Genomic DNA, 115,343 nt, shown 5'->3' on the forward strand with positions numbered 1-115,343 from the left:
ATCTCGATGCGGCGCGCTTGCCAGAACTTATTGCGCCAGTACTGATTGTCCAACCGGGAGCGTGTCACACCGGCTCGGGTCGAAGCGTGAATGAACTCACCGTTGCCCACATAGATGCCCACATGATTGAGACGGGAGCTGATCTTGAAGAATACCAGGTCACCTTCAACCAGTTCCTGCTTGGAGACCCTGGTGCCTTCGTGCACCTGGGAGCGGGTATCCCGGGGCAACTCTATGCCCACTGCGTTGCGATACACTTCACGGGCGAAAGCGGAGCAATCTATGCCGCGTTCACTGGTACCACCGAAACGGTAGGGGGTACCACGCCACTCTTTGAATACGGTCAGAATTTCGTTTACGTCAGGTGTTTGGTTGACTTCCGGTTCAACCACGGGCTCCATCATGGAGACCTCGATCTTACTAGCGACATCGGGTTGGGGTGCCGAGGCACAACCCACCATGCCGAGTGAGACCAGCAGTAGCATCAGGTAACGCAATCCTTTATCCCCGCAAATTTGTTAAAAGTTGTTAAAATACGGCCTTTGGCAGGCAAATTATGAAATGCAACAGCCCTCGACTATATCCAAGAATCCTATCGAGGCAAGTGAAAATCCCTATCAAGTTCACAGTTTTGCAAGAAAATGCGTTATTTTTCATCATTAATGTGAAGATTGACCCACAAGATACCCCATAGGCAAGCCGCTGCGGTGCCGCTGCAGAGTGCTATTTATCCCTGTTTTATCGATATTTTGAAGTGAATAATGATGATAACCACGGATCTATTTTTGTTAAATTCTGCCAAGGTGGCCGAAGACCCGCTGTCAGGCTTGGAGCACCTGCTCAATCCAGCCCAGCACCGGCAATGGCAGCAGATAACACAGCCCCATCGCCGCCAGGAGTTCCTGATCAGTCGAGCCACAATTAATCGGTTATTGGGGGCCCGTCTTGGTCAGGACCCGCAAAATCTGCAGTTTTGTAGTGGTCCCCATGGCAAACCGACCCTCGCCGGTCCTGAGTCAGATTCCTGTCATTTCAATCTGAGCCACAGCGGCGACTGGCTGGTCATTGCCATCGGTACCCGGGGGCCTCTGGGGGTCGATCTCGAACTCGGACGCAGACCCCGCGCCCCCCTCCCCCTCGCCCAACGCTTCTTTACCGCCGCCGAGTATCAACACCTGGCAGGATTGCCGAGCGCGCAGCAGAGATCCAGCTTCTATCGACTCTGGTCACGCAAAGAGGCCGTGCTCAAGGCCCATGGCGGTGGCATCGCCGCCGGATTGGAGAAGGTGGAGTTTGTGCCCGATGAAGACTGGCGCCTGCTCAATCATCTGGATGGGATCCCTTATCGAGTCTGTGACTGGCCCTGGCAGGGAGGCTGGCTCAGCCTGGCGGGAGGAGAGGGTGAGGTGCATCTGCATCAACTCGATGAATACCTTGAAATCATGACAGGAGAACCCCATCTTGATAAAAACCCCTAGCCAAGAGCCAGCCTCATGATCGTTGACATCCATCCCCAGAATTTCCAGCTCGAGTTGCTCGATGCCTCCATGCAAAAACCGGTCGTCATCTATTTCTATGCGCCGCAGATGCCGGAATGCCAAGGGATGACGCCCCTCATCGAACAGCTGGTGGGTGAGAACAACCCGCAGGTCACCCTGGCCAAGGTGGACATGAACGATCCCCAGCTGCAACCGCTGGCCGGTCAGCTTGGCCTGCGTGCCCTGCCCGCGCTGGTGCTCTTTCACCAGGGACAACCGGATGAGCAAGCCATGCTGGAGGGTCCGCAAGATGAACAGACCCTGCGCACCTATTTCGCCGCCTTCTCTCCCAAGGAAGAGGAAGAGCTGCTCAAGCGAGGACAGCAAGCCCTCGCCGAAGGGCAGGCCGATGAGGGCTATGCCGATCTCGCCAAAGCCCATCAGCTGGCAGGGGATCGCCACGATATCCATCTCTGGCTCATCCAGGCAGCCCTCGATCTCAATCGCCTCGACGAAGCGGCGCAGCGGCTCGCTCAAGTTCCCATGGCAGCCCAGGATGATCACTATCACACCCTCTGCTCGCGTCTGGCACTGGCGCAACAAGCCGCTGACAGCCCGGAGCTGCGTGCTCTGGAGGCCCGTTATCAGCAGGCCCCTGACGATTTCGCCCTGGCTCAGGAGCTGGCCGTGCTCTACCACCAGGCGGGACGTCAGGAGGAGGCCCTCACCCTATTGCTGACCGTGTTGCAGCGGGATCTCGGCTTCGGTGACGCGAGAAAGACCTATCTCGATATCCTGGCGACCATGGGGGCTCACCCGGCGGTGGCCGGTTTCAGACGCAAGCTCTACAGCCTGCTCTATTGAGTCTTACTGGTGCGATGAGAGGAGAGGGCTATGCCGAAGGGCATGGCTCTTTTTTATCAATGAGATCAGAGAAACAGACACTGTCGGGAAAACAAGAAAAGAGGGGATAACTGGCGGGACCTGGCAAGGAAAAGGCAAATTTTGGGCAAAAAAAATGGCGCAGAGACTGCGCCATTTTTTCGCATGAATTACTTCTTGTAGGAAGTAGCCATGTTGTCCAGACGCTGGTTAGCGCGCATGGCTTCTTGGTTGGCTTGAGCAACATCAGCGGCCATTTTGGATTGATCAGCACGAACAGCGCTAACATCTTGAGCCAGTTGGTCAACTTTGTTAGACAGGTTCTGTACGGAGGTTTCCAGTTCGCTGGTGTTAGCACAACCGCCCAGCAGGGCAGACAGACCAACAACACCTACCAACAACAATTTTTTCATTTTTAAAGCTCCCTTGAGCTCGCCAGACGTTTAGCAAGCGGCGTGATTATGGCACAAAAAATTCTTACTTTGGATAGGCCTCATCACAGATAAATGCATTAAAACCCTCATTTTTTTTTCCATTTGCACGACTTGCGCAAATTTCAAACAAAATGGGGCCTCAGTGATGAGGTTCGGACAAAGCGTAACCAAAAAATGCCCTTATTACAATTTCGTATGGAACTTAGGCCGAATGCTCTGTCAACATCTGACGATACAGCACCAGATCTTCTATGGTCAGCACCGGCAACTGATGCTGGCGACCAAAAGCCACCAGATCCGGCAGACGCGCCATGGTGCCATCCTCGTTGGTCACTTCGCACAGCACTCCGAACGGTTTGAGTCCTGCCAGCTGCATCAGATCCACGGTCGCCTCGGTATGACCCCGACGGCTCATGACACCACCATTGCGAGCCCGCAGCGGGAAGACGTGACCTGGGTGGTTGAGATCGGACGGCTTGGCACCATCGGCGATGGCGGCTCTGATAGTGGTGATGCGATCGGCGGCGGAGACCCCGGTGGTGACCCCCTGGGCCGCCTCTATGGTGACGGTGAAGGCGGTCTGGTATTGACTGGAGTTGGCCTCCACCATCATGGGCAGCTCGAGCTGGCGCACTCTATCCTCCGGCAGACAGAGGCAGACGATGCCGGAGCACTCGCGGATCATCATGGCCATTTGGGCGTTGGTCATGGACTGCGCCGCGAAGATGAGATCCCCTTCGTTTTCCCTGTCCTCATCGTCGGCAACCAGTACGCCGCGACCGGCGCGCAGGGATGCCAGAGCCGCTTCGACTCTTTCGATGGGATGACCAAATTCACTGAGTAAAGACTGATTCATGGTAAGACTCCGTTAACTTCACAAGTACCAGAATCAGGGCATGGAGCAGACAGAGAGAGGCATGCGGCGGCCACCCGAAAGGGCCACGCGTGGAACACGCTGTCTTATCCTCTTTCATCCGGACTATGACCGTCGGCTCCGGCATCTCACCGGATCTGCTGACCCCGACGACGAGTCGGGCGCTCGCGGGCTCCCCGAGTCAATCGGGATACCGCCGGTGGGGAATTTCGCCCCGCCCTGAGAATAAGCGCAGACAGACTAAAGAAATTTGTCCCGCGATGCCAGCATGCGGGCCTAAAAACCGCAAGCTGTCGAGATTTGACGCCCGGGCTGTGCTTGGGCTTTTCCTTTATGGCATAGTGCCTCAAAAACTGTGCCGCAAAGGCAGTGCCTAACCAGCAAGCCCGGCGGATACACTGCTCCGCCCGGATGGCCACCACACTACGGAAATGATGACAGACATGGAAAAGAAAATACTGCTCACGGATTGCCAGGACGCCAAGGGCCTCATCGCCAAGATCACCAACATCTGCTACAAGCACCAGCTCAACATCAACAAGAACGACGAGTTCGTCGATCACGAGAACGGCCGCTTCTTCATGCGCACCGAGCTGGAGGGGCGTTTCAATGACGAGACCCTGCTGGCGGATCTCGACGATGCTCTGCCCGCTGGCGCCCTGCGTCGCCTGGTCAAGGCGGGCAAGAAGCGGATCGTCATATTGGTGACCAAGGAGACCCACTGCCTCGGGGACATCCTGATGAAGAACTATGCGGGCGCCCTGGACATGGACATAGTGGCGGTGATCGGCAACTACGACACCCTGGCGGAATTGACGGGCAAATTCGATATCCCCTTCCATACCGTCAGCCATGAAGATCTGAGCCGCACCGAGCACGAAGAGCAGGTGCGCGCCATCATAGACGGCTATCAGCCGGACTACGTGATCCTGGCCAAGTACATGCGGGTGCTGACCCCCAGCTTCGTCGAGGCCTATCCGCGCAAGATCCTCAACATCCACCACTCCTTCCTGCCCGCCTTCATCGGGGCGCGCCCCTACCGCCAGGCCTTCGATCGCGGGGTGAAGCTCATCGGCGCCACCGCCCACTTCGTCACCGACGATCTGGATGAAGGCCCCATCGTCGAGCAGGACGTGATCCACGTGGGTCACACCTTCAGTGCCGAGGGCATGGCCAAGGCGGGCCGGGACGTGGAAAAATCCGTGCTGAGCCGCGCCCTGGAGCTGGTGCTCAACGAGCGGGTCTTCGTCTATGGCAACAAGACGGTGGTGTTCAAGTAACAGCGCCATGCAAAAAGGCCCCGCGGGGCCTTTTTTGTTATCGACAGGCGAGTGGAAACCCACTCAGCGCTCTGCTCTCCTGATGTCACGCCGCCATCACCTATGGTCAGCACGGATAACCCCTTCGCCCGACGGTGGGGCCAGTTCCGCTTCAGCCTCCAGGATGGTACGCCGCTGGGCCACATCGACCCAGTCACCATAATCGGCGAGCAGGGCCCGCAACTTGGGCTGGATGCTGATCTGGCAAAAGGGCTTGTCCGGCTGACGATAGTAGTAATCGCGGATCCCGGGGCGGGATGGCGAGAAGTCACGATAGCGCAGCGCCTCGGTCAGCAGGGGCTCGCTAAAGTGCGACTGCAGATCCGTGAGCATCTCGGCCACCCGGTGGCGTTGCACCTCATCGAAGCAGTAGAGGGCGGAGCGGTAGCGATGGCGCAGGGCATGTGAGTTGGTGGCACTGTGACTGTGGAGATGGATCTCGACCAGCAGCGCCAGCGGCAGGCGGGACTCATCGAAGTGGACTATCACCCCCTCGCTGAATCCGGCGGCAACCAGGGCGCCATTGACTGTGCTGCCAGTGGCGGGATCCGCCTCGATCCCTTGCACGGCGTCAGCATCCTGCGCGGCCAGCCAGCCCTGCTCCACATCCGCTACGCCGCGCAGCGAGCGAAATACCGCCTCGGTACACCAGTGACAACTGCCGCCCAACCCTATTTTGCTCACCCTTCCCCCATCACACCTTTCGTTTACCCGGCGCCATGATGGCCAACCATCGCAATGCTGCATATCTCTATGCTAAACCATCGATAAACTGCATAGCTGAATGGCCGTGGCGACGCCACCATGGGTCAAGTCGCCTCGGCGGGGTTACCCCTCTCAGAGCGGCAGCTCATTGACCGTGAGCTTGCCCTCTTGCAGCTTCAATTCTGCCTTGAGGTTGCTCTGCTGCACCTTGAGATAACCCAGTTGTTGGAGCTGCAACAGCATGGGTGCAAGCTGGGGCACAGCCTCCCCCATCCCTTCGCTCAGATTGAGCTGGAACAGGCCAGAGAGCGCCTTCATGCCATCTTCCTCACCTGCCAGGTTGGCCAGGGTGGTCGACGCCAGGATCAGCTCCCCCGTGAGCGAGGCGGGCTCGCCATTGAGCCGCGAGCTGAGATCGGTCAGGGTCAGGGTCAAACCACGGCCCAGCACCTGATCCAGGGCGGCCAACAGGGCTTGCTGATCCAGGCTGCCCTCGGCACTCAGCGCTTGCAGCGCCTGGTAGCCCGCCAGATCCAGCCCCTTGACCTCAAGATCGAGTTTGGCATCGGTCAGCGCCAGGCTGTCCGTGTCGTTGGCCATGTCCAGGGCGGCCAACTGGATCTGGTAACGATTGGAGAGAGTCTGTGCATCCTCCCCCTCCAGTCTGCTGTGACTGGTGAGCCGTTGCAACGAGACGCGGAGCCCGTCCTGTGGCTGCTGCAAGGAGAAGCTGGCCAGGGTCATGTCACTCTGGGGCGAGAGCCAACTGCCATCGACATCCCTCAGCTCGGCACTCCCCTTCAGGTCTGCCAGCACCATATCCGCCCCGCTTTGGGTTTCATGGAGACTCATACCAGCCCAGTTGAGGGTCATGTGGCCATTGCCGACCAGATCACCGCTGTAATCGGCCTGCAACGGCTGAAACGTCATCTTTCCCTGTTCATGCTTGAGGCTAAGAGCGGCGATGTTGAGCTTGCTCTGACTCCCCTGGGTCAGCAGGTTGGTCAGGCTGGAGAGCTCCAGTCGCCACTCCTTGAGCCCCTGGGACGCCAACAGGGGAGCCAGGGAGCCCTGCTCGGTATCGAGCAGCAAATGACTCTTCACATAGAGCGGCAGGATCAGCCCCTCAACCTTGAACGCCAGCATGATGGGCTCCCCATGGCTCAGCTCGTCATCCAGCTGGGCCAGCGCCTCGGGGCCGATGATCAGACGCATCTCACCGTCGCGGTGCAGCAGATTGCTGCGACTCGGCTGCCACTGCAGCTCGATCCCGCTCTGCTCGCGCAGCTTGATAATCTGCTGCGCCAACTGGCGATCGAATTCACTACCCGTATACCAGCAGGCCCCAAGGCCAGCCCCAATCAGAGCCGCACCTGCGACGCCCCAGATCCACTTTTTCATCAAACCATCCATTTTAATCATGCTTGCAGGCACTTTACGGGGCTGGCTGCACGGCGGCAAGGCCCTCTCACGCTCACAACAAGGGGCTGAACAGGTAGAAAATGTTCTCCATGGCCCGCTTGTACCAGGGTCGGGCACGCCAATCGGCCAGCACCATGGGGGTCGCCTCCTTCATGTAGCCCTCGACCAGCTTGCTCAGCTGGCCGACAAACTCGGCATTATCGACCAGCAGGGTGACCTCGAAGTTGAGCCAGAGGCTGCGTCTGTCGAGATTTACCGTGCCCACCAGGGCGAAGTCATCATCGACCAGCACGCTCTTGGTATGCAGCAGACCGGCATCGTAGCGATACACTTCCACCCCGGCCTCCAGCAGCTCCTCCATGAAGGCATTGCAGGCATGGTTCGCCATCAGGGAGTCGTTACGATCGGGCAGGATCAGCTGTACCTGCACGCCCCGTGCCGCTGCCGAGGAGAGCGCGGCCGCAAGGGGATCGTCGGGTACGAAATAGGGGGTGGTCAGCACCAGATGGCTGCGGGCCTGGTAGATGGCGAGCAGCAGGCTCTGCTGGATGCAGTCACCGCCGACGAAGGGGCCGGACGGGATCAGCTGGGCACGATAGTTGTTTTGCGGCCAGGATTCGGGTTCGTGCTGCAGGCTGTCGAGCAGCCGTTCCCCGGTCTCCACCTCCCAATCCCAGACGAAGATGGACCACATCAGCGGCACTATGGGCCCTTGCACCCGGATCATGATGTCGACCCACTGGCCTATGCCGGCATCCTGCTTGAAGAAACGCGGATCCACCAGGTTCATGGAGCCCGTGTAACCCACCCTGTCATCGATCACCACCAGCTTACGATGCATGCGCAAGTCCTGACGCTGGAAGGGGATGCGCCAGGCACCGACCGGCAGCACCTCGACCAGCTTGACCCCGGCCTGACGCAGCACCTTGGGCCAGTGGGAGCGGAAGAACGCCTTGCTTCCCACGGAATCGAGCAGCAGACGACAATCCACGCCGCGCTGCGCCACCTCGCACAGGGCCTCGCACACCTCGTCCGCCCAGCCGCCAGGGTGCCAGATGTAGAACTCCAGATAGCAAGATTGGCTGGACTGACGGATATCCTTGGTGATCTCGCGCAAGATCCAGTCCGGCTTGTGGAGCAGCACCATGCGGTTGCCGGAGAGCATGGGCATGGCGAGTCGCCCCTGGATAAGATCGTGCAGGGGCTGGGCCTTCTCGCTCACCTCGCAGTGGTGCTGCGGGAAGAGCCGGGCCAGTTGGCGGATCCACTTGGCGTAAGGGCGATACATGGCCTGAGCCCGCTCGGCACGCCGCTTGCCGAGGCGCACCTCGCCAAACAGCACATAGAAGCCGACGCCGGCGAAGGGGATGGCGTAGATGAGAGAGAGCCAGGCGAGGGAGACCCCGATTGGGCGGCGCTTCATCACCACACGCAGGGAGACACCGGCGACGATGACGGTGTGAAACAGCAGCAGCAGCAGGCCCAGGAAGCGGGAGAACAGCAGATGAATGTCATATTCCAGAGTGTTGAACACGGGAACTCCTTTGGACATGGGATGAGGGCGGCCAGGAGATCCCGCCGAGCTGGGATGATATGCTGTCGGGCCAATCCCATTCAATCAGGACACAAGCATGATCCTGCACACTATGTTGCTCAGCCTGGCCATGTTAGGGCAAGGCTCATATGACATCAATGAACAGCAGATCAATCAATATCTGCAATCCCAGGTTCAGGTCGACAAGCAGCTGGAATTGCCCGGTATCATCAAGGCGCATGTCCAGCTGGAACAGAGCGACGTCCAGATAGGGCGCCAGAGCCCGGACACCGCAAGGGTCTTTGGCAAGGGAAAGCTCAACATCACCCTGCCTGACAGCACCAACTACGATGCCCGTGTCTCCATGACCTATGAGGCCAGACCCCGTTATGACAAGACACAGGGCGCCCTGTTTCTGGATAACATGAAGCTGATCGAGTACAAGCTGGAGCCCCTTGAGGCGGAGCAGAAGTTCGGGTTCATGCTCAACATGCTGCTCAAGAGCATGGAGAAGCGGCTCGAGACCCAACCCGTCTATCGACTCGACGACAAGGATCCGCAGCAGCTCTGGCTCAAGGAGAATCTCATCGGCCTGGAGCTGACCCCGGGCACCATACATCTGCTGACCAAGGGTTCATAACGCCACGGCATACTCACCGGGATAGCGGATCAGCAGTTCTATCTGGTAGCCCTGCTGGTGCTGCTTGATGAAATGGCTATGGAGGGGTCCCTTGAGCTCCTCCAATGCCAGGTCGACGAAGCCCACCTTGTGATAGAAGGGCTGCTCGAATGGCAGGGCCTGGCAGATGATGGGCTTGCTGATCAGGTCCTGGCAAGCCAGCTGCAACAGCCGGGAACCCAGCCCCAGAGACTGATAATGGGGGAGCAGGCGAAACCCGCACAGATGGTAATACTCTTCGTCTTCACGCAGCCGCACGGCGCCGACCAGCCAGTGAGCATCGCGTACCACGAAGACCCGCTCGCTCAAGTCCGGCACGTAATAGGAGAATGTGGTTTCGTAATAGTCCCTGATCAGGGAAAGATCCGCATCACAATACTCTTCGAAAGTGAGCTCCATGGCTCGGCCATCCATCAAAACACGCTCCCCTATCCGCTTGTCGCCTTCGGCGCCCACTCGGCCGATCTGATTAGACCAGCCAGCCGGAGAAGATAACACGGGGCAAGACGACAAAACAGCGAGCACTGCGCGCTTTGTGAATAAGCACCGGCAAGGTCATTCAGACACTTTTTTGTTGTGGCCAATCCCTTTTACAAGGCGCCTCTTCCTGGATAGCCCTTGTCCTTCCGGGGGCTGAATGCTTTACTCAACGGGCATCGATGCAAGGAGTACCACAGTGAACACAAGGATGTTGCTCACGATTTTACTCGGCACCAGTCTGCCCGCCTGGGCTCAGTCCCCGCCCCCGGCCGAGGTGGTGATGTTGAGCGTCTCCCCTCAGAAACCCCCTGCCAGCAAACAGTTCCAGGTCTACAAATCCCAGCAGAGCAATGGCGTGATCCGTTACTCGGACATCAAGCCGGAACAGGGGCACTTTGAGGTGCTGCTGTTCAACGACTGTTTCGCCTGTGATCCCAAATCCAGGGTCAACTGGAATACCACCGGTCTCTTCCTCTACGACTATGCCAGCACCATACAGGCCGCGGCACACACCTATGAGGTCGATCCCGCCCTGATCCGGGCCCTGATCCACGCAGAGTCGGCCTTCAACCCAGTCGCCGTCTCGCGCAAGGGGGCCATGGGCCTCACCCAGCTGATGCCTGCCACCGCGCGGGAACTGGGGGTCGGAGATCCCCTGCTGGCGGAACAAAACATCTTTGGCGGGGTCAAGTATCTCTCGGGCCTGCTCAAGCAATACAAGGGGGATGTGGCCCTGGCCAGTGCCGCCTACAACGCCGGTGCCGGCGCCGTGCAGAAATATGGTGGCATCCCCCCTTATGCCGAGACCCGGGCCTATGTCAACCGGGTCCAACTCCTCCATCAGCGCTATCTCACCATGCTGAAGGCAAAGGGGCTCTGACACGCCAGCGAGCCTGTTCCTGAAACAAAAAACACGCCAGGCGGCGTGTTTTTTTCGATACACAGGAGCAGATTATTTCTGCTCAGTCGCCACCATGCGGTAGGCCAGAGCGCCCAGGATACCGCCCACTATGGGGGCAACCCAGAAGAGCCACAGCTGACTCACCGCCCAGTCACCCACAAACAGCGCCACACCGGTACTGCGTGCCGGGTTGACCGAGGTATTGGTCACCGGGATGCTGATCAGGTGGATGAGGGTCAGACAGAGGCCGATGGCGATGGGGGCAAAGCCCGCCGGCGCGCGGCTGTCGGTCGCCCCCATGATGACGAACAGGAAGAAAGCGGTCATCACCACTTCACATACCAGGGCCGCCAGCATGGAGTAACCACCGGGGGAGTGCTCGCCAAAACCGTTGGAAGCAAAACCGGCACTCACATCGAAACCGGCTTGACCGCTGGCGATGACGAACAGCACGGCACCCGCGGCTATCCCACCCAGCACCTGCGCCACTATGTAAGGCAACACACCGCTCGCCGGGAAGCGACCACCGGCCCACAGGCCCATGGTCACGGCCGGGTTGAGATGGCAACCCGAGATGTGGCCAATGGCAAAGGCCATGGTCAACACGGTCAGACCAAATGCCAGGGAAACCCCGAGCAGACCGATGCCTACCTCCGGAAAGGCCGCCGCCAACACGGCACTGCCACAACCGCCCAGCACCAGCCAAAAGGTGCCCAAAAACTCTGCTGCATAAGGTCTCACGATAATTCTCCTGATTGATCAATGTCTTCTATGACAGAAGCCTCACAAGAGCCTGCCATCACAGCAAGTGTATTATCGGGATATGAAGGCGGATGACGAGGGGCAACTTTTCCGGCAAAAACGTGACAGCCATCACAAGTTATTGTTCTTTCAGCAAGATATCCCTATATAGAAGAAGGGCTTAACAGATGGCGCCAAAGGGGTACGACAAATTTTGGCGTCATTGCGCAACAAAAATACATCCGAGACGGGATCAGGAAGGCTCCTGGCCGTGTCACCCTGCATCCGGCAATTTTTATCAGCGATAGCGGCCGCGGGCGGCGCCCGATACCCGGCCGGCCATCTTGATCAGGCTCTGGCGGGTATGGAAGTGGCAGAGGGCAACGCCCAGGGCATCGGCCGCATCGGCCTGTGGGGTAGCGGAGAGCTTGAGCAGATGAGTCACCATATGCTGCACCTGCTCCTTGGCGGCGCCCCCGGTACCCACCACGGCCTGCTTGATCTGGGTGGCCGAATACTCGCTCACCGGCAGATAGGCATTGACCGCTGCGACAATGGCGCTGCCACGAGCCTGGCCCAGCTTGAGGGCGGAGTCAGGGTTGCGCGCCATGAAGACTCGCTCTATGGCAAATTCGTCCGGCTTGAACTGGGTGATGATCTCGCAGACGCCGTCATAGACTTGTTTGAGACGCTCTGGCAACTCACCACAGTCGGTACGAATGCAGCCCGAGCCCAGGTATTCGGCCTTGCCGGCGACGATACGAAGCACACCGTAGCCCGTGATCCGCGAGCCGGGATCTATCCCCAAAATGATACTCATGACAGCTGTTATTCCGAAGGCAGATGATGGGCGCCAAGATAGCACAAAGTCGCTCCCCCTTGGCTCGCGCCTTGCGCGCAATACGGATCCCCATGGCAGGCAAGCCACCTCAAGAAGCGGTATCGGGGGCGTCCATCATCGCACGCTGTCTTGCAGGCTAACCCACCTCCACGCGGTTGCGCCCCCTCTCCTTGGCCCGATAGAGCGCATCATCGGCTCTCACCAGTGCCTGCTCCAAGGGGTCGCCCCGACGCTCAGCCACCCCGAAAGAGGCGGTGATGCTCAAGGATGCAGGCCAGTTATCATATGCTGCCAGGGCGAGGCGGATCCGCTCGGCCAACGTGCGCGCCCGCGCCTCTTCGTAGTGCAGGCAGATCAGGATGAACTCCTCCCCGCCCCAGCGGATCAACCGACACAGGCTATCGCAACAGACCAGTACCTCGCTGACCAGATGCTTGAGCACCTCATCGCCGATGGCGTGGCCATGGTTGTCGTTGACGCGTTTAAAGTGATCGAGATCCAGATAGATGACACTCAGCGGCATGTCGCCCAACTCACTGAGCAGGGTCTGACCACCGAGGCGGTTGAGGGCGCCGGTCAGGGGATCATAACGCGCCTCCATCTCGGAACGGCGGCTCTGTTCAGACAGGGTCTGGTTGCGCTGCTCGGCCTGCAGCCAGGCAGCACGGGCCCGCCGCAGCTTGTCGCGCAGCAACAGGTGCTGCATCAGGAAAACCAGCAAGCCGTAACCCAGCCAGAAAGCGAGCAGACCACGATAGAAGAGGCCCGCCGCCAGCCAGGGGCCATAGAAACTGAGTTTCTCGACCCTGAGTCTGTACTCCCCCATGGGCATCTCGGCGCCGCTGGCCAATTCGACAGCAAATATCCGGCTCAGATCGGGGCCCTGCTGCAGCAGAGGAATGCGATAATCCTGGATCCACCAGGTGGCGGGGCTGAATACCTTGAGCGGGATCTCCAGGTGCAACTCGGGCTTGTGGTTGCGAAACAGTACCTCATTGACCTTGTGGGAGACGGGATCGTCTGGCCTGGAGTAGCTGGGATCGTAGTTGCGCAGATAAATGCGCCACTCCTGAGGCGTGGGGCCATCGACGCTGATGGCCAGCGTCATGCGGCTGAAACCGGACAAGTCCAGCCCCTGCTCAGGCTCGCTCAGGGTAAAAATGATCTCGCAAAAGGGGTAACGGTAGCTGTCGCGCAGATCGCAATCTATCCCGGGCTGTTCGCCGGGCAGCAGCCTGGCTCTGGAGCTTCCCTTGTGGATACCATCGTCCAGGGCGCTGATGACCAGCCGATCCCTGGTCAGCATGTTCAGCTCCCGCTCTGGCCCATACTCGAACAGTGCGATCCCCAGCAGGGTCAACAGCAACAAGGGCCAAAACAGGCGATCAATCAGCAAGGGACCAAATGAGGGCATGACAACTCCGAGGCGACGAGATGCTTACTCTAAATCAACTTGGTGAGCGGCACCCTGATCCAGATTAACCCTCTCCACAAATAGGTTAATAGCCCCCGATTCTGCCCGAAGCCTACTTCTCCATATAGCCAGATAAGTTGAGCCAGCTCACAAAATCAATACGTTAATTAATCGCGACTGAGCTCGAGGCGCCGGTATAAGGTTGTGCGGCTGATACCAAGCCGCCGCGCCGCCTCAGTCACGTTGCCGTCACACTCGGCCAGGGTGCTGGCGATTTGCCTGTGCCCCGCCTCACGCAGACTGCGAGGCGGCGTCTCCTCCCCCCGCCCATCTGGCAGCTGCAAGTGCTCTGGCCGGATCCAGCCCAGCCCCTCGGCCAGCACGCAGGCTACCTCCAACGCCTGCTTGAGCTGACGGACATTGCCCGGCAACGGATGTGCCAGCAGCCGCTGTTCGGCCTCCTCCGTCAGCTGCAATGCGGGATCCATCTCGGCCAGCAAGCGGCTCAGCAATTGGCGCCGGTCCAGTGGCGGCCACTCCCGCCAGGGGGCGAGCCGCTGACGCCAGCCGCACAGCCGGTAGTAGAGATCCTCACGAAAGGTAGCGGCGTTGACCATGGCGCCAAGATCCCGGTGGCTGGCGCAGATCAACCAGAAATCCACCGGCTCGGGCCTGTGGCTGCCAAGGGGGGTCACGGCACGCTCCTGCAATACCCGCAGCAAGCGGGTCTGGGCCAGCAATGGCAGCTCGCCAATTTCATCCAGCATCAGAATGCCGCCATGGGCGGCGCGCAGATAGCCCTGACTCCCCTGGCTGCGGGCGCCGCTAAAGGCCCCGCCCACATAGCCGAACAGCTCGGCCTCCACCAGGTCGGCGGGCAGGGCGCCGCAATTGACGCACACCAAAGGGGCGTCGGCCCGACTCGAGGCTTGATGCAGGCTCCTGGCCATGTGCTCCTTGCCGCTGCCGGTTTCCCCCTCCAGCAGCAGCGTGATGCCGCGCTCCAGCATCTTGAGGGGCACATTTGGCTTGCCTTCCACGGGCGCCCGAGAGGGAAGGATCCGGCAGATCTGGCGCTCGTGCAGCAATTGACGACCATCGAAAGCATGCTGGCCCAGCCAGAGTCGACCGGCCCGGTTGGCACCGAGCAGCTCCCCCTCCTCACCCAGTAGCAGCCGCGGTGACCAGAGCGTCTGGGGATCGAGATCCACCAGCCGGCCGGGACGACGGGCCAACAGGGCATTCTCCAGGGTCATGGCGAGCAGTCGCACCGTGCCCAGCATGTCGCCACCGTGATGCCGGGCATCCGAGGAGATATCCAGTACGCCGAGCAGGCTGCCGTCCGGCGCCAGCAGCGGGCAGGCACTGCAACTGAGGAAGCTGTGCTGGGCGAAGAAGTGCTGACTGCCAAGCACCTGCACTTCACTCCCCTCGGCCAGGGCTGTGCCGATGGCATTGGTGCCCTTGCTGCCCTCTCCCCAGCGGGCACCGCTGCGCAAGAAGATGCGCTCCGCATGACGGGCAAAGCTGTCATCGCCGCTGGCGGCGAGTATGGCCCCCTCGCCATCGCAGAGCAGCAACCGGCAGGGTCTTCCTGCCAGCAGCTGGATAAACAGGGGCAGCACGAACTGCTCGAAGCAGAGCACCAGCTCCCGGCTCCCCTCCAACCGGGCCGACAACTCCCCCTGGGGCAACAAATCCAGCTCGGCGCTCTGTTGACGACTGAGCCCCTGATGCAGGCAACGCTGCCAGGAGCGGTGTATGGGGTCGGACACGGGTAGTTCGCGCATGATTCCTCCTGTTCAGAATCGTGACAGTCGCGACAACGTGTGTCCCGTTTTGGAACAGCAGGCGTCGGCTCGCCAGGATCACTGGTTAAACAAGATACGCCGCCAACCGAGATTTGATAACGTTTTTGTAACTTTTGATGCCGTGGCCTGACCCTTGGCACGGCCCTTGCGATGTCGTGAATGACCACTATGTAGGCAAGCACAGGCTATCCCCGGCGCTGACCGGGCAACAACAGGTCACACACACAAGCACAAGGAAGATGCAATGATCTATACCGCACCCGGCCAGGCAGGCGCCCTGGTCAGCTTCAAATCCCGCTATGACAACTTTATCGGGGGCGACTGGGTTGCCCCCCGCGGCGGCCGTTACTTTGAAAACATCTCGCCGGTCGATGGCCGTGTGTTCTGCGAGGTGGCCCGCTCCGATGCGGCCGACATCGAGCTGGCGCTGGATGCCGCCCACAAGGCCTTTGCCAGCTGGAGCAAGACCAGCGTCACCGAACGCAGCAATCTGCTGCTGCGCATCGCCGATCGCATCGAACAGAATATCGAGGTGCTGGCCATCGCCGAGACCTGGGAAAACGGCAAGGCGGTGCGTGAGACCCTGGCCGCCGACCTGCCGCTGGTGGTGGATCACTTCCGCTACTTCGCCGGCTGCATCCGTGCCCAGGAGGGCTCGGCCGCCGAACTGGATCAACACACCGCCAGTTATCACTTCAAGGAGCCCATCGGCGTGGTCGGCCAGATCATCCCCTGGAACTTCCCGCTGCTGATGGCAGCCTGGAAGCTGGCGCCTGTGCTCGCGGCGGGTTGTTGCAGCATACTCAAGCCCGCCGAGCAGACCCCGGTCACCATCATGCTGCTGATGGATCTCATCAAGGACATACTGCCTCCCGGCGTGGTCAACGTGGTCAACGGCTTCGGCGCCGAGGCGGGCCAGGCACTGGCCACCAGCTCGCGCATCCAGAAGCTCGCCTTCACCGGCTCCACCGAGATTGGTACCCACATACTGCGCTGTGCCGCCGACAAGCTGATCCCCTCCACCGTCGAACTGGGCGGCAAGTCCCCCAACATCTATTTTGCCGACGTGATGGACCATGAGAGTCAATACATCGACAAGGCGGTGGAAGGCATGTTGATGACCTTCTTCAACCAGGGCGAGGTGTGCACCTGCCCCTCCCGCGCCCTGGTGCACGAGAAGATCTATGACGACTTCATGGAGAGGGTGCTGGTGCGCGCCCGGGCCATAGTGCAGGGCAACCCCCTGGACACCAATACTCAGGTGGGCGCCCAAGTGTCCCGCGAGCAATACGACAAGATCCTGAGCTACATGGCCGTCGGCCGGGCCGAAGGCGCCAATATGCTGATCGGCGGCAATGCCGCCAGGGTGAGCGGGCTGGAGGGGGGGTTCTATATCGAACCCACCATCTTCCACGGTCAAAACAAGATGCGGGTCTTCCAGGAGGAGATCTTCGGCCCGGCCCTCGGCGTGACCACCTTCAAGAACGAAGCAGAGGCCCTGGCCATTGCCAACGACACTCAATATGGCCTGGGAGCGGGTCTATGGACCCGGGACAGCAACCTGGCCTGGCGCATGGGCCGCGGCATCCAGGCCGGTCGGGTCTGGGTCAACTGCTATCACGCCTACCCGGCTCACGCGGCCTTTGGCGGTTACAAGAAGTCCGGGATCGGCCGCGAGACCCACAAGATGATGCTGGATCACTACCAGAACACCAAGAACCTGCTGGTGAGCTACGACATCAATCCCCTCGGCTTCTTCTAACCCGAGCCGGAATGAATATCGACGCTGAGGGCGCCCGCGGGCGCCCTCTCTTTATATCCGGGGATCCCGCTGGCAGGCTTTGCCAGGCGGCTTGCTCAGCTCCCGGGCAGGACCAACTGCTGGCGATAACGCTGGGGCGAGCAACCCAGCTCGCGATTGAACATGGCGATAAAGGCCGAGGTCGAACCATAGCCGAGCCGCCAGCCGATCTCCTGAATGGGTAACTCCCCCTTGAGCCAGGCCAGCGCCTTGAGCAGCCGCAGCCGCGCCCGCCATTGACCAAAATTCATGCCCAGCTCGCGCACGCAGCGCCGTGCCAGGGTGCGTTCGGTGCTGTGCAACTGCCCGGCCCACTGCGCCAGAGTGCGGGGATCGGCAGGATCACTGTGCAGAGCAGCCAGCATGGGGGCCAGCAGCTTGTCCTGGCTCATGGGCAGGTAACTGTCCTGGCAACGGGTATGGGTCAGTTTCTCCACCAGCAGCTCGGCCTGACGCACATCCCAGTCATCTCCCATGTGGCCGATGCGGCGATCGCAAAAGTCCGCCAGCAGCGCCTTGAGCAGCGGGGTCAGCTCCAGCAATCTCGGCTCGTCGGGCAGGCGCCGGGCCAGGGTGTCGCTGACATAGATGGAGGTGTAGTCGAGGGCCTGCTGGTTGTAGGAGGCGTGCTCCAGCCCGGCAGGCACCCAGATGAGGTAATCCGCCGGGGCCAGCAGCCGCTGTTCGCCCACCACTATCTCCATCACCCCCAGGCTTATCAGGCTGAGCTGCCCCCAGGGGTGGCTGTGGGCGAGACAGGCATTGCCCGCCTGGATCTGGCTATAGCGAAAATAGAGCGGATTGGGCTCCGCCAGTTCGGCATCCTGGCGCTGGTGGGGACGCGGCTGCATGGGTTGTCCTTTCTGCGGGATAGATTGTCAGTTTTACGTTACTTTACAACAAAAAGACAAGGGTAGACTGGCGCCATTATCATGAGGAGTCTGTCATGCCCCTGTTTTCCCCCCTGCTGTTCCCAGTCATGGCTGTCTTGATCTGGGCCACCAATACCGTGGTCTCCAAGGCCGCAGCCACCCTGGTCGATCCCGCCGCCATCTCCTTCTATCGCTGGCTGATCGCCGCCCTGGTGCTGACCCCCTTCTGCCTTCCGCAACTGTGGCGCCGTCGCCATGAAATACGCCCCTGGCTCGGCAAGCTGCTGGTGCTGGCGGCCCTTGGCATGGTGCTCTACCAGTGCCTTGCCTATTACGCCGCCCACACCACCTCGGCCACCAATATGGGGGTCATTGGCTCCCTGATCCCCATGCTGACCCTGCTGCTAGGGACATTGCTGTTTCGCCAGCGCCCCGGGCGCCAGGCCGTCATCGGCATGAGCCTCTCCCTGCTGGGCGTACTCTGGCTGCTCGGTCAGGGGGATCCCCTGAGCCTGCTGCGCCAGGGGATCAATCCCGGGGATGCCATGATGTTGCTCGGTTCGGCCAGCTATGCCTTATACGGCCTGCTGATCCGTCGTTGGCAGTTGCCGTTCGGCCCCTGGCTCAACCTCTACCTGCAGGTGCTGCTGGCGGTGGTATTGCTTGTTCCGGTCGCCGTCAGCGCCGATACCCTGGCCGTCTCCGTCCAGGCCTGGCCGCTGGTGATCTTCGCCGGTATCGCCTCCTCCCTGCTGGCGGCCTACTGCTGGATGCGCGGCCTGGCAAGCATGGGCGCGGAGCGCACCTCGGTGTTCATGAACCTGATGCCCTTGTGCACGGCGCTGATCGCCGTGATCACCCTGGGAGAGCCCATTCACGGCTATCACCTGCTCGGTGGCGGCCTGATCCTGGGCGGCGTCATGCTCTCCCAGTTCAAGCCCAGGGTACGCCCCGCCCTTGTGGAAGAGGCATAAACCGGCGAGACAAGCCGCAGCAGCACAAAGCAATAAGGGAGCCGAGGCTCCCTTCTTGCATATCCACGCTAACACCCGCCAGCTCGGTTGCCCCGGCGCCAGTGGTAACGCCGCTCCGGCCGGCCACGCTGGTCGTACCTCGCCCCTGTAGTCGGATGCCAGATAACGGCGCGCCGTGGTGCAGCTCAAGGAGAGACGCAGCGCCACCGTATTGGTGCAGCAGGAGGTTGTACTCGAACAGCGGCCGACCATGCCGAGCGGCAGGGAGCCGTTCCAGCCGGCGTAGAGGACGCAGGTGGCGAGCCCGAGGAAGATCATCATCGGCATGCCGGCGATGGGTGGATTGCCCCAGGGGGCGGCTTTCGGGGTAGAGAAGCTGTTCATTGTTATGCTCCAGCTTGTGGTGTGGCGCCACGCTAGGTATCCCCTCCTGCGCTGTCGGTTAGCTGGCCTGCAAAGCCATATAAAAACATTGAAACCTTCAGCACCATTGCCCTCCCCGCCCCCCTGCCCCCGAAACTGAATGTGAACTGAATCACGCTTTACTTAGCCTGCGAAATAAATATAATGCTTAGCAGGCTAAGTATATGAGGTGTCTGCCATGAAAAAGGATCTGGAGATGTTGCGCGAGCTCTCCCTCGCCGAACAACTGGGGCGACTGCACCGGCTGTGGCGCACCGTGGCCGATATCGAGCTGGCCCCCTTGGGTTTGACCCATCCGCGCTGGACCGCGCTCTGGAAGCTGAGCCGCCTCGGCGGCCACCTCAGCCAGAAGACCCTGGCCGAGGCGCTGGAGATAGAGCTGCCCTCCCTGATGCGCACCCTGGGTCAGCTGGAAGAGCTGGCGCTGATCGAGCGCCACTGCTGCAGCCAGGACAAGCGCGCCCGCATCGTCAGCCTGACCCCGGCCGGCAAGGCGCTGCTCGACAAGATCGAGGATCGCATCATGGAGGTCCGCCGGGATCTGCTGGCGGGCATCAGCCAGCAGGAGCTGGCCCAGTTTGAAGAGATAGTGCACCGCATCTCCGCCAATGCCCTCGGCAAGATCGGTGCCCAGCATGAAGAGAGAGAATAAGATGACCCCGGATCAACAATTCAAACGCTGGATCAAGTGGGCCATGGCCTGCTTCATCCTGGTGTTCGGCTACTTCCTGCTGGCCGACATCAAGATGCCCCTCACCCCACAGGCCATGGCCACCCGGGTCGTCACCAAGATGGCGCCCCAGGTCAGCGGCAAGGTGGTCGAGGTTGCCGTGGTGAACAACCAGCACGTCAAACAGGGGGATCTGCTGTTCATGCTGGATCCGGCCCCCTTCGAGCTCGCGGTCGAACAGGCCAGACTCGCCCTGGATCAGGCCGAGCAACAGAATCGCCAGCTGGATGCGACCCTGAACGCCGCCGCCGCCGACTTCAGCTCGCTGCAGACCCAGACCGCCCAGAAACAGCGGGAGGCCGAGCGCATCGATACCCTCTATCGCCGCCACATGGTCTCTGAGCAGCAGAAAGATGACGCAGACAGCGCCGCCCGCACCGCCCGTGCCAACTTGCTGGCCAGCCAGGCCCGCATGGAGCAGGCTAGCGTCAACCGTGGCCTGGCCGGTGACGACAACCTGCTGCTGCGCCAGGCGCGCAACCGCCTCGCCCAGGCAGAGCTCAACCTCACCTACAGCCAGGTCCATGCGAGCCAGGATGGCATCATCACCAACCTGCAGCTCAAGCCCGGCAGCGTGGCCACGGCAGGCGCCCCCCTGCTGGCCCTGGTCTCGGAGCAGGTGGACGTGATCGCCGATTTTCGCGAGAAGAGCCTGCGTAACATCACCCCGCAGAGCCGGGCGCTGGTCGCCTTCGACGGCGAGCCCGGCCGCCTCTATCCGGCCCGGGTCGCCAGCCTGGACGCAGGGGTCAGCGCCGGCCAGTTCGACGCCAACGGCCTCTTGGCCAACCCCATCGAATCCGATCGCTGGGTGCGGGATGCCCAGCGACTGCGCCTGCACCTGACCCTGGATCAGTTGCCCGCCCACCTGCCGGCCGGGGCCCGCGCCACCGTCCAACTGCTGCCGGACAACGCCCTGAGCGCGCTCTTTGCCCGCGGCCAGATCCGCCTGCTCAGCCTGCTGCACTACATCTACTAATGGGGGCAAGCATGGCACTCTGGCACCGAGCCCTCACCGCCAACGAGCTGCGCCAATGCCTGCGCATCGCCTTCGGCAGCACTCTGGGCTTCCTGATCTGCAAGATTTGCGGCTGGAACTACGGGGTCTTCTACACCGTCACCCCCATGCTGCTGCTCGGCATGATCCCGGTGATGAACAGCCACGCCGCCCGCCAGCTTATCGCCGCCGGCGTGATGTGCGGGCTGGAGGTCGGCCTGCTGGGCGGTCTGTTCGGCGGCCATGCCGGCCTGATGACCCCCATCGTCTTCCTGCTGTTTCTCTACCGTTTCGCCGCCATGTCCCGGGGCAGCCTGTTCCTGTTCGGTGCCAACGGTGTGGTAAGCCTCAGCATCATGCTGCACTTTGCCAGCTACCCCCAGACCGACCTGAACAATCTTATCTTCAGCAACCTCTGGGCCAACATCATGTCGGTGCTCATCGCCTACCTGGTGACGATCCTTATCCCGGATGTGGAGGCTCACGCCCCCAAAGCCTCCTCCGTCAAGGCCCCGCACCGGCTGCGCCACGAGGCACTGCTCGGTGCCAGCATCGCCACCCTCTCATTTTTGGTGTTCCAACTGTTCGATCTGCGCGACTCCATGTCCGCCCAGGCGACCACACTGATGCTGCTTTTTCCCATGCACTGGGACGGGGCCCTGAGCTATGCCCGCAAGCGCGCCATGGGCACCCTGCTGGGGGTGAGTTTCGGCATCCTGAGCCAATTGGTGCTCTATGACTGGTCAGGGCAACTGCTGCTGGTCACCCCCCTGCTCTGGCTCGGGGCCATGCTGTTCAGCCATGCCCATGTGAAGGAGGCGAGCGGCTCCGGGGTCGGCTTCGGTGCCCTCACCACCCTCGGCATACTGTTTGGCCAGTACCTGACCCCGGGCAACGATCTGGTGTTCAGCGCCCTCTACCGGGTCAGCAGCATCCTGTTTGCCATCGTCGCCACCCTGCTGGCCTGCTACCTGATCCACCGCCTGCTCAACCGTTTCGAGGCGACCCGTTTCGGTTACTGATACGACTACTGTAATGAGCCCATGGATGAGCTTTGTTTGCCCCGACCTGGTGTCGGGGCTTTTTTTGGGAAATATGTTCACCAGAGGTGATGAATAGAGCCCGCTGATGGAACCGTATCGGCGCAAAATGTCGCAACCGGGTCCCATATCTCACGGCACGACCGACCCGGGCCCCTTAATCCTTGCCTGAATGCCCTGCTCTGTTAGGCTTTATGGTCAGGCTATGGGTTCAGTCGAACCTGTACCTCACTGATGGAGTCTTCATTGTGATATTTCTGCGCTTTTCTCTGCCGGGTGCCCTGCTGCTCGGTCTCGCTGGCTGTGCCCCGGCACCCCATACCCTCACAGTCACAGGAGGCGAGCCGATCGCCTATCAGTGTGCCAACGATCAGAAGGTCCAGGTGAGCTACTTCGGCCTCTCCGATGACAGCCTCAACTTCGTCAAGCTGGCCTTGCCAAACGGCAAGGATTACACCCTGCCCCAGGTCGTCTCGGCCTCGGGTGTCCGCTACACCGATGACCATGAAGTTGTCTGGTGGAACAAAGGCAAGGAAGGCTTCGTCGAACAGCGGGCCGAAGATGGCAAGTGGCAGAGCCTCTACGCCGAGTGCAAACAACAGTAACCAGTGGCATAGCCCCTACTGCTGCGAACAAAAAATGCTAACAAAAAGGCCAACCCGCAGGTTGGCCTTTTTGTTCACAAAATGCGGGTCAGGCACGCTTGTCGCTGACCACCAGCCAGAGAGCATGCACCATGCCTGGCAGACCGCCGAGCAGGGTCAACACTATGTTGATCAGAAAATGCAGGCTAAAGCCCACCTGGATAAAGGCACAGACCGGGGGTAAAAAGATGGCAAGCAAGATTTTGAGCACGTTGTTCATCACATTCTCCTGTGAGTTTGATGCCTAACAGTAAGCCCACAGCCAGCAATTGGCAAAGGCTAAGTCGGGGCCAAATGACAGCAGCCCCAGCCCCGCATCCCCATCAGAGCAGATTGCGCAGTGGCGCAGAGCGGATCAGCGCCGCGATCTGATGCACCTGCTGATTGCTGCTACCCCGCCACAGCAAACCAGGATCGGCCAGGGTCTGCTCGAAGCGACCATCCACCAGTACGTCCAGCAGGGCCGCCAGCTGCCACTGCACCTCATCAAGCTCCTCGAGCCGATAACCGGTCCAGCACCAGATGTCCTTGCCCGGACACTCGGCGCGTACTCGCCTCACCAGTGCCAGCACCTGGGGCACATTGGCGGGATGGAGCGGATCCCCCCCCGAGAGCGTCAGGCCACGCCGCTTGATCCGGCCATCATTGAGATCCGCGATGATGCGATCGCTCATGGCCGAATCGAACGCTTTGCCGCCATCGAGGCGCCAGGTGCTCTGGTTGTAGCAGCCAGGGCACTGGTGCTCGCAGCCGGAGACGAACAGGCTGGCCCGGGTACCGGGGCCATTGACCACATCGACAGGGTAATACTTGTGGTAATGCATCTCGCCCTCTTCTCGTTTCCAATACCGGCAGCTGCGGCCCTTGCATCATCGATGCTTACCGCAATCGACAAGGGTTCAAAAAAAGCCCTTTCATTTCCATCAGCAGCCAGCAGGCCCGTCAGTCTCGATCACAGGTGTTTGACCCGGCGTTTCACCTCTTCCTGCTTGCCCGCGTTGAAGGGACGCGCATCCGGGCTGCCGAGGTAGCCGCACACCCGCCGGGTCACCGACACCTTGGCCGGATCGTGGTTGCCGCAGCGCGGGCAGGTGAAGCCCTTGGAGGTGCACTCGAACTCGCCGGTGAAGTCGCACTCGTAGCACTCGTCGATGGGGGTGTTGGTGCCGTAGTAGGGCACCCTGTCATAGCTGTAATCCCAGACGTTTTCGAGCGCCTCCAGATTGTGCTGCAAGTTGGGATACTCGCCGTAGCAGATGAAGCCACCGTTGGCGATGGGCGGATAGGGTGCCTCGAAGTCCAGCTTGTCATAGGGGTTCACCTGCTTCTCCACATCCAGGTGGAAGCTGTTGGTGTAGTAACCCTTGTCGGTCACCCCGGGAACCAGGCCGAACTCCTTGGCATCCATGCGGCAAAAACGCGAACAGAGGTTCTCGCTCGGAGTGGAGTAAAGGCTGAAGCCATAACCGGTCTGCTCCTTCCACTGCTCGGTCGCGGCCTTGAGGCGGGCGATGATGGCGATGGCCTTCTGTTGCAACTGGGCACTGTCAAACAGGTGACGGTCGGTACCAAACAGAGCGTTGATGGTCTCGTGCACCCCGATGTAACCCAGCGAGATGGAGGCGCGGCCATGTTTGAAGATCTCGCTGACGTTGTCGTCCGCTTTCAGCCGCACCCCACAAGCTCCCTCCATGTAGAGGATGGGGGCGACCCGCGCCTTGACTCCCTCCAAGCGCTCGATGCGATACATCAGGGCTTCTCTTGCCACCTCGAGCGCCTCATCCAGCCGTGACCAGAAATCCCTCTCATCCCGGGACTTGAGCGCGATGCGCGGCAGATTGAGGCTCACCACCCCGATGTTGTTGCGCCCCTCGTGGATGAGCTCGCCATTCTCCTCATAAGCCCCGAGGAAGGAGCGACAGCCCATGGGGGTCTTGAAGGAGCCGGTCACCTTCACTACCTGGTCGTAATTGAGGATATCCGGGTACATCCGCTTGGTGGCGCACTCCAGGGCCAGCTGCTTGATGTCATAGTTGGGATCCCCGGGCTTGTGGTTGAGACCATCCTTGATGGCGAACACCAGTTTCGGGAACACCGCCGTCTTCCTGTTCTTGCCCAGACCCGCGATGCGGTTGCTGAGGATGGCGCGCTGGATCAGGCGCGACTGCCAACTCTCCCCCAGACCGAAGCCGAAGGTGACGAAGGGGGTCTGACCGTTGGCGGTGTGCAGGGTGTTGACCTCGTACTCCAGGGACTGGAAGGCATCGAAGCACTCCTTCTCGGTGCGCGCCATGGCATAGGCCTCGGCATCCGCGATGCCCCACTCCTCGGCCACTTCCCGGTGTTTCTGCCAGCTGATGGTCACATAGGGCGCCAGCACCTCGTCGATGCGGTTGATGGTGGTGCCGCCATAGATGTGGCTCGCCACCTGGGCGATGATCTGGGCCGTGACGGCGGTCGCCGTGCTGATGGATTTGGGGGTATCAATCTCGGCGTTGCCCATCTTGAAGCCGTGGGTCAGCATGCCCTTGAGATCGATCAGCATGCAGTTGAACATGGGGAAGAAGGGGGAGTAATCGAGGTCGTGGAAGTGCAGATCGCCACGCTCATGGGCCTGTACCACGGCCTTGGGCAACATGTGACTGATGGCGTAGTGCTTGGCGACGATACCGGCCAGCAGATCCCGCTGGGTCGGGATCACCTTGGCATCCTTGTTGGCATTCTCGTTGAGCAGCGCCGCATTGGTCTGCTCCACCAGGCCACGGATCTCCTGGGCCAGACGGCCACGAGCCTCGCGGGCCTGATCCCTGTCGTGACGGTATTCGATGTAGGCACGGGCGATGGTCTTGTCGTCGGAAGCCATCAGGTGGTTCTCGACCCGGTTCTGGATCTCGTGAATATCGACCTCGGCACGGCCCTCAAGCTCACTCGCCACGGCCATGGCGACGCTATTGGCCAACCCCAGATCCCCCTGACCGACCGCCTGGGCCGCTCGCCCGACGGCGGCCGCAATCAGTTCAACATCAAAAGGTGCATGGCATCCATCACGTTTGATCACAACCGGTTTCATTTCTCATCCCCGCAAAATGGCCGCACTTCGTCGACCCGATAAGCGCTCCCGGCCTGCCCCGGCTCGCCAGGGCGAGCCGAGACCAGCCGGGCCTTGAGCCCCTGGCTGGCATCTGGGAGTGCTGAGGTTATCCACAGCTTACAAACACAACATATGGGATTTTTATCTCTTTAATTCCCTATATGTGGTGGCTATTAGGCCCCAAAGCCGAAGGCGCTTTCTTGATCCAAGACAGGTTTTCCGCCAGCTGCTCAGTTAGGAAACAGCGTCAAAAGAGCACTTTTCACCCCTAGGCCAGAGCCACGCTGGCCTAGGGTCGGATCCCTGGTTTGCAAATATGTGTAGCCCTTGCAGCCGATCTGGGCCGCCTCTGTCCAGCGGTCAGCCGGGCAACCCAGCAGAGCCGGTCAGGGAGACCATGCACCGGCAGCGATGATCTGTTGCAAGAGATGAGAAGAGAGATGGGATCGTTCGAGCAGGCCGTGGGCAGCCGCTCATCTGAACGGGTCGGCAGAGGGAATAACCCATGAAAAAACAGACCCGGTCAGGGCCGGGTCTGTAGCGTCTCAGGTCAGGGATCCGGCTCAGGGCTGGATAGCGGCTTGCAACTGCTCTTCGGTCCAGATGGTGATGCCGAGCTCCTGGGCCTTGATGAGCTTGGAGCCTGCCGCCTCACCGGCCACCAGCACGTCCGTCTTGGCCGACACCGAACCGGCCACCTTGGCACCAAGAGCCTGCAGGGCCGCCTTGGCATCGGTGCGTGACAGGGTGGTGAGGGTGCCGGTCAGCACGAAGGTCTTGCCGGCGAAGGGTTGCTCGGCCGCCTCTTTTTGCTCAATCTCCGGCCAGTGGATACCGGCGGCCAGCAAGGCGTCGAGCACCTCGATGTTATGGGGCTGGCGCAGGAAGTAGTAGACATGTTTGGCCACCACCTCCCCCACATCCGGCACCGCGAGCAACTGCTCGACGCTGGCGGCGCGCAGGGCATCCAGAGTCAGGAAATGATTGGCCAGGTTCAGGGCCGTCGCCTCGCCCACTTCGCGAATGCCAAGGGCAAACAGGAAGCGCGGCAAGGTGGTGCTGCGCGCCGCATCGATGGCGGCCACCAGGTTGAGTGCGGATTTCGGCCCCATTCGTTCCAGCCCGGCGAGCTGGATGGCGGTGAGGCTGAACAGATCCGCCGGTGTCTTGACCAGCCCCTTGTCCACCAACTGATCCACTATCTTGTCCCCCAGACCATCCACATCCATGGCACGGCGAGCGGCGAAGTGCTTGATGGCGGCGGCGCGCTGCGCCTCGCAGAACAGACCACCGGCGCAGCGGGCCACCGCCTCGCCCTCGTGTCGTTCTACCGCCGAGCCGCACACGGGGCAGGCGCTCGGGAACAGGATCTCCCGGGCATCCGCGGGGCGCTGGGCGGCCACCACGGCCACCACCTGGGGGATCACATCCCCGGCCCGGCGCACTATCACGGTATCGCCGATCATGACGCCGAGGCGCTCGATTTCGTCGGCATTGTGCAAGGTGGCGTTGGAGACGGTGACGCCGCCGACGAACACGGGTTTGAGCTTGGCCACCGGGGTGATGGCGCCGGTACGACCGACCTGGAACTCGACGTTTTCCAGCAGGGTCATCTCCTCCTGGGCCGGGAACTTGTGAGCCGTGGCCCAGCGCGGGGCGCGGGCCACGAAGCCGAGTTCTTGCTGAAGCGGAATGCTGTCGACCTTGTAGACGACCCCGTCAATTTCATATTTCAGGGCGTCACGGCGAGTCAGAATGTCGTCGTGGAATGCCTGACAACCCGCCGCCCCCTCCATCAACCTGACCTCGGGGCTCATGGGCAGGCCCCACTCCTTGAGACGGCACAGCCGCGCGAAGTGGGAGTCCCCCAGCAGCTCGCCGCCAATGCCGACCCCGTAGGCGTAGAAGCTCAAGGGGCGACTCGCCGTGATGCGGGAATCGAGTTGACGCAGGCTGCCAGCGGCGGCATTGCGCGGGTTGACAAACACCTTCTCCCCCGCGGCCAGGGCTCGCTCGTTCATCGCCTCGAAACCAGCCTTGGGCATGAACACCTCACCGCGCACTTCCAGCCGGGCGGGCCAGCCTTCACCACGCAAGACGAGGGGGATCGCCTTGATGGTGCGCACGTTCTCGGTGATCTCCTCCCCCGTGCTGCCGTCCCCCCGGGTTGCCGCCTGCATCAGCTGACCCTCCACATAAAGCAGGCTCACCGCCAGGCCATCGAGCTTGGGCTCGCAGCAGAAGGTGAAACTCAGCTCACGTTTCAGGCGATCCCTCATGCGCTGCTCGAACGCCACCAGCTCTTCGCTGCTGAACACATTGTCCAGACTGAGCATGGGGATCTCGTGGCGCACCTGATTGAAGGCCGTCAGTGGCGCACCACCGACCCGCACACTGGGGGAGCGGGCAGTTTTCAGCTCGGGATGATCGCTTTCCAACGCGATCAACTCGCGCATCAGGCGATCATATTCGGCATCGGGTACGGTGGGGTTATCCAGCACATAGTACTGATGGCCGTACTCCGTAAGCAGTCCACACAGCTGGCTATGACGAAGCTCAGGATGAGCCAATTCAAGGGCAAGTAGCTCCTCCTTCAATCGATCATATTCGGCATCCGGTACTGTCGGTTTTTTCAACCCGTAGTACTGATGGCCATATTCGATAAGCAGTTCACACAGTTGACGGTGGCGGGTGAGGGATTCGCTCATGAAAAAATCTCGACTGTGGTGGAAATGATAAGTTAGGCGGACAAATAAAAATGCGGCACCCAGGTACCGCACTTTTTATTCACTCGGCAGCGCCGGTCGCTTAGTCGCGACTGGCCTCGAAGGCAGCCAATTCGCGGCGATACCTGTCGATGGTCTCATCGCTGAGCGGGCTGCGCTCCATGTCGGTCAGCATGGCATCCAGGTCACTGGCCAACTGATCGGCGGCTTGCAGCAGGTGCTCGAAGGCAAAGGCCACGTTGCTGCGCAGGGGCAGCTGCATGAACAAGGAAACCCCAGGGGTATTGAACTGCTCCATCCGGTACGGATTGAAGGTGCCCGGTTTGACCATGTTGATCATGGAGAACAGCACTTCCCCGTGGCCATCGAGCCCTTCGTGACGGTGGAAGATATCCATCTCGCCGAACTTGAATGCCAGGGATTGCAGGGAGGCCAACAAGGCAGCTCCTTGCAGCGCCTGACCGGGGCGAGCCATCAGGTTGATGACATAGACATCCTGCCAAATCTTTTCGACGGGAGCGCGTTCGGGCTCCGGCTCGTCATACACAGGGGCATAAACCGGGGCCTGCACGGGGGCGGCACGCTCGACCCTGGGCTCGGCACGGGGTTGCACTCTCGCCTCAGCCCTGGGTGCAAACTGGGGCTCGTCAAACTGTGGCTCGGCATGCACTGGCGCCTGACGGGGTTCGGCGCGCGCGGTTTGTTCACCGAAGCTGAGGCCGCTGGTGTAGGCAGGCTCGGGCTGAGGCTCGTCGTCAAACGGCTGCAACGCGGGTTCGTGCTGGGGGCGAGAGCGATAGACTGGGGTGCGGCGATTCACCTGAGCGGGCTTGCGCACCGGCTCGGCGGCAACCGGCTCCTCGTAGATCTCCTCCTCGTCCTCATAGACAGGGGCTGGGGCGACGGGACGGGCAACCGGTTTGCGCGGGGCTGGCGGCGGCAGTTCGTCTTCATCCTCATCATCGAGGTAGTCGTGGACAGGTGCAGCCTCAGGCTGCAGCTTGGGCTCGGCACGGCGGCCAGCACTGACCACGCGAACCTGGCCGATGCCGTCGCTATCGAAGGCATCGCTGTCACGATCCCGTGCTTTGGTGTCCATCCGGTTCAAGGGTTTCTCCTTGATCGGGGACTGACGATTCTTCCTGTTGCTCCACAACCCGTGAATGAGCAATGCCGCTATGGCAATCCCGCCCAAGGCGACCAAGATGTAACGCAATTCCTGCATTAGCTGCTTCTCTTTCTAGTTTTGCTCAGCCAAAGCGACGGCTTCACCGATGTCGACCGAGACAATGCGCGAGACACCAGGCTCTTGCATCGTTACGCCGATCAGTTGTTCAGCCATCTCCATGGAGACCTTGTTATGACTGATGTAAACGAACTGTACTGTGCTCGACATCTCTTTGACAAGAGAACAGAAGCGACCGACGTTCACTTCATCGAGCGGTGCATCCACCTCATCCAGCAAACAGAAAGGCGCTGGATTGAGTCTGAAGATGGCAAAAACCAGCGCAAGTGCGGTCAAGGCCTTCTCCCCCCCGGAAAGCAGGGCAATGGTAGCATTCTTCTTACCCGGAGGTCTTGCCATGATACTCACCCCGGCCTCTAAAAGATCGTCGGAGGTGAGCTCCAGCCAGGCGCTCCCACCCCCAAACACCTTGGGGAACAGGGATTTTAAATCTTCATTGACCTTATCGAAAGTGTCACGGAAGCGTATTTGTGTCTCTTTATCAATTCTTTTAATGGCTTGGCCCAGGGTTTCCAAGGCTTGCTCGAGATCCTGGCACTGATTTTCCAGGTAGCTGGCCCGGGTTTGCGCCTCCTCGTATTCCGCCAGCGCCGCCAGGTTGATGGCGCCAAGCGCCTCCACCTGGCTCTCCAGGGTCTGGATCTCCTGGCGCAGGGCGGTGCGATTGGCGGCGATCAGCACCGCCTGATCGAGATCGATCAGCCGTACCCCCAACTCCTCGAACTGCTCATGCAGCCCCTGACGACGGGTCAGGTTGCGCTCACGCTCTAGGCGCAGCTGGGCCAGCTGCTCTTGCAGTGTCACCAGCACGTTGCGATCCGATGCCCGGGTCAGCTCCAGCTCGGCCAGCCCCTTATCAAGCTCGGCGATACGCTGATGGCAGGCCAGTTGCGCCGTCTCCAGGGTGCGCTGCTCATGGAGCAGGGGCGACAAATCCTGACCCGATGCGGGCTCAGGCGCCTTGAGCTGCGCCAGCTCCAACCCGAGCCGGGCCAGCTCTTGTTCTCGCAAGGCGATGATCTGATCCCGGTTCTGTTGCGCCAGCTGCAAGCGCTGGCTGCTCGCCAGTTGCTGCTCGCGGCGCACCCGCGCCGCCTCCAGCTCTTGCTCGGCTCGCCGCCCCTGCTCCTGTGCCAGTTGCAGCGCCTCACGCTCAGCCTCTCCTTGCGCCAGATGTTCCTGCAACTGGGCATCAATCAGCTCAGACTCCTGGGCAAGCGCCTCGCTGCGGCTGGACTCGGAGGCCTGCTCGGCGTCGAGGCGGCGCAGATCCTCACCCAGCTGGCCCAGCCGCAACAACCGCTCCTGGCGCTGACCCTGTTGCTGACTCCAGGCTTCACGCTGCCGCTGCCATCTCAGCTCCTGCTCGCCGAGCGCCCGGCCATGTGCTTCATAGGACTCTTTTTGCTCTACCCATAGCCGATCGGCCTCTTGCAGGGCGTTGACTAACTGCTGCCGCTCGCCGTCGGCCTGGCTGCGTTCCTGACGCAACCGCTCACGCTCCCCTTGCAGGGCCAACGGCCCCAGGGCGCCATCCTGGCCCAAATCGGCCCAGTTGCGCCCGAGCCAGTCGCCCGCGGGGGTGAGCACAGACTCCGCCGCCGCCAGTTGTGTCTGTTGTTGACGGGCCGCCGTCAAATCCGCCGCCAGCCAGATGCCATTGAGAAAAGCCGGGATATGCGGCCCCGTCACTTCGGCCCCGAGCGTGCCGGGCAGAGCGGGTTCCGCCGGGCCTATCCAGAGCCCTGCATGGCCCTCGGGGCAGATGTCGGCGGCGTTGGCCGTGATCCAGCGACCCAGCACCTTGTCCAGGGCCTGGGCCCAGACGGGCGACACCTGCAAGCCATCGGCCAGTTTGTCGCCACCCAGTTGCGGGCCCAGGATCTGATCCAGGGTGGTGAGCCGGGCATCGAACTCGCGCAGCAGACTGGTCTGCTGATGCAGTCGTTCATTGAGCCCCTGATGATGAGCCGCGCCCCCACGGGCTAATTCGGCCAGCTCCCCGTTCTTGGCACGCATCAGCTCGAGCTCGCGGCTCAGAGCCTCCAGTGCCGGTTGCAAGTCCGGCTGGCCGGCCAGGGGATCCCCTTGCTCCTCTTCGAGCTTGAGGCGAGCGAGCCGGGTCTTGGCCTGCAGCTCCTGCAGACCATGTTGCTGAGTGCGCGTCTGGTTGAGGTTTGATTGCAACTGAGCCAGCTGCTGCTGCCACTGTTGTTGCCGCGATCTAGCCCCTTCCAGAGCCTCGCTTGCCGCCACGCGCCCCCCTTGTTGATCCTCAAGCAACTGCTCACATTGCTCGAGGCGGGCCTCCTCCTGCTCGGCGGTCAGCGCCTGGCTGGCCTGCTCGGTCAAGAGTGCGGCCAACTGTCCCTTGAGCCCCTCGATGCGCTCGGTCAGTACAATGCTGCGCGTCTGCCAGTCGCGGCCCAGCTCATCGCGATGGAGCTGTTGCTGCTCGAGGCGAGCGATGGCTTGACCGCCGAGGAAGAGCTGCTGCTGGCGCGCCGTCTGCTCGGCCTGGGCCTCCTGACGTGCCACCGACAGGCGGATATGGTGACTGTCATCCTGACTGCGCTTGGCATCGAGGGCGGCAATGGCCAAATCCACCTTGGCCAGCTCCTCCTTGGCCTGGGCCAAGCGAGTCTCCAGCGCCCACAACTCAGAGCCCATCAACTCGGCACGGGCGGCACGGCTGCGCCCCTTGAGCTGGCTGTAACGTTCGGCGGTCTGGGCCTGGGTTCGTAAATGATCGAGCCGGGCACCGAGCTCGCTGCGAATGTCGCCGAGCCGCTCCAGGTTCTCCTGGGTGTGACGAATGCGCAGCTCCGTCTCCCGACGGCGCTCCTTGTAGCGAGAGACCCCCGCCGCCTCTTCCATGAACAGCTTGAGATCCGCCGGGCGCGACTCCACCAGGCGGCTGACGGTGCCCTGCTCTATGATGGCGTAGCTGCGCGGGCCCAGCCCCGTGCCGAGGAAGAGATCGGTGACATCCTTGCGCCGGCACTTCTGGCCATTGATTTCATAATGGTTGCTGCCATCTCGCAGCACCTCGCGGCGCACCGAGATCTCGCTGAAACGGCCAAACTCGCCGGGCACGCGATTGTGGGGATTGTCGAACACCAGTTCGACCGAGGCGCGGCCATGGGCACTGCGATTGAGGGAGCCATTGAAGATGACGTCTGTCATGTTTTCGCCGCGCAGGTGGCGGGCCGAACTCTCCCCCAGCACCCAGCGCACCGCATCGATGACATTGGATTTGCCGCAACCGTTCGGACCCACTATGGCGGTCATGTCGGCACTGAGCACTATCTTGGTCGGCTCGACGAACGACTTGAAACCGGCGAGCTTGATCAATTTCAGACGCATGTAGGCCTATATCCGGGCTAAATAGTGGGGCGGCGGGTCGATGACTTTACCAAATCAATGGCTTGTTTGTAATATGCAGGCTGTTCCCTGTCATGGATGGAGCTCAGATGAGCCAATCACGCCCCTTAGTCAAAGACTCTATCAGCGGTGCAGACTACTTCCTGCGCGGTTTCTCACTGATCCGCCAACCGGGTATCCGCACCTTCGTGCTGATCCCGCTGCTGGTCAACTTCCTGCTGTTCTCCGGCGCCTTCTACGCCCTGTTGCTGCAACTCGATGGCCTGTTCGCCTGGCTGCACCAGCAGATCCCCTCCTGGCTATCCTGGCTCGACTACCTGCTCTGGCCCATCGCACTGCTGACCATACTGGTGGTCTTCTCCTTCCTGTTCAGCTCCCTGGCAAACTGGGTGGCGGCCCCCTTCAATGGCCTGCTAGCCGAGAAGGTGGAACAGCACCTCACCGGCCAACCCAGCGCCGAAACCGGCATGCTCGACATAGTCCGGGATGTGCCTCGGATATTCGGGCGCGAATGGACCAAGCTGAAATACTATCTGCCCAAGGCGATTGGCTGCCTGATCCTGTTCCTGATCCCCGTGGTGGGCCAAACCCTGGCTCCCCTGATCTGGTTCCTGTTCAGTGCCTGGATGATGGCCATCCAGTATGTGGACTACCCGTTTGACAACCACAAGATCGACTTCGTCACCATGCGCGACGCCCTCAAACAGCGTCGGGGCAAGTGCCTGAGTTTCGGCGCCCTGGTGACCCTCTTCTCCGCCATTCCCGTGGTGAACCTGTTCGTGATGCCGGTGGCCATCTGTGGTGCCACCGCCATGTGGGTCGATCAGTACCGGGATGAGCAGATCAAAAAGTAACGAGATTGTTTCATAAGAAAAAGAGGGGGCGATAGCCCCCTTTTCATTACTTAATCTAATGTAAATGTGAGAGTACTTGTAGGGCCAATGCAGGCTTGTTAGGATGCGGGCCTTTCTCGAACCCGGGTATTTCTCATGTTACATGCACTCTTCTTGCTCGGCCTGGTCGCCGAAGGGATGACGGGCGCGCTGGCGGCGGGCCGGCGGCGAATGGACTTGTTTGGCGTCGTTATCATCGCGTCGGCGACGGCCATCGGCGGCGGTACCATCAGAGACGTGCTGCTGGGACACTATCCCCTGCTCTGGGTCGAGCATCCCCTCTACGTGGTGCTGGTCGCTGGCGCCGCCCTGGTCACTGTCATCTGCGCGCCCCTGATGCGCTACCTCGGCAAGCTGTTCATGGCCCTCGACGCCCTGGGCTTGGTGGTCTTCTCCATCTTCGGCGCATCCCGCGCCCTGGAGATGGGCCATGGCGCCGGCATTGCCTGCATCATGGCCGTGGTGACCGGGGTATTTGGCGGTGTGCTGCGCGATCTGCTGTGCCAGCGTATCCCGCTGGTGTTTCGCCGCGAGCTCTACGCCGGTGTCTCCCTCATCACAGCCGGGCTCTATTGCCTGGCGCTCGATCAGGGGCTGCCCAGTGATTGGGCGGCATTCGGCGCCATTGGTATTGGCTTCGTGCTGCGGCTGCTCGCAATACGCTTCAAGTGGGGACTGCCCACCTTCAACTACCAATATGCTTCCCACTAAGCGGTACATGCCTGGCTGATCTGCTGAAAAGCGGGCAACAAAAAAGCGCCGTTTGGCGCTTTTTTGTTGAGGGAAGCTATTTGATCCCTTCGGAACTGAAGAAGGTCGCCTTGTCGGCAATGAAACGGATCTTGATGTTCTGTTGCTTGTCACCCCAGATGCAGCTGGTCGTGCCCAGGGCATCATCGCAACTGTCCGCCTTGCCGAGGATCGCACTCGCCTCGCTGTAGCTGATCCCCATCTTGAGCTTGTCGTAGTTATCACGGTTTATCTTGCCGCAACCTGTCAATACCAGGGCCACCATGGCACCTATCAGGATCTGCTTCATCTTTTTCTCCTCTGTATGAGGCACCAAGCCTAGCAGCTCCCCCTTGCCCCTGTCAGCCAATGAGACCGAATGGGTCTACCAACTGCGCACCGGCCCCGTATCCAGGTGAACAAAATTGTCGCTGGGGTAATAACCCACGCCACCCACCTTGAGCTGCAGCGCCGCTTTGCGCAAATGGGCAAGCTGCACCCCCTGCAGGCGCACATCGACCGCCTGGCCGAGTACATGGTAGCTGTGTTTCGCCACGCCCTTGCTGCGTCTGTGTTTGGCATTATTGGTGGCCGGGGAGCGGTAACCCGAGATAAGCTGGATTTCGCCATGATGGCCGAGGCGCTGTTGCAGCAAATAGAGCTGATCAAACAGTTTGCGGTCTATGTTGAACACCTCATCGCGCCTGTAGTCACGCAGCAGATGATTGAGTTCGGCCAGGCCGTCCGGCAGATAGCGCCCCTTCTCCCAGTAACTGGCCTTGACCCGCTCGCCGGTGTTGAGGTTGAAAACACTCAAGTCGCGACTGTTGGTGCTGCGGCTCGCCTGGGCGGGAAAAGAGAGCAAACTGGCTCCCATCACACAACCAGCCCCCAGTAGCAGGCGGCGTCGGCTTATCTCTTTGTCGAGCATGTCGGCTCCGTCTGAATGTGAATAAAAACAAGGCAACCGCTCGAACTTAACCGCCGCCTTCCTTTTCTGTCAAACCCTAATCCGCCAACAAAAAGCCCGGCCGAAGCCGGGCTTATCAGACTGTGCTCGGGATCACAGGGCACGACTCTGATAGCTGACCCGATCAAATCCATAGATGTCGCTGCGCAGTTGCTGACGACCCTGCTCATCGAGCCAACTGCTCCAGTAGACGGTGAATACCGGCGTTGGCGTGCTGAGCGGCAGCCACTTGGTCTTGTCTTCTTTGAGCAGACTGGCCACCTTGTCGGGTTGATAGCGGGAATCGGCGAGCAGCAATTCGGCCAGATCGTCTGCATGTTCGACCCGGATACAACCAGAGCTGAAGGCCCGCGCCCCCTGTTCAAACAGCCCCTTGCTCGGGGTTGAATGCAGATAGATGGCATCGTTGTTGGGCAGATAGAATTTGTAACGGCCCAGGGCATTGTGATCCCCCGGCTTTTGCCGCAGTCGATAAGGGAACCCCTCGGCCAGGGCCTGATGCCACTGCTCCTCGGTGAGGTGCTGCGGATTGCCGGCACTGTCGGTCACCTCGAACTGCTCGCGGGCCAAATAGCCCGGATCGCGACTCAGTTTGGGCAGTATGTCCTTGCTCAGGATGGATCTGGGCACATGCCAAGCCGGATTGAGCACCACGGAGCGGATCTCGCTGGCGAGGATCGGGGTCTCCCGCTCCTCCTTGCCGACGATGACCCGACTGGTAAAGACCTCACCGCCCCCCTGCACCACGCTCAGGCGATAGTCGGGAATATTGACCAGCACATAACGGCTGCCGACCAGATGATCCACCAGATCCCGGCGCCAGAGATTACGCAGCAGCAAACTGGCGCGTACCACAGGCCCGGTATTGAGCCAGGCCAAGGTGCGGCGGCCTATGATGCCGTCGGCAGTCAGACCATGACGACGCTGGAACAGCTTGATGGCCTCTTCAGTCTCGGCGTCATAGATTTCATCCTGATGGGCGGGGGCCACATCGCCAAGTTCATTGAGCATGGCGCGGATCTGACCAAGCTCGGGGGATGGTTCGCCGCTGCGCAGAGTTGGCATGGCCAGGGTGGGCCAGGTGGTGGCCATGGGCAGCGCCAGCAGCTTGTGCACCTTGGCACGCACCGCCTCATATTCGGCGACCTGGGGGCGCAGATCCCGCACCTGATCGAGCAGATCGCCGCTCTCTGTCACCGGCTCCGACGACAAGGAGAGATCCAGCTTCTGGGTCTTCAGCTGCTCGCGAGAGACCAGATCCATGGCGCGCCACTGTTGCTGGAAACGGGCCAGCTTGCTGAACGCCTCGTCATAGAGCGGCCCCCGCCCCTGCTCGGGCATCGCCTTGAGCCGCCGCCACACAGCTTGGAATTCAGGGTGCAACTGGGCCAACGCAGCCTCTTGCAACTGCAGCTCCAGCTCTTTTCTTGCCTGCTCTGATCTACTGTCCCTGTACCATTCATGGGTGCCGATCGCAGTACTCACCACCACGGGGGTCTCGCTGGCCTGTGCCTGCCCCAGCGGCAAACAGCCCAGCCACATCAGGTTTGCCAATGCCAGCCAATACTTCTTTCCCATGTGAACCTCAATTAGATCCGAACATTGCCATCCAAGTCACAGCGACCCTCTCACCGGCCCATGATGCGACAATAAGTACAAGCTGACTAGGGTGTCTGTGTGTAGCGTTGCCAAATCCGCGCATACTGGCCGGACTGGCGCAACTGTACCAAGGCAAGGTTGACGCGCGTCACCAGCGTGGGAGAGACACTCTGCTTGCTGAACATGAAGAAGGTGGGCAGGCGAGCGGCAGGCTGCTCTGCCATTACCACCTGTTGCCCAAGTCCGGCATCCATGAGCCCCTGATGGGTCGCCAGCCTGTCCCCGAGAAAGCCATCGATGCGCCCCAGCAGCAGCTTATGATAATTCTGGCTCTCTCTGGGCACGGCACTCACCTGATGTGGGTGACGGGCAAGCAGGGCTATCAGCTCATCCCCATAAAAATAGCCCCGGGTCACCCCCAATCGCTGGCCCTGTCCCAGCCAGCTGGCAAGGCTGTTACCCTGCCCCGTGACCCCGCCCCCCTTCACTAGCCAGAGCCCGGTTTCCCCGGGGTTATAGGCATCGGAGAAGAGCCCATAGGCGGCACGCTCTTCATTGATGAAGGCTTCCATGGCGATGTCTATTTCCCCAAGCTCCACCCCTTGCAGCACCCGCTTCCATGGTCGCTCGACATAGGTCAGCTGGCAGGGGATCTGTGCCATCACGGCTTCCAGCACTTCGATGGTAAAGCCCCGCATCTGACCACTATCATCACGACTGTGATAAGGCGGCCACTCATCGTAGCCGACCCGCAACGGGTGCGGACAGGGGCTCGCCGCCCACAGGGCTGGCGAGAGCAAACAGGCAATCAAGGGGAGCAGCAAACGGGTCATGGGCAATCCTTGCACGCAGAGTCGCGCCATCATAAGGGGATAACCAGGCCAAGGCGACCATATGAGCCGAAATTTGGTGTCAATTGATGACGCACTGAATTATCCCTCGTCTTGACCTGAGCGGGCCATCCATTGCCGCGCCCTGTGTCTTGGCGAGGGAGTGTGCAAAATGACGTCACGGCATCGGGACCGGGCGGGGGTGGTGATGACGGATGACAGGGGTTAATATATGACCAAATATTTTTTTGTGATCCACTATGCTTTTTTTGCAATTGGATTAGCATATGCGCGAGTTAGCCTCCCCCTTGGGCGTAGAGAGTAATATGACATACAAAAAGTTCGGTTTTATCGCAGCCATCCTCGCCTTGAGCGGCTTCTATCTCTATACCCTCTACCTGGCTGCCCACCCCAATGTGAGCCTGGCCTATCGCCTCTATTATCTGGAAGGCAAGACCCGCTTCTGGGAGCACAACTCCAGCATGACGTACCGGGTAGGCAACGAGCTCAATCTGACCAAACCGAGCCGCTTCCTCTCCAGCGAAGGCTGGTCCAAGAAGCCGAGCGAGCAAGGCACCCAGCTAAATGGTCAGGGGGGTCTCTATTTCTTGCTGCCCAAGCAGGGTGAGTCGTCAGCCGACCAGAATGACCTCACTGTGCGAGCGCGCATCAACAGCCCAGAGGCCGGAGCCCTGCTCAAGGTCGCCATGGGTCATGACTTCGTCACCACCATCAAGCTGGCCAAGGCGGGTCTGAACGAAATCAACTTCCAGCTGCCCGGTGAGGCCCTGAGCCAGGATCCCAAACAGCTCAACTTCCTGGCTCTCTCGACGGCGACCCCGCTCAACGTCGAATCAGTGCAACTGAGCACCGAATAACCGCCTCCTCTTTTCATGCCCCCTTTCCTATAAGGACAGCCCCATGTCGCAAGCCAATTTCCGACTCTCTCTGGTCGTGCCCGTTTATAACGAGGAAGAGAGCATTGATGCCTTTATTGCCGCGATAGACTCAGAACTGCACTCCATCAAGGAGCACCTGGAGATCGTCTTCGTCAACGACGGCAGTCGCGATCGTACCCGTGACGTCGTCGAGCAGGCCATCGCCCGTGACCCGCGGGTGACCCTGGTCAATCTGGCGCGCAACTTCGGCAAAGAAGCCGCCATGACCGCAGGCCTGCACCACGCCCGTGGCGATGCCATGGTCCCCATGGATGTGGACTTGCAAGATCCCCCCGCCCTCATCCTGGAATTCGTCAAGCTGTGGCAAACCGGTGACTATGACACCGTCTATGGCATTCGGGTCGACCGCAGCGCCGATACCCCGATGAAGCGCATCACCGCCGGCGGCTTCTACCGCTTCTTCAATGCCCTCTCCAGCGGTACCAAGCTGCCGGAAAACGCCGGTGACTTCCGCCTGATCGATCGCCGGGTCGTCGAGGCCATCAAGCAGCTGCCAGAGCGTACCCGCTTCATGAAGGGTCTGTTCGCCTGGGCCGGTTTCCGTGCCGTCGGCGTGCCTTATGAGCGTCCCGCCCGCCATGCCGGCGAGACCAAGTTCAATTACTGGAAGCTGTGGAACTTCGCCCTCGATGGGGTGATGAGTTTCTCCAGCTGGCCGCTGCGGGTATGGAGCTATGTCGGGGTCGGCGTTTCCTTCGTTGCCTTCCTCTACATCCTCAAGATAGTGACCCAGGTGCTCTTCTTCGGCGTAGATGTCCCCGGTTACGCCTCGCTGATGTCGGTGGTGCTCTTCCTCGGCGGCATCCAGTTGCTCTCCCTTGGCATCATAGGCGAGTACATTGGTCGCATGTTCGTGGAAGTGAAGCAGCGTCCTATTTACCTGATTGAAGGGGTTTACGGCCAATATGCCGCCGATGAGGCGAGCAAACCCTCTGCCCCCAAGGCCAAGAGCCGCGCCAAGGCGAGCAAGCCTGAGCAAGCTGACGCAGCAAGAGATGGCCAGGAGCAAGATCCTGCATGATCTCCCGCGATGAATTCTGGCGGTTGGTGCGCTTCGGCTTCGTCGGTGGTGGCGCCACCCTGGTGGATCTGGGCAGCGCCTTTGCCCTGTTCCACAGCTGGCCCGGCATCAACGAGCACCTGGTCACCACACTCGCGTTCTCGGTGGCTTTCTGGTTCTCCTTCTTCGGCCACAGGTATATCACCTTCCAGAAGCAGGGGGCCGTTGGCAAGTTCTTGCTGGTTGCACTCTTCTCGTTAGCGGTGCGTAACCTGATCCTGAGCGGCCTGCTGTTTGCCGGGCTCTCCGGCCTGCTGCCGGTGGTCATCGCCACCTTGACGGTCACCATACTGACCTATGTCCTCTCCCGTATCTGGGTATTCGCTTGATGAATGATGTGACCAATCTCAATGTGCCGGGCGCCGTGGCGCCCTATCGTCCCTCCCTGCGTATCAGCGGCAATGACTGGCTGCTGATCTTTGCAGCCTTTGCCCTGAGTCGCATCGCCTTGTATGGCATGGGTTACTTCGGGGTCCAGCTGTACGGCAGCCCCATTGGCCCCTTCCAGGCTTACTGCCAATTCGACTGCGTCTGGTTCCAGCGCATCATTGAAAACGGCTACGATCTCTATCCACGCTGGCTCAGCAAGGGCAATGCGGCCAACTGGGCCTTCATGCCCCTCTACCCCATGCTGGCCGGCGGCATCTCCAGCCTGCTCGAGGTCGAGAGCCTGTTTGGACTGATGCTGGTCGCCAACCTCGCCTTCTTCGCCAGCCTGCCGCTGATGCTGCTGGTGCTGCGTCAGCTCAAGTTGGGAGATGAAACGGCACGCTTCGGAGTCTGGCTGCTCGCCTTCTCCCCCTTCTCGGCCTATTTCGTGTCCGGCTATACCGAGCCCATGTTCATGGCGCTCATGCTGGGCATGTTCCTGTTCGCTTACCGGGAACAGTGGATGATGGTGGCCGTCTTGGGGATCCTCATCTCCAGCACCCGCAACCTGGGGGTCATGATGGTGTTCCCCGTGCTGATCCTGGCGCTGCAGGCCTATGGCATCCGCGAGTTCCTGCGTTTCAGCGAGCGGACCCTCAAGGTGGTGCTCACCCTCTGGCTCATCCCCTTCGGCCTGTTCGCTTACATGGTCTACCTCTACCACCTGATGGGTGATGCCCTGGCATTCAAACACATACAGGTTGCATGGGGTCGCCACATGGACAGTCCGCTGGACTGGTGGATGAGCGGCTTCGAACTCGGCGGTCGCAAGGCCTACCTCTCCATCATGGTGATGTTCGGCTGGGCCCTGAACGGCTATCTGTTCTACAAGAAGCGCTGGGCCGAGGCGACCCTGATGTTCATCTGCTGCACCATACCGCTGATGACAGGGCTCAACGCCATGCCGCGCTACATGTTTGGCCTCTATCCGACCCTCTTGGCCATCATCTTGCTGACTCACCGCTGGCCCGCCATCCGACCGGCAGTGCTCTGCCTGTCCGGCATGGTGGCCTCCTTCATCGCGGTGGCCTTCGTCAACTTCAAGTTCTTTACCGTCTGATCCCCCATCACGACCATAAAATGCCGACCTCAGGGTCGGCATTTTGCTTAGCTTGCTGTGCAAACCAACCGCCTTGCCCTTGAAAGCGTTGCCATTTGAACCGAGTTCACAGATCCCGGATGCCGTTTCCCACTCGCCCTCTGGTGCCCCTTAGAATGGGCCATCCCGCTGCTTGGCAAAGGAATGGCTCATGCGTCTCTCCCCTCTGTTGCTCGCCCTGCTGGCCCTGCCCGCCTGGGCAGCCCCCGACTTGCACCTCTATGTGGATAACGAGGCGCTGCCCGTCAATCTCAGCCTGACCGGGGGGATGCAGCAGCTGACCCACCCCCTGGCCAAGGGCAGTTACCGCATTCGTATCAGCGATGCAGGCAACAGTTGCGGCACCAGCTTTGGCCCGCGCGAAAACATGCCGCTGCCCTTTGGCACGGATCTGCCCATGGACAACTGTGCGCCAGAGAGCAGCTTCACCCTCAAGGTGATGCTGGCAGGGGAGTACGAGTTCAGCTTCGACCCGCAGACCCCCAGCCTGAAGGTGCTGCGGGCCACCAAAAAGAGCACCTTCAAACGCCAGCCCCCCGAGCAAGCCTGCCTTGCCTGGGATGGCGGCCCGGTGACGGTGTCGCTGAAGGGCGTCTGGCCCGACGGCACCCGGCTGCGGGATGCCTACTCCAGGCAGGAGGCCGTGGTCACACAGGGCAAGCTGACCCTGACCCCGACCAAGGAGAGCGGCGGCCTGCTGCTGCTCGAACCCGTGGTGGCGCCAAGACCCGAGCCCTTCAGCTGGGATCAGGCGAGCGTCTATTTCCTGCTGACCGATCGCTTTGCCAACGGCGATCCCGGCAACGATCACAGCTTCGGCCGCCAGAAGGATGGCCAGGACGAGGTCGCCACCTGGCACGGGGGCGATTTTAAGGGACTGACCGCCAAGCTCGACTACATCAAGGCCCTCGGCATCAATGCCATCTGGATAACCCCCATGGTGGAGCAGGTGCACGGCTTCATCGGTGGCGGCGAGCTGGGCAAGTTCCCCTTCTATGGCTATCACGGTTATTGGGCGCTCGACTTCACTAAAATCGACCCCAACTACGGCGATGAAGAGAGCCTCAAGACGCTAGTGGACCAGGCCCATCAGCGGGGCATGCGCATCATCCTGGATGTGGTGATGAACCATGCCGGTTACGCCACCCTCGCCGACTTGCAGGATCTGGGACTGACGGCGCTGACCCGAAACAGCGACAAGTTGCCGGCCCGCTGGAATGAGTGGCGCCCCAGTAGCGCGCAGAGCTGGCACGACTACAACCCATTCATCGACTATCAGTCACCAGCGTGGAACAAGTGGTGGGGGCCAGACTGGGTGCGGGCGGGTCTGCCAGGCTATCCCCAGCCCGGCACCGATGACGTCACCGGTTCGGTGGCGGGGCTGCCGGACTTCCTGACCGAGTCCGACCAGCCGGTGGGCCTGCCTCCTCTGCTCGCCGCCAAGCAGGATACCCGGGCCAAGGCGCTCCCCAATGCCACGGTAAGTGATTACCTCATCGCCTGGCACACCGACTGGGTGCGCCGCTTTGGTATCGATGGTTTTCGGGCCGACACCGTCAAGCACCTGGAACCCGAGGTGTGGCTGAAACTCAAGCAGGCGGGCAGTGCGGCCCTCAAGGAGTGGAAGGCGAACAACCCGACCAAGAAGCTCGATGATCTGCCCTTCTACATGGTGGGCGAGGTGTGGGATCAGGGGGTCACCAAGGACTTCTGGTACCAGAACGGCTTCGATGCGCTGATCAATTTCGATTACCAGCGCGAGGCTGCCCTGCCCCAGGCCCAGTGCCTGGCCAGCGCCGAGCCGACTTACGCCAGCTATGCCAGCCGCCTCAACCAGGATCCCGAGTTCAACGTGCTGAGCTACATCAGCTCCCACGACACCAAGCTGTTCTTCGGGGACTATCAGGATGTGGCGCTGCAACGGCGGGTGGCCAGCAGCTTCCTGCTACTGCCCGGCGCGGTCCAGATCTACTACGGTGACGAGTCGGGCCGGGGACTGGCCAAGGATGGCGGCGTCTTCGATCAGGGGGTGCGATCCGACATGAACTGGCAGGAGCTGGCCAGCGGTGACAAGGCCGAGCTGGTCAAACATTGGCAGCGACTCGGCCAGTTCCGCGCCAGCCACCCGGCCATCGCCGCCGGCAGCCACCGTCAGCTCTCCGATGCCCCCTACAGCTTCGTGCGAGAAAAAGGGGACGACAAGGTGGTGGTGGTGTTCGCCGGGCGTGAGCAACCCTAAGCGCCGGCACGCATCGACACTGGGCATCACTGACTCGAGCGGCCAAGGGGAGAGGTCGGTGGCAAAACTGAACGAGGGGAGCCTGGGCTCCCCTCGTTCATACCATCGCCAGACTGCACATGCCTGGCCGGTGCCTGACGCCACCACCCGATGTTAACCCTGCGGCCTGGCGGCCAGCGCGGGCCACTCCTTGCCAGCCCGCTCAAGGGTCTCCTGCCACAGGGGCCAGGCCAGCAAATGCTGCTGATAAGCCCCCGCCGCCCCCGGCAAGGCGATACCGTAGTTGAACAGACGCTGAGCCATGACGGCGTAGAACGCGTCCAGTATACCGGGAGCGCCAAAGTAGAAGCCGGCGCCGGCCTGGGCCCAGATCACCTGCAACCTGGCCAGCTCGGGCAAGGTCTCCAGGGGGGGCTCCTGCTTGCGGGGGGCCCCCAGAAAATAGGGTAAACGGCTGCGGATCTGGCCAAAACCGGCGTGCAGCTCGGCGCACAGGCTGCGCGCCAGGGCACGCTCGGCTCGGCCCGCCGGATAGAGTCCCCGACTCGGATACTGCTCATGCAAATATTCGGCGATGGCCAGGGAGTCGTGCACCCGCACGTCATCATGCACCAACCAGGGCACCAAGCCTGCCGGGGCCTGCTGTTTGAGCCTGTGCAGGGCCGCGGCATCCTTGAGCTCGAACGCCTGCTCGCGCCACTTGCCCCCGGTCAGACCGAGTACCAGGGCCGCCCGCATCGCCCAGGTCGAGCCAGTGCCGACCGTCAATACCATCTCATCCATCTTGCTCTCCTGCATCGCCAGGGTCCCGGGCCACCCCATCACAGGCGGCGAGTTGCTGGCTACTTGTTATTGCCTATTGATAGACATAGCAATTCATCCTGGCTGACCGTCACATTTGTCGGTCTGCGTGTTTGACCACCATGGGGGGCGATGCTAGTTTGATGTTCCAAAACAAATAGTTAACATCGAGCCATGGACAGCCAATTTACCATCGTCATCGCGGATGACCACCCCCTGTTTCGGGGCGCACTCTATCAAGCCGTGCACATGGCCGTCAGCGATGCGCAATTGCTGGAGGCTGACTCCATCGACAGCCTGGCCCATCTGCTTAAGGATCACCCCGAAGTCGACCTGCTGCTGCTCGACCTTAAAATGCCTGGCGCCAATGGCTTCGAGGGGCTGGTGCATCTTCGCGGCCAATACCCGGATCTGCCGATTGTTGTCGTATCAGCCTCGGAAGAGGCCTCTGTCGTGCAGCAGGTGCTGCGGCTCGGCGCCCTGGGGTTCATCCCCAAATCCTCCTCCATGAAGCAGCTGGTGACGGCACTCAATGCGGTCATCGCCGGTGATACCTGGCTGCCAGAGGGTATCTCGCTCAGGCCAGAGTGCGAATATGAGTCGAGCCTGACCAGCAAGCTGGCCAGTTTGACCCCCCAACAGTACAAGGTGTTGGTGATGCTGCGCGATGGCAGCCTCAACAAGCAGATTGCCTGGGAGCTCAATGTCTCGGAAGCCACCATCAAGGCACATATCACCGCCATCTTCCGCAAGCTCGACGTCAAAAATCGCACCCAGGCAGTGATTGCCTTGCAGCAGCTGGATATCAAGGATAACTGACCCTCAGGGCCCATATCACTACCGCCTTCCGCAAGCTCGACGTCAAGAATCGCACCCAGGCAGTGATTGCCCTGCAGCAGCTGGATATCAAGGACAACTAAACGCACCTGCCCCCGTTACCGCACTCCCCACCCCTCCTTCGTGCAACTGTGGCTCGCAAAAAGTACGATCGTCCTATATGCTGCCACGGGATCGACACTGAGGTGATGGATGAGCAAAGGCCGACTGACCCGTGAGACTATCTTGCAGCAGGGTTTCGAACAGGCAAGCCAGCAGGGGTTGGAGAGTCTCACCATCGGCTCCCTCGCCAGCCGGTGCGAGATGTCCAAGAGCGGCCTGTTCGCCCACTTCCAGTCCAGAGATAACCTGCAGATAGCCGTGCTCGAATACGCAGGCCTGGTGTTTCGGGACAGAGTGATCCAGCCGGTGCGCCAGCGGGCATATCCGGATCAGCAGGCTAAATTACGGGCGCTGCTGGAAGCCTGGCTCGCCTGGAATCAGAATTTCGCCGGACGCTGCATGTTTCTCGATGCCTGGACCTCGGCCCAGGAGGGAGAGGTGCAGCAAGCCGCTCGCCAGCTGGTGCGCTTCTGGCTCGACTATCTCGCCCGTCAGGTTGCCGCAGGCCAGGCCCTGGGCGAATGGCGAGCCGAGATGGATCCCTGGCGCGCCGTCTACCGGCTCTACGGCCTCTATCTGGGCGATCAGGTGTTCGATGCCCTGGCCCTGAGCGACGATCACGGGCACCATTTCTGGCCCGAGGTAGAGGCGCTGTTCATCAGTTGGCGCCCAAGCTGATCGCCCTGGTGGATTGGCTGTTTTCAGCCGCTGTTTTTTAAAACCGATTAAAAAGCACGACCGTACTCAAAATAACACACCCAGCCGCCTCACACCGGCGCACCACAGGAGTGACCGCCCATGAGCAGCAAGATCTACTTCAATACCCGCCGTTTCAGCCCGGGCAAGTGGCTGCTGGGTCTCGGCACCCGCTTGCATCATGGCCTGGCCCCCGCCCACGCCAAACGCACCGCCAGCAAGCTGCTGCTGACCCCGAGCCGCGCCCAGCGCGACACCGATCTCCCCGCAGGTCTGGTGCGCCAGGCCGTGCACACCAGCGAGGGTCAGCTGATGAGCTATCGCCTCGGTCAGGGGCCGGTCTGGCTGTTGATGCATGGCTGGTCCGGCAGCGCCAGCCAGCTCTACCCGCTGATGGAACACATTGCGGCCCGGGGGTTCACCGCCATCGCCTACGATCACCCAGCCCACGGCCATAGCGAGGGGAAAACCGGTCATCTGCCCCGCTTCGTGCGCGCCCTGGACGAGTTGATCGAGCGGCTTGGCCCCATCGCCGGTGTGATGGCCCACAGTATGGGAGGCGCCGTGGCCCTCTCCAGCCGCCACCCTCGCCTGCAGACCTGCCCCCTGCTGCTGGTCGCTCCCGTCATCGACTATGTGCCCCAGCTCTACGCCATGGTGGCACGATCCGGTTATTCGATGCGGCTGTTCGATGCCGTGGTCAAAGAGATAGAGCAGGAGTATCAACACCCCTTGAGCGAGGTGGACCCCCTGGCTGCCCTGACCAGGCGCAGCGGCCCGGCCCTCATCGTCCACGACGAGGGGGACAGGTTCGCCCCCCATCAAGACTCCCTGCGTGCCAGCCAGCATGGCCGCACCCGGCTCATCTCCACCCAAGGCCTGGGTCATGGCCGCATACTGACCAGCCCGCCCCTGTTTGCCGCCTTCGTCGAACTCAGCCAATCGCCGGCCTGACCTCGCGACCCGCCAAGAAGAGAGGGGAGCCATGGCCCCCCTCCCTTCTTGGTCAACCTGCCTGAACTCAATAGACCAGCGTGGGGGCGTAGAAGAAGGGCTCGATGGTCGGAGTCAGGCCCCGGCATGCGGGGCGCAGGGCATCGGCACGGGCCAGCAACCAGTCGGTGCGGTGGCGATAGCCCAGACTCATGGTCTGCAGGGGGTCGAAACAGACACTGATGATGTTGCGCGAGCCCAGCACCCAGCGCCCGGGCATGGCCGCCACCCAAGCGGCAGCCTCCCAGCCCTGCACCCGGTTCTCCTCATGGTAGGAGTAGTGCCAAAGCGGCTGACGGGCGAACAGCAGATGCTGCTCCTTGAAGCCCACCAGCAGCAGCTGATCTCCCTGGGGCACCTCTTGCGCCGCCTTGACCATGATCTCCTCCGGGGTGCGCACCTCGTTGAGCCGCATCGCTATCTGGGTGGAATAGAGCAGCCAGCCGAAGGCCAATGAGCCGAGGATCCCTAGCAGCGGGGCCCGGTGCAATATGCCATTGATCACCAGCAGACCGAGACCCAGGATCAGCAGCGGCAACCAGGGATGATCCCCAAGCTCGGCCGCCTTGGCGGCCAGCCTGGCATTGAACATCAGTGCCAGAGCAGCGCCGATCCCCACCAGAGCGAGTAGCCAGCCCAACCCCTTGAACAGCCGCACCGGCCAGACCCGGTCAAGCAGCTGGCCCAGCCAGGGCGCCGCCAGCAGCGCCAGCACCGGGGTGCCCGGCGTGATGTAGACGCCGCGCTTGCCCGGTGACAGGGAGAAGAACAGCAGCATCAAGAGCAGATAGCCGAGCAGCAGTATCACCCGCCTGTCACCATCATTTCGAATGGCACGAGCCCAGCAGACCGCGAGCCAGGGTAGCAGCAGGGAGACCGGCAGCCAGAAGGGGGGGATGACGGCGGTGAAGTAGTACCAGAGGGGTTTGACGTGATGCCAGGCGTTGGCATAGCGGGTCACCGTCTGATGCAGCAGGATGTTGTCACGATAGGCTTGCAGCACGGCATCACCGCTCGATGCCACCGCCAGCACCATGGGCAGCAGCCAGAGGCCAATCGCCCCCAGCATCACCAGGGGGCCAAGCAGCCCCTTGCACCAGGCGGCGCGACTGGCTTGACACAATGGCGCCCTGTGCGTCCAGATAGCCGGGATCAACACCAGTACCGCCAAGATGCCAACCCCCTTGGTGATGATGCCAAGACCCGCGGCAAACCAGCCGAGGTAGTACCAGCGCCAGCCGCCGCCCGCGAGCAGGAAGCGCAGGAAGCCATAGAGCCCCAGGGTGATGAAGAAACTCACCAGGGCATCGATTTGCGCCGTCTTGGCCTGCAGGGTGAACTGGACGGTAAAGAGCAGCAGCACCCCCGCCAGGAAACCCACCTGGGCATTCCACAGCCGACGACCGAGATCCCAGGTCAGCACCAGGGTACCGAGTCCCGCCAGCAGGGAAGGCAGCAAGAAAGCCACCTTGAGTGAGCCTGTCAGCAGATAACCGAGGGCAATACCCCACATGAACAGGGGCGGCTTGTCGGGATAAATCTCGCCGCCACGCATGGGAAACAGCCAGCGGCCGCTCTCGACCATCTCCTTGGCCACCAGGGCGAAACGGGGCTCGTCGGCGGGCCAGGGGTCGCGCAGTCCGATCCCCGCAGCCAGTATGACCAGGGCCAGCAGCATCAGCCAACCCAGGGTCTGGCGCGGTGATGCCTCCAGTAAAAATCGATCACTTATCATGGCAATCCCTTGTCATCACCGATCCCCCCTGTCCCGGCGCCAGCCACGATGTTTCACATCCAGATAGAGGCTGTAGAGCGCGGTGAAGGCGGGAAACAGATTCTGCAACACACCGACCGAGTCTTGCTTGGGGGAGAAAATGAAATAACTGAGCGTCATCAGGCTGCCGAGTATGCTCATGTACCAGAACAGCCGCGGGATCACCGGCTTGCCTGCCCGCCTGGACGCGATGAACTGCGCCAGCCAGCGCCCGCCAAACATCAAGGCCCCCGCATAACCGATGAGCTTCCAGCCGGTGACATGCAGCCCGGTCCATATCAGCCAGTCAATTTGGGTCTCCAGCATCATCAATCCAGCTGCTCCCTGACTTGGACTACCTTGGCCCTGCGCAGCAACCAGCAGACCCCGATCACATCCACAAGCCCGACCCAGAGCCGGTTCCAGACCCCGTATTTGGACGTTCCGGCCTGACGTGGCCTGTGGTTGACCGGGTAAGAGGCCATCTTGCCGCCATAGGCCTGGATCAGCGCCGGAATGTAGCGATGCATGTGGTTGAAGCAGGGCAGCGCCAGGTAGCATTCCCGCTTGAGCGCCTTGAGGCCACAGCCGGTATCGGGGATGCCATCGCGCAGCAAAAGATCACGAAAGCTGTTTGCCACTCTGGAGGAGAGTCGCTTGACCCAGTCATCCCGTCGGTTGACCCTGTGGCCAATCAGGCCCACCAGCGCCGGATCCGCCTCATTGCGCCCCATCAATTCATGCAGCAGGCCGGGGATGTCGGCCGGATCGTTCTGACCATCCCCATCCAGTATCACCAGCCAGTCGCCACGGCCATGGCGCACCCCGCTCAGGACGGCAAAACTTTGGCCCACCCCCTGCTCATGGCGCAGCACTCTGAGCCTTGGAAAATCCTGCTTTATCCGGGTCAGAATGGCAACGCTGTCATCGGTGCTGCCGTCATCCACATAGATGAGTTCGTACTCGAACTGTCCATCCATGGCCTGGCGGATCTCGCCGATCAGGGGTTCCAGGTTGTCCCGCTCGTTCTGTGCCGGTATGACGATGGAGACGCTGATGTGCGCTGCTTGCATTGATGGGGCCTCAATTGATTTCACAACTCGCGTTACATTAACCCACAGCAAGGCTGAACCTGGACTGGATTTACCCTGACTTTACACATGGGCTTAACTATTTTTATTAATAATGTTATAGACTTGTAGTCAAGTTACTGCCCAGCGTCCCTGACGGAAATGACGCAGCTATGACATCTTCTCTACCCTTGGCCGGGCGCTGGCAGAACCCATGTCACAGGATGGAACCCGACCGGCGGCTCTTGCTTTGAGCGCCACAGAACAACCTTGAATAGTTCCAAAGGCATCCGCTATGGCCAAACCTAACACAGCCCTGCTGTTAACCGGTGGTGGTGCTCGCGCCGCCTATCAAGTTGGCGCCCTCAAAGCTATCGCCGAACTCTACCCCCGCAATCAGGGGATCCCTTTCCCCATTTTATGCGGCACCTCGGCCGGTGCCCTCAACGCCACGGCCCTCGCCTGCCATGCCTCATGCTTTCACCTGGGAGTGCGTAAACTGGAGTGGGTCTGGCGCCGTTTCGAGACGCGCCACATCTTCGATTTTCACCCGGGGCGCCTGCTCTGGCGTCTGCTCTACGAGGGGTCGGCGGGCCTGATCCATCCGGACCCGAATCGCGCCTTCAACCTGTTCGACAATAGTCCGCTGCGCAAGCTGCTCGAGCAGCTCATCGACTACCACCGCATCGATGACAATATCCTCTACGGCAGTCTGGAGGCCCTGGCCATCACGGCATCGGATTATGAGAGCGGCCTTAGCACCACCTTCTTTCAGGGACGTTCTCAGCATCACCCCTGGGAGCGGGAACGCAGGCGCGGCATCCGTACCCTGATCACCTCAGATCACCTGATCGCCTCCAGTGCCCTGCCCTTCGTGTTCCCCGCCACCCGTATCGGCGACAAATTCTATGGCGATGGCTCCATTCACCAGCTCAGTCCCCTGAGCCCGGCTATCCATCTGGGGGCAGAGCGGATCCTGGCCATTGCCCTGGCGCCGCCTCCCCAACATAACCCGACTCAATACCGGGAGCGGCTGACCAGCTCCCACATCGCCAGCCACCTGCTCGACACCGTGTTCACCGACACCCTCAATTCGGATCTGGAGCGCCTGGGCCGCATCAACCTCACCCTGTCGCTCATTCCAGAGCGGGACAGAGCAAGGTTAAAACTCAAGGAGGTGGAAGCCTGCGTGCTCAAACCAAGCCAGGATCTCGACGTGCTGGCGCTCCCTTTTCTGCCCCAGCTGCCAACCGAGATGCGCCGCCTGCTGCGGGTGTTGGGGGTCAAGGGTGATGAGACCAGCAGCCTGGCCAGTTTTCTGATGTTCGTCCCCGGCTACTGCCAACAGCTCATCGCCCTGGGTTATCAAGACACCCTGGACGACAGATCCCGTGTCGCTCGCTTCCTCGATATCCAGAGCCCGGCCAGCGTCTCGCAAGTCACCGCAGTCCAACCCGCCAGATAGCGGCCAGGGCTATGTTCTTGCCGCCATTGCGCCGCCAGCGCCCTGGCGGCCTCCCAGCACACCCCATCCCCATCTTCCCGACTTGCACTAGCGCCCCTCCAGCAGCCGTTGCTCTGCCTGCTCGATGGCGGCACTCGTGCCAAACAGCACCAGGGTATCCCCCGCCCCCAGCAGCAGCTCGGCCCTGGGCTCCAGCACGTCGCCCCCACGCTGTACCTCCTTGATGTGCACAGCCTCCAGGGCGAGATCCTGCACCTTGTGGCCTATGGCCCAGGCCTGCTCGCTCAGCACGAGCGGGTGCAGCCGCTCCAGGCCCTGATCCGTCTCCAGATCCGGGGCACTCTGCCCCCCCCAGTAAAAGCCATGCAGGAAGGAGTACTGGCTGTTGCGCTCCTTCTCCATGCGCCGGATCACCCGGCCTATGGGCACGTCACAGTGCAGCAACAGGTGGGACACCAGCATCAGGGTCCCCTCCTGGGATTCCGGCACCACTTCGTGAGCCCCGGCCTGCTTGTACTGCTCCAACAGGCGGTCATCCTGGGTGCGCACCACTATCTTGACCCCCTCTGCCAAACCGGGGATCAGGGAGAGCATGGCGCCGATCCGCTTGGCATCGTCGAAGGTGATGATCACCAGACGGGCCCGTTGCAGGCCCGCGGCCAGCAAGATCTCGCGTCTGCTGGCATCACCAAAGGCCACCTGCTCCCCTGCCAGCTTGGCCTCATTCACCCGCTCGGGATCCAGATCCAGTGCCAGGAAGGGGATCCCCTCCAACTTGAGGAAGCGGGCACAGGTCTGACCGGCCCGACCGAAGCCCGCGATGATGACGTGACCGCTCTTGCTCAGGCCCGACTGGGCCACTTCTGATTGGGAAAGCAGGGAAGATCGCGTCAGCCAGCGCGCCAGCTCCTGGGAGCGCCCCACCAGCCAAGGGGTGATGGCAATAGAGATAACGCCAATACCGATCAGCAGGGAGACGATATCCTGACCAAGCAAGCCGTGGCTGAGCGCCAGGGCCAGCAGCACGAAGCCAAACTCGCCAACCTGACTCAGCATGATGCCCGCCGCCATGGCATCGCGTTTTCGCTCCCCCATCAAGCGCCCCGCCAGCAGAACCAATAGCGATTTGAACAGCACCAGCAGCACCACAATACCCACCACCTGCCACCAATGGCGCGCCACCTGCTGCCACTCCATGGCCATGCCAATGGTGATGAAGAAGAGCCCCATCAAGACATCGCGAAACGGCTTGATGTCCACCTCCAGCTGGTGACGATAGTGGGACTCTCCCAACATCATCCCCGCCAGGAAAGCACCCAGGGCCATGGAGAGCCCCATCCACTGAGTGAGAGAAGCCGCAAGCAGCGCGACCAGCAGGGCGCTCAGTACGAACAACTCGTCGGAGCGGGCCCGGGCAACCTCATGAAACAGGGAGGGCAACCACCACTTGCCCACCGCCAACAGGCCGAGCAGGACCAGCAAGCCCTTGAGTAAGGCCCAGGCGACCGCAACCAGCAGGGCATCGCCCTGGGCTTCGGGCTCGGCCAATATGGGGATCATCACCAGCAGGGGCACCACGGCCAAGTCCTGAAACAGCAGGACGCTGACCCCAAGCTGGGCACGACGGGTATGCAGCTGCTTCTGCTCCCCAAGCTGCTTGATCACCACCGCAGTCGAGGAGAGGCTGAGGGTGCCCGCCACCACCAGTGCCTGGGGCAGGGTCAGCCCCCACCACCAGCCAATCCAGCAAAACAGCGCCGTGGTCAGGATCACCTGCAGCCCCCCGACCCCGACCACCAGGCTGCGCATGGCAATGAGCTTGGAGAGGGAGAATTCGAGGCCGAGAGAGAACATCAGGAAGACCACCCCAAGTTCCCCCAGGGTGTGCATCATGGCTTGCTCAGTGACCCACGCCAGACCATAGGGGCCGAGCAGCACGCCGGCGATCAGGTAAGCGAGGATCGCCGGCAGGCCCAGGCGCCGGAAAACCGCCACCAGCAACACGGCGGCAAACAGCAACGTCAAAAATTCCGTATACAATTTTTCCTCCTATTTTATCGACTTAAGTCTAGCCAGCCGGGGTTGCCCCTATAGGACATATTTTGGGCGCGGATCTTGCAGTATTTGGCACCATGGTGGGCCTGGGTGCCGCTTGGGAAGGAAATAGAGTGGATAATTCAACATCGTGGAGAGGGGCAAACGCCTCTGTCGGTTATGACGCAGCGCAGTGGATCCGCCAACTGGATCACCTGACGCCCGTGATAAGTCAGCCAGCTCATGGCTTGCTCGAGCGCTTGCTCGGCCAGCAGACGCTGAGCGAGCTGCTGGCAATCTTTGCCCGCACGGCGGCAAGGATTGTCCGCATCCACAGCCTCTGCCTGGAGGGCACCCACCACCACAGCCTGATCCAGTGTCTGCCCCAGGATCAGATCAGCCTGCGCAGCTACCAGTTTCCGCTCAAGGATGGCCAGGGTCTCTGCCTGGGGCAGCTCCATTATCAGCTGCTCCAGACCCCCAGCCAGCAGCAGACTGCTGAGTTGCAGGCCTGTCACCGTCAATTCGAGCTGGCGCTGCCCCTCTACCTGCGCCTGGCCAATCTGGAACAACAGGTGCGTCTCGATCACCTGACCGGGCTTGGCAACCGGGCCTATTTCGATGAAGCCCTCGGCCGCGCCGTCGAGCAGCACAGCCGGGATCCTCATGGCTTGGTGTTGGTACTGCTGGATCTCGATCGCTTCAAGCAAGTGAATGACACCTGGGGCCACCCGGTCGGTGACCTGGTGCTCAGCCGCTTCGCCCAACTGCTGCAGCAGTGCATCCGCGCCACGGATCAGGCGTTTCGGATCGGGGGGGATGAGTTCGCCTTGCTGCTGCAACCGGCCGATGCCGAGGCCTGGCGACCGGTCTGGCTGCGGCTGCAACAGATGCTCCGCAGCCACCAGGAGCTCGTCAGCTTCGAGGTCGGCTGCTCCCTTGGCGCCGCTAACTGGCTGCCGGGCATGGACGTCTACACCCTGTACGAGACCGCGGATAGCCACCTCTACTCCCGCAAGAAAGCGGAAGGCGCTGGCTAAGCAGTCATGCCTGCCTGCATCTTGGGATAGCCAAGCCATGAGCTTGCGCTGTTTAACAAATCCGGGGCGGCCAATGGCCGCCCCGGATTTTTTATGGCAAGGGCTCGGCATCGTCCGGCGAGTCCAGCCTCTGCCAGGCCAGCCCCAGGCCACCGATCCGGGCAAAGCCCTCGCAGATGAAGAGATCCAGGGCCGCCGCGGGCGCCTCGCCATAGAAGAGAATGGGGATTCGACCTCGCTGCCAGGAGGGAACCCCGTACTCCTGCCACAATTTCTTGAGGCGACGGCTCCCCCCTCGCCCCTGCGGGGTGAGGGTCTGGCCAGGGGCCACCGAGAAACGAATGGAGAGCGGCTCATCCGCCCCGGGCAGCCTCAATGTCCCCTCGGCGCCGATGCGCAACTGCACGCTGCCAAGCCGATCCGGCAATGTCACCCAGCGACCTGGAACCAGGGGGATCTGCTCGGTCAGCGGCACCAGATCCGGGCGCACCAGATAGAGCAAGCCCTGATAACGACGGCAACTCACCCGACCCCAATTGAGTTGAGGATTGGCATCCGGGCGGGCCAACACCAGTTCGTCCCACAACCGGGCCAGCTGATCCCGGGCCGGCATCTCGCCACCCTGGCGCCGGATCCAGTGACGCAACAGGTTATTGCGCCTGGCCGGACTCAACTCATGGAGCGGGGCGATGCGCAACGCCTCCCCCTCTCCCGCCAACCGCCAATCCTCGGCCGCCAGCTCTTCGAGCAGCGCCTGCTGTTCCGCACAGAGGGCCATGCTGCGGGCCGCCGTCTGGGCGATGGCCGGCCAGCGGGCCCTGAGCCCGGGGATCACCCGCTGGCGCAGGAAGTTGCGATCGTAGCTCACGTCCACATTGCTCTCATCTTCCACCCAGCTCAGCCCCGCCTCGCCGGCCGCCTCGGCCAGCTCCTCGCGGCCAGTGGTCAGCAAGGGGCGCAACAACCATCCCTGACCAAATGGCTGGCTCGGCACAATGCCGGACAAACCCCGTGGGCCGGCGCCACGCTTGAGGGCCAGCAAGAGGGTCTCCAGCTGATCATCCTGATGATGCGCCGTGAGCAACCAGCCCCCAGGCGCTAGCGCCGTGCTCAGCTGGTCATAGCGAGCGGTGCGGGCCTGCGCCTCCAGGCTCTCGCCATTGCCCCGGCTCAGCGCTACCCGCGCCACCTGCAGCGGCACGCCAAGCTGCCGACAGAATGCGGCGCACTGCTCGGCCCAGGCATCGGCATTGGGGCTGAGCCCATGGTGCACGTGCAGAGCACGCAGGGGCAGCTGCCGCTCGCGGGCGAAACGCTCGGCCAGCAAGAGCAGCAGGGTGGAGTCGAGACCACCGCTGTAAGCCACCAATAAGGAGCTGGAACTTGTTGGCGTCGGCAGGGTCTGACAGACACGTGAATAGAGTTGAGAAATCATAGGCTTCCCCGGAATAGACGGGCCGATCTTAGCAGATGCGGACTTATCAAGCTGTAACCGGACTGCTAGAGTGAGACTCGCCTGCTCGCACCCTGAGCAAGGAAGCAAATAACTCGAATTGGAACAAGTACAATGCACAACAAGAAAAGCATACTGGCCGGGTTGATAGGCTTGGCCCTGCTGGCCGGTTGTAGCCAGGGACCTGCCCAGGATCAGGCCCACTCAGGGCTGACCTTGGCCAACATGGATACCCGCATCAAGCCCGGCGACGATTTTTTCCGCTATGCCAACGGCCACTGGCTCGCCAGCGCCAAGATCCCCGATGACAGACCCGCCGATGGTGCCTTCTATACCCTGCGCGACAAGTCCCTTGCCGATGTTCGCACCCTGATTGAGGCGCTGCCCAAGGATGCGCCCCAGGGCTCTGAAGCCCAGCAGATCCGCGATTTCTACGCCAGTTATCTGGATAAAGCTGGCCGTGATGGCAAGGGCATGAGCCCGCTTCGCCCCCTGCTCGCCGAGCTGGATCAGGTGACGGATAGCCGCACCCTGGCCCAGGCCCTGGCGCGAACCGGCAAGGTGGGCGGTGGTGCCCCCTTCGGCTTCTGGATTGGACCCGATGCCAAGGCGCCGACCCAGTACAGCGTCAACATAGGCCAGTCCGGTCTCGGCCTGCCAGACCGGGACTACTACCTCAAGAGTGATGACGCCAGCGTGCGCCTGCGCCAGCAGTACCAGCAGCATATCGCTGGCATGCTGACCCGGGCCGGTGAAACCGATGCCGAGGCCAAAGCCAAACAGATAGTGGCGCTGGAAACCGCCATCGCCCGCATCCAGTGGGACAAGGTCGCCCTGCGTGATCGGGAGAAGAGCTACAACAAAGTTGCCAGCGGCGATCTCAGCCGCCTCGCCCCCCATATCGACTGGCAGAGCTATCTCGAGGAGGCGGGTATTGCCGCCCAGCCGACCCTGATCCTGGGCCAACCCAGCTACCTGCAAGCCCTGGACAAGCTGATGGTGCAGACTCCCGCAGCCCAGTGGCGCGACTACCTGAAATGGCAGCTCATCAGCGACTATGCCCCCTATCTCGACAGCGACACCGACCAGGCCAACTTCGCCTTCTTCGGCACCGTCCTGAGCGGCACTCCCAAGCAGCGCGCGGCCTGGGAGCGAGCATTGGCAGTACTCGATGCCCACCTGGGCGAGGCCGTCGGCAAACGCTATGTGGCGCAATATTTCCCCCCCGAGGCCAAGGCCCGCATGGAGCAACTGGTCGAAAACCTGCGCATCGCCTACGGCCAGAGCATAGACACCCTCGACTGGATGTCACCGGCCACCAAGGCCCAGGCCAAGGAGAAGCTCGCCAAGTTCAGACCCAAGATTGGTTACCCGGACAAGTGGCGGGACTACAGTGCCATCCAGGTCAACGCGGATGATCTGGTCGGCAACCTGCTGCGCGCCCAGGCCTTCGAGTATCAGGAGAGTCTCTCCCGGCTCGGCACCCCGGTCGACAAGGATCGCTGGCACATGTCACCCCAGACGGTGAACGCCTACTACAACCCAAGCAACAACGAAATCGTGTTCCCGGCGGCCATCCTGCAGCCCCCCTTCTTCGATCTGAACGCCGATGATGCGGTCAACTATGGCGCCATCGGTGGCGTCATCGGCCACGAGATGGGTCATGGTTTCGATGATCAGGGCGCCAAGTCCGATGGGGACGGGGTGTTGCGTGACTGGTGGACGCCGACCGATCTCAAGGAGTTCAGGTTCCGCACCAGCCGGTTGGTCGCCCAGTACAACCGCTTCGAACCCATAGCGGGTCAGTTCGTCAACGGTCAGTTCACCCTGGGGGAGAATATTGGCGATCTGGGCGGCCTCACCATTGCCCACAAGGCCTACCTGTTGTCACTCGATGGCAAGGAGGCCCCGGTGCTCGACGGCTTCACCGGCGAACAGCGCTTCTTCCTCGGCTGGGCCCAGGTGTGGAAGGGCAAGTATCGCCCCGAGCTGATGCAGATGTTGCTCAGTTCGGATCCCCACTCCCCGCCCGAATACAGGGTCAATGGCGTGGTGCCCAATATTCCCGCCTTCTACGAGGCGTTCAAGATAGATCAGGGCGACAAGCTCTATCTGGACCCGGCCAAACGGGTCAAGATCTGGTGATCGCCGCCTCGTCGAGGCAGATGACAGGCGCCGGGCACAGATGCCCGGCCCACTGGTTTCAATCCGTGACAGGCAACCCTGTTTGCCAGTCACCGCAGTAACAAGGGTCAAATCGATGAAAACCTTGCTCATGACACTCGGCCTGCTCAGCCTGCCACTGACCGGCCAGGCGGCGGATGGTTTCTTCAAACAGCTGACGCTGCCCTCCGGTCAGGTGATCACCGTCAGCGAGGGGCGCGGTGAACCCGCCTCCACCGGCAGCTACGGCGTGCGCCTCTACACCGGAGCCAACCCCCAATTTCCCCTCGACCAGTTCATCGATGGCAAGATCTTGCCCCGCGATGGCAGCATCAAGGAGCTGACACTGCAGGATCTCAACGGTGACAAGCAGCCCGAACTCATCGTCATCATCGAGAGCGCTGGCAGCGGCAGCTATCTCAGTGCCAGTGCCTTCATCATCGATCCCCAGCAGGGGCTCGACAGCTTCAACCACGTGGAGGGGTTGGCGCCAAACGATGATGTGATCCAGGCACTCAAGACCCCTCGGGATTAATGGACAGTGAAGCCGGCAGCCTGCCATGCAGGCTGTCGCTTTGCTTGCGACAGACAGTGAGATGCGCTGTTCGCCACACTCATCACCAGGGGATCACGCCCTCTGGTTCGCCGATGGACGCTTGTTTTTTTCTGTGCTTATAATCGCCTCACTGTGCCATGACAAAACACAAGGAGGTAAAAAATGGTAATCCCAACGTGTCCGATGTTCTCGGCTCGTCTGTTCGACACTTTCCCCAGCTCTTGCCTGCATAAGATCGCGCTGCGATAGCGGGTTCGAGCAAAGCCGACTCCCTTCTTGACCGAGACCTTTCTCGACCATTGTCGCCAGCGCTCCTGATGACAGGGATCTCCGATCCCGCATTTTAGAGAGCAACAGCATGACAACATTGATGAGTACCCACTCCCTGCAGATGAGCGCAGGTCACCTTCCCCTGTTCGACAATATCGACCTCAGCATCCAGAGCGGTGACCGCATCGGCCTCATCGGCGCCAACGGCAGCGGCAAGAGCACCCTGCTCGCCCTGCTGGCTGGTCAGATCCAGCCCCATGATGGACGCGTGCAACAGGCCGCCCCCTGCCGCTGCGAGTTTGTGGCGCAGCATTTACCCACTGCGTTGCAGGGGCTCAGCACCCGCGCCGTGCTGGAGCAAGCCGTGGCAGGGGATCCCGCCCTCGGCTGGCAAGTGGACAAGATGCTCGATGAGCTGCAACTCGCCGAGCAGGCCGACTTGCCGGTCACTACCCTGAGCGGTGGCCAGCACAGCCGCCTGCAGATAGGCCGCGCCCTGCTGCGCCAACCCAATCTGCTGCTGCTCGATGAGCCAAGCAACCACCTGGACTTGCCCGCCCTGCTCTGGCTGGAGCGCTTCTTGTCGAGCTGGCGCGGCGCCTTCGTGCTGGTCTCCCACGATGGCCGCCTGCTCGATCGGGTGACCCAGCACACCCTGATCCTGCGGGACAGGCGCATCTACCGCTTTGCCCAGCCTTGCAGCCAGGCCAGGGCGGCGCTGGTGGAAGAGGACGACAATGCTCGCCTGCGCCGGATGGATGAGCAAAAAGAGATAGACCGCCTGAGTGCCAGCAGCAAACGCCTCACCATCTGGGGGCGGGAACATGACAGCGAGAAGCTGATACGCCAGGCCAAGTCCATGGAGAAACGCATCGTGAAGCTGCAGGAGGAGCAGAGCCTGGTCGGCGCCGGCGCCCCCTGGCGACTCGAACTGCACGGACTGGGGCTGCCCGCCGATGCCCTGTTGCGGCTGGAAGCCCTCGACGTGCGCCCGGCGCCACAGTTGCCGCCCCTGCTGCGCGCCGAGGATCTCTGGTTGAAATCCGGTGACAGGGTCGCCCTGCTCGGTGCCAATGGCACGGGGAAATCCTCCCTGCTGCGCCAGTGCTGGGCCGAGATAGGTGAACAGCGCCAGGCAGAGGGCTGGTACCGCCACCCCGCAGCCAGCATCGCCTACTACGATCAATCCCTGCAGCAGCTCGATGACGGGGCCACCCTGAGCGACGCCCTCTACGCCCTGGCGCCGCGACCGGCGGTGACCCTGCGCCAGGCCCTGATCCGGGCAGGCTTCCCCTACACCCGTCACGGCCAGCGGGTCTTGAGCCTGAGTGGTGGCGAGCGGGCCAGACTGCTGTTCCTCGCCCTCTCCCTGGCGAGTCACCACCTGCTCTGGCTCGATGAACCCACCAACCATCTGGATCTGGAGGGCAAGGAGGAGCTGGCCGAGGCACTGACCGGCTTTGCCGGTGGCGTCTTGCTGGTCTCCCACGACCGGGATCTGATCGAGCGCAGTTGCAACCGCTTCTGGGTGATCAAGGGGGGGCGCATTGTCGAGGCCCACAGTGCCGAGCGAGCCTATGCCGAGCTGCTCGGCCATGAACTGGCAGGCCCATCAAGCAGTCCGATCCCCACGGCCCTCTCTCAGCCCCAGGCCACGGCAGCGGAGGATGACGAGGCCATGCTGGCACGCTGGTACGAACTGGACAGCTTGCTGGCGGCCGATCTCGCCCGCAAGCCCAGGCATCAGACCCCGCGGCTGCAACAGCGCTGGCGCGACGAGCTATCCCTGCTCACCGAGCGGCTTGGCCTCTGAGCACTGCCGCCAATCATGATGACAAAGCCCCGCATTGCGGGGCTTTGACTGGGTCGCGTCGGCGCCTTGTGACAGCAGTCACTCGATAACGGAGCAGCTGCCCCCCTCGGCCGCGCCCTGGCGCTGACGACACCTGCGCCGCCACAGGGCGAAGAGCCCATAACCCAGGGTCAGCAGCAGGGCATAGATCCCCTCGGCGGCCAGAGCGACCATGACGGCCGCACAGAGCAGGGCACTCAAGCCCGCCAGCCACTTGCCGCCGCCTGCCAACAGGCGCCAGCCCGCCGCCATGCAGAGCAGATAGACCAGTACAAAGTTGCCATTGGCGTAGCGGATCAGGGTATCGAGGGGCAGCCGCCACCAGAGGATCAGGGTGATGGAGGCAACACAGATGCCGAGCACCAGACAGAGCGCTCGCACCGGGGCCCCCCGCGTCGACAGGGTTGCCAAAGAAACAGGCAGCTTGCCCTCGCGCGCCATGCTCCAGATGAGCCGTGCAAACCCCTGTAGATAGATGTTGATGCTGGCAAAGCAGGAGAGATAGCCGAGGATCGCCACCAGCCACTTGGCGGTCGGCCCGAACAAGATCGCCAGCAGGGTAGGAATGGCGGTGGCATTGGCCGCCTCGTCGCCATAGAGGCCGTACTTGAGCACGACCAGGGAGTGGATCCCGTAGATGAGCCCCGCCAGCAGCACGCCACCAAGCAGGGCAAGGGGATAGTCGCGCCCCGGGTTTTTGAACTCCTCCCCCATGTGGGCGAAGGCTTCCAGACCGACGAAGCACCAAAACATCACCGCCAGCGCCGTGGCCATGGCGGGCCATTCAGCTGCCGTCGGCAGAGGCTGAGCGGCATCACGCCAGCCAATCTCGCCCTTGAGGGCGATAAGCAGGGTCAGCCCGACGATGGCCAGGGCAATGAGCAGTTGCAGATTACCCGAGGAGCGTGCGCCGCGCAGGCCGAGCAGCAAGACGCCGAGCAGGGTCAACAGCTGTATGGCCCACAGGGTCAGCTCACCAAGTTCGAACAGGGCATGCCAGAATCCCGCCGCTATGGTGAGGGCCGCAGGCAATCCCACCGGCAGCACCGCCAGAAACAGGAAGGCGGAGTAACGCTCTGCGCCGGGTCCGAAGGCCTTGCCGATAAGATGGGGCGCCCCGCCCGCATGGGGATAGCGGCGCCCGAGCCGGGCAAAGGTAAAGGCGATGGGCAGCACCAGCACGATGAGCAGCCCCCAGGCCCAGAGCGAGGCTCCCCCCGCCAGGGAGGCTGCGGCGGCAGGTACCACGAAAATCCCGGTACCAAGCAAGGAGGTCGCCAGCAACCCCATCCCCTGCCACAGTCCCAGATCCTTCTTTAAGCTCGACATTTTCCGTTGTCCGATGTGAAAATCGTCCACCATGTTAGGCCAATTCGGCCTCGCAGGTAAGTCATCAGACTGCCGCTTGGCAGTGGTGAAGTGACGGTTATCACCGCCATTTCGTCGGCCATAACCGGGGTGCGCAGGAAAGCAGCAGCAAAGAGGCAACGTGGACAAATACGACGACAAGATAGTGGCCCTGCTTTCGCAAGATGGTCGGCTCAGCATCAGCAAGCTGGCCGAGGCGGTGGCGCTGTCCCGCTCCGCGGTGAGCGAGCGGCTCAAGCGCCTGGAGGAACGAGGCATCATCCTCGGCTATCGCGCCGTGCTGGCCGAGCCCCAGGGCCAGATCAGCGCCTTCTTCGAACTCAGCTTTCGCACCCCCCGCTGCGAGCAATATGGCGCCCGCATCGGCCAGATCCCCGAGGTGCGGCTCTGCTACAGCATCAGTGGCGACACCGACATGCTGGTGCAGGTCAGGGTGGCGAGCATGACGCGGCTCGACGCCATTCGCCAACAGTTGGAGGCCCTGCCCCAGCTCAGCATGATCAAGACCCATACCATCTTGAGCGAGCTTGTCGATCGCACCCGTTGAGCCAGTTCAGGGATGCCCAGACAGCACAAAGCCGCCCGAGGGCGGCTTGGTGCTGATAACGCTGACTCAGAACAAGAGGGAGTAGAGAATGCCGGTCATGGCCAGCACGCCAATCAGGGTCACGAACAGGTTGCTGGGCTGGCCCGCAAACTTGCGCATGGCCGGTACCTTGGCAATGGCGTACATGGGCATCAGGAACAGCAGCATGGCGATGATGGGGCCCCCCAGGGATTCGATCATGCCGAGGATGCTGGGGTTCACCGTGGCCACGGCCCAGGTGGTCAGGATCATGAACAGGGCGGTGACCTTGTTGAGCCGCGTGCTGTCAATCGACTTGCCACGTTCACGCAGCATCTTGACCATCAGCCCATTGAAGCCCTCTTGCGCCCCCAGATAGTGACCCAGGAAAGACTTGCTGATGGCGACCATGGCGATCAGCGGCGCCAGGGTGGCAATCACGGGATTGTCGAAGTGGTTTGCCAGGTAGGAGAGGATGGAGATGTTCTGATCCTTGGCCGCCAGCAAATCACTTGGAGAGAGTGCCAGTACGCAGCTGAACACGAAGAACATCACGCTCACCACCATCATGATGTGGGCGCCCAGCAGGATGCGGTTGCACTTGCCATCGGCTCGCTCACCGTAGCGGCCCTTATTATCCACCGCAAACGACGAGATGATGGGTGAGTGGTTGAAGGAGAACACCATCACGGGAATGGCCAGCCACAGGGTCTTGACGAAGTCCCCATTGAGGGCGTCGGACAAGGCCGGCGCCTCGCTGATGATGGCACCATTCCAGTGCGGAACCAGGTAGAAGGCCAGCCCCATGAGGGCGATGACGAAGGGGAACACCAGTATGCTCATCGCCTTGACGATAAACTTGCCCCCCAGACGCACCACGGCCATCAGGGAGAGGATCAGCCCCAGGGCCAGCAGGGCGCGGGGTGGCGGCGTCATGCCGAGCTGATGGATCATCAGGCTCTCCACCGTGTTGGTGATGGCAACGGCGTACATCAGCAAGATGGGGTAGATGGCGAAGAAGTAGAGCAGCGTGATGAGCTTGCCCGCCATCTTGCCAAAATGCTCCTCGACCACCTCGGTGATGTCACCCTCCCGGGTCGAGCCAGAGAGCACGAAGCGATTGAGGCCACGGTGAGCGAAGAAGGTGAGCGGCAACGCCAGCAGGGTCATGGCCAGCAGCGGCCAGAGTCCGCCGACCCCGGCATTGATGGGCAAAAACAGGGTACCGGCACCGATGGCCGTGCCATACAGGCCCAGCATCCACACCAGATCGGCCTTGTTCATGCCAGTGGCACGGGTGCCCTGGCGCGGCAGGCTGCCCTCTACTGCAACATTCATCTCGGACATGAGTCGTTCCTGTAGTTTGAGAATCGAATTTCTGGCTCACGGCAAGTGCCGCCTTGTTCCGACTCCCTGGAACCTTATGTCCGCCCTGGATCTGGCTCGAACCGTGGCGCAACCCGGCAAGCATTACCAAATTGCAACAAGTGGGGCGATCAGGGGATTCACGTTGAACCATGCCACGGCGGCGTTCACACCCCGTTAACCCTGCATCGCGTTGATGGGGTCACTCTAAATTAAACATCCGGCCAAATCACAGGTAAATTTGAAAAATTAAACAAAAGTTTGACTTAAATCGTGTTTGCCACGCTCTGAGTCACGCTTCCTTTCCACTCTGGTGAAGAGTCGTTAACAATTCCCGGGAGCCCGTTATCGACGCCTGCTCCCGATGCTGAAACAACCTGATCACACTCCTCCCTCCGGGACTCAAGTTGTGCGCCACCTTGCCCTGGCGTACCCTGTTCCTCACCGCTTTTTCCGTTGAATAACTATGGCCATCACCCGTACCGATCTCGCCGAACTGGCGGTGTTTGCCGCCGTCGCCCGCCACCAGAGCTTCAGCAAAGCCGCCCTCGAACTTGGCGTCTCAGCCTCCGCCCTGAGCCATAGCCTGAAGGGCTTGGAGCAGCGGCTGGGGGTCAGGCTGCTCAATCGCAGCACCCGCGCCGTAGTGCCGACCGATGCGGGCAAACGGCTGCTGGAGCAGCTAGTGCCGACCCTGACCCAGCTGGAAGAGGCGCTGGAGGAGCTGACCCGCCACAGCGAGGAGCCGGTCGGCAGGCTGAAGCTCTGTGCGCCACGGGGTGCCATCCATACCGTACTGGCACCTGTGCTGATCGATTATCTGGTGCGCTACCCGCGCATGCAGGTTGAGGTGGTGGAGCAGGAGCTGATGCCGCGCCTCATCGAGGATGGCTACGATGCCGCCATCTTCTATGGCGACCTGTTGCCCAAGGAGATGATTGCCGTGCCGCTCGGCCCGCTGCAACGCTATCTGGTGGTGGCTTCCCCCGCCTATCTGGCCGAGCACGGCACGCCACAGCACCCTCGCGAACTGGCCCGTCACGCCTGCATCGGTTATCGACTGACCCCCTCCCACCACTACCGCTGGGCCTTTGCCGGGGAAGAGGGCAGCCTGCTGGAGATAGAGGTGACTGGCCCCCTGACCACCAGCACCCCCGCTCTTTACCTGGGAGCGGCCGAGGCGGGATTGGGGTTGGCCTACTGCCTGGAGGAGGAGGTGAGCCAGCAGCTCGCTGAGGGGAAACTGCTGAGCGTGCTGGAGCCCTGGTGCCCCAGCTTCACGGGCTTCTCACTCTTCTACCCCAGCCGCCATCAGTTGGGTCACGGCCTGCGCACCCTGATCGACCAGCTCAAGGAGCACTATCACCGCCATGATTGCTGAGTATTATTCAGTAATTCATCAAATATAAATCGGATTATCAATGTAAGTTTATCAATCTAGACTGTCTGCTCGATATTGGGCCTCCCCGAGAGAACAGATATGTCTGCCTACTTCACCCTGCGCCAACGGGTCATGACCCGCCGCTTCTGGGGCTATGCCCTCCCCTCCATCCTCGCCATGCTGGTCTCCGGTGCCTATTACCTGATCGATGGCATCTTCGTCGGCCACTATGTGGGGGCCGCCGGCCTCGCCGGTATCAATCTGGTCTACCCGGTCATCATGGTGCTGATCGGCCTCGCCGCCATGGTAGCCATGGGGGCGGCAACTGCCATCTCCTTCCAGCAAGGGGCGAGAAACCTCAAGCAGGCCCGTCAGAGCCTGGTCAATGCGCTCTGGCTAGTGGCAGGGCTTGGGGTCGCCGCCCCCCTGCTGCTGCACCATTGGCACATGGAGATCCTGCTGGCGCTGGGGATTGAGCAAGGCACCGCGACCTGGCAGCAGGCCAGTGACTATCTTGCCTGGATTGGTGGCGGCACCCTGCTGCTGGCCAGCAACCTGGCGGTGCCCTACCTGCTGCGCAACGATGGCCGCCCCCGCCTCGCCATGATCCTGGTCAGCAGTGGCGCCATTCTCAACATCGCGCTCAACTATGTGATGGTGGGCCGACTGGGGCTGGGACTGGTGGGCACCGCCCAGGCGACGCTCATCTCAGAGGGTATCGTCAGCCTGCTGGGCCTCGGCTATTTCTTTAGCTCCCATGCCAGGCTGCGCCTCTCCTGGCGCGACCTCGTCCCCGAGTGGATGGCCATGCCCGGCTTGCTGTTCAGCGGCCTGCCGAGCCTCATCACCCAGTTCAACCTGGGGCTGCTGCTGCTGCTGCACAACAGCCAGCTGATGGTCTATGGCTCCATCAAGGATCTGGCTGGCTTCACCGTGGCCGGTTACACCGAGGCGGTGTTCATCGTCATCCTGCAGGGGCTGGCCTTCGGCATCCAGCCGCTAGTCAGCCAGGCGGCGGGGGCCAAGCGCCATCGGGATCTGAAGTTCCTGATGGAGATGGGGCTCAAGGTAACCTTGATCTACGGGGTGGCGGTCTGGCTGTTGATCCAGCTGCTGCCGCAACCGGTGGCCATGCTCTACACCGGTTCCCAGGATGCGGAGCTGATTGCCGCCGCCGTCAGCAGCCTGACCCTCAATCTTGCCGCCATTCCGCTGGAGGGGATCATCATGTTCGGCATAGTGCTGCTGCAATCCATGGCCCGCACCAGGCAGGCGCTGATCATCTCGACCGCCAAGACGGCGCTGCTGCTGCCGCTCATCTTCTGGCTGCCGCTCTGGTGGGGCCGCGATGGGGTGCTGATGGCCCAGCCCATCACAGTGCTGCTGCTGAGTCTGCCCCTGTGCGGGTTGCTGTGGCGGGAGTGGTACAAGCTGACCCCGGCCACTGAGCAGATGCAGCTCCAGTCCAGCCTGGGATAAACCGCTGTAACATAGGGACAGGGCTCCTGCCATGGTCATTATCCCGACGCCGACATAAAAAAAGTCCCCGCATGGCGGGGACTTTTTTCAGGCGCGAGCTGCCGCAGGTGTTATCAGCAGTAGCCGTAACCCAGCAGACGCTGGTAGCGCTGCTCCAGCAACTGGTCGCTGTCCAGCGGGCGCAGCGCCTCGAGATCTTGCTTGATGCGGGCCTTGAGGCGCTCGGCCATCAGGACCACATTGCGGTGGGCGCCACCGAGGGGCTCCTCGACGATGGTGTCGATAAGTTTGAGCTCCTTCAGGCGCTGAGCCGTGATGCCCATGGCATCGGCAGCGATCGGGGCCTTGTCGGCGCTCTTCCACAGGATGGAGGCGCACCCTTCCGGCGAGATGACGGAGTAGGTGGAGTACTGCAGCATGTTGACGCGATCGCCAACACCTATCGCCAGGGCCCCGCCCGAGCCGCCTTCACCGATCACGGTGCAGACCACCGGCACGGTCAGGCCAGCCATCACTTTCAGGTTGCGGGCGATGGCCTCGGACTGGCCACGCTCCTCGGCACCCACGCCGGGATAGGCGCCCGGGGTGTCGATGAAGGTGATGATCGGCATCTTGAAGCGCTCGGCCATCTCCATCAGCCGCAGGGCCTTGCGGTACCCTTCCGGGCGCGGCATGCCGAAGTTGCGCTTGATCTTCTCCTTGGTCTCGCGCCCCTTCTGCTGACCGATGATCATCACCGGCTCGCCGTCGAGACGGGCGATGCCGCCGACGATGGCCTTGTCATCGGCATAGGCGCGATCCCCTGCCAACTCGTCGAAGTCGGTGAAGATGTGCTCGATATAATCCAGGGTGTAGGGGCGCTGGGGATGGCGCGCCATCTGGGATACCTGCCAGGCCCCGAGATCACCGAAGATCTTCTTGGTCAGCTCTTCGTTTTTCTTCTCCAACCGGCGGATATCTTCTTTGAGATCCACGGCGTGATTGCCTTCGCTCACATGCTTGAGCTCATCGATCTGCGCCTGCAATTCGGCTATCGGCTGTTCAAAATCCAGAAAAAGACTCATAGGGCCTTAGAACCTCTAATCAAAAACCAATTCCACCCGCTCTCGTCCCAGCAGGACACGCAAGTCATCTATCAGTTGATCGGTGGGCGTCACCCGCCACTCGGTACCGAGCGTCAGTCGCACCCGGGAGCCGGGGCGCCGATAGTGTACCTGAACCGGACAGACTCCGGCACGAGCGGGCTCCAAAATCTCGCTAAAACGCTGAAAAAAGCGTTCATCTATACGCTGTTCGTCGAGAGAAATACGGATCGCCCTGGCGAAACGCTCCCTCGCATCATTGATGTCCAGCAGTTCACGGGCCGACATTTTAAGGCCACCGGAGAAGTCATCAAAGCTGACCTGTCCAGAAACCACCAAAATACGGTCTTTTTGCATCAATTCTTCGTATTTTTCCAGTGCTTCACTGAATAGTGTCACATCCAGACGCCCGGATCTGTCATCCAGGGTGAAGATCCCCATCTTGTTGCCGCGCTTGGTCACCATGCTGCGAGCCGCGATCACCAGCCCCGCCGCCGTGGTCACCGTATCCCGGGAGGTGGGATGCAAGTCGCACAACCGCCCCGAGGTATAGCGGCGCAGTTCGCTGCTGTACTGGTTGATGGGGTGGCCGGTCAGATAGAGCCCGAGGGTCTCGCGCTCCCCTTCCAGCCAGACCTTGTCCGGCCAGTGCGGCACGTTGGCGAACGCCTTCTTGACGTCATCAATCTCATGGGTCAAGACCCCGAACATGTCGACCTGACCAAATGCCTGCGCCTTGGCGTGCTGCTCGGCGGCGCGCATCGCCTCCTCCAGCGTCGCCATCAGCGCCGCGCGGTGCGGGCCCAGTCTGTCCATGGCCCCGGAGTAGATGAGCTTCTCCATCACCCGCTTGTTGATCTTCTTGATGTCGACCCGGTTGCAGAAATCGAACAGATCCCGGAAGGGACCGTCGCTGTCTCGCGCCGCCAGTATGGCATCGATGGGGCCCTCGCCGACCCCCTTCACCGCGCCTATGCCATAGACGATATGACCATCTTCATTGACGCTGAACCGGTAGCGGCCGGTGTTCACGTCCGGCGGTATCACGGTCAGCCCCATGCGCTGGCACTCGTCCACCAGGGTCACTATCTTGTCGGTGTTGTCCATGTCGGCGGTCATCACCGCCGCCATGAACTCGGCCGGGAAGTGGGTCTTGAGCCAGAGCGTCTGGTAGGAGACCAGGGCGTAGGCGGCAGAGTGCGACTTGTTGAAGCCGTAGCCCGCAAACTTTTCCACCAGATCGAAGATCTTCACCGCCAGCTCGCCGTCGATGCCGTTCTTGACCGCCCCTTCTTCAAACCCCGAGCGCTGCTTGGCCATCTCGGCCGGGTTTTTCTTGCCCATGGCCCGGCGCAGCATGTCTGCCCCACCCAGGGTATAGCCCGCCAGCACCTGGGCTATCTGCATCACCTGTTCCTGATAGACGATGATGCCGTAGGTCGGCTCCAGTATGGGTTTGAGGCTCTCGTGCTGCCAGGTGGCATCCGGGTAGGAGATGGCCTCATCCCCGCGCTTGCGCTCGATGAAGTTGTCCACCATCCCGGACTGGAGCGGGCCCGGCCGGAACAGTGCCACCAGGGCTATCATGTCTTCGAAACAGTCGGGCTGCAGCCGCTTGATCAGATCCTTCATGCCGCGGGATTCGAGCTGGAACACCGCCGTGGTCTCGAAGCGCTGCAACAGGGCGAACGACTTCTTGTCATCGATGGGAATGGCGGCGATGTCGATCGGCGGCTTGCCCTCCTTGGCCAGGCGCGGGTTGATCATGCCGAGTGCCCAGTCGATGATGGTGAGGGTGCGCAGCCCCAGGAAGTCAAACTTCACCAGGCCTGCGTATTCCACATCGTTCTTGTCGAACTGGGTGACCGGGTGATGCCCTTCACTGTCGCAATAGAGGGGGGCGAAATCGGTGATCTTGGTGGGCGCTATTACCACACCACCGGCGTGCTTGCCGGCGTTGCGCACCACCCCTTCGAGGCGGCGCGCCATGTCGATGAGATCCTTGACCTCCTCGTCCTGCTCGTAGAGTTCGGGCAGCTTGGGTTCGGCCTCGAACGCCTTGGCGAGGGTCATGCCCGGATCCGGGGGTATCAGCTTGGAGATACGGTCCACGAAGCCATAAGGGTGACCCAGTACCCGGCCCACATCCCGCACCACCGCCTTGGCGGCCATGCTGCCGAAGGTGATGATCTGGGAGACCGCATCCCGACCATACATCTCGGCGACGTGGTCTATCACCTCGTCACGCCTGTCCATGCAGAAGTCGACGTCGAAGTCGGGCATGGAGACCCGCTCCGGGTTGAGGAAGCGTTCGAACAGCAGGTCAAATTCCAGCGGGTCGAGATCGGTGATCTTGAGGGCATAGGCCACCAGGGATCCCGCCCCCGAGCCTCGGCCCGGGCCGACCGGGATGCCGTTATCCTTGGACCACTGGATAAACTCCATCACGATGAGGAAGTAGCCAGGGAAGCCCATCTGGTTGATCACCTTGAGCTCGATGTCGAGGCGCTCGTCATACTCCCCGCGCTTGGCGGCGCGCACTTCCTCGTCCGGGAACAGGAAGGCGAGTCGCTCCTCCAGCCCCTCCTGGGATTTTGCCACCAAAAACTCTTCCGTGGTCATGTCGCCGGTCGGGAAGTTGGGCAGGAAATACTCCCCAAGGCGCACCGTCACGTTGCAGCGCTTGGCGATCTCGACCGTGTTCTCCAGCGCCTCGGGGATGTCGGCGAACAGCTCGGCCATCTCGGCCTGACTGCGCAGATATTGCTTGGGGCTGTAGTTGCGCGGCCTGCGCTTGTCCGCCAGGGTGTAGCCGTCGTGGATGGCAACCCGGATCTCGTGGGCATCAAAGTCTTCGGCGTTGAGGAACACTACCTCGTTGGTGGCCACCACCGGCAGCGCGAACTCGCTGGCGAGGGCCACCGCCATGTGCAGATAAGCCTCTTCATCTGGCCGCTCGGTGCGCAGCAACTCGAGGTAATAGGCATCGGGGAAGTGCTGACGATAAAACGCGAGACACTGCTCGGTCTGCGGTCGGTTGCCTTTGAGCAAAAACTTGCCCACATCCCCTTCCCGCCCACCGGAGAGCACTATCACCCCCTTGGCATGATCGCTCAGCCAGGCCTTGTCGATGACGGGTTTGTCCTGCACATGACCACGCTGATAGGCACGGGAGATGAGCAGGGTAATGTTCTGGTAACCCTCATTGTCCATGGCCAGCAGGGTGAGCCGAAACAGCTCGTCCCCCAACTCGTCGCTCTGCGCCCAGAAGTCGGTCCCGACAATGGGCTTGATCCCCTTGCCATGGGCCGCCCCATAGAAGCGCACCAGACCACACATGTTGACCTGATCGGTCAGCGCCAGGGCTGGTTGACCATCGGCGGCGGCGGCGCTGACGATGGGGCCTATCTTCTGCAGGCCATCGACCATGGAGAAATCGGAATGAACGCGCAGATGGATAAAGCTAGGCTCGGCCATGGTCACTCCCTGGTGCTTGGTTGATATTGACTGACGCTGTCGTCGGTTGAGTCATGGATGAAGGCCGCAAGGTCACTCCTGCCCGAGTGCCCGGCGCACCGGTTTGAAGCTCTGGCGATACTCGGGCAGGGGGCCATGCTCGGCCAGAATGGCAAGGTGCTCAGGGGTCGGGTAGCCCTTGTGGCGGGCGAAACCATATTCGGGATGACGGCTATCGAGCTCGGTCATTTCGCTGTCACGGGTCACCTTGGCGAGGATGGAAGCGGCACTGATGGCAGCCACCAGGCTGTCGCCCTTGACCACGGCGCGGGCTTCCATCGGCAAGCTTGGGCAGCGATTACCGTCGATAAACACCAATTCCGGCACTATGTGGAGCCCCGCCACGGCGCGCTGCATCGCCAGCATGGTGGCGTGCAGTATGTTGAGCTGGTCGATCTCGCTAGGAGTGGCCCGGCCGATGGCCCAGGCCAATGCCTTCTCCTTTATCTCGCCGTACAGGGCGAGACGCTTCTTCTCGGAGAGCTTCTTGGAATCGGCCAGCCCGACAATGGGATTGGCAGGATCCAGGATCACCGCGGCGGTGACCACGTCCCCCACCAGGGGGCCGCGGCCGACTTCGTCCACACCGGCAACCAGCTTGTCTTCGGGAATATCGATCATCATCTTGCAGCCTTGAATCAAAACAGGCCCCGCAGGGCCAGTGTCAGCACAACATCGCCAGCGGGTGCACTATTTGCCAAGCAGCGCGAGTACGGCATCGGCAGCCTGCTTGTCGGCATCGCAGCGGATGCTCTGATGCAGCCGGGTGAAGGTGGCGATGAGCTCGCTGTTATCATGTTGCAGCAGCTTGCACACCTCTTCGACCAGATTCTCGGTGGTGCACTCGTGCTGGATAAGCTCGGGCACCAGCATCTGATCCGCCAGCAGGTTGGGCAGGGAGACGTAATCCGTCTTGACCAGGCGCTGGGCCAACCAATAGCTGAAGGGTTTGAGCTTGTAGCCGACCACCATGGGTTTTTTCACCAGCATGGCTTCCAGTGCCGCCGTGCCCGAGGCCAGCAGCACCACATCGGCGGCCGTCATGGCCTCCCGGCCCTGCCCTTCGAGCAGCACCATTTCAAGCTTGGGGGCTATCTCCTGCTTGATGCGCAGGAACTGCTCCCGTCGCGCCTCGTTGACCAGGGGCACGATGAAACCGAGACTCGGGTAGTGTACCGTCAGGTGCTTGCACGCCTCGAGGAAGAGGGGGGACATGAAGCCCACCTCGGCGCTGCGACTGCCCGGCAGCACCGCCAGCCAGCGGCGGGAGGGATCCAGCCCCAGCTCGGCGCGAGCGGCCCCCTGATCCGGCACCAGCGGAATGGCATCGGCCATGGTGTGGCCGACGAAGCGGCAGGGCGCATCGAATCTGTCGTAGAAGGCTTTCTCGAACGGCAAGAAGGCGAGCACCATGTCGGTGGCAGCCTTTATCTTGTGAATGCGGCCCTGACGCCAGGCCCAGACTGAGGGGCTGACATAATGAACCGTCTTGATACCGGCGCGGCGCAGTTTGAGCTCTACCCCGATATTGAAATCTGGCGCATCCACCCCGATGAAGATATCGGGCGGATTGGCAATGAAATGGCGCAGCAGTTCGCGGCGTACCTGAAGAATGCGTGGCAGACGGCCAAGCACTTCAGTGATGCCCATGACGGAGAGCTCTTCCATCTCGAACAGCGCCTTGACGCCAAGGGCCTGCATGCGCGGCCCGGCTATCCCTTCGAACTGCGCATCCGGATAACGGCGTTGCAGCTCACGCACCAGGCCGGCGGCCAGGATGTCGCCGGAGGTCTCTCCGGCAACGATACCGATGCGAATAGGATCAGGCACGGATGATGCCACGCTCATTGTCTTTGAGGAAATCGACATAGAGCTGGACAGCCGGTTCGCTGGCCGCCATCTCAGTCAGCACTGGCAGCACCTCTTCGATGGTCTTGCCTGAGCGGAAGATCTCTTTGTAGGCGCGCTTGACGGCGGATATCGCCTCCGGGCTGAAACCGCGGCGACGCAGGCCTTCGGAGTTGACCCCGAATGGCTTGGCATAGTTGCCAGCAGCCATGACGTAAGGCGGCACGTCCTTGTTCAGGGCGGCGCAGCCACCGACGAAGGCATGGGAGCCGACTCGGCCAAACTGGTGAATGGCAGAGAGGCCGCCGAAGATGACGAAATCGCCGATCACCACATGACCCGCCAGGGTCGCATTGTTGGCAAAGATGCAGTTGTCACCGATGACACAGTCATGGGCCACGTGGACGTTGACCATGAACAGATTACCGCTGCCGACCTTGGTCAGACACTGATCCTGCACTGTGCCACGGTGCACGGTGCAGTTTTCGCGAAAGACGTTGTTATCGCCAATCTCGAGGAAGGTGCGCTCACCGGCGTACTTCTTGTCCTGGCAATCCTCACCGAGGGAGGTGTGCTGGAAGATCTTGTTGCCACGGCCAATCTTGGTCGGGCCCTTGATCAGAACATGAGAGCTTATCCAGGTGTTATCACCGATCTCCACCTCGGCGCCAATGACGGAAAAGGGGCCTATCTCAACCCCTTTGCCTATCACGGCAGACTCATGGACGATGGCAGTATCGTGAATGACGGCTGTCGAATCGATCACTATTACACCTCGCGTTTGGCACACATCAGTTCGGCGGTACAGACCACCTCACCATCAACGGTGGCCACACCGGTAAATTTGGCAATGCCACGACGCTCCTTCAGGAACACCACGTCCAGCACCAGCTGGTCGCCAGGGCCGACCGGACGCTTGAAGCGCGCATGGTCGATGGAGGCGAAGTAGTAGAGTTCATTCGGGGACGGCTTGCCGACCATGGTGAACGCCAGAATGCCAGTGGCCTGCGCCATGGCCTCCAGGATCAACACACCGGGGAATACCGGTTTGGCCGGGAAGTGGCCCTGGAAGATGGGTTCGTTGAACGAGACGTTCTTGATGGCACGCAAGGTCTTGCGCTCATCGCTTATCTCGTAATGTTCAACCTTGTCCACCATCAGGAACGGATAACGGTGTGGCAGCAGATCCATGATTTCCTGGATCCCTAAGCTTTTCTTTTCAGTAGTCAAAACAGTACCCTATCGTGATTATTCTTCGTCACCCAGTTTCTTCTCAAGCTGGCTTAACCGTTTGTGCATCTCGTCGATACGCATCACCCGGGCGGCGGTCTTTCGCCACTCTTTATTGGTTTGCAGGGGGATGCCGGACGAGTAGACACCGGGCTCGGTAATGGGTCGCATCACCATGGCCATACCGGTAACGGTGGCCTGGTCGCAGATCTCCATGTGCCCGTTAAAGACGGAAGCGCCGCCAATAATACAATACTTACCAACCTTGAGACTACCGGCCATCACTGTCGAACCCGCCACGGCGGTGCCGTAACCAATCTCGACGTTGTGGGCGATCTGGCACTGATTGTCGATGATGACATTGTCGGCAATGCGTGTGTCTTCCAAGGCGCCCCTGTCAATGGTAGTACAGGCGCCAATCTCGACTCTGTTGCCGATGGTCACGCCACCGAGCTGGGGGATCTTGATCCACTCGCCACGCTCGTTGGCATAACCGAAACCGTCTGCTCCTATCACTGTCCCGGCTTGCACCAGACAGTCCGTGCCCAAAGTCACCTCATGATAGAGCGTGACATTGGCCCACAGGCGGGAGCGATCACCCAATCGGGTGTTTTTACCCACGAAGCAACCCGGACCTATGCGGACATCGTCTCCCAGCACAACGCCGGATTCGATGACCGCATTGGCACCAATGGCAACCCTCTCACCCAGCTGGACATCGGCGGCAATGACAGCGCTAGGATGAATATCCATGGCTGGCTGCGGCGTAGTGTCCAGCAACTGGGCAACCCGGGCAAAGCCGACATAGGGATCCTTGAGTACCAGCGCATTGGTGGGACAAAACGGCAGATCTGCCTCCGTGATCAACACGGCGGTAGCCTGACTCTGCTCCAGATAAGTGCGGTACTTCTTGTTGGACAGGAAGGCGATTTCCCCCTTCCCGGCCTTTTCCAGTGTCGCTACCTTGCGAATTTCCTGGCTTCCATCGCCATGAACTTCTGCCCCGAGTCGCTGGGCCAGCTGTGCGAGAGTGAATGCCATCAATTAGTTGCTCTTGCTGACCTGAGAGATAACCTGACCGGAGATGTCCAGCTTGCTGGCAGCATAAGGGGCTGCGTTGCGCTCCAGAACCAGATCGTAACCATTGCTCCTGGCGATGGAGTCGATGGCCGCTTTCACCTTGGTCAGGATCTTGTTGCGCTCTTCAGCCTGACGACGGCCGTTATCCTGCTCGAAGGCCTGACGCTTCTGGTTGAACTCCATCTGCAGCTTGGCCAGTTTCTCCTGGTTCTGCTTCTTCTGATCGGCGCTCATGAAGGCTTCATCCTTCTTGAACTTCTCGACCAGCTTCTGGCCATCGGACTCCAGCTTCTGCAACTCGCGCATGCGCGGCTCGAACTCGCCTTTCAGCTTCTTGGAAACCGCTTCACGCTGGGGCAATTTCTGGAAGATTTCGCTCATGTCGACCACGGCAATCTTGGTCTCAGCCAGGGCGGAACCCATGCCAGCGACCATCAGAGCAATACTCAGACCAGCGACTTTCAATGCTTTGTTCACACTTACTCCTTGTACCCCCGGATGAGGGTAACTGATTACCTTGAATTGCAAGCGACACCCGGTGCCAACTTGTTACTAGCGGGGCCCGGTAGGCCCCATTATTTACCGCTCTCCCGAGGAGAGCGGTTACACCAGGTGGAACCAGCCTTGCTGGCTCCCTCCTTTAGAAGGTACGACCAATGTTGAAGGAGAAGAACTCGGTTCTATCCCCTTCGTACTCTTTGAGCGGACGCGCAATGGCAAACACCAGGGGGCCCATGGGCGAGAGCCACTGTACCGACAGGCCATAGGAGGCGCGGAAGTTGGTGGGGTCCGAGTAGTCCATCAAGTACTTGCAGCCAGTGACACAGCGGTTCTGGTACTGGTCATAGTCGAAGGTGGTATCCCATACCGAGCCCGCATCGACGAAGACACTGGTACGCAGCTGAGGCTGATAGGTCTCCGAGGCAAAGGGCGTCGGCACTATCAGCTCAAGGGAGGCGATAGCCAGGGCGTTACCCCCCACGGAACTGTCGGTGCCTTGGGCTACATCGTTACCCCCTACGTTGTAGTAGTAGAGTGCCTTGGGACCGACGGTGTTGCTCTTGAAACCACGCAGGGTATCGAAGCCACCGGCGAAGTAGTTCTCGAAGAAGGGCAGTACATGGTCGTAATCGCCGTTGCTGCCGTAGCCGTTGCCGTAGGAGAGACGGGCCTTGGTCATCAGTACCCAGCTGTGATCCGCATCGAACGGGAAGTAGTGAGCATCTTCGGCATTGAGCTTGAAGTACTGCAGATCCATGCCGGGCACAGTCACCTTGGCGTTGATGCGCTGACGGTTACCATCGCTCGGGAAGGTGCCCTTGTTCAGGGTGGAACGGGTCCAGCCTGCGGTGAAATCGACCGTGTTGAAGGTCAGGCGGTTGTCACCGTCGATGTTGTCGCTGTATACCTTCCAGAATTCCTCAACCTGCTGATAGGGATTGGGCTGGGACAGCTTGTTATTCTCAAAGCCAAGGCTGAAGTCGAGACGGTTGTTCTCGTTGACCGGGAAGCCGCTGGAGAGACGGAAGCCGATGGTGGTGTTCTCATAGTCAACGATGTTGGCATCTGCCGCGCTGAACTCGTTGTAGTAGAGACGGCCACCCAGGCTGACCCCATCGACGGTGAAGTAGGGATCGTTATAGCTGAGATCGATACTCTTCGAGTAGTCGTTGGTACTGGCCGAAATACCGATTTTTTTACCGGTACCCATGAAGTTGTCCTGCTGCAGGCCCGCCTGCAGGCTCAGACCCGAATCGGTACCATAGCCGACACCGGCATTGATGGAACCGGCCGGCTGCTCCTTGACCTTGAAGTCCAGATCCACTTGGTCATCGCTACCCGCCACGCGCTTGGTGTCCACGTCGGCACTCTCGAAATAGCCGAGCCGGTTGAGACGGGTCTTGGACTGCTCGACGTTGTCGGAGGAGAGCCAGGTGCCTTCCATCTGACGCATCTCGCGGCGCAGCACTTCGTCCTTGGTGGTGACGTTGCCGCTGAAGTTGATGTTGCGCACATAGACACGGGGACCCGGTTCTATGTTGATGATCAGCTCCACTTCCTTGGTCTCGTCATTGATCTGCGGGAAGGTGGTGACCTTGGGATAGGCATAACCATAACGGCCGAGTAACTTGGAGAGCACCTCTTCGGTGTGGGTCACCTGGCTGGCGGAGTAGACGCTACCTGCCGTGATGGGGATAAGCTCCTTCATCTCGGCACCGCGATCTATCATGTCACCCTTGAGCTGGATGCCGGAGACCTTGTACTGATCCCCTTCCTTGAGGTTGAGGGTGACATAGACCCCCTTCTTGTCCGGCGTCATGGAGACCTGGGTAGACTCCTGGGCGAAGCGGATGTAACCGCGATCCAGATAGTAGGAGCGCAGCACCTCGATATCGCCGGCCAGCTTCTGCTTCTGGTAGCGCTGATCGCCGGTGAAGTTCCACCAGGGCACATCGTCCTTGAGGGAGAGCTGGGCCAGCAGCTTCTCTTCCGGGAACACATTGTTGCCGACGATGTTGATCTGCTGGATCTTGGCCGCTTCCCCTTCCACGAAGGTGAACTTGAGGTCGACCCGGTTGCGGGGCAACGGGGTGACGATGGCCTTGACCTTGGCGGAGTACTTGCCCACGCCATAATAGAAATCTTCCAGCCCCTTCTCGAGGGAGCTCAGCACGGTACGATCCAGGGGATCACCGACGCGGATACCGGAGGACTCCAGGCTCTGGGTCAGCTGCTCTTCCTTGATGTCCTTGTTACCGGAGAACTCGATGCTGGAGATGGTCGGTCTCTCCTTGACCGCCACTTGCAGCACATCGCCATCCCGATAGACCTTGACGTCCTCGAAGTTGCCCGAGGCATAGAGCTTCTTGATGGCGCTGGCCAGGGTAACGGGATCGACGGTGTCACCGACCCGGATCGGCAGATTCAACAGGGCGGCGCCCAGTGTCACCCGCTGCAAACCGTCAACCTGAATGTCTTGCACCACAAAAGAGGCAGGGGCCGCCTGGGCCAGGAAGCTGGCACCCAGCAGGCAACTCAACACCAATGCTTTTTTAACAGCCATTTTGTTCTTATGTGTCCTTGTTGATGCTCTGGCCTCAGAGGCGAGCGAAATCATTAAACAGCGCAATACCCATCAGCAACATCAGAATGGCGGCGCCTATCCTGAACCCCACTTCCTGAATCTTCTCCGAGACCGGCTTGCCAGTCACTGCCTCGATGAGGAAGTAGACCAAATGGCCCCCATCCAGCACCGGCAGCGGGAACAGATTGATGATCCCCAGGTTGACGCTGATCAGCGCCAGGAAACCGAGAAAATAGACCAGACCGTAATCGGCGCTGTTACCCGCGCCCTTGGCAATGGAGATGGGCCCGCTCAGGTTGTCCAGCGACACTATGCCACCAATCAGCTTGCCTATCATATCGAAGGTGAGCGTGATCAGGCTCCAGGTCTTGTGCATGCCCTGCCAGAGGGCATCGAGCGGCCCATACTGTAACAGAATTCGATATTCATCCGGTAATGGAACCACTTGAGGCGATAATCCCACGAAGCCCACCGCCTTGCCCTTTACCTCTTTGGCATGGGGAGTCAGGGTGATGCTCTGCTCACGGCCATCACGCTCAATGGTCAACTGCAAGGGCTGCTCGGGGGAAGATTGTACCTTGCCCACGAAGGCGACCCAGTCAGTCAGGGGTTCGCCATCCAGCGCCAGGATCTTGTCCCCTTTGCGCATGCCAGCCGTGTCACTGGCACTGCCCTGCACCACGTCGGCCACTACGGGCAACACCTTGGCCCCCAGCGGGATGATCCCCAGGCTGACGATGGGCGACTCTTTATCCGGATCGAATGCCCAGCTCTTCAGTTCGAGCGTCTTGTCGCTGGCATAACTGCTCTTGGGTTCGGTCAGCTTGAGCTGTACCGAATCGTCCCCAAGGTGGCTTATCAGGGCATAGACAATGCTCTCCCAGTCACCGGTCGGCTCGCCGCCCACCTCGACGATCTGCATCCCTGGCAGCAAGCCAGCCTCGGCGGCGATGGAGTCAGTGCGCACCTCGCCGACGATGGGTTTGACGCTCGGCACCCCTATCATGAACATCAGCCAGAAGGCGAACAGGGCGAACACGAAATTCGCCATGGGGCCGGCGGCGACGATGGCCATGCGGGCCCAGACGCTCTTGTGGTTGAAGGCCTGCGCCTCCTCCCCCGGTTTAAGCTCGTCGACCCGGCCGTCCAGCATCTTGACGTAACCGCCAAGGGGGATCAGCGCCAGCACATACTCGGTGCCATCCTTGCCCATCCGGCGCCAGATAGCCTTGCCAAAACCGATGGAGAAACGCTCCACCTTGACGCCACAACGGCGGGCCACCCAGAAGTGGCCAAACTCATGCACCGCAACCAGCAGGCCCAGGGCGACGATGAAGGCGCCGATATTCCAGAGTACCCCTCCCATCAGCCAAGGCTCCTTGCGTCATGTCCGGTCATCAGGTCAGCGCCGAAGGCGACCCGGGTGTTGTGTTTGCACTTGTTTTTGCACAGCGTACTCATGAGTCCAATTCCTTGATGTCATCGATGACCCGCGACGCTGCAAGGAGAAAAGCAGCAGGCCAGGGTATGGCATTCATCGGCTAAGTGCCTTAATCAAATCCTGAGCCCGGGCACGTGCAGCACAGTCCAGGGCAATCAAATCGTCCAGCGAGTCGGCAGACTGCCGGCCAACGGTCAGCAGGGCAGTCTCATTGACTCTGGCAATATCCATGAAACCGATGCGCTCGGCAAGGAAAGCCGCCACGGCCTCCTCATTGGCGGCGTTGAGTGCCGTGGTGGCACTCTGTCCCGCCTGGCAGGCGGCCATGGCCAGCGCCAGGCAGGGGTAGCGCTCGAAGTCGGGACGAATAAAGCTGAACTCTCCGACACTGAAGAAATCCAGAGGTTCCACGCCAGACTCAATCCTGGCCGGATAAGCCAGGGCATGGGCGATGGGGGTACACATGTCGGGGTTGCCGAGCTGGGCCAGCACGGAGCCATCCTTGTACTGCACCATGGAGTGAATGACAGACTGGGGATGGACCACGACCTGGATCTGCTCAGGGGCGGCATTGAACAGCCAGCGCGCCTCTATGTACTCCAGCCCCTTGTTGAACATGGTGGCGGAGTCTACCGAGATCTTGGCCCCCATGGACCAGTTGGGGTGTGCCACCGCTTGCGCGGGAGTGACCTTGTCCAAGTCGTTGATATCGGTGTAACGGAACGGGCCGCCCGAACCGGTCAACAAGATTTTGCTGATGCCGGCCCCGGCCAGATCGCAGCAGCCAAGCTGACGTTGAATGGCCTCGGGCAGGCACTGGAAGATGGCATTATGTTCGCTGTCGATGGGCAGCAGTTCGGCGCTGTGGTCGCGCACGGCGTCCATGAAGAAGGCCCCGGACATCACCAGCGCCTCCTTGTTGGCCAGCAGAATACGCTTGCCCGCTCGCACCGCGGCCATGGTCGGCGCCAGACCGGCCGCCCCCACGATAGCCGCCATGACGCTGTGGGCATCGGGATGAGCCGCCACCTCGCACAGCGCCTTGGCACCGGACAGTACCTGGGTTTGGCTACCATGAGCCTTGAGTCGGCTCGCCAACTCGCGGGCCGCGGTCTCGTCGACCATGACGGCGAAGCGAGGAGAGAATTCGAGGCAGTCACGCAGCATGGTATCCAGACTGCGCCAGGCGGTCAGCGCCAGTACCTGCCAGCGGCCCGGATTATGACGCAGCACTCTGAGGGTGCTCTGACCGATGGAGCCGGAGGCCCCCAGGATAACGAGCTGGCGCATCAGCCCCCCTGGCTCAGCAACAGATAGCTGAGCAGGAAGACTGGCAGGGCCGCCGTCAGGCTGTCGATACGATCGAGAATGCCACCATGACCCGGCAACAGGTTGCCGGAATCCTTGATGCCCGCCTCACGCTTGAACATGCTCTCGGTCAGATCGCCCAGCACCGAGGCCAGCACCGCCAGCAGAGAGCAAAGCAGCACAGTGCCCATCTTGGCGGGCACAAACCCCATCCACCAGGTCACACCGACCGCGAGCAGGCCTGCGGTAAACAGGCCACCGCACAGACCTTCGATGGTCTTACCCGGGCTGACGGAGGGAGCCAGCTTGTGTTTGCCAAACGCCTTGCCGAAAAAATACGCGCCAGAATCTGCCGCCCAGACCAGGCCCATGACGAACAGCAGGATCCAGGCGCCCATGGAGGAGTCGTGATAGAAGTTGTAGCCGCGAATGGCGACCATGGACCAGAAGAAGGGGATGAGCGTCACCAGGCCAAACAGCGACTTGAGCCAGACAGACTCCTTCCACAGTCTGGCGCTCTGGGGGTAGCGCAGCACCAGCAGCAGGCCGAGCAGCCACCAGCTGGCCGCCGTCCAGAGTACCCCCATCAATATGGGGTTGAGTCCAGGGGCCCACAGCTGCTCCACCGGCAGCCACATCAGGCTGGCACCGAGCAAGAGACAAAACAGCAGGGGTATCCATTCCCGCCGCTCACTGCTAACAAAACCACCCCACTCCCGACTGGCCAGCAAGAAGACCAGAGCTGCCAACAGGGCAAAAAATTTCAAAGGCAAGAAGAACAGCGCCCCCAGCACCAGGGGGATCAGACACAATGCGGTAATAATTCGTTGTTTTAGCAAAAGAAACCTCTCTCTTGGGAGCGGGGTTTAGCCGGTCTGTTGCTCGGCGATCAATTCCCGGATCTGTTCACCCGTACACCCGAAGCGACGCTCGCGGGCCACGAAAGAGGCAACTGCCTCACTGAACTCGGCCTCGTTAAAATCGGGCCATAACACAGGCGTAAAATGGAGCTCGGCATAGGCGAGCTGCCATAACAAAAAATTGCTGATGCGGTGATCTCCACCGGTGCGGATCAGCAGATCGACCGGGGGCAGATCGGCCATGCAGATGGCCTGTCCCAGTCGGGCTTCAGTGATCTCCTCGGCTTGGAGTTCACCCGCCGCCACGGCTTCGGCCAGCTTGCGCGCAGCCTGGGTAATGTCCCACTGACCGCCGTAATTGGCGGCAATATTGAGGGTCAATCCCTGATTATTCTCGGTCAGTGCCTCTGCCTTGGCGATCTTGGCCCGCAGCCGCGCACTGAAACGCGAGGTATCGCCAATCACCCGCAAGCGGATGCCGTTGCTGTGCAGCTTCTTGACCTCGCTGCCGAGCACGGTGAGGAAGAGCTCCATCAGGGCACTGACTTCCCCTTCCGGACGACGCCAGTTCTCACTGGAGAAAGCAAAGAGGGTGAGAGCATCCATCTTGGCCCGTGCGGCAAAGGTCACCGTCTCCCGCACGGCCTTGACGCCGGCCTTGTGCCCATAGACCCGCATCTTGCCACGGTTCTCGGCCCAACGCCCGTTGCCATCCATGATGATGGCGACATGGCGGGGCAGACACTGGTTGGCGCTATCGCCGAAGGCTGCCAAACGCGACATTCATTTCTCCCACAAAGACAAAAGCGCCGTGCAGGGGCACTACACGGCGCTCGTAATATACCTGTCAGACGCTTAGATTTCCATTAGCTCCTTTTCCTTCACGGCCAGGGCGTCATCCGCCAGCTTGATGAAGGCATCGGTGAGTTTCTGGATCTCTTCCTGGGCACGACGGTCGTCGTCCTCGGAGATCTCTTTGTCCTTGAGCAGGGCCTTCAGATCGGCGTTGGCATCGCGACGGATGTTGCGGATGGCAACCCGGGCACCTTCGGCCTCGGAGCGGACGATCTTGGTCAGATCGCGGCGGCGCTCTTCGGTCAGCGCCGGCAGCGGCACACGCAGAGTCTGGCCATTGCTGGACGGGTTCAGACCCAGATCCGAGGTCAGGATCGCTTTCTCGATCGCCTGCATCATAGAGCGGTCGAAGATGGAGATGGACAAGGTGCGGGCATCCTCGGCCACCACGTTAGCCAACTGCTTGAGCGGAGTCGCTGCGCCATAGTACTCAACCTGGATGCCGTCGAGCAGGCTCGGGTGAGCACGGCCGGTACGGATCTTGGACATCTGGGATTTGAGCGATTCTACGCTCTTGGACATGCGGTCCTTGGCGTCGTTTTTAATCTCGTTGATCACAGTGGTTTTCCTTTTGGCGAACGAACCCGCGACGGGTCCGTTTCTAGCTTAATTTACTGACGCAATGGATAACAAACCGCCTTCCGGTTCGCTGCAATCTTACTTGCCGACGTGGTGGATCAGCGTGCCTTCCGGTTCACCCATGATAACCCGGCGCAGGGCACCCGGCTTGTTCATGTTGAAGACACGGATCGGCAAGTCGTGATCGCGCGCCAGGGTAAAGGCGGCAAGATCCATTACTTTGAGTTCTTTATCAAGCACTTCGTCGTAGCTCAGCTCATGATACAACACGGCGTCCGGATTCTTAACCGGATCCTCGGTGTAGACACCATCGACCTTGGTGGCCTTGAGCACCACGTCGGCTTCGATCTCGATCCCACGCAGGCAAGCCGCAGAATCAGTGGTAAAGAAGGGGTTGCCGGTACCGGCAGAGAAGATGACAACCTTGCCGGCGCGCAGTTGGCTGATCGCCTCAGCCCAACTATAGGAATCGCAAACACCTTGCAAGGAGATGGCAGACATCAGACGGGCATTCACATAAGCACGATGCAGGGCATCACGCATCGCCAGGCCGTTCATGACGGTAGCCAGCATGCCCATGTGGTCACCCACCACGCGGTTCATACCCGCTTTGGCGAGACCGGCACCACGGAACAGGTTGCCGCCGCCGATGACCAGACCGACTTGAACACCCAGCTCAACCAGCTCTTTGATCTCTTGGGCCATCCGCTCCAGTACAGCCGGATCAATGCCAAAACCCTCGGATCCTTGCAGGGCTTCACCACTCAACTTAAGAAGAACACGTCGGTATGCAGGTTTGGGATTGGTACTCATGTCACTGATTCCTGGTCATATAAAGACCGCGACATAAGTCGCGGTCTGGAGTTAGCTAAAACCGGTTCGGTTATGCCTTCTGAGCAGCCGCGATCTGGGCAGCAACTTCGGCAGCGAAGTCAGTTTCCTGCTTCTCGATGCCTTCGCCCACTTCGAAGCGAGTGAAGGAAACAACGTCAGCACCTTCTTTCTTCAGCAGCTCGGCAACGGTCATGGACGGATCCTTGACGAAGGGTTGACCAGTCAGGGAAACCTCACCGGTGAACTTCTTCATGCGGCCTTCAACCATCTTCTCGGCGATCTCTTTCGGCTTGCCGGAGTTGATGGCGATGTCGATCTGAATTTCGCGCTCTTTGGCAACGACTTCAGCGGACACATCTTCAGGCTTGACGAATTGCGGGCTGTTGGCAGCAACGTGCATGGCCAAGTCTTTGGCCAGCTCGGCGGAGCCACCGGTCAGCTTGGTGATAACACCAATGCGGGAACCGTGTACATAGGTACCCAGGTTGTCACCTTCAACCAGCATCACGCGACGCAGGTTCATGTTCTCACCGATCTTGGCGATCAGGTTGGTGATGGTCAGCTCGACGGACTCACCGTTACCGAAGTCGGCCGCTTTCAGGGCGTCAACATCAGCAATTTTCTGGGTCGCAGCGATGTCAGCGATCTTCTGGCCCATGCCCATGAAGCTGGCATCTTTGGCGACGAAGTCGGTTTCGCTGTTCAGCTCGATCATGACGGCAACATTGCCTTCGGTACGGGCAAAGATCACGCCTTCAGCAGCGATACGGCCTGCTTTCTTGGCGGCTTTGGCCTGACCAGATTTACGCATGTTCTCGATCGCCAGCTCGATGTCGCCATTGGCTTCTTCGAGTGCTTTTTTGCAATCCATCATGCCAGCGGCGGTGCGCTCGCGCAGTTCTTTTACCAGGGCGGCAGTAACGTTAGCCATGTCCAGTATCCTCGGTCTTGAATTGACAAGAAACAGGGGCCACAAGGGCCCCTGCTAACCAATTACATCAGCTTGGTTAATAAGGGCTTTAACAGTCCTTATCAATTACTCAGCTTCAACGAAGCCATCTTGTTCGGCTTGAACAACGATGTCTTGAGCGCGAGCTTCCAGTACGGTGTCAGCAGCAGCATTCAGGTACAGCTGAACGGCACGGATCGCATCGTCGTTACCCGGGATGACGTAATCAACGCCGTCCGGATTGGAGTTGGTATCAACGATGGAGACAACCGGGATACCCAGGTTGTTGGCTTCTTTGATAGCGATGTGCTCGTGGTCGGCATCGACAACGAACAGCACGTCAGGCAGGCCGCCCATGTTCTTGATACCGCCCAGGCTCTTCTCCAGCTTGTCCATTTCGCGAGTACGCATCAGCGCCTCTTTCTTGGTCAGCTTCTCGAAGGTACCGTCTTGGCTCTGAGCTTCCAGATCTTTCAGACGCTTGATGGACTGACGAACGGTTTTCCAGTTGGTCAGCATGCCACCCAACCAGCGATGGTTCACATAGAACTGATCGCAGCGGATAGCAGCATCTTTGACGGCTTCAGACGCAGCACGCTTGGTACCAACGAACAGTACCTTGCCTTTTTTGGCAGCAACGGAGCTCACGAAGTTCATGGCATCGTCAAACATCGGAACGGTTTTTTCCAAGTTGATGATGTGAACCTTGCTACGGGCACCGAAGATGTAGGATTTCATTTTCGGGTTCCAGTAACGAGTCTGGTGACCGAAGTGAACGCCGGCTTGCAGCATGTCGCGCATAGAAACTTTAGCCATTTTATACCTCTGTATTGGGGTTAGGCCTCCACACATCCCATGTAACCGACCCCAAAGGGGCACCCCGGTACAGGTATCGATGTGTGTGTGTTATTGATTAGGGTGATGAAACCGGGACAAGTAGTTCCGGTTCCGGCGCGCTTTATACCATAAGTTTGCCACTGGCGCCACCAGCAGCCGCGCTAAAAAAAGGGCAGCGGGGTCGACTCTGCGCCAATGATTTGACCTTGTGATGACAATCACACTGGAAGTCGGCGGGGGTTGCGGATAAAATTTTGCCCTGATTGCAAACGCATCTATTTTTCATTACCTGCTTGTTGTCGGCCATGCCGACGAAGAACCAGGCCGCAAGAGAGATCCCATGTCCATTAAAATCAAGACGCCGGAAGAGATTGAAAAGATGCGCGTTGCCGGCCAACTGGCCGCCGATGTGCTGGTGATGATAGCCCCCCACGTACAGGCAGGCGTCACCACTGACGAACTCAACACTCTGTGCCATGACTTCATCGTCGATGTCCAACAGGCCGTTCCGGCCCCCTTGAACTATCACGGCTTCCCTAAATCTATCTGCACCTCGGTGAATGATGTGATCTGTCACGGTATCCCCAACCACAAGAAATTGCGGGAAGGCGACATCGTCAACCTGGACATCACCGTCATCAAAGATGGCTACCACGGTGATACCTCCGCCATGTTCATCGTCGGTCAGACCACTCCCCTGCGCCGCCAGCTGTGCAAGGTTGCCCAGGAGAGCCTGTATGCCGCCATCAAGCGGGTACGCCCGGGCATGTGCATCACCGAGATTGGTGCCGTGATCCAGCCCATCGTCGAGCAGGCCGGTTTCTCCGTGGTGCGTGACTACTGTGGCCACGGTATCGGCAGCGAATTCCATGAAGAGCCACAGATCCTGCATTACCGCAACAACGGCAAGCTGGAGCTCAAGGCGGGCATGTGCTTCACCATTGAGCCCATGGTCAACAGCAAGAAGTACCACTGCCGTACCAACCCCAAGGATGGCTGGACTGTCACCACCAAGGATGGCGGCGACTCTGCCCAGTGGGAGCACACCCTGCTGGTGACGGAGGATGGCTGCGAGGTGCTCACCCTTCGCCCGGACGACACTATCGACCGCCATATCAAACAGGGTTAACATCAAACCCCGGCCCAGCGCCGGGGTTTTTGTTTTCCAGACGATGAGATGCCATGGACGCCAGCCTGCTTTCCCCCCATCTGCTGCCCGATGATGACCTCAGCCGGGATAACTGCAAAGAGTACCTGAGCCGTTTTCTCGGCTGGTTGCACGCCCGCTTCGATGCTGGCGACAACATCATCGAACTGGTGGCGACCCGCTCCTTGTACATGGATCAGCTGCTCACCCGGCTGTGGCACAAGTTCGGCTTCGATCAGGAGACGCACCTCACGCTCATCGCCGTGGGCGGCTATGGCCGTGGCGAGTTGCATCCCCACTCCGATATCGACCTGCTCATTCTCTATGAGGGGGGGCAGCTCGACGAGGCGCTGGGGCTGCGCATCGGTGAGTTCATCACCTTGCTGTGGGATCTGAAGCTGGAAGTGGGTCAGTCGGTACGCAACGTGGCCGAGTGCATCGAACAGGGATTGGCCGACATCACGGTCGCCACCAACCTCATCGAGGCGCGCCATATCACGGGCAACCTCGGCGGATTCGAGACGCTCCAACAGGCCACCCGCCCCGAGGTGTTCTGGCCGAGCGAAGATTTCTTTCGCGCCAAGCGCGCCGAGCAGGCCCAGCGTCACCAGCAGTTCCTCGGCACCGCCTACAAGCTCGAACCCGATCTCAAGAGCAACCCGGGGGGGCTGCGCGACATCCAGACCCTGGCCTGGGTTGCCCGTCGCCATTTCGGCGCCACCACCCTCTATGAGATGACCAGCCACGGTTTCCTCAATCGCGCCGAGTACCGTGAGCTGCTCGACTGCCAGAACTTCCTGTGGAAGGTGCGCTTCGCCCTGCACATGGCCATCAACAGAGGTGACAACCGCTTGCTGTTCGACCGGCAGCGCACCGTCGCCGAGATGCTGGGTTTCGAGGGGGAAGGCAACCGATCGGTCGAGCAGATGATGAAGCGCTTCTATCAGACGGTACGGCGGGTGTCCGAGCTCAACGAGATGCTGCTACAGCTGTTTGATGAGGCGATCCTCGGCAATACCGCCATGGACGTGCGCCGGATCAGCGACGAGTTCCAGCTCCGTGGCCGGCTTATCGATGCCGTGGACGCCGAGCTGTTTGGTCGCGATCCCGCCGCCATATTGCGACTCTTCTACCAGATAGCCCAGCACCCCGAGATAGCCGGCATTCACTCGGCGACCCTGCGTCAGCTGCGTGAGGCGCGGCGCAAGCTCGACTGCTGGCTGCAAGATATCCCCGAGTGCCGCCGCCTGTTCATGGCGCTGCTGCGCCACCCCAACGGCATAGGCCAGCCGCTCACCCTGATGCACAAGTACGGCATACTGGCGGCCTATCTGCCTCAGTGGAACCTGATCGTCGGCCAGATGCAGTTCGACATGTTCCACGCCTACACGGTCGATGAGCACACCCATCGCCTGCTCAACAACATTCATCACTTCCCCACGTCGGCCAGCCGCCAGACCCATCCGCTCTGCCATGAGATAGTGAACCGGCTGCGCAAACCCGAGCTGCTCTGTATCGCGGCCCTGTTCCACGACATCGCCAAGGGACGGCGCGGGGATCACTCCGAGCTCGGTGCCGTCGATGCCCTGGAGTTCTGCCAGCTGCACGGGCTGGATCGTTACGAGAGCCGCCTGGTCGCCTGGCTGGTACGTCATCACCTGCTGATGTCGGTCACCGCCCAGCGCCGGGACATTCACGATCCCGAGGTGGTGACCGATTTCGCCCAGAAGGTGCGCGATGAGCAGCACCTGGACTTGCTCTACTGCCTGACCGTGGCCGATATCTGCGCCACCAACGACAGTCTCTGGAACGACTGGAAAGGCACCTTGCTGCGCGAGCTCTATTTCACCACTCAGAAGGCGCTGCGTCAGGGATTGGAAAACCCACCCGATATCCGGCTGCGTATCCGTGAGAACCAGCGCCAGGCGCGCCAGCTGCTCAGTCAGCGTCACCTGGACGATGCCTCCATCACGGCGCTGTGGAGCGACTTCAAGGCGGACTACTTCCTGCGCCACAGTCCGGAGCAGATCGCCTGGCACAGCCGTCACATTCTCGAACAGGAGGGTGCAGGCGAGACGCCGCTGGTCACCATAGGCAAACACCCGACCCGAGGCGGCAGCGAAGTGTTCATCTATTGCCGCGATACCCCGAATCTGTTTGCCACCGTCGCCTCGGCACTGGATCAGAAGAACCTCAACATCCACGACGCCCAGATCATGAGCTCGCGCAGTGGCTATGTGCTCGACACCTTCATCGTGCTGGAGCCCAATGGCGAACCCATCAGCCCCAACCGCACCGCTACCATCCGCAAGGCGCTGGAGAAGGCACTGCAAGAACCGGGCAAGCTGGTGCTGCGCAACAAACCCTTGTCCCGCCGTCATCGCCAGTTCATGGTGCCGACCCGGGTGGTGTTCTTGCCCCACAAGGGAGAGAACCGCCACACCCTGCTGGAGCTGACGGCGCTGGATACCCCGGGGTTGCTGGCCCGGATAGGGGCGGTTTTCCAACAGTGCGGTCTCAGCCTTCATGCCGCCAAGATCACCACCATAGGCGAGCGGGTAGAGGATTTCTTCAGCCTGACCAATCGCGACGGCGAGCCGCTGACCCAGGCCGAACAACTCAGTCTGGAGGAGAAGCTGGTCCATCAGCTCAACCCCCAGGAGCAAGAAAGCTGAACCCAGTGACGCTCGCAGACCGCCGGGACACCCTGACCAGCCAGTCCCGGCCGCTTGCTGGACGAAGAAATCGACCCTCCCCCTTAAAACCGGCGGGAAAAGTGTGATACAACAAACGGAATTTTTTAAAGGAACCCCATCATGACCGAGTTGCAACAGATCATTGAGTCGGCTTTCGAGCGCCGCGACACCATCACCCCAGGCTCCGTCGATGGCGCCACCAAGGCCGCCATTTTGCAAGCCATCGAGCTGCTGGACAGCGGCAAGGCGCGGGTCGCCGAGAAGATTGCTGGCGAGTGGGTCGTCCACCAGTGGCTGAAGAAAGCGGTGCTGCTCTACTTCCGCATCAATGACAACGGCATCATCAAGGGCGACGACGCCCAGTACTTTGACAAGGTTCCGCTCAAGTTCTCCGATTTTACTGCCGAGCAGTTCAAGGCAGCCGGTGTGCGCGTCGTGCCGCCGGCCACCGCCCGCAAAGGCTCCTTCATCGCGCCCAATACCGTGCTGATGCCCTCCTACGTCAACATCGGCGCCTTCGTCGATGAAGGCACCATGGTCGATACCTGGGCCACCGTCGGCTCCTGTGCTCAGATTGGCAAGAACGTCCACCTCTCCGGCGGCGTCGGCATCGGCGGCGTGCTGGAGCCACTGCAGGCCAACCCGACCATCATCGAGGACAACTGCTTCATCGGTGCCCGCTCCGAAGTGGTAGAAGGCGTGATCGTCGAGGAAGGCTCCGTCATCTCCATGGGCGTCTTCATTGGCCAATCCACCCGTATCTATGACCGTGAAACCGGCGAAATCCACTATGGCCGCGTCCCGGCAGGTTCAGTGGTCGTCTCCGGCTCCCTGCCCTCCAAATGTGGCAAGTACAGCCTCTATGCGGCGGTCATCGTCAAGAAGGTCGATGCCAAGACCCGCGCCAAGGTGGGTATCAATGCCCTGCTGCGCTCCATCGACGAGTGATGAGTCATTGAATGCAAAACAGGCGCCTTATGGCGCCTATTTTGTTGTTATCTTGCCCCGATGGGATCGGATCGTCATCGATGATGCCAGCCCCTACGCTCTCCTTCTGGAAAAGGGTTCGTGCGGACCTCTTTTTATTTTGGCGGCCCAGTCACAGGCCTGTCGCGCTTTCTCGGTTATCATGGGTGGGCGAGACGGTTTTAAGCCAAGGAAATAGTCGAATGTACGAGAATCTGAAGAGTTTGGGGATCCAGGATCCCGCGGCAGTGGACAGTTACACCCTCCGTCAGGAAGCGAACCACGATATCCTCAAGATCTACTTCAAGAAGTTGAAAGGAGAGTTCTTCGCCAAGAGCGTCAAGTTTAAATACCCCCGACAACGCAAAACCATTTTGGTCGACTCTGGTACCCACCAGTACAAGGATGTCACCGAGATCAATGCCAACCTCAAGTATGTGGTGGATGAACTCGACAGCCTGACCCAGGGGATCCATAGCCAGGCCGACCCTGATATCAAACAGAAGATACTGCGGGATCTGCGCCACCTGGAAAAAGTGGTGGCCAACAAGATCAGCGAGATAGAGAAAGATCTCGAGAAACTCTGATAGCGGCCAGCGCCGCACCAATAGCAAGGGCGCCTGATGGCGCCCTTGCTATTGGCTAAGGTGTAAAAAACCTCTCGCCTCGTCGTTCAGCCGCCTGATACAAGGCACTGCCACTCCATCACAAGCTGCCACGCAAACCGGGCTTTTCACCGCCTTGCCAGCGCAAACACTCAGCGGCCGCAATAGAAAAGGGAGGCTGGCGCCTCCCTTTTCATCTCTGTCTTTCAAGCAAGCGGATTAGTTGCTCTTCATCCAGATATCCATGTCGGTTTTCAGGTTGTCAGACTTGGTACCGAAGATGGCTTGTACACCAGAGCCAGCAACGACCACACCGGCAGCACCCAGCTTCTTCAGGCCAGCCTGGTCAACCTTGGCAACCTCTTTCACACCAACCCGCAGGCGAGTGATACAGGCGTCCAGAGAGGCGATGTTATCTTTACCACCGAAAGCGGCAACCAGAGCAGCAGACATATCGTCTTTGCTTTGGACGGCATTCACTTCCACGGTTTCGTCTTCACGACCCGGGGTTTTCAGGTTCATGGCACGGATGACAACGGTGAACACCACGTAGTAGAGCGCGGCATAGGCCAGGCCCAGACCCACCAGCAGCCACATCTTCTGGGCATTGGGGGATTGCACCACGAAGTCGATGAAACCGTTGGAGAAGGTATGACCGTGGACAATGCCCAGGGAGTTGGTCAGCACATAAGCCAGGCCCGCCAGCAACGCGTGGATGGCGTACAGTACGGGCGCTACGAACAGGAAGGAGAATTCGATTGGCTCAGTAATACCGGTCAGGAAAGAGGTCAGGGCGGCAGAAGCCATGATACCGACGATCTTGGCACGGTTTTCCGGCTTGGCAGAGTGTGCAATGGCAAACGCAGCAGCAGGCAGACCGAACATCTTGAACAGGTAGCCACCGGCCAGTTGGCCGAAGCCGTTGCCAGCGGCGCGAGTCGCGTCGTTAGCAGTCAGGAAGCAGGTCATGATGCCATGTACGGTTTCACCGGCAGCGTTGACACAGGTACCCGCCTGATAGAAGAAAGGCACGTTCCAGATGTGGTGCAGACCGAACGGGATCAGGGAGCGTTCAACCACGCCGTAGATACCGAAGGCCAGTACCGGGTTCTGGTTGGCAGCCCAATCGGAGAAGGCAGCAATGGCTCCGCCAACCGGTGGCCAAATCACCGACAGGATCACACCCAGACCGATGGAGACGAAACCAGTGATGATGGGCACGGCGCGCTTGCCGGCGAAGAAGCCCAGATACTCTGGCAGCTGGATCTTGTAGAAACGGTTGAAGGCCCAGGCAGCCACACCACCGGCGAGGATACCCCCCAGTACACCGGTATCGATCTTGTCGACCCCCATCACCGGTGCCATCACCGACAAGGTTGCCGTCATGATGCCGTAGCCGACGATGGCTGACAGGCCGGAAACGCCATCATTGTTGGTGAAACCAAGGGCAACACCCACGGCGAACAGCAGGGCCATCTGGCCAAACACTGAACCACCGGCTTGCTCCATCAACTGGGAGACGATTTCGGGCATCCAGCTAAAGTGGGCGGCACCCACCCCCAGCAAGATACCTGCAACAGGCAAGACCGAGACAGGCAGCATCAGCGCCTTACCGACTTTCTGCAGGTTGGAGAATGCGTTTTGTAACATGTGTGTACTCCTGAATGATTGTTCCCTAACGGACCCATTCGAAGTTAAGCCTATCACGGGTATGAAAGCTAACCGGAAAAGGGAGATCGGGTGTTTTTATTTTGACGAGAACAATATAACCCAGAGAAAAGGGAAATTCTTTACTCTGGAATTAGCAGATAGGAAATTTGGAGAGGAGATCACAAGATGATTTAAATAAGTCTTTAACGTCGTTTTCTGGTTAAAATTTGGCAACATTACTATATTTCAATTCGATGAAAAGTGCCGTTTCAGATTGCATCTAAATACTGCCAACCGTAATAAAAGGAAACGAAACGTAACTCAATGTAACCACTTAATCATCTTGTGTAGAAACAATATAACCATTAAAAAGGCCCCCGACAATGGAGGCCTGATAAATATAGTGAAGGATAAAAAATCCGTTATTATTTTTGGGATTTTTTCACCGCATCAACGAATACTGACTTGGCTCGGCTAGAACCGCCCCGCTCGGCTTCACTGACCAATTGCATCGCTTTATCGATATCGCCAGCCTTGACCGCTTTCTCGATCTGAGACTGATAGAACGCCTCTGTCTCGCTCAGCATGGCTGGCGCGGGTTTGCTTGGCGCCGTCGCAGCTACAGCGGTTGCCGTCGCGCCAGTGGCAACGACTGCCGTGGTGGCTGGCTTGGCCTGACTCATGGCAACTTTATCGGCATATTCTGGTGTGAACACGGCCTCAATACCCTGTGCCTTGGCCATGTCGGTGACCACTATCTGTACCAGTCCCCAAGGGGAGTGAGGGATCACCGGATCCTTGATATCGGGTTCGACTGTGTTGTTGGCCCGGGCAAAGGCTTTGGCAGGGTGCAAGATGGTGGTGGCACCACTCAACTGATCTGCCGGTGCATAGACCACCATATAGGTTTCGCTCGCGGGATTGCCCGGCATGCTGCGATCGACAAACACCTTGCCCTCGATGCGATCGGCATCCATCAGGTGAGCAGGCTGATAGGAGAACACAGATTCACCCAGTACACGGGTCACCTTGAAATTGGCATCCAGCATGACAACCTTGGGTTGCAGCACAGTTTTGCCAACCTGTGAGGCCAAGCGAATGTAGAGGTTACCCGTGTCTTTGGGCAGACGATAAGCGGCAAAATAGCTCATGCCTTCATCGAAACGGTAGCTGGGTTGCTTGCCATCCAGGCTAAGCAGCGTCTCCCCTTCCGGCAGATTGGCATATTGGAACTCATTGAAACCGGCACAGCAGTTGCTGGCCTGCGACAGGGCCTGCTTGGCCTGATCGGCATTGTCCAGAACGGCCGCATGCTCTTGCAAGGGCACGCCCATATTACCCGCACAACCGGTCAACCAGACGGTCACTGCGGCGGCAATCGACATCTTTACCAGCGTCATTCTTATTATCCCTCTTATCCGGTGGCCGTTACCCGGCGAAACGAAACTGCCCCCAAGTGGGGGCAGTCACTAACTTAACTGAAAGTCGGGCTTACCACCAAGCTTCCGCTTGGACACCGAAGTTCCAGGTGTTGTCATCGTTGTTGCTGCCATTGAAAGTCTGGCCGTTATCGCCACCGGACTTCAGGTAGGAAGCGAACACGCGAATCTCCGGACGGGCCCAGAAGCTGGGACCGGCAGACCAGGCTTGGGCAATGGTGTACTTCTGACCGTTGCGGTCCTGGCTGTCCTGATCGCGGACGTCCTGAGTGTCATGATAGTAGCCCAGCTCCAGAATGGTCTTCTGGATGTCATCCCACTTGTACATGGGACGGATCACGGCAGAGAAGGTATCGGCATCAGAACCAGTCACACCGTTGATGGTCACGTCGTTGGACTGACCATAAACCAGCTGGTGACCAAACTCGACCTTGTCACCGATCGGCAGTACGCCCCAGTTGATGATGCGGAAGCCGTCACCGCTGGCACCATCCTGACTGGTCCAGTTACCGGCGCCGTAGTAAATCGGCAGGGTGGCATAGCTGTCGCTCATGTACTGCAGCGTGGTTTTGTTGAAACCGCCCAACATGTTCTGGGTTAGTTCAGCCGTCAGCATGACACCATCTTTGATGTCGCCATCGAGCTTGTCCTGATCGTCGGTGGGGTTGGCGATGGCATAGTCAGCGCCCACTTCCAGGGAAGCATCGCTCCACAGCGGAATACCGGCGTAACGCACGTCCAGTATGTTGTTGTTCAGCTCACCGGCATCGCTGCGAGTCCAGGCCAGGGACAGTTTGCCCGGACCGGCCTGGATGTTCTCAATCCCGGCACCAGGACCGGACACATCCCAGTAGTAGAAATCGGAGATGTGGATGTCGTGACGCTGGTAGTAACGCTTACCGGCCCACAGGGTGGCTTCCGGGGCAAAGCCCAGCACGCCCTTGGCCTGGACGTTGAACTGACGAAGGGCAAAAGTGGCGTCATCTTCACACTGCTTGGTGTCGAAATTACAGCTGGTGCCAGTACCTTCGAAGTCATTGGACTGGTTGGTGACCATGGCCACCATGGAGTCGACATAGAAGGACTTGCCATCCTTGTTATAAACTTCCTGGCCCAGTTGTACTTCGCCATAGGTTTCGTTCTCGTTACCCAGACGACCGACTTTCTGCTTGTCGAAGGTCTGCATGTCGCCATCTTCGGAGATGCCGACACCGGAACGGAAGTAGCCGTGGAAATCAACGGCGAAGGCGGCTTGAGAAGCCAGGGCTGCGGTAACTGCTGCAGCGATCGGGAGCCACTTTGCTTTCATTTTCATTTTCCTTATTTCCCGCTGAGGAGTGTGTGATCCTTAGGTTTAACTTCCTATCACCATAAAAACGTTTCGGTGATAACCGGGGTCGATTATAGGTAGGCGATATGGGGACAAACATGAGCCAATTCACAAAACAGGGACAAATAGCGCCCAATTACCCCAGTGGGCTAATAATGCCCGTACGAAGCCATAAAATAGCAACAACTCACCCATTAAATCGAAAAATGACCACACAGACACAATCTGAAAACGGTGTCATCAATTAATTCGCATCGAGCAATAAGTAATAAACCATCAAAACAATGACAAAAACATGACTGAAATCGCTTTCAATGAGGAACTTTTAAATTTGAGACTTGTCAGCACGCCACTCTTTTATCTGCACCCTGTTTAAGAGTAAGAGCTCTAATTAATCATAGTAGGGGAAGGAAATAAATGTGTGTGTGAGGAAGGGATGCAGGAAAAATAACGGGCCCAATATGGAGGGCCCGTGTTATCGATTATAAATAGCGATGAGAGTGCATTAATCGGTCAATTCACTGGAGTTGCCCCTGCCACTCTCTTAGCCAGGCCAGTGCGACCACTTCAGGTTCATCGACCACAGTCGCATCAATTTCCAGTCTGGGCTGCAAGGGTTGGGCCCCCAATTCCAGCAGCAAGGTGTCGAGCTGACGACCCGCGCCGCAGAAGTGCTCATAACTGCTGTCACCCATGGCGATCACCGCATAATTGAGCCCCTTCATATAGGGCGCCCTGTCTTTCAGATCGGCGGCGAAGGCTTCCAGATTGGGGGGCACATCCCCCTGCCCTGTGGTTGCCGAGACGAGCAGCAGGAAACGGGTCGGCGAGATGTCCTCGAGGCGGGCCTCTTCATGCAGGTTGCACTCATGCCCTTGGCCCGTCAGTTCATCCATCAGGGTCTCGGCGACCAGGAAGGCGGCGCCATAGACGCTGCCCACTACGATATCTATCTGTGCCATCTTGCCTCCTCGCGTTGGGAATGGTTTCAGCATGCCACAGCGAGCATCCGGGGGACAGGTCAAGAGATCAATACACTGATTTGACTGGTGTTAAGCCGATTCCCCTCAGTAGTCACTCTCGCTGGCTGGCCAGCCCAGCTTGCCAAATAGCGTCAACAACTCGGCACCCAGCGGGGCCTGAATACGCATGGGTACCTTGAGCACGGGGTGCTCGAAGCTGAGGGTACGCGCCACCAGCAACAGGCGCTGGCAGCCAAAATGTTCCCGGAAGAAGCGATTGTGGCGACCATCCCCATGGGTGGTATCCCCGACCATGGGGTGGAAGAGGTGCTCCATGTGACGGCGCAGTTGATGCTTGCGTCCCGTGTGGGGGAAGAGTCGCACCAGGCTGTAACGGCTGGTGGCATGCTGCTTGGAAACCGCATGGGGCAGTTCGACCTGATGCAGACGCCTGAAGCTGGTCACCGCCTCCTGGGCGGGTTTGTCTCGGGTAGCGAGGGCATCGGCTATCTTGTCCAGCTGCTCTTTGAGCGGATAGTCAATCAGTCCTTGCTCGGGAGCCCAGCCGCGCACCAGCGCCAGATACTCTTTGTGTACCCGTCGCCCACTGAAGGCCTCGGTCAGGCTGCGTGCCACCTCGGGACTCAGGGCAAAGAGCAGCACACCCGAGGTGGGTCTGTCGAGCCGATGTACCGGGTAGACATGACGGCCACCGATGAGATCCCGGGTCATCTGCATGGCGAAGCGGGTCTCGCCCTTGTCGAGCCAGCTGCGGTGCACCAGCAGTCCCGAGGGTTTGTTGACCGCCACCAACCACTCATCCTGATAGAGCAGGGTCGGCCTCAGTTCATCCAGCCGTTGCTCATCGGCGGGCAATGAGTCCAAGGATGAGCTGTGGTGCAGTGCACTATCGCCCTCCCCAGCATCTGCCCCTGTGGGTCTCAGCTCATCCCCAGGGGATGAGGGGCAAGTCACTGCTCCACCACTTTGCCTGAGAGCAGCAGATCGAAACGGGCGATGAGCCGCAGCAAGTCAGTCACCTCCGCCAGCTCCTCCTTATAGCTCTCGCTCGCCATGGGATAGAGAGAGACGCTGCTTGGCAAGGGCGCCTGTAGCAGCACCAGCTGCTCCATGCGCGGGATCAGCACGAACTGCAACCATTGATCAAAACTCAGGGTATCGACGCAAAATGGCAGTGTGCTGGCCAACGCCTCTTCACCCGGATTGTCCAGCTGCCAGCGATCCAAACGCTGCAACTCGGCGCTCAGCTCGCCCAGCAGGCCAGCCACTAACAGATACTTGTTCATCATCAACTCCTCACTATCTCTGCCAACCGGGCTCGTTGCACCGGCTCCCCTTTGTCGTCATGAATCACCCGGTGGATGCAAAGCACCACACTGTTCATAGGGCGTATCGAAAGGGGCGCCACTATACACAATCTCACCGGGCTTAGGCAGGGGGCCGCAAGCCCTCACTCCCTCACCGCTGGCTATCTGAAGCAGGCTCCTTATAATCGGGGCCATGACCCATCAGCCATCCCATGCCATGACCGCCATCCATACCCTGACCGACTTCCTGACCCAGGCCGAGACGCAATTCCAGCTGTTTGATCTGGGCCGCCAGGTCCGCCCCCTCGACAACGCCGAGTTTGTGCGCATCGAGCAGCAGGCCATCCCCTACCCCTGGCCGTTGCAGCAACACGCCTGGCTGGGGGTGCATTTCTTTCAAGCGACCGAAGAGAAACATTATCTCTGGTTCCTCAAGTTTGCCCTCGATGAGCGCGGCCTGCTCATCTCGGCCGGCCCCAAGCATTTCATGGATCTGGTCGCCGAGACCCTGGGCTACAAACTCACCGGCGATCTGGACGATGCCACCGCCAAGCGACTGGCAGACAACCCTTACACCTTCCGCCCGGCCGAAGCCAAGATGGCCAGTCTGCACGCCAAGCTGGGACGCCAGCTCGAGCAGGCCCCCTCCAGTTATTATCAGGCGCTGTGCCACTATCTGGCAGCACCCGGGCAGGATGGCTGGCAACAGCTCGGCCTGCAGGGCTTTGCCGACTTCGCCGAGCGCTTGCAGCAAGAGAGCAATCTGGCGCTGGTGTGCAAGGCCATGGCGCGCCTGCCCGATGAGCCGCTCCACGCCCTGTGCCAGAGCCTGGAGAGTGCCGCCCTGCCCCCTGCGCTGCAAGGTGCCTTGCTTGAGCGCCTTGGCAAGGAGCAGGAGTGCGCCTCCCCGGATCCCGAGACCCTGGCCTATCTGTGTCGCGCCTTCGCCGCCAGTGCCACTAACCAGGCTCGCACCAACAAGTTGCTGACTCTGCTGGAAACCCAGCCCAGCCCCAGTCTGTTGCTCGCCATCGCCGGACGGCTCTGGCCGGATCTGCAACAGGGTCCCCTGCTCGATCTCTTCCTGGAACGACTCGCTGACCAGCCGACCCCCTTCTTCAATCAGGTCTTCGCCGAGCTGGTTACCCTGCCACTGCTGCGTCCCCAGGTACTCGCCATCCTGCGCAGTCCGGATCGCAGCGAGGCGCTGAGCCGCGCCATCGGTCGCCTGTTCAACGCCAACTGACCCGGCCTCAAGGAGCCCGTCCATGGAAGAAATGCTCTGGATCATGCTGCTGGTCTGTCTGGCCAGCGCGTTTTGGCACCAGCGGCGTCAGGCCGAGCTGGCCTGGCAATACCTGAGGCGCTACTGCCAGCAGCATGAGTTGCAACTGCTGTCGGTGGCGCGCAGCCACAGGCGGCTTGCCCACCGGCCGCTGCGCCTGCTCACCTGCTACGAGTTTGAATTCAGCAGCGATGGGGAGAGTCACTATCTTGGCACCCTCACCATGCAGGGGCTCAACGTGGCAGGGGTTGAGATCCCGCCGCACCGGCTGCCCGGCGGTGGATAAAATGACCACCCGGGCCAGGGGCTTGTGGCGGTGACAAGTGCCGGATGACTGGCGCTGAGCACGGCCCATTGGACGACCAGGGACCAGGAAGGGAGGCGGGCTGTCTATAATTTAGGGGTTTCATTCAAGGAGAAAGACGATGGACCCCATGGTACATGACATGCCTACCCTCTTTGCCCAGCTGGGACTGGCCAATGATGCGGCCAGCCTGCGTCACTTCATCGACAGCCATAGCCTGCAAAAAGAGATGGAACTGAGCGAGGCACCGTTCTGGAACGCCTCCCAGGCCCAATTCCTGCGGGAATCCCTGCGCGATGACGCCGCCTGGAGCGAGACCATAGATCAACTCGATGTACTGCTGCGCCAGTGAGGCCCCTGTTCGGCAAGGCGCAGTCAGGGTAAGCTCTGGCCGCCCAGCGCCGCCAAGCCGGTGCCTGCCCGTGAGAGAGAACCAGAGGAAGCCCAATGTCATCCGCCGAGATCCACCAGATTGCCAGCGAGCTCAAAGCCCGCGGCATCACCCCCACCACCGCCATGGTCAAGGCGCGCCTGAGCCAGGCCGTGCCCATGGCCGAGCTGCTCAAGAGCCTCAGTCAGTGGAAGCAGGCACAACTCAAAGAGCAACAGGACGAGCCAGCGCCCCATGACAGGCATGAGGGGCCACAACCCCACCAAGAGCCCCTGCCCCATGAGCCCAGCGTGCAGAGCCTCGCCGCCCAGCTCGACAGACTCGAACAGAAGCTGGATCGTCTGCTTGCCCTCATGACCCAGCCCCGCTAAATCAGGCCCAGCTCTCTCCATGTATATTCTCGAACTGACTTTCGAATGCTACCGCGATACTTCCCTCGGCGACGCCGAGCGCGCCATCGTCAATTATCTGGACATGCTGCGCTATCAGGGTCAGATCCTGGGCCGGGAGTTTCCCACCAGCATGCAGCAAGGCCACTTCGTCAGCCGGGTGGTCTGCCCGGAGCAAGATAGCCTGCACCCGGATAACCAGAGTGAACAGGTTGTCCTGGCCGAACAAGGCCTGCACCAGGCAGGCCTGCTCGCCCCCAAGCTACAGCTGCTGGGAGCCGATCTGCTCTCAGATGGCACCGACCCTTGCGGACGACCGAGCTGGTTACTGCTCTACACCAGCTTCCTGCACAGTTGCTCCCCCCTGCGCTGCGGCGATCACTTTGCCCCCGTGCCCCTCTATCGGTTGCCCGCCATCGCCAATGGCGATCAGAAGCAGATCATCAAGTGGCAGGAAGATTGGGAAGCGTGCGATCAGCTGCAGATGAATGGCTCCATTGCCGAACATGTGGCACTGCACGAGATTGGCGATCCCGGCAGCCGCCTGGCTCGGCGTGGTACTGACTTGTGCAAGCGGCTCGAAGCCCTGACCGGCATCCCCGTCTATTACTATCTCTACCGCGTCGGCGGCCTGAGTGCCCCGGAGGAGCGCGCTCGCCCCTGCCCCGGCTGTGGCGGTGACTGGGCCCTGCCAACCCCCCTGCATGAGATCTTCGACTTCCAGTGCCAGCCCTGTCGGCTGATCTCCAATATCTCCTGGGACTTCAAGGATTAGCAGGTTGCGCGCCCGGGCAGGGCTGCGCTCCCCATGCTCCTTCTCCCCAAACACAAAGGGCGTCCGACCGGGACGCCCTTTGCATGGAAACCGACTTGACGCAGCTAGTCCGGCAAGGTCTCCAGCCTCGCCAAGAAGTGCGGCAAAGAGGGGGCCAGTACCAGCCGACGGCCGCTGTCCAACCACTCCAGCCACACTTGCCCCGTCTCGTTATCCAGGGAGATGAGCGTCATCTCGTTGCGGGTCGTGGCAATAAAGAGTGATGGGGAGCGCTTGAGCTTGCGTAGCATCAGCAGGTGACCTATCAGGTTCTCGCGCAGCAGATCGAGATCCTGTTCATTCCAGGGCAGGATCAGCTCCAGCCTCAATCCCTTGAACAGACATGGCAGTGGACGACTGAACCAGTGGCCAAACCACAGCTTGGCACTCGGGTGCAGTTCCAGCTCCAGGGCGCCCTCCAGGGCGGTGAAGTCGGCAGCGTCAGTGCGAGCATGGGGACGCCAGGCGACCAGCCCGCCATTGGCTTCACTCAGCTCACAAGGGGAGCGCCAATCCGGCTCCCACTGACACAAGGGCAGACCCCGTCTCGCCTCACCGTCGCGTTGCCAGCGCGAAAAAAAATGCGCCAGGGCAGACAAGACTTGATCCGACATCGAAATTCCTCACAATTAGCGACAACATTCGCTATTGCACCATCAATCCCATGAGCAAACAAGACAGATACGCCAACGCCCTGCTGGGGCTGAGCCTGGGCCAACAGTCCGCCTACATCAGCCAGTACAGCCCCTCCTTGCTGCAACCCGTGCCCCGCAGTCTGAACCGAAACGATCTGGCCCTGCCGGATCCCTTGCCCTTCCATGGCGCCGACATCTGGACCCTGTACGAGCTCTCCTGGCTCAATGACAAAGGCAAACCTGTGGTGGCGCTGGGTGAGATAAGCGTGCCCGCCACCAGTTTGAACCTCATCGAGTCCAAGTCGTTCAAGCTCTATCTCAACTCCTTTAACCAGACTCGCTGCACTAGCCTGGCGGCGGTCCGCGAGCTGCTTGCCAAAGACCTGAGCGCCTGTGCTGGCGCCGAGGTCGCCGTGACCCTCACTCCCCTGGCACAGGCGCCGCAGCAGATAGTGGACTTGCCGGGCGAGTGCATCGATGACCTCGACATCGAGATCGACAACTATGAGTTCGATGCAGATCTGCTGATCGGGGCCGCCGGTCAAGACGAGGTAGAGGAGACGCTGCACAGCCACCTGCTCAAGTCCAACTGCCTGGTCACCAGCCAACCGGATTGGGGCTCAGTGGTCATCCACTATCGGGGCCTGCGTCTGGATCGGGAGAAGTTGTTGCGCTATCTCATCTCGTTTCGCCAGCACAACGAGTTCCACGAGCAGTGTATCGAGCGGATTTTCACCGACCTCAAACAGCACTGCGCCCCGCAGCAACTCACCGTCTATGCCCGCTATACCCGCCGGGGCGGCCTGGATATCAACCCGTTCCGCAGCGACTGGGAAGAACCAAGTGAGAACCTTCGACTGATCCGTCAGTAAACTCTGGACTCACGGGGGGGGGCTTGGATAACATGCCCTCACTCCCGTGCGGCCCTTAATCTAATGAATCAACTGTTTTTTCTGGCAATGATGATGTCCTCCCTGTCGGCTCCCAATGTGGATCTGACCAAGGATCAATTGTCTATCGATCTGCAACAGGCTCAGACCCTGGTGTTGAGCGATCCGGCCAGATGCGTAGAGATCACCTCGGCCTTCCTGGTCCGCACGGCCAATAATCCCAAGCAAATCATCAGCAATCGTCAAGATTACGGCTACCGCGAGCCCATGCTCAGCTTCGGCACCATCGCCCAAGCCACGGGGGCACACCTGCTCAAGGGTGAGTGCCTGATCCAACTCGCTCAACACCGGCTGGCGGATCAGGAGCTGCAGCAGGCCCTGGCCCTGGCAAGCAAGGAGAAGCAACCCGAGCTGCAAGCCCAGAGCCTCTATCTGATGCTGCGCAACAAAGCGCTGCTCGGCAGCGGCCGTGATTATGTGCCCCTTCGCACCCAGCTCGATCAGTTGCTCGGTGCAACAGCCCTCAAGAACAGCCCGCTCCAGGTCTATAGCCGACTACTGCGCATCACCGACCTTATCGAATCTCATCAGTTCGAGGAGGCCAAACAACGACTCAGCGAATCCCGGCAATGGGCCCGCACCATAGGCGATAGCAAGGCACAAGCCTGGGTCGATGCGGTCAGCGGCGATCTCTACCATGCCCTCAGGCAGCCCCAGCTCGCCCTTGGCGACTATATTTCGGCCCAGCAACAGGCTCGCCCCCTGGCGGATCCCCTGTTCCTCGGCCTGCTCGCCAATCAGATAGTGGATCTCTATCAGGAAGAGCAGGAGCCCCAGAAGGCGTTGCAGTACGCCAACGAGGCGGCCAACTACTTCCACGCCCTCGGCAATCCCGTGTTGCTCAGCCAGGCACTGACCGTGCTGGCGCGCCTGAACCGTACCCAGGGCGACATGAACATGGCCCTGGTCTATTTCTTCAATGCCCTGGACCTGCTCGACGAGGGGCACCAGCGCATCCAGGTCGCGCAGCTCAAGTACGAAATAGGCAAAACCTATCTGCAAAACAGCAACCTGCCCCTCGCTCGCAGCTATCTGAGCGCAGCGCGCCAGGCGCATCGGGCGGAGGATGACAAGCGACCCCTCATCGATACCCTGCTGCTGCTCGGTGAACTGCACCTCAAGCAGAAAGAGGCTGCCATCGCCATCTTGCAACTGGAAAATGCCCTGGACCTTGCCAACCAGATTGCCGATACCGGTCGCCAGTTCCAGATCTATCGCCTGCTCTCTCTCGCTTATGAGCAGAAGGATTATCTGCTGCAGGCGCTGGAAAGCTATAAGCGCTTCCACCAGCTGAGCGAACAGATCAGCCAGCAACAGGTTGCGTTGGAGCAAGAGGCCATTCGCGACAACTACACCCAGGTCGAGCGTGAGCAGCAGATCAAGTCCCTGGAGCTGAGCCTGGAAAACAGCCGCCATCAGCAGGAGCGCTACCTCTGGTCGAGTGTCATCACAGGTCTGCTGCTGGCCTTCTTCATCTACCTCTTCTTCACCCTCTGGCTGCGGCTCAAGAGCACCCGCCAACAGGCGCGTTTCCTGGGAGAAGCCACCCTGAAAGAGCCCCGTAGCGGTCTGGCCAACTGGCAGCGCCTGATGAACCGCTGGCCAAAAGAGATGGCCAAGCGTCAGCAACAATCGGAGCGCTGGTACCTGAATGAGCTGACCGAGGGTGAGTTTGATGACAAGTTGCACTATCTGCTCTTCAAGGTGCCCTTCCTGGCCAACAACCTGGAACGACACGGTTATCAGCTAGCGAGGGAGATTGAGACGGCATTCGGCGACTATGTCGCCGGGCTGACGCCGCCCGATGGCCGTATCTATGACCTGCGCGAGGGCCACTTGCTCTATGTGGTGCCCCAGCGTCATGTCGCACAGCTGCATCAACTGGCCCGGGAGCTGCTCGAGCAGCTCGCCGCCTTCCCCTGCGCTCAGCCCATCGATCGCCGCATCAGCCTCGGCATCGTCAGTCATCCCTTCCTGCCCAAGGCGGCTACCGCCCTCGATCATCTCGGCCTGTTCGATCTCTGCTACCTGGCCCTGGCAGGTGCAATCCAGCTCAGCGAGCGGGCCAATCAGAGCGCCTGGTTGGAGCTGGCCGCGATCGACTGTCAACAGGCCGCGTTTTTTAACGGAGATGTGTGGCAATGCTGTCTGATGGCGATTGACAAGGGATTGGTAAAAGTAAACTCTTCTCACGACAAACAGTGGATCAACTGGCCTGGCCTGTCACGGACGAAGGGCACAGATGATCGATGACAAGATAGCGAATCGCTGGGGATCTGAGTCGGCCTCGCCCGCAGAGGACTATCCCACCGCCATAAATAATAACAAACAGGGCAGCCTGAAGAATGAATGACATCACTGCCGTAGCGGGACAATTGGCCAGACTCAGAGAGTCCCTTCAGCGCAAACAGTTTGAACTCGACGAGACAGTGCTCTGCTCCCAGGCCGAGCGCAGCCGCAGCATTCAGTTTATCGCCAAACTGATGCAAGCCTGCCGCGGCCACGATCGCGAACTCGACAGCAAACTCGCCAAGCTCAAACAGAAGCTGGATGGCCAGCCCTCTCTGACCCATCTGGATCAGGATCTCGCCGCCATCGAGAAGCTGCTGCAGCAGCACAGCACGGCGCTTGAGGAGTCGATCAGCCTGACCGCGGGTGCCATCGAGCTCGGCTCCAGGCAACTCAAATCCCTCAAGGGCTTTCCGGAAGAGACCCGAAAGTCCCTCAAGGCATTCCTGGCCGCCCCCAATGGTTATGGCCTCAGCGATCATCAGCGCCGGGTCACTCAATTGCTGGAGTTCTATCAGCAGGCCATCAAGATCCAGCTGTTACCCGCAAACCTCCCCTCCCTCGACACCGCGGGCCAGGGTCTGGCTTCCGCAAGCAAGGAGACTGGCGAGGCGGCCGCCTGCCTGGATGGCAAGGTCTATAGCCGTATCGCCGATGAACTGCAGCGCCTCATTACCGAGCTCGATTTTGCCGGTGCCGTGGGTGAGAGCCTGGCGGAAATTCGCCGTCAGCTATTGATGGGAATGGATCCCACTCTGCTGGCCGAATCCTGCCTGCAGGTGATCCAGCTCATCATCGAGGGCACCCGCGAGGAGCGTAAAAGCTCCCGTGCCTTCCTGACGGCCCTCAATGAGAGCCTCTCCTCGGTCCATTTCAACTTCACCGAGTCGCTGGATGAGGGGCGAGCCTTGCAGCAGGCGAGCCAGACCAGCCGCGTGGCCCTGGATAACGAAGTCCAGGCCATCGATGACACCCTCACTCGCCACCACTCCTCCGAGGCGCTCAAGGAGGCCATCAGCGAGCACATGGCCACCATCGGCTTGCTGCTGCGGGAGCGGGAGAGCATGACGGCCCGGGAACTGCATCTCATCACCCGCCTCTCCACCATGGAGGCCAAGTTGCGGCTGATGAAGGAGGAGACGGCGGAGTACAAGAAGCGGCTCACCATCCAGAAGCACAAGCTGTTCCTCGACAGCCTGACCCAGGTCCATAACAGGGCGGCGCTGGATGAGCGGCTCGAGCTCGAATACAAACGCTGGCTGCGCTACCGCACCCCCCTGTGCCTGGCCATCATCGACATCGATCACTTCAAGAACATCAACGACAACTATGGCCACATGGCCGGCGACAAGGCGTTGAAGGTGGTTGCCAAGGCATTGCAAAAATCCCTGCGCGATACCGACTTCATCGCCCGTTTCGGCGGTGAGGAGTTCGTGGTGCTGCTGCCCAACGTCAACCCGGACAAGTTCGAGACACCCCTCGAAAATCTGCGCAAGGCGATCAAGAGCATTCCATTCAGGTTTCGCGATGCCAGGGTCGAGATCACCATCTCCATCGGTGCCACCCTGTTCAAGGAGGGGGATCAACCCTCGGATGCCTTCGAGCGGGCCGACAAGGCGCTGTACGGTTCCAAGAATGGCGGCAGGGACAGGGTCAATACCGACCTCGGATAATCCCGGTACTGCCAGCGCCGGGCAGCGCTGGCGGTGGCACGGTTCGTGATACATCGGCCCTGCCTTGTCTGATCGAGGGGCCATACCAGCCCGATGAAGCGCTCAAAAAAGCAACAGTCGCACGGCCCCCTATTCCCCTTCCCCTCAAGTTCGCTCTACTATCAGGCGAGAGGGATGCCCAAAGGCATCCCCTCTATCCCCAGGGAAAGAGAGAACGATAACAATTGAGCGAGAAGGGGAAGATCATGATCACACACATCAATCCCGTGGGCAGCATGGACCTGCTGTCCCAGCTTGAGGTCGACAGACTCAAGCAAACGGCCTCCAGCGATATCTATCAACTCTATCGCAACTGCTCGCTGGCGGTCCTGAACTCGGGTAGCCACACCGACAGCTCCAAAGAGATACTGGAGCGTTTCAAATCATTCGATATTCACGTGATCCGGCGCGAGCGCGGGGTCAAGCTCGAGCTGTTCAACGCCCCCGAGCACGCCTTCGTCGATGGCGAAATCATCCGCGGCATCCAGGAGCATCTCTTCTCCGTGCTGCGCGATATTCTTTACGTTTCCAACCAGATCGATGCCAACCGCCTGGTCGACCTGACCAGCCCGAGCCACATCTCCAATCTGGTGTTCTCCATGCTGCGCAACGCCAAGGCGATCCATCCGGGGGCGGATCCCAACCTGGTCGTGTGCTGGGGCGGTCACTCCATCAACGAGACTGAATACCAGTACACCCGTGAGGTGGGCAGCGAACTCGGCCTGCGTGAACTCAACATCTGTACCGGCTGCGGCCCTGGCGCCATGGAGGGTCCGATGAAGGGGGCCGCCGTGGGCCACGCCAAGCAGCGGGTTCGCAATGGCCGCTATATCGGCCTGACCGAGCCCTCCATCATCGCCGCCGAGCCCCCCAACCCTATCGTCAACGAGCTGGTGATACTGCCGGACATAGAGAAACGGCTCGAGGCTTTCGTGCGTCTGGGCCACGGCATCATCATCTTCCCGGGTGGAGTCGGCACCGCCGAGGAGCTGCTCTACCTGCTCGGCATCATGATGCACCCGGCCAACGAGCGCCAACCCATCCCCATCATACTGACGGGACCCAGGGAGAGTGCCGACTACTTCCGCGCCATCGATGACTTCATCAAGGCGACCCTGGGCGAACCTGCGACCAGCCTCTATCGCATCGTGGTGGGAGATGCCCCCGAGGTGGCCCGCGCCATGAAGGAGGCCATGCCGCGGATCCGTGAATACCGCAAGTCCGTGGGGGACGCTTACTCCTTCAACTGGTCCCTCAAGATAGAGCCCGAGTTCCAGCTGCCATTCGAGCCCAACCACGCCAACATGGCCGCCTTGGACTTGCATCGCAACCAGGCTCCACAGCAGCTCGCTGCGCACCTGCGCCGTGCCTTCTCCGGCATAGTGGCGGGCAACGTCAAGGAAGCGGGGCTGCAGGCCATCGAACAACATGGCCCCTTCAAGCTGCACGGGGACAAGGAGCTGATGCAGCGCATGGATACCCTGCTGGAGAGCTTCGTCAAACAGCAGCGCATGAAGCTGCCGGGTAGCCAGTACATCCCCTGCTACGAGATTGTGCGTTGATCAGCCGCACATCGATGCAGACAAGATGAAGGGAGGGGCGCAATGGCGCCCCTCCCTTGTTACAATGGCCATCCGAGCGCATCAGCGCCTTGTCACCACCGCCGGGCCCCGAGGATCTGGCCATTCGAGAAAGCACACCGCTATGCCGCCCAAATCCCATCTGCTGATCATCGATGCACTCAACCTCATCCGCCGCCTCCATGCGGTGCAGGCCCAGCAATCCCTGAGCCCGGAGCAGGCTCTGATCGCCACCCGGGCCAATCTCATCAACACCAGCCGCAAACTGCTGGCGGCCAGTGAGCCGACCCATGTCATCGCCGTATTTGATAGTGAGCTCGATGGTGAGGTGCCAGGCTGGCGCAAGGCGCGCTACCCCGCTTATAAAGAGGGACGCAACCCCATGCCTCCTGAACTCAGAGCCGGGCTCGCCAGCTTGCAGGATGCCTTCTGGGAGTGCGGCATCGACGCCCTGCTCTCCGAAACCGATGAGGCCGATGACCTGATAGGGACCCTGGCCTGCGGCATCGCCCGCCATGGTCACAACGCCACCATCATCTCCACCGACAAGGGGTTCTGCCAGCTCATTTGCCCGCAGATCCAGATCCGTGACTACTTCAACAAGCGCTGGCTGGATACCGCTTTCGTCCAGCAGCAGTACGGCGTTGCGCCGACGCAGCTGGTGGACTTCTGGGCATTGACCGGTGTCGGCGGCTCCAACATCAAGGGGGTAGCGGGCATTGGCCCCAAGGGCGCGACGCTGTTGTTGCAGCAATATGGCAGCCTGGCCCAGATGCTCGAGGTGGCCCCCGAAGATGCAGGCAAGCCCCTGCAGAAGGTGTTGGCCCAGGCCGAAGAGGCCAGACTCGCCCAGACCCTGGTTCGCCTGCGCCTCGATATCCCGCTGGGCTTCAATCTGCAGGAGATCCGCTATTGCGCCCGCTGAGTGCAAATAGCCACAAGCATGATCGGGCTCACCTTCGCTGTTGATGAAAACCGGTAAAATGTAAAGAAACATGGTGGTTTTTGGGTGAAAATGATATAAAAACCGCCGAATCCTCCCCCTCCTCGTTCCCTAGAAGTGGATTAGTTTCATGTCAAAAACCAAGATCACCGTCATCCCGGGCGACGGCATAGGCCCCAGCATCATTGAATCCGCCATCCAGATCCTGACCCATGCAGGCTGTGACTTCGAATATGAGTACGCCGATGCGGGCCTGGTGGCCCTCGAGAAGCACGGTGAGTTGCTGCCCCAATCCACCCTCGATCTGATTGAAAAGAACAAGATAAGCCTCAAGGGGCCACTCACCACACCGGTCGGCGGCGGCTTCACCTCCATCAACGTCTCCCTGCGCAAGAAGTTTCACCTCTACGCCAATGTCCGCCCCGTCATCTCCTTCAAGGGCACCAAGAGTCGCTACGAGAACATCGACATCATCACGGTGCGGGAGAATACCGAAGGCATGTATTCGGGGGCTGGCCAGAAGCGCAGCGAAGATAACCGCAGTGCCGAGGCGATGAGCATCATCACCCGCGATGGCGCCGAGCGAATCGTCACCTTCGCCTATGAGCTGGCACGCAAAGAGAGCCGCAAGAAGGTCACCATCGTCCACAAGGCGAACATCCTCAAATCCACCTCCGGCCTCTTCCTGGAAGTGGCACGGGAAATTGCCGCTCGCTACCCGGATATCCAGAGCGAGGAGATGATCGTCGATGCCGCCTGCATGAATCTGGTGATGTACCCGGAGCGCTTCGATGTCATGGTCACCACCAACCTGTTTGGCGACATTCTCTCGGACTTGTGCGCAGGCCTGGTTGGCGGACTGGGCATGGCCCCAGGCGCCAACATTGGCGATGGCGCGGCCATCTTCGAGGCGGTGCATGGTTCGGCCCCCGACATCGCGGGCAAGAACATTGCCAACCCCACCTCGGTGATCCTGGCCTCTATCCAGATGCTGGAGTACTTAGGTATGCAGGACAAGGCTGAGCAGATCCGCGAAGCGGTGCGCAGCACCATCGAAGCGGGAGAATGTGTGACCCGGGATCTGGGCGGCACTGCCTCCACCGATGAGTTCACCCAGGCCATCATCGCCCGGCTGTAAACCCCTCAACTGATTGATTCAAAAAGGGAGCTTCGGCTCCCTCTATTTTCTCCGGCGCGCCGCTTCCCCCCTGTTCCATTGGCAACTATGTTCAATAGACCAAGGATAAGGAGATCCGACATGCGCGCTATGCTGATGCTGCTACTCATAAGCAGCGGGGTAATGGCCATCGACAGACCCGTCGCACAACGAGCCTGGAAAGAGGCACCCGAACAGACCCCCACCCAGACCTGGCAATCCAGCCTGGATACCAATGACCTGCTGAAAGCCCCCAAACCGATGTCGTTCGGGGTAGATATCAGTACGGACAACCTCGGCAACAAGACCATCACCCCCTATCAAAAGCTCAACCTGACGCCGGAGAAGAGTGTCAGCCTCGCCTTCGAGAACTTCCGGCCCAGGGTCAAGTTCAAGGCAGGTGGCATGAACACCGCCGTCAAATTGCGCGGGGATGGGGTCAAGATGCAATTCAACCCGACCGACAAGAAGATACCGCTGCAAGTCGAGATCAAGCTCACCGATGATGAGTCCTCCCTGCGTTTCGACTACAAGTTCTGAGCTCCGTCTTGCACAAACTGGCAGCCTAAGCAGAGCGTATCGGAGAAAAGAAAAAGACCGGCCAGAGCCGGTCTTTTTGCATCCATCCTCATCGGATGTGAGCCGTCAGATCTTCTCTTCCAGCTTGGAGACCCAGTACTTGTTGTACACATGCACAGTGATCTCTTCACGGTCGTGATAGAGCTGTTTGGCCTGGATGACGAAGGCGCTATCGATCTTCTTGAGCAGCTCGCGCAATACCTCGATATTGTGCACCGCCTCGGCGTAGCGCTTCTTCATCGGCAGCTTGAGGTTGAACATGGCCTCCTGGCAATCTCCATCCTTGAACCAGTCGGCGATCATGTGAGTCACCCGCGCCGGCTTCTCGACCATGTCGCACACCAGCCAGTAGATGTTCTTCTTGCTGGGCCGCCAGACGAAACCATCATCGCGCAGGTGCTTGACCTGGCCCGTCTCCATCAAGGCAGGCGCCATGGTGCCGTTGTCCACCGCGGTCACCATCATGCCACGACGCACCAGCTGATAGGTCCAGCCACCGGGGCAGGCGCCCAAGTCCACCGCCTTCATGCCGGAGGTGAGGCGTCGGCTCCACTCTTCCTTGGGCACGAACACATAGAAGGCCTCTTCCAGCTTGAGGCTGGAGCGGCTCGGAGCATCGGCCGGGCAGCGCAGACGCGGTATGCCCATGTGGAATTCGGAGTTGTTGAACGAATAGGAGTAACCGAGCAGCAGGTGATCGTTGGCCATGAAGAAGGCGTGGAACACGGGGCGGTTGCCGGTCTCCTTCTTGGTCAGTCGCTCGTTGTTGCGCAGGGCCTGGCGCAGCGGCACGGTGAACTTGCGGCAGAAAGCCGACAGCTCTTTGGCTTCGTTGGTATCCGCAGTTTCGACCCGCAGATCGCCACAAATGGTGTAGTCGCTGGTCGCTTCTATGATGGGCGAGATCCGATCCGCCACATCCAGATCCTTCAACTCGTGGGTCACCACCAGCATCTGACGGATGAAGATGAGCTCACGGAACGGCAGCTTGCGCGCCAGCAGATCGGCCTGCTCCTCGTCATACAACTCGTATATCACATAACCGCTGTCGTCCTTGACCCGGGCGAAGCCGTAGCATTGCATGTTACTGGCACGCTCGGTGATCTCTGCCGCCGCCTCTTTCTCAAAACCGGGGCGGCAATAAAGCAGCAGATTATTCATTTTTTCCTCCAAGACGACAGCCCACCCAGATAAGGGCGGTCCATCCCAACATAAAACAGAGGCCACCGGCCGGAGTCACTAACCCCAGCCCCTTGCTGCCAAGCAGCACCATGGCGTAAATACTGCCGGAGAATCCCAGGATCCCCAGCGTGAATGCAACGCCCGCCACAGTGATAGCGCGGCGGCGCGGTGCGCACCAACCCAGCATCAGCAGGGCCAGGGCGTGAAAGAACTGATACTCGACGGCGCTATGATAAGCCGCCAGTCGCTCCGGGCTTATCCCGGTGGCGCCTAAACCGTGGGCACCATAGGCCCCCAGCATAGTGGCCGTGAGGCCAAAGAGGCCCGCGAGCACCAACCAGACAGGGTTAGTTCTCATCATTAACTCCTTGCAATGCAGCACCAAGGGCAGCCTCTTGAGCCTGCGCCTCGATGAAGCACTTTATATGGGCCGCCGCCTGAGCCAGGTTCTCCGGCTCGGTACGGCCACTGGCCTTGCGCGGCTTGAAGCTGTGGTCACCATCTTGCAACCACTGCACATCGACGCAGGCGGAGAAGGGGAAATCCGCCAATTCCAAACGGCTGCCGAAGCTGTCGCGCTCCCCTTGCAGCAGCAGAGTTGGCGTCTTTATCTGCTTGAGTATCTCTCCACGCCAGGCGTCCGGCTTGGCGGGAGGGTGGAAAGGATACCCGAGAACGAACAATCCTGCAGCATTGACGTCATCGGCTATCTCGGCCGCCATCCGCCCGCCCATGGATTTACCGGCGATAAAGAGCCGGGGATGGGCAAATTCGGCCACCATGGCACGCCAATGGGCCAGCAAGACCGGCTGTCTGTCCGGTGGCCTGCGCTTGCCATCCTGGGCCCGCTTGCTCATATAGGGAAAATTGAAGCGGATCACCTCAAGCTCAGATCCTGCCAGCAGGGTCGAGAGCCGGGTCAGGAAGTCGTGGTCCATGCCGGCGCCGGCGCCATGGGCCAGCAACAGCCGGGTGGGAGCCTGGGCACTGCCTGCCCGGATCACATCATAAACAGGATCAGGCATCGGCGAGCCGCGCCCGGCGACGGGCCTCCTCCTGCTCCACCAGCTCCAGCATCCAGTCACGGAAGGCGACGATCTTGCCCTGATCCGCTTGCTGCTCCTGGCACACCAGGTAGAAGGCATTCTTGCTGACCAGTACCTGCTCGAACGGACAGATGAGGCGGCCTGCCTCTATCTCGGGCTGGGCCAACACGCTGTGACCGAGCGCCACCCCCTGACCGTGAATGGCGGCCTGGATCACCATGGTGGAGTGGCTGAAAATCGGTCCCTGATTGACGTTGGGGGCATCGATATCGAGCTGGCGGAACCAGGCCTTCCAGTCGCGGCGGGACGTATCGTGCAGCAGGGTATGGCGAGTCAGATCATCAGGGGTGCGCAGCGGCTTGGGACCGGTCAGCAACAGCGGTGAGCAGACCGGGATCAGGTATTCGGTATGCAACTTGTCACAGCGCAATCCCGGCCAGTTGCCACGGCCGTAATAGATGGCCACATCCACGTCGTCGGTGAGGGCCCCCTCGTCCATGTCCACCGCCTTGATGCGCACGTCTATGTCGGGATGACGCTCGCTGAAGCGCACCAGACGCGGTACCAGCCACTGAATGGCGAAACTCGGTTGCAGGCTGACGGTGAGGGCCCCCTTGGCGCTGCGAGCCAGCAGCTTGTCGGTGGCCTCGGAGATGGAGGCGAAGATGTCCTTGATGTCGAGAAAGTAACTCTGCCCCTCCTCGGTCAGCAGCAAGGAGCGATTCTTGCGCCGGAACAGCTTGATCCCCAGGTACTCCTCCAGCGCCTTGATCTGGTGACTGATGGCAGCCTGAGTGACGAACAGCTCTTCGGCTGCCCGGGTAAAACTTAAATGGCGCGCCGCCGCTTCGAAAGCCTTGAGCGCATTGAGCGGGGGTAAACGACGAGACATGACACCAGCCAACGATGAGTTTTTCTAATGGACCGCATTATAATTTGTCGGTTGCGGGCCGACCAGTGAATAAACA

The 115,343-nt window shown here is 60.4% G+C and carries 103 protein-coding genes and 1 riboswitch (1 of these 104 only partly in view); of the genes, 45 read left to right on the top strand and 58 right to left on the bottom strand.

The window, feature by feature from the left end; translation table 11 throughout:
* On the bottom strand, positions 1-485 hold the 5' portion of the coding sequence (locus KYK33_RS14465; RefSeq protein ID WP_005897199.1) for a C40 family peptidase. The gene continues 4 nt to the left of window position 1, outside the view; 485 of the gene's 489 nt are visible here — the first part of the coding sequence; it begins with the start codon at positions 483-485; its stop codon lies off the left edge, out of view.
* Positions 486-785: 300 nt separating this feature from the next.
* Here KYK33_RS14465 and KYK33_RS14470 point away from each other — a divergent pair, with 300 nt between their 5' ends.
* Together KYK33_RS14470 and KYK33_RS14475 are read left to right on the top strand one after the other, a co-directional pair.
* The gene (locus KYK33_RS14470) at positions 786-1,478 is read left to right on the top strand and encodes a 4'-phosphopantetheinyl transferase family protein (RefSeq protein ID WP_224430989.1); all 693 of its coding nucleotides are present in this window, start codon (positions 786-788) and stop codon (positions 1,476-1,478) included.
* Positions 1,479-1,493: 15 nt separating this feature from the next.
* Complete coding sequence (locus KYK33_RS14475) at positions 1,494-2,342, top strand: tetratricopeptide repeat protein (RefSeq protein ID WP_224430990.1); 849 nt, start codon at positions 1,494-1,496, stop codon at positions 2,340-2,342.
* A gap of 188 nt (positions 2,343-2,530) precedes the next feature.
* On the opposite strand, the gene KYK33_RS14480 is transcribed toward KYK33_RS14475, so the two are convergent.
* Entirely contained in the window at positions 2,531-2,773 is a 243-nt protein-coding gene (locus tag KYK33_RS14480; RefSeq protein WP_005897212.1) for an Lpp/OprI family alanine-zipper lipoprotein, read from the bottom strand.
* A 223-nt stretch (positions 2,774-2,996) separates the two neighbouring features.
* Positions 2,997-3,650, bottom strand: a complete 654-nt coding sequence (ribB, locus tag KYK33_RS14485; protein WP_224430991.1) for a 3,4-dihydroxy-2-butanone-4-phosphate synthase — start codon at positions 3,648-3,650, stop codon at positions 2,997-2,999.
* Between the two features lie 102 nt (positions 3,651-3,752).
* Positions 3,753-3,899, bottom strand: a riboswitch (FMN riboswitch).
* Positions 3,900-4,111: 212 nt separating this feature from the next.
* Between ribB and purU the strand changes: the two genes are divergently transcribed.
* Positions 4,112-4,948 carry a formyltetrahydrofolate deformylase gene (gene purU, locus KYK33_RS14490; protein ID WP_042040701.1) on the top strand — a complete coding sequence of 279 codons (837 nt, stop codon included), beginning with the start codon at positions 4,112-4,114 and terminating at the stop codon, positions 4,946-4,948.
* Positions 4,949-5,044: 96 nt separating this feature from the next.
* Here purU and KYK33_RS14495 read toward each other — a convergent pair whose 3' ends face one another.
* The 3 genes from KYK33_RS14495 to cls all read right to left on the bottom strand — a co-directional run bounded on the left by KYK33_RS14495 (position 5,045) and on the right by cls (position 8,648).
* On the bottom strand, positions 5,045-5,671 hold the full coding sequence (locus KYK33_RS14495; protein WP_224430992.1) for a peptide-methionine (S)-S-oxide reductase: 627 nt from the start codon (positions 5,669-5,671) through the stop codon (positions 5,045-5,047).
* 153 nt (positions 5,672-5,824) lie between these two features.
* Positions 5,825-7,093, bottom strand: coding sequence for a DUF945 family protein (locus KYK33_RS14500; protein ID WP_224430993.1), 1,269 nt, complete (start codon positions 7,091-7,093; stop codon positions 5,825-5,827).
* Between the two features lie 73 nt (positions 7,094-7,166).
* Positions 7,167-8,648: a cardiolipin synthase gene (gene cls, locus KYK33_RS14505; protein WP_224430994.1), complete on the bottom strand. Its 1,482-nt coding sequence runs from the start codon at positions 8,646-8,648 to the stop codon at positions 7,167-7,169.
* Positions 8,649-8,745: 97 nt separating this feature from the next.
* Here cls and KYK33_RS14510 point away from each other — a divergent pair, with 97 nt between their 5' ends.
* Positions 8,746-9,288 carry a DUF1439 domain-containing protein gene (locus KYK33_RS14510; RefSeq protein WP_224430995.1) on the top strand — a complete coding sequence of 181 codons (543 nt, stop codon included), beginning with the start codon at positions 8,746-8,748 and terminating at the stop codon, positions 9,286-9,288.
* On the opposite strand, the gene KYK33_RS14515 is transcribed toward KYK33_RS14510, so the two are convergent.
* Positions 9,283-9,726 carry a GNAT family N-acetyltransferase gene (locus tag KYK33_RS14515; RefSeq protein WP_042040705.1) on the bottom strand — a complete coding sequence of 148 codons (444 nt, stop codon included), beginning with the start codon at positions 9,724-9,726 and terminating at the stop codon, positions 9,283-9,285. The genes KYK33_RS14510 and KYK33_RS14515 overlap by 6 nt on opposite strands.
* 289 nt (positions 9,727-10,015) lie before the next feature.
* Between KYK33_RS14515 and KYK33_RS14520 the strand changes: the two genes are divergently transcribed.
* Positions 10,016-10,687 carry a lytic transglycosylase domain-containing protein gene (locus tag KYK33_RS14520; RefSeq protein WP_042040706.1) on the top strand — a complete coding sequence of 224 codons (672 nt, stop codon included), beginning with the start codon at positions 10,016-10,018 and terminating at the stop codon, positions 10,685-10,687.
* Between the two features lie 72 nt (positions 10,688-10,759).
* On the opposite strand, the gene aqpZ is transcribed toward KYK33_RS14520, so the two are convergent.
* The 4 genes from aqpZ to KYK33_RS14540 all read right to left on the bottom strand — a co-directional run bounded on the left by aqpZ (position 10,760) and on the right by KYK33_RS14540 (position 15,494).
* Positions 10,760-11,449, bottom strand: a complete 690-nt coding sequence (gene aqpZ, locus KYK33_RS14525; RefSeq protein ID WP_224430996.1) for an aquaporin Z — start codon at positions 11,447-11,449, stop codon at positions 10,760-10,762.
* Positions 11,450-11,747: 298 nt separating this feature from the next.
* The gene (gene ruvC, locus KYK33_RS14530; protein WP_042040707.1) at positions 11,748-12,269 is read right to left on the bottom strand and encodes a crossover junction endodeoxyribonuclease RuvC; all 522 of its coding nucleotides are present in this window, start codon (positions 12,267-12,269) and stop codon (positions 11,748-11,750) included.
* A 157-nt stretch (positions 12,270-12,426) separates the two neighbouring features.
* Positions 12,427-13,704 carry a GGDEF domain-containing protein gene (locus tag KYK33_RS14535; protein ID WP_224430997.1) on the bottom strand — a complete coding sequence of 426 codons (1,278 nt, stop codon included), beginning with the start codon at positions 13,702-13,704 and terminating at the stop codon, positions 12,427-12,429.
* A gap of 167 nt (positions 13,705-13,871) precedes the next feature.
* The gene (locus tag KYK33_RS14540) at positions 13,872-15,494 is read right to left on the bottom strand and encodes a sigma-54-dependent Fis family transcriptional regulator (RefSeq protein WP_224430998.1); all 1,623 of its coding nucleotides are present in this window, start codon (positions 15,492-15,494) and stop codon (positions 13,872-13,874) included.
* 265 nt (positions 15,495-15,759) lie between these two features.
* On the opposite strand from KYK33_RS14540, the gene exaC reads away from it, so the two are divergent.
* The gene (exaC, locus tag KYK33_RS14545; RefSeq protein WP_224430999.1) at positions 15,760-17,277 is read left to right on the top strand and encodes an acetaldehyde dehydrogenase ExaC; all 1,518 of its coding nucleotides are present in this window, start codon (positions 15,760-15,762) and stop codon (positions 17,275-17,277) included.
* A 95-nt stretch (positions 17,278-17,372) separates the two neighbouring features.
* On the opposite strand, the gene KYK33_RS14550 is transcribed toward exaC, so the two are convergent.
* Positions 17,373-18,167, bottom strand: a complete 795-nt coding sequence (locus tag KYK33_RS14550; RefSeq protein ID WP_224431000.1) for an AraC family transcriptional regulator — start codon at positions 18,165-18,167, stop codon at positions 17,373-17,375.
* A 95-nt stretch (positions 18,168-18,262) separates the two neighbouring features.
* Between KYK33_RS14550 and KYK33_RS14555 the strand changes: the two genes are divergently transcribed.
* The 5 genes from KYK33_RS14555 to KYK33_RS14580 all read left to right on the top strand — a co-directional run bounded on the left by KYK33_RS14555 (position 18,263) and on the right by KYK33_RS14580 (position 22,957).
* Complete coding sequence (locus KYK33_RS14555; RefSeq protein ID WP_224431001.1) at positions 18,263-19,162, top strand: DMT family transporter; 900 nt, start codon at positions 18,263-18,265, stop codon at positions 19,160-19,162.
* A gap of 601 nt (positions 19,163-19,763) precedes the next feature.
* Positions 19,764-20,237 carry a transcriptional regulator SlyA gene (gene slyA, locus KYK33_RS14565; RefSeq protein WP_224431002.1) on the top strand — a complete coding sequence of 158 codons (474 nt, stop codon included), beginning with the start codon at positions 19,764-19,766 and terminating at the stop codon, positions 20,235-20,237.
* Between the two features lies 1 nt (position 20,238).
* Positions 20,239-21,294, top strand: a complete 1,056-nt coding sequence (locus KYK33_RS14570) for an HlyD family secretion protein (protein WP_224433026.1) — start codon at positions 20,239-20,241, stop codon at positions 21,292-21,294.
* Positions 21,295-21,305: 11 nt separating this feature from the next.
* Complete coding sequence (locus tag KYK33_RS14575) at positions 21,306-22,334, top strand: DUF2955 domain-containing protein (RefSeq protein WP_224431003.1); 1,029 nt, start codon at positions 21,306-21,308, stop codon at positions 22,332-22,334.
* A gap of 266 nt (positions 22,335-22,600) precedes the next feature.
* Positions 22,601-22,957, top strand: coding sequence for an MliC family protein (locus tag KYK33_RS14580; protein WP_042040716.1), 357 nt, complete (start codon positions 22,601-22,603; stop codon positions 22,955-22,957).
* An 88-nt stretch (positions 22,958-23,045) separates the two neighbouring features.
* Here the strand turns inward: KYK33_RS14580 and KYK33_RS14585 are convergent, their stop codons facing one another.
* The 6 genes from KYK33_RS14585 to KYK33_RS14610 all read right to left on the bottom strand — a co-directional run bounded on the left by KYK33_RS14585 (position 23,046) and on the right by KYK33_RS14610 (position 33,425).
* A complete protein-coding gene (locus KYK33_RS14585; RefSeq protein WP_005898342.1) occupies positions 23,046-23,216 on the bottom strand; it encodes a YqaE/Pmp3 family membrane protein in 171 nt (56 codons plus the stop codon).
* Between the two features lie 103 nt (positions 23,217-23,319).
* Complete coding sequence (nrdG, locus tag KYK33_RS14590) at positions 23,320-23,820, bottom strand: anaerobic ribonucleoside-triphosphate reductase-activating protein (protein ID WP_224431004.1); 501 nt, start codon at positions 23,818-23,820, stop codon at positions 23,320-23,322.
* Positions 23,821-23,948: 128 nt separating this feature from the next.
* Positions 23,949-26,066, bottom strand: a complete 2,118-nt coding sequence (nrdD, locus tag KYK33_RS14595; RefSeq protein ID WP_224431005.1) for an anaerobic ribonucleoside-triphosphate reductase — start codon at positions 26,064-26,066, stop codon at positions 23,949-23,951.
* A gap of 584 nt (positions 26,067-26,650) precedes the next feature.
* On the bottom strand, positions 26,651-28,795 hold the full coding sequence (ligA, locus tag KYK33_RS14600; protein WP_224431006.1) for an NAD-dependent DNA ligase LigA: 2,145 nt from the start codon (positions 28,793-28,795) through the stop codon (positions 26,651-26,653).
* 100 nt (positions 28,796-28,895) lie between these two features.
* The gene (gene zipA, locus KYK33_RS14605; RefSeq protein ID WP_224431007.1) at positions 28,896-30,038 is read right to left on the bottom strand and encodes a cell division protein ZipA; all 1,143 of its coding nucleotides are present in this window, start codon (positions 30,036-30,038) and stop codon (positions 28,896-28,898) included.
* Positions 30,039-30,053: 15 nt separating this feature from the next.
* The gene (locus KYK33_RS14610) at positions 30,054-33,425 is read right to left on the bottom strand and encodes an AAA family ATPase (RefSeq protein WP_224431008.1); all 3,372 of its coding nucleotides are present in this window, start codon (positions 33,423-33,425) and stop codon (positions 30,054-30,056) included.
* Between the two features lie 107 nt (positions 33,426-33,532).
* Here KYK33_RS14610 and cysZ point away from each other — a divergent pair, with 107 nt between their 5' ends.
* Both cysZ and KYK33_RS14620 read left to right on the top strand, forming a co-directional pair.
* Positions 33,533-34,297, top strand: a complete 765-nt coding sequence (gene cysZ / locus KYK33_RS14615; RefSeq protein ID WP_042040721.1) for a sulfate transporter CysZ — start codon at positions 33,533-33,535, stop codon at positions 34,295-34,297.
* 135 nt (positions 34,298-34,432) lie between these two features.
* Positions 34,433-35,047, top strand: a complete 615-nt coding sequence (locus KYK33_RS14620) for a trimeric intracellular cation channel family protein (protein WP_042040722.1) — start codon at positions 34,433-34,435, stop codon at positions 35,045-35,047.
* Positions 35,048-35,123: 76 nt separating this feature from the next.
* Here KYK33_RS14620 and KYK33_RS14625 read toward each other — a convergent pair whose 3' ends face one another.
* The 4 genes from KYK33_RS14625 to KYK33_RS14640 all read right to left on the bottom strand — a co-directional run bounded on the left by KYK33_RS14625 (position 35,124) and on the right by KYK33_RS14640 (position 38,467).
* Positions 35,124-35,375, bottom strand: a complete 252-nt coding sequence (locus KYK33_RS14625) for a lipoprotein (RefSeq protein WP_042040723.1) — start codon at positions 35,373-35,375, stop codon at positions 35,124-35,126.
* Between the two features lie 75 nt (positions 35,376-35,450).
* Entirely contained in the window at positions 35,451-35,996 is a 546-nt protein-coding gene (locus KYK33_RS14630; RefSeq protein WP_042040724.1) for a YcbK family protein, read from the bottom strand.
* A gap of 132 nt (positions 35,997-36,128) precedes the next feature.
* Positions 36,129-37,613 carry a L,D-transpeptidase family protein gene (locus KYK33_RS14635; protein ID WP_224431009.1) on the bottom strand — a complete coding sequence of 495 codons (1,485 nt, stop codon included), beginning with the start codon at positions 37,611-37,613 and terminating at the stop codon, positions 36,129-36,131.
* Between the two features lie 86 nt (positions 37,614-37,699).
* Positions 37,700-38,467: a substrate-binding periplasmic protein gene (locus KYK33_RS14640; RefSeq protein ID WP_224431010.1), complete on the bottom strand. Its 768-nt coding sequence runs from the start codon at positions 38,465-38,467 to the stop codon at positions 37,700-37,702.
* A gap of 323 nt (positions 38,468-38,790) precedes the next feature.
* Here KYK33_RS14640 and KYK33_RS14645 point away from each other — a divergent pair, with 323 nt between their 5' ends.
* From KYK33_RS14645 to KYK33_RS14665, 5 genes are all read left to right on the top strand, one after another.
* On the top strand, positions 38,791-39,342 hold the full coding sequence (locus KYK33_RS14645; protein WP_224431011.1) for a hypothetical protein: 552 nt from the start codon (positions 38,791-38,793) through the stop codon (positions 39,340-39,342).
* Positions 39,343-39,385: 43 nt separating this feature from the next.
* Entirely contained in the window at positions 39,386-40,444 is a 1,059-nt protein-coding gene (locus KYK33_RS14650) for a glycosyltransferase family 2 protein (RefSeq protein ID WP_042040728.1), read from the top strand.
* A complete protein-coding gene (locus tag KYK33_RS14655; protein ID WP_042040729.1) occupies positions 40,441-40,812 on the top strand; it encodes a GtrA family protein in 372 nt (123 codons plus the stop codon). The genes KYK33_RS14650 and KYK33_RS14655 overlap by 4 nt, the downstream gene beginning before the upstream one ends.
* Positions 40,812-41,972 (top strand): hypothetical protein, encoded by a 1,161-nt coding sequence (locus tag KYK33_RS14660; protein ID WP_224431012.1) that lies wholly within the window; start codon positions 40,812-40,814, stop codon positions 41,970-41,972. The genes KYK33_RS14655 and KYK33_RS14660 overlap by 1 nt, the downstream gene beginning before the upstream one ends.
* A 190-nt stretch (positions 41,973-42,162) precedes the next feature.
* Positions 42,163-44,250 (top strand): alpha-amylase, encoded by a 2,088-nt coding sequence (locus KYK33_RS14665; protein WP_224431013.1) that lies wholly within the window; start codon positions 42,163-42,165, stop codon positions 44,248-44,250.
* Between the two features lie 153 nt (positions 44,251-44,403).
* Here the strand turns inward: KYK33_RS14665 and KYK33_RS14670 are convergent, their stop codons facing one another.
* Positions 44,404-45,033, bottom strand: coding sequence for a glutathione S-transferase N-terminal domain-containing protein (locus KYK33_RS14670; RefSeq protein WP_224431014.1), 630 nt, complete (start codon positions 45,031-45,033; stop codon positions 44,404-44,406).
* Between the two features lie 192 nt (positions 45,034-45,225).
* On the opposite strand from KYK33_RS14670, the gene KYK33_RS14675 reads away from it, so the two are divergent.
* From KYK33_RS14675 to KYK33_RS14690, 3 genes are all read left to right on the top strand, one after another.
* Positions 45,226-45,870, top strand: a complete 645-nt coding sequence (locus tag KYK33_RS14675) for a response regulator (protein ID WP_224431015.1) — start codon at positions 45,226-45,228, stop codon at positions 45,868-45,870.
* Positions 45,871-46,080: 210 nt separating this feature from the next.
* A complete protein-coding gene (locus KYK33_RS14685; RefSeq protein WP_224431016.1) occupies positions 46,081-46,668 on the top strand; it encodes a TetR/AcrR family transcriptional regulator in 588 nt (195 codons plus the stop codon).
* 120 nt (positions 46,669-46,788) lie between these two features.
* A complete protein-coding gene (locus tag KYK33_RS14690) occupies positions 46,789-47,640 on the top strand; it encodes an alpha/beta fold hydrolase (protein ID WP_224431017.1) in 852 nt (283 codons plus the stop codon).
* 67 nt (positions 47,641-47,707) lie between these two features.
* Here KYK33_RS14690 and KYK33_RS14695 read toward each other — a convergent pair whose 3' ends face one another.
* The 3 genes from KYK33_RS14695 to KYK33_RS14705 are packed head-to-tail and all read right to left on the bottom strand — an operon-like array spanning position 47,708 to position 50,505.
* Positions 47,708-49,414, bottom strand: a complete 1,707-nt coding sequence (locus tag KYK33_RS14695) for an ArnT family glycosyltransferase (protein ID WP_224431018.1) — start codon at positions 49,412-49,414, stop codon at positions 47,708-47,710.
* Positions 49,415-49,429: 15 nt separating this feature from the next.
* Complete coding sequence (locus tag KYK33_RS14700; RefSeq protein WP_042040737.1) at positions 49,430-49,759, bottom strand: lipid-A-disaccharide synthase N-terminal domain-containing protein; 330 nt, start codon at positions 49,757-49,759, stop codon at positions 49,430-49,432.
* 2 nt (positions 49,760-49,761) lie between these two features.
* Entirely contained in the window at positions 49,762-50,505 is a 744-nt protein-coding gene (locus KYK33_RS14705) for a glycosyltransferase family 2 protein (RefSeq protein WP_224431019.1), read from the bottom strand.
* Positions 50,506-50,797: 292 nt separating this feature from the next.
* Here KYK33_RS14705 and KYK33_RS14710 point away from each other — a divergent pair, with 292 nt between their 5' ends.
* Positions 50,798-51,967, top strand: a complete 1,170-nt coding sequence (locus tag KYK33_RS14710; RefSeq protein WP_042040739.1) for a patatin-like phospholipase family protein — start codon at positions 50,798-50,800, stop codon at positions 51,965-51,967.
* A gap of 87 nt (positions 51,968-52,054) precedes the next feature.
* On the opposite strand, the gene KYK33_RS14715 is transcribed toward KYK33_RS14710, so the two are convergent.
* Entirely contained in the window at positions 52,055-54,007 is a 1,953-nt protein-coding gene (locus tag KYK33_RS14715) for a monovalent cation:proton antiporter-2 (CPA2) family protein (RefSeq protein ID WP_224431020.1), read from the bottom strand.
* Positions 54,008-54,135: 128 nt separating this feature from the next.
* Here KYK33_RS14715 and KYK33_RS14720 point away from each other — a divergent pair, with 128 nt between their 5' ends.
* A complete protein-coding gene (locus KYK33_RS14720) occupies positions 54,136-55,041 on the top strand; it encodes a GGDEF domain-containing protein (RefSeq protein WP_396021352.1) in 906 nt (301 codons plus the stop codon).
* Positions 55,042-55,132: 91 nt separating this feature from the next.
* Here KYK33_RS14720 and tilS read toward each other — a convergent pair whose 3' ends face one another.
* Complete coding sequence (gene tilS / locus KYK33_RS14725) at positions 55,133-56,476, bottom strand: tRNA lysidine(34) synthetase TilS (RefSeq protein WP_224431021.1); 1,344 nt, start codon at positions 56,474-56,476, stop codon at positions 55,133-55,135.
* Between the two features lie 132 nt (positions 56,477-56,608).
* Here tilS and KYK33_RS14730 point away from each other — a divergent pair, with 132 nt between their 5' ends.
* The 3 genes from KYK33_RS14730 to KYK33_RS14740 all read left to right on the top strand — a co-directional run bounded on the left by KYK33_RS14730 (position 56,609) and on the right by KYK33_RS14740 (position 61,296).
* The gene (locus KYK33_RS14730) at positions 56,609-58,639 is read left to right on the top strand and encodes a M13 family metallopeptidase (protein WP_224431022.1); all 2,031 of its coding nucleotides are present in this window, start codon (positions 56,609-56,611) and stop codon (positions 58,637-58,639) included.
* A 115-nt stretch (positions 58,640-58,754) separates the two neighbouring features.
* Complete coding sequence (locus KYK33_RS14735; protein ID WP_042040743.1) at positions 58,755-59,192, top strand: PliI family lysozyme inhibitor of I-type lysozyme; 438 nt, start codon at positions 58,755-58,757, stop codon at positions 59,190-59,192.
* A 379-nt stretch (positions 59,193-59,571) separates the two neighbouring features.
* Positions 59,572-61,296 (top strand): ABC-F family ATP-binding cassette domain-containing protein, encoded by a 1,725-nt coding sequence (locus KYK33_RS14740; protein WP_224431023.1) that lies wholly within the window; start codon positions 59,572-59,574, stop codon positions 61,294-61,296.
* Positions 61,297-61,374: 78 nt separating this feature from the next.
* Here the strand turns inward: KYK33_RS14740 and yjeH are convergent, their stop codons facing one another.
* On the bottom strand, positions 61,375-62,664 hold the full coding sequence (gene yjeH, locus KYK33_RS14745) for an L-methionine/branched-chain amino acid transporter (RefSeq protein ID WP_224431024.1): 1,290 nt from the start codon (positions 62,662-62,664) through the stop codon (positions 61,375-61,377).
* Positions 62,665-62,824: 160 nt separating this feature from the next.
* Here yjeH and KYK33_RS14750 point away from each other — a divergent pair, with 160 nt between their 5' ends.
* Positions 62,825-63,250, top strand: a complete 426-nt coding sequence (locus KYK33_RS14750; protein WP_224431025.1) for an Lrp/AsnC family transcriptional regulator — start codon at positions 62,825-62,827, stop codon at positions 63,248-63,250.
* Positions 63,251-63,316: 66 nt separating this feature from the next.
* Here the strand turns inward: KYK33_RS14750 and KYK33_RS14755 are convergent, their stop codons facing one another.
* Positions 63,317-64,615 carry an HAAAP family serine/threonine permease gene (locus tag KYK33_RS14755; RefSeq protein WP_310504050.1) on the bottom strand — a complete coding sequence of 433 codons (1,299 nt, stop codon included), beginning with the start codon at positions 64,613-64,615 and terminating at the stop codon, positions 63,317-63,319.
* A gap of 484 nt (positions 64,616-65,099) precedes the next feature.
* Between KYK33_RS14755 and KYK33_RS14760 the strand changes: the two genes are divergently transcribed.
* Together KYK33_RS14760 and KYK33_RS14765 are read left to right on the top strand one after the other, a co-directional pair.
* On the top strand, positions 65,100-66,014 hold the full coding sequence (locus tag KYK33_RS14760; protein ID WP_224431026.1) for a LysR family transcriptional regulator: 915 nt from the start codon (positions 65,100-65,102) through the stop codon (positions 66,012-66,014).
* A 99-nt stretch (positions 66,015-66,113) separates the two neighbouring features.
* Positions 66,114-67,493, top strand: a complete 1,380-nt coding sequence (locus KYK33_RS14765; RefSeq protein ID WP_224431027.1) for an MATE family efflux transporter — start codon at positions 66,114-66,116, stop codon at positions 67,491-67,493.
* A 113-nt stretch (positions 67,494-67,606) separates the two neighbouring features.
* Here KYK33_RS14765 and accA read toward each other — a convergent pair whose 3' ends face one another.
* The 17 genes from accA to rpsB form a co-directional block, all read right to left on the bottom strand.
* Positions 67,607-68,557, bottom strand: coding sequence for an acetyl-CoA carboxylase carboxyl transferase subunit alpha (gene accA / locus KYK33_RS14770; protein WP_224431028.1), 951 nt, complete (start codon positions 68,555-68,557; stop codon positions 67,607-67,609).
* 15 nt (positions 68,558-68,572) lie between these two features.
* Positions 68,573-72,052, bottom strand: coding sequence for a DNA polymerase III subunit alpha (dnaE, locus tag KYK33_RS14775; protein ID WP_224431029.1), 3,480 nt, complete (start codon positions 72,050-72,052; stop codon positions 68,573-68,575).
* A gap of 72 nt (positions 72,053-72,124) precedes the next feature.
* Positions 72,125-72,715, bottom strand: coding sequence for a ribonuclease HII (rnhB, locus tag KYK33_RS14780; protein ID WP_224431030.1), 591 nt, complete (start codon positions 72,713-72,715; stop codon positions 72,125-72,127).
* A 66-nt stretch (positions 72,716-72,781) separates the two neighbouring features.
* Positions 72,782-73,921, bottom strand: coding sequence for a lipid-A-disaccharide synthase (gene lpxB, locus KYK33_RS14785; protein WP_042040751.1), 1,140 nt, complete (start codon positions 73,919-73,921; stop codon positions 72,782-72,784).
* Complete coding sequence (lpxA, locus tag KYK33_RS14790) at positions 73,914-74,705, bottom strand: acyl-ACP--UDP-N-acetylglucosamine O-acyltransferase (RefSeq protein ID WP_224431031.1); 792 nt, start codon at positions 74,703-74,705, stop codon at positions 73,914-73,916. The genes lpxB and lpxA overlap by 8 nt, the downstream gene beginning before the upstream one ends.
* A gap of 2 nt (positions 74,706-74,707) precedes the next feature.
* Positions 74,708-75,169, bottom strand: coding sequence for a 3-hydroxyacyl-ACP dehydratase FabZ (gene fabZ, locus KYK33_RS14795; RefSeq protein ID WP_005892075.1), 462 nt, complete (start codon positions 75,167-75,169; stop codon positions 74,708-74,710).
* 18 nt (positions 75,170-75,187) lie between these two features.
* Positions 75,188-76,210, bottom strand: a complete 1,023-nt coding sequence (gene lpxD, locus KYK33_RS14800; protein ID WP_224431033.1) for a UDP-3-O-(3-hydroxymyristoyl)glucosamine N-acyltransferase — start codon at positions 76,208-76,210, stop codon at positions 75,188-75,190.
* A 3-nt stretch (positions 76,211-76,213) separates the two neighbouring features.
* Positions 76,214-76,726, bottom strand: coding sequence for an OmpH family outer membrane protein (locus KYK33_RS14805; protein WP_042040753.1), 513 nt, complete (start codon positions 76,724-76,726; stop codon positions 76,214-76,216).
* A gap of 163 nt (positions 76,727-76,889) precedes the next feature.
* Complete coding sequence (bamA, locus tag KYK33_RS14810; RefSeq protein ID WP_042040754.1) at positions 76,890-79,313, bottom strand: outer membrane protein assembly factor BamA; 2,424 nt, start codon at positions 79,311-79,313, stop codon at positions 76,890-76,892.
* 34 nt (positions 79,314-79,347) lie between these two features.
* Positions 79,348-80,700 (bottom strand): sigma E protease regulator RseP, encoded by a 1,353-nt coding sequence (gene rseP, locus KYK33_RS14815; RefSeq protein WP_224431034.1) that lies wholly within the window; start codon positions 80,698-80,700, stop codon positions 79,348-79,350.
* A 168-nt stretch (positions 80,701-80,868) separates the two neighbouring features.
* The gene (gene ispC, locus KYK33_RS14820; protein ID WP_224431035.1) at positions 80,869-82,065 is read right to left on the bottom strand and encodes a 1-deoxy-D-xylulose-5-phosphate reductoisomerase; all 1,197 of its coding nucleotides are present in this window, start codon (positions 82,063-82,065) and stop codon (positions 80,869-80,871) included.
* Complete coding sequence (locus KYK33_RS14825) at positions 82,065-82,922, bottom strand: phosphatidate cytidylyltransferase (protein WP_224431036.1); 858 nt, start codon at positions 82,920-82,922, stop codon at positions 82,065-82,067. The genes ispC and KYK33_RS14825 overlap by 1 nt, the downstream gene beginning before the upstream one ends.
* 27 nt (positions 82,923-82,949) lie before the next feature.
* Positions 82,950-83,726: a polyprenyl diphosphate synthase gene (gene uppS / locus KYK33_RS14830; RefSeq protein ID WP_224431037.1), complete on the bottom strand. Its 777-nt coding sequence runs from the start codon at positions 83,724-83,726 to the stop codon at positions 82,950-82,952.
* A gap of 72 nt (positions 83,727-83,798) precedes the next feature.
* Positions 83,799-84,356 (bottom strand): ribosome recycling factor, encoded by a 558-nt coding sequence (gene frr, locus KYK33_RS14835; RefSeq protein ID WP_042040759.1) that lies wholly within the window; start codon positions 84,354-84,356, stop codon positions 83,799-83,801.
* A 99-nt stretch (positions 84,357-84,455) separates the two neighbouring features.
* Positions 84,456-85,190, bottom strand: a complete 735-nt coding sequence (gene pyrH / locus KYK33_RS14840) for a UMP kinase (protein ID WP_042040760.1) — start codon at positions 85,188-85,190, stop codon at positions 84,456-84,458.
* A 70-nt stretch (positions 85,191-85,260) separates the two neighbouring features.
* Entirely contained in the window at positions 85,261-86,142 is an 882-nt protein-coding gene (gene tsf / locus KYK33_RS14845; RefSeq protein ID WP_005892045.1) for a translation elongation factor Ts, read from the bottom strand.
* 105 nt (positions 86,143-86,247) lie between these two features.
* A complete protein-coding gene (rpsB, locus tag KYK33_RS14850) occupies positions 86,248-86,976 on the bottom strand; it encodes a 30S ribosomal protein S2 (RefSeq protein WP_005892043.1) in 729 nt (242 codons plus the stop codon).
* 361 nt (positions 86,977-87,337) lie between these two features.
* On the opposite strand from rpsB, the gene map reads away from it, so the two are divergent.
* The 4 genes from map to KYK33_RS14870 all read left to right on the top strand — a co-directional run bounded on the left by map (position 87,338) and on the right by KYK33_RS14870 (position 92,393).
* The gene (gene map / locus KYK33_RS14855) at positions 87,338-88,126 is read left to right on the top strand and encodes a type I methionyl aminopeptidase (protein WP_042040761.1); all 789 of its coding nucleotides are present in this window, start codon (positions 87,338-87,340) and stop codon (positions 88,124-88,126) included.
* 53 nt (positions 88,127-88,179) lie between these two features.
* On the top strand, positions 88,180-90,819 hold the full coding sequence (gene glnD / locus KYK33_RS14860; protein ID WP_042040762.1) for a bifunctional uridylyltransferase/uridylyl-removing protein GlnD: 2,640 nt from the start codon (positions 88,180-88,182) through the stop codon (positions 90,817-90,819).
* 141 nt (positions 90,820-90,960) lie between these two features.
* Positions 90,961-91,788, top strand: coding sequence for a 2,3,4,5-tetrahydropyridine-2,6-dicarboxylate N-succinyltransferase (dapD, locus tag KYK33_RS14865; protein WP_224431038.1), 828 nt, complete (start codon positions 90,961-90,963; stop codon positions 91,786-91,788).
* 221 nt (positions 91,789-92,009) lie between these two features.
* A complete protein-coding gene (locus KYK33_RS14870) occupies positions 92,010-92,393 on the top strand; it encodes a DUF3461 family protein (protein ID WP_224431039.1) in 384 nt (127 codons plus the stop codon).
* A gap of 237 nt (positions 92,394-92,630) precedes the next feature.
* On the opposite strand, the gene ptsG is transcribed toward KYK33_RS14870, so the two are convergent.
* The 6 genes from ptsG to KYK33_RS14900 all read right to left on the bottom strand — a co-directional run bounded on the left by ptsG (position 92,631) and on the right by KYK33_RS14900 (position 99,099).
* Entirely contained in the window at positions 92,631-94,061 is a 1,431-nt protein-coding gene (ptsG, locus tag KYK33_RS14875) for a PTS glucose transporter subunit IIBC (protein ID WP_224431040.1), read from the bottom strand.
* 425 nt (positions 94,062-94,486) lie between these two features.
* Positions 94,487-95,461 (bottom strand): MalM family protein, encoded by a 975-nt coding sequence (locus tag KYK33_RS14880; protein WP_224431041.1) that lies wholly within the window; start codon positions 95,459-95,461, stop codon positions 94,487-94,489.
* A gap of 91 nt (positions 95,462-95,552) precedes the next feature.
* Positions 95,553-96,809, bottom strand: coding sequence for a maltoporin (locus KYK33_RS14885; RefSeq protein ID WP_310504049.1), 1,257 nt, complete (start codon positions 96,807-96,809; stop codon positions 95,553-95,555).
* Between the two features lie 539 nt (positions 96,810-97,348).
* Entirely contained in the window at positions 97,349-97,792 is a 444-nt protein-coding gene (locus tag KYK33_RS14890; protein WP_042040769.1) for a flavodoxin, read from the bottom strand.
* 105 nt (positions 97,793-97,897) lie between these two features.
* Positions 97,898-98,668 carry a tRNA pseudouridine(65) synthase TruC gene (truC, locus tag KYK33_RS14895; RefSeq protein ID WP_224433029.1) on the bottom strand — a complete coding sequence of 257 codons (771 nt, stop codon included), beginning with the start codon at positions 98,666-98,668 and terminating at the stop codon, positions 97,898-97,900.
* Between the two features lie 95 nt (positions 98,669-98,763).
* Entirely contained in the window at positions 98,764-99,099 is a 336-nt protein-coding gene (locus KYK33_RS14900) for a YqcC family protein (protein WP_042040770.1), read from the bottom strand.
* Positions 99,100-99,337: 238 nt separating this feature from the next.
* On the opposite strand from KYK33_RS14900, the gene KYK33_RS14905 reads away from it, so the two are divergent.
* The 5 genes from KYK33_RS14905 (at position 99,338) to KYK33_RS14925 (ending at position 102,264) form a co-directional block, all read left to right on the top strand.
* Positions 99,338-100,366: a DUF3549 family protein gene (locus tag KYK33_RS14905; protein ID WP_224433030.1), complete on the top strand. Its 1,029-nt coding sequence runs from the start codon at positions 99,338-99,340 to the stop codon at positions 100,364-100,366.
* Between the two features lie 22 nt (positions 100,367-100,388).
* The gene (locus KYK33_RS14910; protein ID WP_042040771.1) at positions 100,389-100,691 is read left to right on the top strand and encodes a DUF3301 domain-containing protein; all 303 of its coding nucleotides are present in this window, start codon (positions 100,389-100,391) and stop codon (positions 100,689-100,691) included.
* 139 nt (positions 100,692-100,830) lie between these two features.
* A complete protein-coding gene (locus tag KYK33_RS14915; RefSeq protein WP_042040772.1) occupies positions 100,831-101,061 on the top strand; it encodes a DUF2789 domain-containing protein in 231 nt (76 codons plus the stop codon).
* 95 nt (positions 101,062-101,156) lie between these two features.
* Entirely contained in the window at positions 101,157-101,471 is a 315-nt protein-coding gene (locus tag KYK33_RS14920) for a hypothetical protein (RefSeq protein WP_224431043.1), read from the top strand.
* 19 nt (positions 101,472-101,490) lie between these two features.
* Entirely contained in the window at positions 101,491-102,264 is a 774-nt protein-coding gene (locus tag KYK33_RS14925) for a Zn-ribbon-containing protein (RefSeq protein WP_042040774.1), read from the top strand.
* A 104-nt stretch (positions 102,265-102,368) separates the two neighbouring features.
* On the opposite strand, the gene syd is transcribed toward KYK33_RS14925, so the two are convergent.
* Positions 102,369-102,917, bottom strand: a complete 549-nt coding sequence (gene syd, locus KYK33_RS14930) for a SecY-interacting protein (protein WP_224431044.1) — start codon at positions 102,915-102,917, stop codon at positions 102,369-102,371.
* Between the two features lie 50 nt (positions 102,918-102,967).
* On the opposite strand from syd, the gene queF reads away from it, so the two are divergent.
* The 7 genes from queF to KYK33_RS14965 all read left to right on the top strand — a co-directional run bounded on the left by queF (position 102,968) and on the right by KYK33_RS14965 (position 112,108).
* Positions 102,968-103,810, top strand: coding sequence for an NADPH-dependent 7-cyano-7-deazaguanine reductase QueF (gene queF / locus KYK33_RS14935; protein WP_224431045.1), 843 nt, complete (start codon positions 102,968-102,970; stop codon positions 103,808-103,810).
* Between the two features lie 63 nt (positions 103,811-103,873).
* Positions 103,874-106,141, top strand: coding sequence for a hypothetical protein (locus tag KYK33_RS14940; protein WP_224431046.1), 2,268 nt, complete (start codon positions 103,874-103,876; stop codon positions 106,139-106,141).
* Positions 106,142-106,233: 92 nt separating this feature from the next.
* Entirely contained in the window at positions 106,234-107,850 is a 1,617-nt protein-coding gene (locus KYK33_RS14945) for a GGDEF domain-containing protein (protein ID WP_224431047.1), read from the top strand.
* 245 nt (positions 107,851-108,095) lie between these two features.
* Positions 108,096-109,451, top strand: coding sequence for a nucleotide 5'-monophosphate nucleosidase PpnN (gene ppnN / locus KYK33_RS14950; protein ID WP_042041003.1), 1,356 nt, complete (start codon positions 108,096-108,098; stop codon positions 109,449-109,451).
* A 142-nt stretch (positions 109,452-109,593) separates the two neighbouring features.
* Positions 109,594-110,394 carry a flap endonuclease Xni gene (gene xni / locus KYK33_RS14955; protein ID WP_224431048.1) on the top strand — a complete coding sequence of 267 codons (801 nt, stop codon included), beginning with the start codon at positions 109,594-109,596 and terminating at the stop codon, positions 110,392-110,394.
* A 148-nt stretch (positions 110,395-110,542) separates the two neighbouring features.
* A complete protein-coding gene (locus KYK33_RS14960) occupies positions 110,543-111,550 on the top strand; it encodes an isocitrate dehydrogenase (protein WP_042040780.1) in 1,008 nt (335 codons plus the stop codon).
* A 120-nt stretch (positions 111,551-111,670) separates the two neighbouring features.
* Positions 111,671-112,108 (top strand): hypothetical protein, encoded by a 438-nt coding sequence (locus KYK33_RS14965; RefSeq protein ID WP_224431049.1) that lies wholly within the window; start codon positions 111,671-111,673, stop codon positions 112,106-112,108.
* Positions 112,109-112,213: 105 nt separating this feature from the next.
* Here KYK33_RS14965 and rlmM read toward each other — a convergent pair whose 3' ends face one another.
* The 4 genes from rlmM to KYK33_RS14985 are packed head-to-tail and all read right to left on the bottom strand — an operon-like array spanning position 112,214 to position 115,267.
* The gene (rlmM, locus tag KYK33_RS14970) at positions 112,214-113,308 is read right to left on the bottom strand and encodes a 23S rRNA (cytidine(2498)-2'-O)-methyltransferase RlmM (RefSeq protein WP_042040782.1); all 1,095 of its coding nucleotides are present in this window, start codon (positions 113,306-113,308) and stop codon (positions 112,214-112,216) included.
* The gene (locus tag KYK33_RS14975) at positions 113,301-113,687 is read right to left on the bottom strand and encodes a DUF423 domain-containing protein (RefSeq protein ID WP_042040783.1); all 387 of its coding nucleotides are present in this window, start codon (positions 113,685-113,687) and stop codon (positions 113,301-113,303) included. Before KYK33_RS14975 ends, rlmM begins: the two co-directional genes overlap by 8 nt.
* Positions 113,677-114,354 carry an alpha/beta family hydrolase gene (locus KYK33_RS14980; RefSeq protein ID WP_224431050.1) on the bottom strand — a complete coding sequence of 226 codons (678 nt, stop codon included), beginning with the start codon at positions 114,352-114,354 and terminating at the stop codon, positions 113,677-113,679. Before KYK33_RS14980 ends, KYK33_RS14975 begins: the two co-directional genes overlap by 11 nt.
* Positions 114,347-115,267, bottom strand: a complete 921-nt coding sequence (locus KYK33_RS14985; RefSeq protein ID WP_042040785.1) for a transcriptional regulator GcvA — start codon at positions 115,265-115,267, stop codon at positions 114,347-114,349. Before KYK33_RS14985 ends, KYK33_RS14980 begins: the two co-directional genes overlap by 8 nt.
* Positions 115,268-115,343: the final 76 nt, after the last annotated feature.

Source organism: Aeromonas rivuli (genome assembly GCF_020149575.1).
GTDB classification, from domain to species: Bacteria; Pseudomonadota; Gammaproteobacteria; order Enterobacterales; family Aeromonadaceae; genus Aeromonas; species Aeromonas rivuli.

Bases quoted from the DNA above. Each gene is read 5' to 3' on its own strand.
- KYK33_RS14475 (WP_224430990.1), top strand. From the start codon at position 1,494: ATGATCGTTGACATCCATCCCCAGAATTTCCAGCTCGAGTTGCTCGAT.
- KYK33_RS14480 (WP_005897212.1), bottom strand. From the start codon at position 2,773: ATGAAAAAATTGTTGTTGGTAGGTGTTGTTGGTCTGTCTGCCCTGCTG.
- ribB (WP_224430991.1), bottom strand. From the start codon at position 3,650: ATGAATCAGTCTTTACTCAGTGAATTTGGTCATCCCATCGAAAGAGTC.
- purU (WP_042040701.1), top strand. From the start codon at position 4,112: ATGGAAAAGAAAATACTGCTCACGGATTGCCAGGACGCCAAGGGCCTC.
- KYK33_RS14500 (WP_224430993.1), bottom strand. From the start codon at position 7,093: ATGAAAAAGTGGATCTGGGGCGTCGCAGGTGCGGCTCTGATTGGGGCT.
- KYK33_RS14510 (WP_224430995.1), top strand. From the start codon at position 8,746: ATGATCCTGCACACTATGTTGCTCAGCCTGGCCATGTTAGGGCAAGGC.
- KYK33_RS14515 (WP_042040705.1), bottom strand. From the start codon at position 9,726: ATGGAGCTCACTTTCGAAGAGTATTGTGATGCGGATCTTTCCCTGATC.
- KYK33_RS14520 (WP_042040706.1), top strand. From the start codon at position 10,016: ATGTTGCTCACGATTTTACTCGGCACCAGTCTGCCCGCCTGGGCTCAG.
- ruvC (WP_042040707.1), bottom strand. From the start codon at position 12,269: ATGAGTATCATTTTGGGGATAGATCCCGGCTCGCGGATCACGGGCTAC.
- KYK33_RS14535 (WP_224430997.1), bottom strand. From the start codon at position 13,704: ATGCCCTCATTTGGTCCCTTGCTGATTGATCGCCTGTTTTGGCCCTTG.
- KYK33_RS14540 (WP_224430998.1), bottom strand. From the start codon at position 15,494: ATGCGCGAACTACCCGTGTCCGACCCCATACACCGCTCCTGGCAGCGT.
- exaC (WP_224430999.1), top strand. From the start codon at position 15,760: ATGATCTATACCGCACCCGGCCAGGCAGGCGCCCTGGTCAGCTTCAAA.
- KYK33_RS14550 (WP_224431000.1), bottom strand. From the start codon at position 18,167: ATGCAGCCGCGTCCCCACCAGCGCCAGGATGCCGAACTGGCGGAGCCC.
- KYK33_RS14555 (WP_224431001.1), top strand. From the start codon at position 18,263: ATGCCCCTGTTTTCCCCCCTGCTGTTCCCAGTCATGGCTGTCTTGATC.
- slyA (WP_224431002.1), top strand. From the start codon at position 19,764: ATGAAAAAGGATCTGGAGATGTTGCGCGAGCTCTCCCTCGCCGAACAA.
- KYK33_RS14570 (WP_224433026.1), top strand. From the start codon at position 20,239: ATGACCCCGGATCAACAATTCAAACGCTGGATCAAGTGGGCCATGGCC.
- KYK33_RS14575 (WP_224431003.1), top strand. From the start codon at position 21,306: ATGGCACTCTGGCACCGAGCCCTCACCGCCAACGAGCTGCGCCAATGC.
- KYK33_RS14585 (WP_005898342.1), bottom strand. From the start codon at position 23,216: ATGAACAACGTGCTCAAAATCTTGCTTGCCATCTTTTTACCCCCGGTC.
- nrdG (WP_224431004.1), bottom strand. From the start codon at position 23,820: ATGCATTACCACAAGTATTACCCTGTCGATGTGGTCAATGGCCCCGGT.
- nrdD (WP_224431005.1), bottom strand. From the start codon at position 26,066: ATGAAACCGGTTGTGATCAAACGTGATGGATGCCATGCACCTTTTGAT.
- ligA (WP_224431006.1), bottom strand. From the start codon at position 28,795: ATGAGCGAATCCCTCACCCGCCACCGTCAACTGTGTGAACTGCTTATC.
- zipA (WP_224431007.1), bottom strand. From the start codon at position 30,038: ATGCAGGAATTGCGTTACATCTTGGTCGCCTTGGGCGGGATTGCCATA.
- KYK33_RS14610 (WP_224431008.1), bottom strand. From the start codon at position 33,425: ATGCGTCTGAAATTGATCAAGCTCGCCGGTTTCAAGTCGTTCGTCGAG.
- cysZ (WP_042040721.1), top strand. From the start codon at position 33,533: ATGAGCCAATCACGCCCCTTAGTCAAAGACTCTATCAGCGGTGCAGAC.
- KYK33_RS14620 (WP_042040722.1), top strand. From the start codon at position 34,433: ATGTTACATGCACTCTTCTTGCTCGGCCTGGTCGCCGAAGGGATGACG.
- KYK33_RS14625 (WP_042040723.1), bottom strand. From the start codon at position 35,375: ATGAAGCAGATCCTGATAGGTGCCATGGTGGCCCTGGTATTGACAGGT.
- KYK33_RS14630 (WP_042040724.1), bottom strand. From the start codon at position 35,996: ATGCTCGACAAAGAGATAAGCCGACGCCGCCTGCTACTGGGGGCTGGT.
- KYK33_RS14635 (WP_224431009.1), bottom strand. From the start codon at position 37,613: ATGGGAAAGAAGTATTGGCTGGCATTGGCAAACCTGATGTGGCTGGGC.
- KYK33_RS14640 (WP_224431010.1), bottom strand. From the start codon at position 38,467: ATGACCCGTTTGCTGCTCCCCTTGATTGCCTGTTTGCTCTCGCCAGCC.
- KYK33_RS14645 (WP_224431011.1), top strand. From the start codon at position 38,791: ATGACATACAAAAAGTTCGGTTTTATCGCAGCCATCCTCGCCTTGAGC.
- KYK33_RS14650 (WP_042040728.1), top strand. From the start codon at position 39,386: ATGTCGCAAGCCAATTTCCGACTCTCTCTGGTCGTGCCCGTTTATAAC.
- KYK33_RS14655 (WP_042040729.1), top strand. From the start codon at position 40,441: ATGATCTCCCGCGATGAATTCTGGCGGTTGGTGCGCTTCGGCTTCGTC.
- KYK33_RS14660 (WP_224431012.1), top strand. From the start codon at position 40,812: ATGAATGATGTGACCAATCTCAATGTGCCGGGCGCCGTGGCGCCCTAT.
- KYK33_RS14665 (WP_224431013.1), top strand. From the start codon at position 42,163: ATGCGTCTCTCCCCTCTGTTGCTCGCCCTGCTGGCCCTGCCCGCCTGG.
- KYK33_RS14670 (WP_224431014.1), bottom strand. From the start codon at position 45,033: ATGGATGAGATGGTATTGACGGTCGGCACTGGCTCGACCTGGGCGATG.
- KYK33_RS14675 (WP_224431015.1), top strand. From the start codon at position 45,226: ATGGACAGCCAATTTACCATCGTCATCGCGGATGACCACCCCCTGTTT.
- KYK33_RS14685 (WP_224431016.1), top strand. From the start codon at position 46,081: ATGAGCAAAGGCCGACTGACCCGTGAGACTATCTTGCAGCAGGGTTTC.
- KYK33_RS14690 (WP_224431017.1), top strand. From the start codon at position 46,789: ATGAGCAGCAAGATCTACTTCAATACCCGCCGTTTCAGCCCGGGCAAG.
- KYK33_RS14695 (WP_224431018.1), bottom strand. From the start codon at position 49,414: ATGATAAGTGATCGATTTTTACTGGAGGCATCACCGCGCCAGACCCTG.
- KYK33_RS14700 (WP_042040737.1), bottom strand. From the start codon at position 49,759: ATGCTGGAGACCCAAATTGACTGGCTGATATGGACCGGGCTGCATGTC.
- KYK33_RS14705 (WP_224431019.1), bottom strand. From the start codon at position 50,505: ATGCAAGCAGCGCACATCAGCGTCTCCATCGTCATACCGGCACAGAAC.
- KYK33_RS14710 (WP_042040739.1), top strand. From the start codon at position 50,798: ATGGCCAAACCTAACACAGCCCTGCTGTTAACCGGTGGTGGTGCTCGC.
- tilS (WP_224431021.1), bottom strand. From the start codon at position 56,476: ATGATTTCTCAACTCTATTCACGTGTCTGTCAGACCCTGCCGACGCCA.
- KYK33_RS14730 (WP_224431022.1), top strand. From the start codon at position 56,609: ATGCACAACAAGAAAAGCATACTGGCCGGGTTGATAGGCTTGGCCCTG.
- KYK33_RS14735 (WP_042040743.1), top strand. From the start codon at position 58,755: ATGAAAACCTTGCTCATGACACTCGGCCTGCTCAGCCTGCCACTGACC.
- KYK33_RS14740 (WP_224431023.1), top strand. From the start codon at position 59,572: ATGACAACATTGATGAGTACCCACTCCCTGCAGATGAGCGCAGGTCAC.
- yjeH (WP_224431024.1), bottom strand. From the start codon at position 62,664: ATGTCGAGCTTAAAGAAGGATCTGGGACTGTGGCAGGGGATGGGGTTG.
- KYK33_RS14755 (WP_310504050.1), bottom strand. From the start codon at position 64,615: ATGTCCGAGATGAATGTTGCAGTAGAGGGCAGCCTGCCGCGCCAGGGC.
- KYK33_RS14760 (WP_224431026.1), top strand. From the start codon at position 65,100: ATGGCCATCACCCGTACCGATCTCGCCGAACTGGCGGTGTTTGCCGCC.
- KYK33_RS14765 (WP_224431027.1), top strand. From the start codon at position 66,114: ATGTCTGCCTACTTCACCCTGCGCCAACGGGTCATGACCCGCCGCTTC.
- accA (WP_224431028.1), bottom strand. From the start codon at position 68,557: ATGAGTCTTTTTCTGGATTTTGAACAGCCGATAGCCGAATTGCAGGCG.
- dnaE (WP_224431029.1), bottom strand. From the start codon at position 72,052: ATGGCCGAGCCTAGCTTTATCCATCTGCGCGTTCATTCCGATTTCTCC.
- rnhB (WP_224431030.1), bottom strand. From the start codon at position 72,715: ATGATGATCGATATTCCCGAAGACAAGCTGGTTGCCGGTGTGGACGAA.
- lpxD (WP_224431033.1), bottom strand. From the start codon at position 76,210: ATGGCATTCACTCTCGCACAGCTGGCCCAGCGACTCGGGGCAGAAGTT.
- bamA (WP_042040754.1), bottom strand. From the start codon at position 79,313: ATGGCTGTTAAAAAAGCATTGGTGTTGAGTTGCCTGCTGGGTGCCAGC.
- rseP (WP_224431034.1), bottom strand. From the start codon at position 80,700: ATGGGAGGGGTACTCTGGAATATCGGCGCCTTCATCGTCGCCCTGGGC.
- ispC (WP_224431035.1), bottom strand. From the start codon at position 82,065: ATGCGCCAGCTCGTTATCCTGGGGGCCTCCGGCTCCATCGGTCAGAGC.
- uppS (WP_224431037.1), bottom strand. From the start codon at position 83,726: ATGTCGCGTTTGGCAGCCTTCGGCGATAGCGCCAACCAGTGTCTGCCC.
- pyrH (WP_042040760.1), bottom strand. From the start codon at position 85,190: ATGAGTACCAATCCCAAACCTGCATACCGACGTGTTCTTCTTAAGTTG.
- tsf (WP_005892045.1), bottom strand. From the start codon at position 86,142: ATGGCTAACGTTACTGCCGCCCTGGTAAAAGAACTGCGCGAGCGCACC.
- rpsB (WP_005892043.1), bottom strand. From the start codon at position 86,976: ATGGCTAAAGTTTCTATGCGCGACATGCTGCAAGCCGGCGTTCACTTC.
- map (WP_042040761.1), top strand. From the start codon at position 87,338: ATGTCCATTAAAATCAAGACGCCGGAAGAGATTGAAAAGATGCGCGTT.
- glnD (WP_042040762.1), top strand. From the start codon at position 88,180: ATGGACGCCAGCCTGCTTTCCCCCCATCTGCTGCCCGATGATGACCTC.
- dapD (WP_224431038.1), top strand. From the start codon at position 90,961: ATGACCGAGTTGCAACAGATCATTGAGTCGGCTTTCGAGCGCCGCGAC.
- KYK33_RS14870 (WP_224431039.1), top strand. From the start codon at position 92,010: ATGTACGAGAATCTGAAGAGTTTGGGGATCCAGGATCCCGCGGCAGTG.
- ptsG (WP_224431040.1), bottom strand. From the start codon at position 94,061: ATGTTACAAAACGCATTCTCCAACCTGCAGAAAGTCGGTAAGGCGCTG.
- KYK33_RS14880 (WP_224431041.1), bottom strand. From the start codon at position 95,461: ATGACGCTGGTAAAGATGTCGATTGCCGCCGCAGTGACCGTCTGGTTG.
- KYK33_RS14885 (WP_310504049.1), bottom strand. From the start codon at position 96,809: ATGAAAGCAAAGTGGCTCCCGATCGCTGCAGCAGTTACCGCAGCCCTG.
- KYK33_RS14890 (WP_042040769.1), bottom strand. From the start codon at position 97,792: ATGGCACAGATAGATATCGTAGTGGGCAGCGTCTATGGCGCCGCCTTC.
- KYK33_RS14900 (WP_042040770.1), bottom strand. From the start codon at position 99,099: ATGAACAAGTATCTGTTAGTGGCTGGCCTGCTGGGCGAGCTGAGCGCC.
- KYK33_RS14905 (WP_224433030.1), top strand. From the start codon at position 99,338: ATGACCGCCATCCATACCCTGACCGACTTCCTGACCCAGGCCGAGACG.
- KYK33_RS14910 (WP_042040771.1), top strand. From the start codon at position 100,389: ATGGAAGAAATGCTCTGGATCATGCTGCTGGTCTGTCTGGCCAGCGCG.
- KYK33_RS14915 (WP_042040772.1), top strand. From the start codon at position 100,831: ATGGACCCCATGGTACATGACATGCCTACCCTCTTTGCCCAGCTGGGA.
- KYK33_RS14920 (WP_224431043.1), top strand. From the start codon at position 101,157: ATGTCATCCGCCGAGATCCACCAGATTGCCAGCGAGCTCAAAGCCCGC.
- KYK33_RS14925 (WP_042040774.1), top strand. From the start codon at position 101,491: ATGTATATTCTCGAACTGACTTTCGAATGCTACCGCGATACTTCCCTC.
- syd (WP_224431044.1), bottom strand. From the start codon at position 102,917: ATGTCGGATCAAGTCTTGTCTGCCCTGGCGCATTTTTTTTCGCGCTGG.
- queF (WP_224431045.1), top strand. From the start codon at position 102,968: ATGAGCAAACAAGACAGATACGCCAACGCCCTGCTGGGGCTGAGCCTG.
- KYK33_RS14940 (WP_224431046.1), top strand. From the start codon at position 103,874: ATGAATCAACTGTTTTTTCTGGCAATGATGATGTCCTCCCTGTCGGCT.
- KYK33_RS14945 (WP_224431047.1), top strand. From the start codon at position 106,234: ATGAATGACATCACTGCCGTAGCGGGACAATTGGCCAGACTCAGAGAG.
- ppnN (WP_042041003.1), top strand. From the start codon at position 108,096: ATGATCACACACATCAATCCCGTGGGCAGCATGGACCTGCTGTCCCAG.
- xni (WP_224431048.1), top strand. From the start codon at position 109,594: ATGCCGCCCAAATCCCATCTGCTGATCATCGATGCACTCAACCTCATC.
- KYK33_RS14960 (WP_042040780.1), top strand. From the start codon at position 110,543: ATGTCAAAAACCAAGATCACCGTCATCCCGGGCGACGGCATAGGCCCC.
- KYK33_RS14965 (WP_224431049.1), top strand. From the start codon at position 111,671: ATGCGCGCTATGCTGATGCTGCTACTCATAAGCAGCGGGGTAATGGCC.
- rlmM (WP_042040782.1), bottom strand. From the start codon at position 113,308: ATGAATAATCTGCTGCTTTATTGCCGCCCCGGTTTTGAGAAAGAGGCG.
- KYK33_RS14975 (WP_042040783.1), bottom strand. From the start codon at position 113,687: ATGAGAACTAACCCTGTCTGGTTGGTGCTCGCGGGCCTCTTTGGCCTC.
- KYK33_RS14980 (WP_224431050.1), bottom strand. From the start codon at position 114,354: ATGCCTGATCCTGTTTATGATGTGATCCGGGCAGGCAGTGCCCAGGCT.
- KYK33_RS14985 (WP_042040785.1), bottom strand. From the start codon at position 115,267: ATGTCTCGTCGTTTACCCCCGCTCAATGCGCTCAAGGCTTTCGAAGCG.